General features: G+C 62.3%; 96 protein-coding genes, 2 tRNA genes and 1 pseudogene (2 of these 99 running past the window's edge). 73 read left to right on the forward strand and 26 right to left on the reverse strand.

The window, feature by feature from the left end; translation table 11 throughout:
• The 9 genes and pseudogenes from ACWGXF_RS13100 to ACWGXF_RS13140 form a co-directional block, all read left to right on the forward strand.
• A protein-coding gene (locus tag ACWGXF_RS13100; protein WP_256630220.1) for an acyl-CoA carboxylase subunit beta crosses the window boundary here: on the forward strand, window positions 1-1,607 show its 3' portion. It extends 37 nt beyond the left edge of the window; 1,607 of the gene's 1,644 nt are visible here — the last part of the coding sequence; its start codon lies beyond the left edge, outside the window; the stop codon is at window positions 1,605-1,607.
• Window positions 1,608-1,657: 50 nt separating this feature from the next.
• The gene (locus ACWGXF_RS13105; RefSeq protein ID WP_039048447.1) at window positions 1,658-2,836 is read left to right on the forward strand and encodes an acyl-CoA dehydrogenase family protein; all 1,179 of its coding nucleotides are present in this window, start codon (window positions 1,658-1,660) and stop codon (window positions 2,834-2,836) included.
• A gap of 10 nt (window positions 2,837-2,846) precedes the next feature.
• Window positions 2,847-3,680 carry an enoyl-CoA hydratase/isomerase family protein gene (locus tag ACWGXF_RS13110; RefSeq protein WP_256630221.1) on the forward strand — a complete coding sequence of 278 codons (834 nt, stop codon included), beginning with the start codon at window positions 2,847-2,849 and terminating at the stop codon, window positions 3,678-3,680.
• The gene (locus tag ACWGXF_RS13115) at window positions 3,677-5,650 is read left to right on the forward strand and encodes an acetyl/propionyl/methylcrotonyl-CoA carboxylase subunit alpha (RefSeq protein WP_054073965.1); all 1,974 of its coding nucleotides are present in this window, start codon (window positions 3,677-3,679) and stop codon (window positions 5,648-5,650) included. The genes ACWGXF_RS13110 and ACWGXF_RS13115 overlap by 4 nt, the downstream gene beginning before the upstream one ends.
• Window positions 5,647-6,790 (forward strand): annotated as a pseudogene (locus tag ACWGXF_RS13120) (acyl-CoA dehydrogenase family protein). Before ACWGXF_RS13115 ends, ACWGXF_RS13120 begins: the two are co-directional and overlap by 4 nt.
• Window positions 6,791-6,892: 102 nt before the next feature.
• Window positions 6,893-7,759 (forward strand): BKACE family enzyme, encoded by an 867-nt coding sequence (locus ACWGXF_RS13125; RefSeq protein ID WP_012837857.1) that lies wholly within the window; start codon window positions 6,893-6,895, stop codon window positions 7,757-7,759.
• Between the two features lie 18 nt (window positions 7,760-7,777).
• Entirely contained in the window at window positions 7,778-9,319 is a 1,542-nt protein-coding gene (locus ACWGXF_RS13130; protein ID WP_256630222.1) for a class I adenylate-forming enzyme family protein, read from the forward strand.
• Window positions 9,316-10,119, forward strand: coding sequence for an SDR family oxidoreductase (locus ACWGXF_RS13135; RefSeq protein ID WP_039048497.1), 804 nt, complete (start codon window positions 9,316-9,318; stop codon window positions 10,117-10,119). Before ACWGXF_RS13130 ends, ACWGXF_RS13135 begins: the two co-directional genes overlap by 4 nt.
• A 63-nt stretch (window positions 10,120-10,182) precedes the next feature.
• Window positions 10,183-11,772 carry a class I adenylate-forming enzyme family protein gene (locus tag ACWGXF_RS13140; protein ID WP_012837860.1) on the forward strand — a complete coding sequence of 530 codons (1,590 nt, stop codon included), beginning with the start codon at window positions 10,183-10,185 and terminating at the stop codon, window positions 11,770-11,772.
• A gap of 54 nt (window positions 11,773-11,826) precedes the next feature.
• On the opposite strand, the gene ACWGXF_RS13145 is transcribed toward ACWGXF_RS13140, so the two are convergent.
• Window positions 11,827-12,627, reverse strand: a complete 801-nt coding sequence (locus tag ACWGXF_RS13145; protein ID WP_256630223.1) for an SDR family oxidoreductase — start codon at window positions 12,625-12,627, stop codon at window positions 11,827-11,829.
• A gap of 310 nt (window positions 12,628-12,937) precedes the next feature.
• Between ACWGXF_RS13145 and ACWGXF_RS13150 the strand changes: the two genes are divergently transcribed.
• The 3 genes from ACWGXF_RS13150 to ACWGXF_RS13160 all read left to right on the forward strand — a co-directional run bounded on the left by ACWGXF_RS13150 (window position 12,938) and on the right by ACWGXF_RS13160 (window position 16,168).
• Window positions 12,938-13,687 (forward strand): SDR family NAD(P)-dependent oxidoreductase, encoded by a 750-nt coding sequence (locus ACWGXF_RS13150; RefSeq protein WP_452102011.1) that lies wholly within the window; start codon window positions 12,938-12,940, stop codon window positions 13,685-13,687.
• A gap of 9 nt (window positions 13,688-13,696) precedes the next feature.
• Complete coding sequence (locus ACWGXF_RS13155) at window positions 13,697-15,160, forward strand: flavin-containing monooxygenase (RefSeq protein ID WP_370466560.1); 1,464 nt, start codon at window positions 13,697-13,699, stop codon at window positions 15,158-15,160.
• A gap of 66 nt (window positions 15,161-15,226) precedes the next feature.
• Window positions 15,227-16,168, forward strand: a complete 942-nt coding sequence (locus ACWGXF_RS13160) for an alpha/beta hydrolase (RefSeq protein WP_452102012.1) — start codon at window positions 15,227-15,229, stop codon at window positions 16,166-16,168.
• 257 nt (window positions 16,169-16,425) lie between these two features.
• Here the strand turns inward: ACWGXF_RS13160 and ACWGXF_RS13165 are convergent, their stop codons facing one another.
• A complete protein-coding gene (locus ACWGXF_RS13165) occupies window positions 16,426-18,432 on the reverse strand; it encodes a peptidase U32 family protein (protein WP_003063288.1) in 2,007 nt (668 codons plus the stop codon).
• A 59-nt stretch (window positions 18,433-18,491) separates the two neighbouring features.
• The gene (locus ACWGXF_RS13170; protein ID WP_452102013.1) at window positions 18,492-19,226 is read right to left on the reverse strand and encodes an NUDIX hydrolase; all 735 of its coding nucleotides are present in this window, start codon (window positions 19,224-19,226) and stop codon (window positions 18,492-18,494) included.
• A 214-nt stretch (window positions 19,227-19,440) separates the two neighbouring features.
• On the opposite strand from ACWGXF_RS13170, the gene ACWGXF_RS13175 reads away from it, so the two are divergent.
• From ACWGXF_RS13175 to ACWGXF_RS13220, 10 genes are all read left to right on the forward strand, one after another.
• Window positions 19,441-19,992: an RNA 2'-phosphotransferase gene (locus ACWGXF_RS13175; protein WP_452102014.1), complete on the forward strand. Its 552-nt coding sequence runs from the start codon at window positions 19,441-19,443 to the stop codon at window positions 19,990-19,992.
• The gene (locus ACWGXF_RS13180; RefSeq protein ID WP_452102015.1) at window positions 19,989-20,612 is read left to right on the forward strand and encodes a 5' nucleotidase, NT5C type; all 624 of its coding nucleotides are present in this window, start codon (window positions 19,989-19,991) and stop codon (window positions 20,610-20,612) included. Before ACWGXF_RS13175 ends, ACWGXF_RS13180 begins: the two co-directional genes overlap by 4 nt.
• A complete protein-coding gene (locus ACWGXF_RS13185; RefSeq protein WP_452102016.1) occupies window positions 20,609-21,178 on the forward strand; it encodes an NADAR family protein in 570 nt (189 codons plus the stop codon). Before ACWGXF_RS13180 ends, ACWGXF_RS13185 begins: the two co-directional genes overlap by 4 nt.
• Complete coding sequence (locus tag ACWGXF_RS13190) at window positions 21,175-22,086, forward strand: ADP-ribosylglycohydrolase family protein (protein ID WP_256630230.1); 912 nt, start codon at window positions 21,175-21,177, stop codon at window positions 22,084-22,086. Before ACWGXF_RS13185 ends, ACWGXF_RS13190 begins: the two co-directional genes overlap by 4 nt.
• A 497-nt stretch (window positions 22,087-22,583) precedes the next feature.
• Entirely contained in the window at window positions 22,584-23,771 is a 1,188-nt protein-coding gene (locus ACWGXF_RS13195; RefSeq protein WP_452102017.1) for a branched-chain amino acid ABC transporter substrate-binding protein, read from the forward strand.
• Between the two features lie 62 nt (window positions 23,772-23,833).
• Window positions 23,834-25,207 (forward strand): tRNA adenosine(34) deaminase TadA, encoded by a 1,374-nt coding sequence (gene tadA / locus ACWGXF_RS13200; RefSeq protein WP_452102018.1) that lies wholly within the window; start codon window positions 23,834-23,836, stop codon window positions 25,205-25,207.
• A gap of 290 nt (window positions 25,208-25,497) precedes the next feature.
• Window positions 25,498-26,547 (forward strand): LD-carboxypeptidase, encoded by a 1,050-nt coding sequence (locus ACWGXF_RS13205; RefSeq protein ID WP_003063276.1) that lies wholly within the window; start codon window positions 25,498-25,500, stop codon window positions 26,545-26,547.
• Window positions 26,548-26,698: 151 nt separating this feature from the next.
• Window positions 26,699-27,157 (forward strand): hypothetical protein, encoded by a 459-nt coding sequence (locus ACWGXF_RS13210; protein WP_452102019.1) that lies wholly within the window; start codon window positions 26,699-26,701, stop codon window positions 27,155-27,157.
• Window positions 27,154-28,983, forward strand: a complete 1,830-nt coding sequence (locus tag ACWGXF_RS13215; protein ID WP_452102020.1) for a hypothetical protein — start codon at window positions 27,154-27,156, stop codon at window positions 28,981-28,983. The genes ACWGXF_RS13210 and ACWGXF_RS13215 overlap by 4 nt, the downstream gene beginning before the upstream one ends.
• 135 nt (window positions 28,984-29,118) lie before the next feature.
• The gene (locus ACWGXF_RS13220) at window positions 29,119-29,484 is read left to right on the forward strand and encodes an STAS/SEC14 domain-containing protein (protein WP_452102021.1); all 366 of its coding nucleotides are present in this window, start codon (window positions 29,119-29,121) and stop codon (window positions 29,482-29,484) included.
• 64 nt (window positions 29,485-29,548) lie between these two features.
• Here ACWGXF_RS13220 and fusA read toward each other — a convergent pair whose 3' ends face one another.
• The gene (gene fusA / locus ACWGXF_RS13225) at window positions 29,549-31,672 is read right to left on the reverse strand and encodes an elongation factor G (RefSeq protein WP_202787236.1); all 2,124 of its coding nucleotides are present in this window, start codon (window positions 31,670-31,672) and stop codon (window positions 29,549-29,551) included.
• Between the two features lie 225 nt (window positions 31,673-31,897).
• Between fusA and ACWGXF_RS13230 the strand changes: the two genes are divergently transcribed.
• Window positions 31,898-32,143 carry a hypothetical protein gene (locus tag ACWGXF_RS13230; protein ID WP_003063265.1) on the forward strand — a complete coding sequence of 82 codons (246 nt, stop codon included), beginning with the start codon at window positions 31,898-31,900 and terminating at the stop codon, window positions 32,141-32,143.
• A 29-nt stretch (window positions 32,144-32,172) separates the two neighbouring features.
• Here the strand turns inward: ACWGXF_RS13230 and ACWGXF_RS13235 are convergent, their stop codons facing one another.
• Window positions 32,173-32,565 carry a hypothetical protein gene (locus ACWGXF_RS13235; protein WP_012837878.1) on the reverse strand — a complete coding sequence of 131 codons (393 nt, stop codon included), beginning with the start codon at window positions 32,563-32,565 and terminating at the stop codon, window positions 32,173-32,175.
• Window positions 32,566-33,029: 464 nt separating this feature from the next.
• Between ACWGXF_RS13235 and ACWGXF_RS13240 the strand changes: the two genes are divergently transcribed.
• Complete coding sequence (locus ACWGXF_RS13240; RefSeq protein ID WP_452102022.1) at window positions 33,030-35,603, forward strand: penicillin acylase family protein; 2,574 nt, start codon at window positions 33,030-33,032, stop codon at window positions 35,601-35,603.
• A gap of 127 nt (window positions 35,604-35,730) precedes the next feature.
• On the opposite strand, the gene ACWGXF_RS13245 is transcribed toward ACWGXF_RS13240, so the two are convergent.
• A complete protein-coding gene (locus ACWGXF_RS13245; protein WP_452102023.1) occupies window positions 35,731-36,711 on the reverse strand; it encodes an alpha/beta fold hydrolase in 981 nt (326 codons plus the stop codon).
• Window positions 36,712-36,868: 157 nt separating this feature from the next.
• Here ACWGXF_RS13245 and ACWGXF_RS13250 point away from each other — a divergent pair, with 157 nt between their 5' ends.
• The 7 genes from ACWGXF_RS13250 (at window position 36,869) to ACWGXF_RS13280 (ending at window position 44,745) form a co-directional block, all read left to right on the forward strand.
• A complete protein-coding gene (locus ACWGXF_RS13250) occupies window positions 36,869-37,930 on the forward strand; it encodes an aldo/keto reductase (RefSeq protein WP_452102039.1) in 1,062 nt (353 codons plus the stop codon).
• A 69-nt stretch (window positions 37,931-37,999) separates the two neighbouring features.
• The gene (ybaK, locus tag ACWGXF_RS13255) at window positions 38,000-38,500 is read left to right on the forward strand and encodes a Cys-tRNA(Pro) deacylase (RefSeq protein ID WP_003063251.1); all 501 of its coding nucleotides are present in this window, start codon (window positions 38,000-38,002) and stop codon (window positions 38,498-38,500) included.
• Between the two features lie 194 nt (window positions 38,501-38,694).
• Window positions 38,695-39,381, forward strand: coding sequence for a glycerol-3-phosphate 1-O-acyltransferase PlsY (gene plsY, locus ACWGXF_RS13260; protein ID WP_003063247.1), 687 nt, complete (start codon window positions 38,695-38,697; stop codon window positions 39,379-39,381).
• A gap of 84 nt (window positions 39,382-39,465) precedes the next feature.
• Window positions 39,466-40,992, forward strand: a complete 1,527-nt coding sequence (locus ACWGXF_RS13265) for a DUF4178 domain-containing protein (protein ID WP_054073984.1) — start codon at window positions 39,466-39,468, stop codon at window positions 40,990-40,992.
• A gap of 51 nt (window positions 40,993-41,043) precedes the next feature.
• Window positions 41,044-41,262, forward strand: a complete 219-nt coding sequence (locus tag ACWGXF_RS13270; protein ID WP_003063240.1) for a DUF350 domain-containing protein — start codon at window positions 41,044-41,046, stop codon at window positions 41,260-41,262.
• Between the two features lie 196 nt (window positions 41,263-41,458).
• Window positions 41,459-43,009 (forward strand): polyamine aminopropyltransferase, encoded by a 1,551-nt coding sequence (locus tag ACWGXF_RS13275; protein ID WP_039048475.1) that lies wholly within the window; start codon window positions 41,459-41,461, stop codon window positions 43,007-43,009.
• Window positions 43,009-44,745, forward strand: coding sequence for an FAD-dependent oxidoreductase (locus tag ACWGXF_RS13280; protein WP_452102024.1), 1,737 nt, complete (start codon window positions 43,009-43,011; stop codon window positions 44,743-44,745). Before ACWGXF_RS13275 ends, ACWGXF_RS13280 begins: the two co-directional genes overlap by 1 nt.
• A gap of 6 nt (window positions 44,746-44,751) precedes the next feature.
• Here the strand turns inward: ACWGXF_RS13280 and ACWGXF_RS13285 are convergent, their stop codons facing one another.
• The 3 genes from ACWGXF_RS13285 to ACWGXF_RS13295 form a co-directional block, all read right to left on the reverse strand.
• Complete coding sequence (locus ACWGXF_RS13285; RefSeq protein ID WP_452102025.1) at window positions 44,752-45,744, reverse strand: HD-GYP domain-containing protein; 993 nt, start codon at window positions 45,742-45,744, stop codon at window positions 44,752-44,754.
• 15 nt (window positions 45,745-45,759) lie between these two features.
• On the reverse strand, window positions 45,760-46,389 hold the full coding sequence (locus tag ACWGXF_RS13290; RefSeq protein WP_172415240.1) for a retropepsin-like aspartic protease family protein: 630 nt from the start codon (window positions 46,387-46,389) through the stop codon (window positions 45,760-45,762).
• Between the two features lie 135 nt (window positions 46,390-46,524).
• Window positions 46,525-47,010, reverse strand: coding sequence for a YajQ family cyclic di-GMP-binding protein (locus ACWGXF_RS13295; protein WP_003063225.1), 486 nt, complete (start codon window positions 47,008-47,010; stop codon window positions 46,525-46,527).
• A 103-nt stretch (window positions 47,011-47,113) separates the two neighbouring features.
• On the opposite strand from ACWGXF_RS13295, the gene murB reads away from it, so the two are divergent.
• Window positions 47,114-48,211: a UDP-N-acetylmuramate dehydrogenase gene (gene murB, locus ACWGXF_RS13300; protein ID WP_039048477.1), complete on the forward strand. Its 1,098-nt coding sequence runs from the start codon at window positions 47,114-47,116 to the stop codon at window positions 48,209-48,211.
• A 61-nt stretch (window positions 48,212-48,272) separates the two neighbouring features.
• On the opposite strand, the gene ACWGXF_RS13305 is transcribed toward murB, so the two are convergent.
• Complete coding sequence (locus tag ACWGXF_RS13305) at window positions 48,273-48,764, reverse strand: hypothetical protein (RefSeq protein ID WP_003063220.1); 492 nt, start codon at window positions 48,762-48,764, stop codon at window positions 48,273-48,275.
• 262 nt (window positions 48,765-49,026) lie between these two features.
• On the opposite strand from ACWGXF_RS13305, the gene phaR reads away from it, so the two are divergent.
• The 5 genes from phaR (at window position 49,027) to ACWGXF_RS13330 (ending at window position 54,297) form a co-directional block, all read left to right on the forward strand.
• Window positions 49,027-49,572 carry a polyhydroxyalkanoate synthesis repressor PhaR gene (phaR, locus tag ACWGXF_RS13310; protein WP_012837888.1) on the forward strand — a complete coding sequence of 182 codons (546 nt, stop codon included), beginning with the start codon at window positions 49,027-49,029 and terminating at the stop codon, window positions 49,570-49,572.
• 215 nt (window positions 49,573-49,787) lie between these two features.
• Complete coding sequence (locus ACWGXF_RS13315; protein ID WP_452102026.1) at window positions 49,788-51,170, forward strand: DUF1329 domain-containing protein; 1,383 nt, start codon at window positions 49,788-49,790, stop codon at window positions 51,168-51,170.
• 144 nt (window positions 51,171-51,314) lie between these two features.
• The gene (locus ACWGXF_RS13320) at window positions 51,315-52,079 is read left to right on the forward strand and encodes an SDR family oxidoreductase (RefSeq protein ID WP_054073989.1); all 765 of its coding nucleotides are present in this window, start codon (window positions 51,315-51,317) and stop codon (window positions 52,077-52,079) included.
• A gap of 149 nt (window positions 52,080-52,228) precedes the next feature.
• On the forward strand, window positions 52,229-52,621 hold the full coding sequence (locus tag ACWGXF_RS13325; RefSeq protein WP_452102027.1) for a VOC family protein: 393 nt from the start codon (window positions 52,229-52,231) through the stop codon (window positions 52,619-52,621).
• A 419-nt stretch (window positions 52,622-53,040) separates the two neighbouring features.
• On the forward strand, window positions 53,041-54,297 hold the full coding sequence (locus ACWGXF_RS13330; protein ID WP_452102028.1) for a tetratricopeptide repeat protein: 1,257 nt from the start codon (window positions 53,041-53,043) through the stop codon (window positions 54,295-54,297).
• A gap of 53 nt (window positions 54,298-54,350) precedes the next feature.
• Here the strand turns inward: ACWGXF_RS13330 and ACWGXF_RS13335 are convergent, their stop codons facing one another.
• Both ACWGXF_RS13335 and ACWGXF_RS13340 read right to left on the reverse strand, forming a co-directional pair.
• Window positions 54,351-54,743, reverse strand: a complete 393-nt coding sequence (locus ACWGXF_RS13335) for a VOC family protein (protein ID WP_012837892.1) — start codon at window positions 54,741-54,743, stop codon at window positions 54,351-54,353.
• A gap of 129 nt (window positions 54,744-54,872) precedes the next feature.
• Window positions 54,873-55,436 carry a TetR/AcrR family transcriptional regulator gene (locus ACWGXF_RS13340; RefSeq protein WP_256630244.1) on the reverse strand — a complete coding sequence of 188 codons (564 nt, stop codon included), beginning with the start codon at window positions 55,434-55,436 and terminating at the stop codon, window positions 54,873-54,875.
• Between the two features lie 193 nt (window positions 55,437-55,629).
• Here ACWGXF_RS13340 and ACWGXF_RS13345 point away from each other — a divergent pair, with 193 nt between their 5' ends.
• The 6 genes from ACWGXF_RS13345 to ACWGXF_RS13370 all read left to right on the forward strand — a co-directional run bounded on the left by ACWGXF_RS13345 (window position 55,630) and on the right by ACWGXF_RS13370 (window position 65,870).
• Window positions 55,630-56,808: an efflux RND transporter periplasmic adaptor subunit gene (locus tag ACWGXF_RS13345; protein WP_452102029.1), complete on the forward strand. Its 1,179-nt coding sequence runs from the start codon at window positions 55,630-55,632 to the stop codon at window positions 56,806-56,808.
• Window positions 56,809-56,872: 64 nt separating this feature from the next.
• Window positions 56,873-60,019 (forward strand): multidrug efflux RND transporter permease subunit, encoded by a 3,147-nt coding sequence (locus ACWGXF_RS13350; protein ID WP_452102030.1) that lies wholly within the window; start codon window positions 56,873-56,875, stop codon window positions 60,017-60,019.
• Entirely contained in the window at window positions 60,016-61,431 is a 1,416-nt protein-coding gene (locus tag ACWGXF_RS13355; protein WP_256630245.1) for an efflux transporter outer membrane subunit, read from the forward strand. The genes ACWGXF_RS13350 and ACWGXF_RS13355 overlap by 4 nt, the downstream gene beginning before the upstream one ends.
• 328 nt (window positions 61,432-61,759) lie before the next feature.
• On the forward strand, window positions 61,760-62,251 hold the full coding sequence (locus ACWGXF_RS13360; RefSeq protein WP_012837896.1) for a sigma-70 family RNA polymerase sigma factor: 492 nt from the start codon (window positions 61,760-61,762) through the stop codon (window positions 62,249-62,251).
• A gap of 3 nt (window positions 62,252-62,254) precedes the next feature.
• Entirely contained in the window at window positions 62,255-63,271 is a 1,017-nt protein-coding gene (locus ACWGXF_RS13365) for a FecR domain-containing protein (RefSeq protein ID WP_452102031.1), read from the forward strand.
• A gap of 349 nt (window positions 63,272-63,620) precedes the next feature.
• Window positions 63,621-65,870: a TonB-dependent siderophore receptor gene (locus tag ACWGXF_RS13370; protein ID WP_256630247.1), complete on the forward strand. Its 2,250-nt coding sequence runs from the start codon at window positions 63,621-63,623 to the stop codon at window positions 65,868-65,870.
• Between the two features lie 315 nt (window positions 65,871-66,185).
• On the opposite strand, the gene ACWGXF_RS13375 is transcribed toward ACWGXF_RS13370, so the two are convergent.
• From ACWGXF_RS13375 to ACWGXF_RS13390, 4 genes are all read right to left on the reverse strand, one after another.
• A tRNA-Ser gene (locus ACWGXF_RS13375) sits at window positions 66,186-66,276 on the reverse strand.
• A gap of 68 nt (window positions 66,277-66,344) precedes the next feature.
• A tRNA-Ser gene (locus tag ACWGXF_RS13380) sits at window positions 66,345-66,435 on the reverse strand.
• 92 nt (window positions 66,436-66,527) lie between these two features.
• Window positions 66,528-67,448 carry an SPFH domain-containing protein gene (locus tag ACWGXF_RS13385; RefSeq protein ID WP_003063190.1) on the reverse strand — a complete coding sequence of 307 codons (921 nt, stop codon included), beginning with the start codon at window positions 67,446-67,448 and terminating at the stop codon, window positions 66,528-66,530.
• 90 nt (window positions 67,449-67,538) lie between these two features.
• A complete protein-coding gene (locus tag ACWGXF_RS13390) occupies window positions 67,539-67,964 on the reverse strand; it encodes an NfeD family protein (RefSeq protein WP_003063189.1) in 426 nt (141 codons plus the stop codon).
• Window positions 67,965-68,103: 139 nt separating this feature from the next.
• Here ACWGXF_RS13390 and ACWGXF_RS13395 point away from each other — a divergent pair, with 139 nt between their 5' ends.
• Both ACWGXF_RS13395 and ACWGXF_RS13400 read left to right on the forward strand, forming a co-directional pair.
• The gene (locus ACWGXF_RS13395; protein WP_452102032.1) at window positions 68,104-70,614 is read left to right on the forward strand and encodes an Orn/Lys/Arg family decarboxylase; all 2,511 of its coding nucleotides are present in this window, start codon (window positions 68,104-68,106) and stop codon (window positions 70,612-70,614) included.
• Window positions 70,615-70,703: 89 nt separating this feature from the next.
• On the forward strand, window positions 70,704-71,147 hold the full coding sequence (locus tag ACWGXF_RS13400; protein ID WP_256630249.1) for a VanZ family protein: 444 nt from the start codon (window positions 70,704-70,706) through the stop codon (window positions 71,145-71,147).
• 91 nt (window positions 71,148-71,238) lie between these two features.
• Here the strand turns inward: ACWGXF_RS13400 and ACWGXF_RS13405 are convergent, their stop codons facing one another.
• The 3 genes from ACWGXF_RS13405 to ACWGXF_RS13415 all read right to left on the reverse strand — a co-directional run bounded on the left by ACWGXF_RS13405 (window position 71,239) and on the right by ACWGXF_RS13415 (window position 74,555).
• Complete coding sequence (locus ACWGXF_RS13405; RefSeq protein WP_452102040.1) at window positions 71,239-72,201, reverse strand: Bug family tripartite tricarboxylate transporter substrate binding protein; 963 nt, start codon at window positions 72,199-72,201, stop codon at window positions 71,239-71,241.
• A gap of 158 nt (window positions 72,202-72,359) precedes the next feature.
• A complete protein-coding gene (locus ACWGXF_RS13410) occupies window positions 72,360-73,574 on the reverse strand; it encodes a CaiB/BaiF CoA transferase family protein (RefSeq protein ID WP_256630250.1) in 1,215 nt (404 codons plus the stop codon).
• Between the two features lie 45 nt (window positions 73,575-73,619).
• Window positions 73,620-74,555: a hydroxymethylglutaryl-CoA lyase gene (locus ACWGXF_RS13415; RefSeq protein WP_452102033.1), complete on the reverse strand. Its 936-nt coding sequence runs from the start codon at window positions 74,553-74,555 to the stop codon at window positions 73,620-73,622.
• Between the two features lie 141 nt (window positions 74,556-74,696).
• On the opposite strand from ACWGXF_RS13415, the gene ACWGXF_RS13420 reads away from it, so the two are divergent.
• Window positions 74,697-75,425: an IclR family transcriptional regulator gene (locus ACWGXF_RS13420; protein ID WP_256630251.1), complete on the forward strand. Its 729-nt coding sequence runs from the start codon at window positions 74,697-74,699 to the stop codon at window positions 75,423-75,425.
• A 61-nt stretch (window positions 75,426-75,486) separates the two neighbouring features.
• Here ACWGXF_RS13420 and ACWGXF_RS13425 read toward each other — a convergent pair whose 3' ends face one another.
• From ACWGXF_RS13425 to fabI, 3 genes are all read right to left on the reverse strand, one after another.
• Window positions 75,487-76,392 (reverse strand): DNA ligase, encoded by a 906-nt coding sequence (locus ACWGXF_RS13425; protein ID WP_370466562.1) that lies wholly within the window; start codon window positions 76,390-76,392, stop codon window positions 75,487-75,489.
• A gap of 178 nt (window positions 76,393-76,570) precedes the next feature.
• Window positions 76,571-77,092: a superoxide dismutase family protein gene (locus ACWGXF_RS13430; protein WP_003063174.1), complete on the reverse strand. Its 522-nt coding sequence runs from the start codon at window positions 77,090-77,092 to the stop codon at window positions 76,571-76,573.
• A gap of 172 nt (window positions 77,093-77,264) precedes the next feature.
• Window positions 77,265-78,065, reverse strand: a complete 801-nt coding sequence (fabI, locus tag ACWGXF_RS13435) for an enoyl-ACP reductase FabI (RefSeq protein ID WP_003063172.1) — start codon at window positions 78,063-78,065, stop codon at window positions 77,265-77,267.
• Between the two features lie 120 nt (window positions 78,066-78,185).
• Between fabI and ACWGXF_RS13440 the strand changes: the two genes are divergently transcribed.
• The 5 genes from ACWGXF_RS13440 (at window position 78,186) to ACWGXF_RS13460 (ending at window position 84,398) form a co-directional block, all read left to right on the forward strand.
• The gene (locus ACWGXF_RS13440) at window positions 78,186-80,000 is read left to right on the forward strand and encodes an extracellular solute-binding protein (RefSeq protein WP_080771257.1); all 1,815 of its coding nucleotides are present in this window, start codon (window positions 78,186-78,188) and stop codon (window positions 79,998-80,000) included.
• 209 nt (window positions 80,001-80,209) lie between these two features.
• The gene (locus tag ACWGXF_RS13445) at window positions 80,210-81,238 is read left to right on the forward strand and encodes a microcin C ABC transporter permease YejB (protein ID WP_012837909.1); all 1,029 of its coding nucleotides are present in this window, start codon (window positions 80,210-80,212) and stop codon (window positions 81,236-81,238) included.
• A gap of 48 nt (window positions 81,239-81,286) precedes the next feature.
• The gene (locus tag ACWGXF_RS13450; protein ID WP_452102034.1) at window positions 81,287-82,387 is read left to right on the forward strand and encodes an ABC transporter permease; all 1,101 of its coding nucleotides are present in this window, start codon (window positions 81,287-81,289) and stop codon (window positions 82,385-82,387) included.
• A complete protein-coding gene (locus tag ACWGXF_RS13455; RefSeq protein WP_256630252.1) occupies window positions 82,384-84,039 on the forward strand; it encodes an ABC transporter ATP-binding protein in 1,656 nt (551 codons plus the stop codon). Before ACWGXF_RS13450 ends, ACWGXF_RS13455 begins: the two co-directional genes overlap by 4 nt.
• A 197-nt stretch (window positions 84,040-84,236) precedes the next feature.
• The gene (locus ACWGXF_RS13460) at window positions 84,237-84,398 is read left to right on the forward strand and encodes a hypothetical protein (protein WP_003056362.1); all 162 of its coding nucleotides are present in this window, start codon (window positions 84,237-84,239) and stop codon (window positions 84,396-84,398) included.
• Window positions 84,399-84,500: 102 nt separating this feature from the next.
• On the opposite strand, the gene ACWGXF_RS13465 is transcribed toward ACWGXF_RS13460, so the two are convergent.
• Window positions 84,501-84,833 carry a chaperone modulator CbpM gene (locus ACWGXF_RS13465; protein ID WP_003063164.1) on the reverse strand — a complete coding sequence of 111 codons (333 nt, stop codon included), beginning with the start codon at window positions 84,831-84,833 and terminating at the stop codon, window positions 84,501-84,503.
• A gap of 11 nt (window positions 84,834-84,844) precedes the next feature.
• Window positions 84,845-85,825 (reverse strand): DnaJ C-terminal domain-containing protein, encoded by a 981-nt coding sequence (locus ACWGXF_RS13470; protein WP_087864393.1) that lies wholly within the window; start codon window positions 85,823-85,825, stop codon window positions 84,845-84,847.
• A 230-nt stretch (window positions 85,826-86,055) separates the two neighbouring features.
• Between ACWGXF_RS13470 and ACWGXF_RS13475 the strand changes: the two genes are divergently transcribed.
• From ACWGXF_RS13475 to typA, 7 genes are all read left to right on the forward strand, one after another.
• Window positions 86,056-86,436 carry a thioredoxin family protein gene (locus ACWGXF_RS13475; RefSeq protein ID WP_034349992.1) on the forward strand — a complete coding sequence of 127 codons (381 nt, stop codon included), beginning with the start codon at window positions 86,056-86,058 and terminating at the stop codon, window positions 86,434-86,436.
• A 180-nt stretch (window positions 86,437-86,616) separates the two neighbouring features.
• A complete protein-coding gene (rimP, locus tag ACWGXF_RS13480; RefSeq protein ID WP_003080490.1) occupies window positions 86,617-87,195 on the forward strand; it encodes a ribosome maturation factor RimP in 579 nt (192 codons plus the stop codon).
• An 83-nt stretch (window positions 87,196-87,278) separates the two neighbouring features.
• Window positions 87,279-88,766, forward strand: coding sequence for a transcription termination factor NusA (gene nusA / locus ACWGXF_RS13485; protein ID WP_003063156.1), 1,488 nt, complete (start codon window positions 87,279-87,281; stop codon window positions 88,764-88,766).
• 23 nt (window positions 88,767-88,789) lie between these two features.
• Entirely contained in the window at window positions 88,790-91,624 is a 2,835-nt protein-coding gene (gene infB, locus ACWGXF_RS13490; protein WP_012837914.1) for a translation initiation factor IF-2, read from the forward strand.
• Between the two features lie 95 nt (window positions 91,625-91,719).
• Entirely contained in the window at window positions 91,720-92,097 is a 378-nt protein-coding gene (gene rbfA / locus ACWGXF_RS13495; protein ID WP_003056352.1) for a 30S ribosome-binding factor RbfA, read from the forward strand.
• A gap of 4 nt (window positions 92,098-92,101) precedes the next feature.
• Window positions 92,102-93,094: a tRNA pseudouridine(55) synthase TruB gene (gene truB / locus ACWGXF_RS13500; protein ID WP_003063153.1), complete on the forward strand. Its 993-nt coding sequence runs from the start codon at window positions 92,102-92,104 to the stop codon at window positions 93,092-93,094.
• Entirely contained in the window at window positions 93,091-94,917 is a 1,827-nt protein-coding gene (gene typA / locus ACWGXF_RS13505) for a translational GTPase TypA (protein WP_452102035.1), read from the forward strand. Before truB ends, typA begins: the two co-directional genes overlap by 4 nt.
• A gap of 316 nt (window positions 94,918-95,233) precedes the next feature.
• On the opposite strand, the gene ACWGXF_RS13510 is transcribed toward typA, so the two are convergent.
• The gene (locus ACWGXF_RS13510) at window positions 95,234-95,539 is read right to left on the reverse strand and encodes a c-type cytochrome (protein ID WP_003063149.1); all 306 of its coding nucleotides are present in this window, start codon (window positions 95,537-95,539) and stop codon (window positions 95,234-95,236) included.
• Between the two features lie 113 nt (window positions 95,540-95,652).
• Here ACWGXF_RS13510 and ACWGXF_RS13515 point away from each other — a divergent pair, with 113 nt between their 5' ends.
• From ACWGXF_RS13515 to ACWGXF_RS13545, 7 genes are all read left to right on the forward strand, one after another.
• Complete coding sequence (locus ACWGXF_RS13515) at window positions 95,653-95,892, forward strand: TIGR04438 family Trp-rich protein (RefSeq protein WP_452102036.1); 240 nt, start codon at window positions 95,653-95,655, stop codon at window positions 95,890-95,892.
• Window positions 95,893-96,032: 140 nt separating this feature from the next.
• Window positions 96,033-97,892: a dihydroxy-acid dehydratase gene (ilvD, locus tag ACWGXF_RS13520; protein WP_003063146.1), complete on the forward strand. Its 1,860-nt coding sequence runs from the start codon at window positions 96,033-96,035 to the stop codon at window positions 97,890-97,892.
• 116 nt (window positions 97,893-98,008) lie between these two features.
• Complete coding sequence (locus ACWGXF_RS13525; RefSeq protein WP_229228546.1) at window positions 98,009-99,016, forward strand: Bug family tripartite tricarboxylate transporter substrate binding protein; 1,008 nt, start codon at window positions 98,009-98,011, stop codon at window positions 99,014-99,016.
• A 145-nt stretch (window positions 99,017-99,161) separates the two neighbouring features.
• Window positions 99,162-100,004, forward strand: a complete 843-nt coding sequence (lgt, locus tag ACWGXF_RS13530) for a prolipoprotein diacylglyceryl transferase (RefSeq protein ID WP_370466563.1) — start codon at window positions 99,162-99,164, stop codon at window positions 100,002-100,004.
• 155 nt (window positions 100,005-100,159) lie between these two features.
• Complete coding sequence (locus ACWGXF_RS13535; protein WP_012837922.1) at window positions 100,160-101,575, forward strand: malonyl-CoA decarboxylase; 1,416 nt, start codon at window positions 100,160-100,162, stop codon at window positions 101,573-101,575.
• 112 nt (window positions 101,576-101,687) lie between these two features.
• The gene (locus tag ACWGXF_RS13540) at window positions 101,688-102,704 is read left to right on the forward strand and encodes a Bug family tripartite tricarboxylate transporter substrate binding protein (RefSeq protein ID WP_046461908.1); all 1,017 of its coding nucleotides are present in this window, start codon (window positions 101,688-101,690) and stop codon (window positions 102,702-102,704) included.
• Window positions 102,705-102,866: 162 nt separating this feature from the next.
• Window positions 102,867-104,420, forward strand: coding sequence for a malonate--CoA ligase (locus tag ACWGXF_RS13545; protein WP_256630253.1), 1,554 nt, complete (start codon window positions 102,867-102,869; stop codon window positions 104,418-104,420).
• Between the two features lie 329 nt (window positions 104,421-104,749).
• Here ACWGXF_RS13545 and ACWGXF_RS13550 read toward each other — a convergent pair whose 3' ends face one another.
• Window positions 104,750-105,193 carry a universal stress protein gene (locus ACWGXF_RS13550; RefSeq protein WP_003063135.1) on the reverse strand — a complete coding sequence of 148 codons (444 nt, stop codon included), beginning with the start codon at window positions 105,191-105,193 and terminating at the stop codon, window positions 104,750-104,752.
• A gap of 188 nt (window positions 105,194-105,381) precedes the next feature.
• Between ACWGXF_RS13550 and ACWGXF_RS13555 the strand changes: the two genes are divergently transcribed.
• From ACWGXF_RS13555 to ACWGXF_RS13590, 8 genes are all read left to right on the forward strand, one after another.
• Window positions 105,382-107,763, forward strand: coding sequence for a heavy metal translocating P-type ATPase (locus ACWGXF_RS13555; protein ID WP_256631223.1), 2,382 nt, complete (start codon window positions 105,382-105,384; stop codon window positions 107,761-107,763).
• Window positions 107,763-107,900, forward strand: coding sequence for a cbb3-type cytochrome oxidase assembly protein CcoS (ccoS, locus tag ACWGXF_RS13560; RefSeq protein ID WP_003056328.1), 138 nt, complete (start codon window positions 107,763-107,765; stop codon window positions 107,898-107,900). Before ACWGXF_RS13555 ends, ccoS begins: the two co-directional genes overlap by 1 nt.
• 63 nt (window positions 107,901-107,963) lie before the next feature.
• Entirely contained in the window at window positions 107,964-109,400 is a 1,437-nt protein-coding gene (gene ccoN / locus ACWGXF_RS13565) for a cytochrome-c oxidase, cbb3-type subunit I (protein ID WP_034351806.1), read from the forward strand.
• Window positions 109,401-109,419: 19 nt separating this feature from the next.
• The gene (gene ccoO / locus ACWGXF_RS13570; RefSeq protein ID WP_003063130.1) at window positions 109,420-110,052 is read left to right on the forward strand and encodes a cytochrome-c oxidase, cbb3-type subunit II; all 633 of its coding nucleotides are present in this window, start codon (window positions 109,420-109,422) and stop codon (window positions 110,050-110,052) included.
• 17 nt (window positions 110,053-110,069) lie between these two features.
• Window positions 110,070-110,207, forward strand: coding sequence for a cbb3-type cytochrome oxidase subunit 3 (locus ACWGXF_RS13575; RefSeq protein WP_003063128.1), 138 nt, complete (start codon window positions 110,070-110,072; stop codon window positions 110,205-110,207).
• A gap of 27 nt (window positions 110,208-110,234) precedes the next feature.
• Complete coding sequence (gene ccoP, locus ACWGXF_RS13580) at window positions 110,235-111,146, forward strand: cytochrome-c oxidase, cbb3-type subunit III (RefSeq protein ID WP_003063126.1); 912 nt, start codon at window positions 110,235-110,237, stop codon at window positions 111,144-111,146.
• 82 nt (window positions 111,147-111,228) lie between these two features.
• Window positions 111,229-112,671, forward strand: a complete 1,443-nt coding sequence (gene ccoG / locus ACWGXF_RS13585; protein ID WP_045839056.1) for a cytochrome c oxidase accessory protein CcoG — start codon at window positions 111,229-111,231, stop codon at window positions 112,669-112,671.
• Between the two features lie 126 nt (window positions 112,672-112,797).
• On the forward strand, window position 112,798 holds a 1-nt sliver of the coding sequence (locus tag ACWGXF_RS13590) for a FixH family protein (RefSeq protein WP_003063123.1). It continues 305 nt past the right edge of the window; just 1 of its 306 coding nucleotides falls inside the window; only part of the start codon is in view: it crosses the right edge, with 1 base visible at window position 112,798; its stop codon lies beyond the right edge, outside the window.

Raw genomic sequence — 112,798 nt, forward strand, 5'->3', positions numbered from 1 at the left:
AGCAGGCGCAGCAGCGCCGGGCCGCCACGCTGGCGCGCATCGCCGCGCTGCGTGAGCTGGAGCAGCGGGCGGCCCAGGCATCGCAGCGGGCCAAGTCGCAGTTTGAAAAGCGCGGCCAGTTGCTGCCGCGCGAAAGAGTGGCCTTGCTGCTGGACCCGGGTACCCCCTGGTTGCCGCTGTGCTCACTGGCAGGCTATCTGCAGGACAGGGCAGACCCTGAAAAATCCGTGCCAGGAGGCGGCATGTTGGCGGGCATCGGCTTTGTCAGCGGCGTGCGCTGCATGGTCGTGGCCAGCGACTCGGGCATCGAGGCGGGAGCCATCCAGGAAAAAGGCCTGGACAAGATGCTGCGCGTGCAGGAGATCGCGCTGCAGAACAAGCTGCCCTTTATTCATTTGGTGGAGAGTGCAGGCGCCAATCTCATGCGCTACCGCGTCGAGGGCTTTGTGATGGGCGGTGCCTTGTTTCGCAACCTGGCGCGGTTGTCGGCCGCAGGTTTGCCTGTCATCACCGTGCAGCATGGCTCGGGCACGGCTGGCGGTGCCTATATGCCGGGGTTGTCGGATGTGGTCATCATGGTGCGCGGTCGCTCGCGTGCCTTTCTGGCTGGACCGCCCTTGCTCAGGGCGGCGACCGGTGAAATTGCGACCGAGGAAGAGCTGGGTGGTGCCGAGATGCACACCAGTGTCTCGGGGCTGGGCGAGTATCTCGCGGAGGACGACCGCCAAGCCCTGGGCATGGCACGCGCCGTGGTGTCTCAGCTGTCCCAGTGGAAAAGGTCTGAAGCGCTTGATATATCCAAACGGGAGGCTATTGGTTCAGGAATCGTCGAGCCGCTTTACCAGGCCGATGAGCTCTTGGGGCTGATGCCGGCACACCATCGCGAGCCAGTGGATATGCATGAAGTCATGGCGCGGCTGGTCGATGGTTCCGAGCTGCTGCTGTTCAAGTCCGGCTACGGTGCGGCCACGCTGTGTGCGCAGGCGCATATCGGGGGCCATGCCGTGGGCCTGATCTCCAACAACGGTCCCATCGATGTGGCTGGTGCCAACAAGGCTGCGCATTTCATCCAATGGATGTGCCAGCTCGGTCATCCCATCATCTATCTGCAGAACACCACGGGCTATATGGTGGGCAAGGACAGCGAGCAGGCCGGCATGATCAAGCACGGCAGCAAGATGATCCAGGCCGTGACCAATGCCACCGTGCCGCAGATCACCATCCAGTGCGGGGCCAGCTTCGGTGCGGGCAACTACGGAATGTGCGGCCGCGGCTATGCGCCGCGCTTTCTTTTCAGCTGGCCCGGCGCCAAGACGGCGGTGATGGGCGGCGAGCAGGCCGCCAGCACCATGCGTCAGGTCACCGAGGCCGCCATGGCACGCAAGGGCTTGCCCGTCGATGCCGAGCTGATGCAAAAGCAGTACGACCAGATCGTGGCCATGTTCGAGGCCCAGGCCGATGCGCTGGTGACCAGCGGGCTGTTGCTGGATGACGGCGTGATCGACCCGCGCGACACCCGCGAAGTGCTCTCGTTCTGCCTGCAGACCTTGCACGAAGCGCAGCAGCGCACGGTGCGCCCCGTGCAGTTCGGGGTCGCGCGCATGTAGTGCCGCACCTTTTCCCTTTTCTTCCAAACAGGACTCGACGGAGACAAGCCATGCAATGGACCCATGAACATCTGGAAGTGCGCAAGACCCTCAAGCGCTATATCGACGAGAAGATCAATCCTCATGTCGATGAATGGGAGCAGGAGGAGATCTTCCCGGCGCACCAGGTGTTCAAGGGGCTGGGCGATCTGGGCCTGCTGGGCCTGACCAAGCCAGAAGCCTATGGCGGCTCGGGGCTGGATTACTCTTACAGCCTGATGATGGCCGAGACTCTGGGCCATATCCGCTGCGGCGGCGTGCCCATGGCCATTGGCGTGCAGACCGATATGTGCACGCCCGCACTGGCACGCTTTGGCAGCGATGCCTTGCGCGATCAGTTTCTGGCGCCCGCCATCGCGGGCGATATGGTGGGCTGCATAGGCGTGAGCGAGCCCGGTGCGGGCAGCGATGTGTCGGGTATCAAAAGCCATGCCCGCAAGGATGGCGATGACTACATCATCAGCGGCCAGAAGATGTGGATCACCAACAGCATTCAGGCGGACTGGATGTGCATGCTGGTCAACACCGGCGATGGACCGGTGCACAAGAACAAAAGTCTCATCATGGTGCCGCTGCGGGAGGGCCCGCGCGGCAAGCTGACCAGAGGCGTGGAAGTGGCGCAGAAGCTGCGCAAGATCGGCATGAACTCCTCGGACACGGGCCTGCTGTTCTTTGACGAGGTGCGCGTGCCGCAGCGCTATCTGGTTGGGCAGGAGGGGCAGGGCTTCATCTATCAGATGCAGCAGTTTCAGGAGGAGCGACTCTGGGCCTCGGCCAGCGGCCTGCTCGCCATGGAGGACTGCATTCAGCAGACCATCGAGTGGGCACAGCAGCGGCAGATGTTCGGCAGCACCCTGATCGATCAGCAATGGGTGCAGTTCAAGCTGGCCGAGCTGCAGACCGAAGTCGAGGCGCTGCGAGCACTGACCTATCGTGCCGCTCAGATATATATGGCGGGCCAGGATGCGCTGCAACTGGCCAGCATGGCCAAGCTCAAGTCGGGGCGGCTGACGCGTGAAGTGGCCGATACCTGTCTGCAGTTCTGGGGTGGCATGGGCTTTACCTGGGACAACCGCGTCTCGCGCCTGTACCGCGACGGGCGTCTGGGCTCGATAGGCGGCGGTGCCGACGAGGTCATGCTGGGCATCATCGGCAAGACCATGGGGCTGATCAAGCGCCAGGCGCACTGAGGAGCGGCGCATGACCCAGGTGCTTGAAATCGAACGCCTTCCCTTGGGCAGCGGCTTTGTGGAATGGTGGCGACTGAACTCGCCGCAAACCCGCAATGCGCTAACCGATGAGGTGGTGCAAGCCTTGCGCGATCACGCCGCCAGAGCGCAGAAGGATTCACTGCTGCGCGTGGTAGTGCTGTTCGGCAACGGCGGGCATTTCTGTGCGGGTGGGAGCCTGGGAGGCTTTGCCAGCAGCATAGGCTCGCCGCTGCCTGCGGGCGCGCAGGACCCGCTGGTTCAGGTCAACCGCGAGTTTGGTCATCTGCTGCAGCAGCTGGCAGAGCTGCCCCAGTTGCTGATCGCTGCCGTGCAGGGCGCAGCCATGGGCGGCGGTGTGGGGCTGGTCTGCGTGGCCGACTGGGTGGTGGCGGATCAGCAGGCCGTCTTTGCCACACCCGAGGTGACGCTGGGCATCGTGCCCGCGCAGATTGCGCCGTTTGTGCTGCGCAGGCTGGGCGACGGTTCTGGGCGCCAATGGCTGCTGGGCGGTCAGCGCTGGACCGCAAGTCAGGCGCAGGAGGTCGGCCTGGTGCAGACCGTGATCCAGGCCACAGACGCTGTCCACTGGCAGAGCCAGCTGCAGCAGCAGCTCGAGATCTGCGCCCAGGCCGCACCGCAGGCGGTGGCCGCCACCAAGAGGCTGCTGGCAGCCATTGGGGGGCAAAGTCTGGATGCATCGCTGAACCAGGGCGCGCAGGCCTTTGCCAGTGCACTGCGCAGCGCTGAGGCAGGGGCGGGGCTCAAGGCCTTTTCCAGCAAGCAGCCCGCTCCCTGGACCTGCATTGCAGGAGGCACATCATGAAGCGCATTCTGATTGCCAATCGTGGCGAGATTGCGCTGCGCATCATGGCTACGGCCAGGCGCATGGGCATAGATACCGTGGCGGTGTACTCGGATGCGGATGCGGGAAGCCTCCATGTGCAACAGTCCACACAGGCCTATGCACTGGGCGGGCTGACATCGGCACAGAGCTATCTGGACATGCACAAGCTGCTGGCGGCCGCCAAGGCAACAGGGGCCGATGCCGTGCACCCCGGCTACGGCTTTCTCAGCGAGGATGCAGGCTTTGCCCAGGCCGTCCAGGAAGCGGGCCTGATATGGATTGGCCCGCCGCCGGCGGCGATTCGCCAGCTCGGCAGCAAGGCCGCCGCCAAGCAACTGGCCAAGGCCCATGGCGTGCCCTGTCTGCCGGGCTACGAAGGCGACGACCAGTGTGACGCGCGCTTTGCCGACGAAGCCGCCATGATTGGCTACCCCGTCATGGTCAAGGCCGTGGCTGGCGGGGGTGGGCGCGGCATGCGGCTGGTGGAGAGTGCCAAGCAGCTGCATGCCGCTCTGAACAGCGCACGTTCGGAGGCTCTGGCTGGCTTCGGCAACGGTGACTTGCTGGTGGAGCGTGCCGTCATGCATCCGCGCCATGTGGAGGTGCAGGTGTTTGCGGACGGGCATGGCCATGTGATTCACCTGGGGGAGCGCGATTGCTCGGTTCAGCGTCGCCACCAGAAGATCATTGAGGAAGCCCCCAGTCCGGCCGTCAACGCCGAGCTGCGTGAGCAGATGGGCAGCTGTGCCGTGGCCCTGGCCAAGGCCGCAGGCTACGTGGGTGCTGGGACGGTGGAATTTCTGGTCGAAGGCCGGCAGTTCTATCTGATGGAGATGAACACCCGACTGCAGGTCGAGCATCCTGTGACCGAGGCCTTGACGGGCCTGGATCTGGTCGAGTGGCAGATTCGCGTGGCGCGTGGCGAAGCCTTGCCGTTGACGCAGCAGCAGGTTCGGCTCGACGGCCACGCCATCGAGGTGCGGCTGTGCGCCGAAGACGAGAACTTTCAGCCACATGCCGGCGTGGTGCGGCATTTCTCGCCCCCCGAGGCTGCCATCTTCAGCCGCGCGCCGCTGCGCTTTGACCACGCATTGCACACCGGCAGCGAAGTCACGCCCTATTACGACGCCATGCTGGGCAAGCTGATCGTCCATGCGCCAACGCGGGAGCAAGCCATCGACCGGCTGATTCATGCGCTGGGCCGGCTCAGGGTGCTGGGCTTGCCTACCAACCGCGCCTTTCTGATTGAATGCTTGAACGACGAGGTGTTCAGGCGCGGCCAGGCTCTGATCTCCTATCTGGCGGGCGATGCGCCACGCTTGCAGCAGTTGCTGCGAGAAAAGGAAGCTCTGGCGCACCAGCACTGGGGAGCGCTGTGCGCCGTGGGCCAAAGGCCGGGGCCGCTGGCTTGCAGTTATGCCCAGTTGCGCAAGCTGCAGCACCGGGGCCGGACACAGGAGCTGACCCTGAGGCCCGAGACCGCACAAAGCTGGCTGCTGCAGCGGCATGGCGCCGAGCCTGCGCTGCTGCAGGTCGACGAGTTGCTGGGCGATGGCTGGCGAGCGAGATGTGAGGGCCTGACCCAAACCGTGCAGGCCGTGCAACTGCCCGCCGGGCAGGGCGGCTCGCGCTGGCATCTGCAGGCCGGCGGCGTGGACTGGTGGCTCGAAGATGTGAGCTATGCCCCGCCCGAGAATGCGGCAGCAGCGGGCCAGACTGCAGAACTGCGCGCGCCGTTCAACGGCCGTGTGGTGCAACTGGGGGCGGTGGCCGGGCAGGCGCTCAAGGCCGGCGATGTGGTCGTGGTCATCGAATCCATGAAGCTGGAGCACAGTCTGAGCGTGAAGGCCGACTGTCGGGTCGAGGCCGTGCTGGTCAATGCCGGCCAGCAGGTGGCGCCGGGTCAGGTGCTGCTGAAACTGGCGCCCATGTCTGGAGGTCCTGCATGACGGATGCTGCTGAACGCGAAATGCTCTATGACCTGGTGCGTCGCTTTGCGCGCGAGCAAATCGCCCCCCCATGTCACGGCCTGGGACGAGGCGGGCGAGTTCCCGCGCCAGCTCTATCGCCAGGCCGCCGAGCTGGGGCTGCTCGGCATTGGCTACCCCGAGGAGCTCGGTGGTACTGCGGCTACACACAGCCTGCGCGCAGCTCTGTGGCTGGCGCTGTGCCGCTACGGCGGCAGTGGCGGCGTGCTGGCCAGTCTGCTGTCGCACAACATCGGCCTGCCGCCCGTGGTGGCTCTGGGAAGTGATGCGCTCAAGCAGCAGGTGGTGCCCGATGTGCTCTTGGGCCGCAAGATCGCGGCGCTGGCGATTACCGAGCCAGGCGGCGGATCGGACGTAGCGGCGCTGCGTACCAGGGCCAGGCGCGATGGCCACGAGTATGTGATCGAGGGCGAGAAGACCTTCATCACTTCGGGCATGCGTGCGGACTGGATCACGGTGGCGGTGCGTACGGGCGAGGAAAGAGGTGCATCCGGCATCTCCCTGATCCTGGTGCCTGGCGGCAGCGAGGGTTTGAGACGCAGCCCGTTGCACAAGATGGGCTGGCAATGCTCGGACACGGCCCACCTGTTGTTTGATGGCGTGCGCGTGCCGGCCAGCCATTTGCTCGGCGCCGAGGGCGAGGGTTTTCGCGCCATCATGCAGAACTTCAACGGCGAGCGCCTGGGCATTGCCTGTGGTGCACTGGGCTTTGCTCAGGCCTGCTATGACGAGGCGCTGGCCTGGGCCCAGCAGCGCCAGACCTTTGGCGTGACGCTCAATCAGCATCAGGTCATACGCCACAAGCTGGTGGATATGCAGCAGCGCCTGCGCAGCACCGAAGCCTGGCTCAACGCCGTCTGCGCACGTGCCGATGGCGGCGATAGCGGTGCGGATTGGGTGGGCGAGGTCTGCGTGCTCAAGAACCACGCCACCCAGACCATGCAGTTCTGCGCCGATACGGCGGTGCAGATTCTGGGTGGCATGGGCTTTATGCGCGGCACGCTGAGCGAGCGCATCTACCGCGAAGTCAAGGTGCTGACGATTGGCGGCGGCACCGAGGAAATCATGAAAGAGCTGGCCGCGCGCCAGTGGCGTATCTAGCGCGGCTGTTGCAGCGGCCTCAGCCGTTGCCGGGAAATTTGAGCGAAATCAGCCTGAAACGCTTGTGAATGAAGCGTTATCAGCTTCTATCCAAGGAGCGATATGTCCGACAAAGCCATTATTACCTGTTCCATTACCGGGGTACTGACCGATCCGAATCAGCATCATGTGCCCGTGACGCCAGAGCAACTGGCGCAGGAGGCGCGCCGAGCCTACGACGCAGGCGCATCGGTGGTTCATGTCCACTTCAGGCGCCAGGAGGAGGGCAAGGGTCATCTGCCCAGCTGGGATCCGGCAGTGGCCAGGGCCTGCGTGGATGCCATGCGTGCAGCCTGCCCTGAGCTGATCATCAATCAGACCACCGGCGTGGTCGGCCCCGATTACCAGGGGCCGCTGGACTGTCTGCGTGCCACGCGTCCCGAGATGGCGGCCTGCAATGCGGGCTCGCTCAACTATCTCAAAACCCGCAGCAACGGAAGCTGGGCCTGGCCGCCCATGCTGTTCGACAATCAGCCCGCCAAGGTGCAGGACTTTCTCGATGTGATGGCCGAGACCGGCACGCTGCCCGAGTTCGAGTGCTTTGACGTGGGCATCGTGCGCTGCGTGGGCATGTATGTGGAAACCGGCATGTACCGAGGTCTGCCCGAATACAACTTCGTGATGGGTGTGGAGTCGGGCATGCCGGCCGATCCCGATCTGCTGCCCATACTGCTCAGGCTCAAGATCAAAGATGCGCCCTGGCAGACCACGCTGATCGGGCGCAGCGAGATCTGGCCCACCCATCTGCGCACGGCCGAGCTCGGCGGACATCTGCGCAGCGGTCTGGAAGACACCTTCTATCTGCCGGACGGCAGCAAGGTTGCATCCAACGCTCCGTTGATCGAGCAGCTGGCGCGCTATGCGCGCGATGTGGGGCGTGAAGTCGCCACTCCCAGGGAAGCCAGGCAGATGCTGCACCTGGCAGCCTGAATCGGGGAGAGCTTGCAGATGAACGCTTGTACTACTCCCCAGACCGTGGCCCAGGCATTGGCGCAGACCGTGGCCGACCATCCCCACAGGAATGCCTATATCGACCAGGGGCGCAGCTACAGCTGGCAGCAGGTGGATGTGATGGCCGGCGCCTGGGCCGCCCATTTGTCCTCGCTGGGTCTGCGGCCCGGTGATCGCATCGGCATCATCCTGCCCAACGGTCTGCCCTGGGTGCTGAGCTATCTGGCTGCGGCGAAGACGGGGCTGGTCGTGGTGGGCCTCAGCGTCCGATACCGCGATGCCGAGCTGGACTTCATGCTGCAGGACAGCCAGGTCAAGGCCGTGCTTGCGCCGCGCGAGTTTGCCGGCTTCGACTACCAGAACTATCTGGCGCAGGCCCGTCGGCGTTTTGCGGCGCTGGAGCATCTGCTGTGGGTGGATGAAGGATTCGAGCAAGCGCTGCGGTCCGGGGCGAAAGCCTTGCATGAAGGCGACGGTCCTGCACCGGATGACCTGCTGATGATCATCTACACATCCGGCACCACGGGCAGGCCCAAGGCAGCGGGGCTGACGCATCGCTCTCAATTGGGCTCAGCGCTGGCGCAGCATGCGCATGTGAAGGCTGCGGCGGAGGATATGGTGCAACTGGCCATGCCGCTCAACCATGTGGGCGGCATTACCTGCGGCGTGCTGACCATGTTGCTGGCGGGCGGTTGCTGCGAGCTGGTGCCCATGTTCAGCCCCGAATCCGTGTTGAGGATGGCGCAAAAGCATCCGCCGACCTGGCTGGTGGGCGTGCCCACCATGCTGACGCTGCTGCTCATGCATCCGCTTCTGGCCGAGGTGGATATGAGCCGGCTGCGCCTGATTGTGGTGGGCGGATCGAATGTGGAGCCGGTGTTGCTGCAGCGGCTGCAGCAGCAGTTTCCGGGCGTGAACATCATGAATCTCTACGGTCTGTCCGAGACTTCCGGGGCCATCGCGATGACACCTTGGCAGGCGGATCAGCAAGCCCTGCTGCACAGCATAGGCAAGCCGCTGCAAGGGGCGCAGCTGCGCGTGGCCGGGGCCGATGGCGAAGAGCTGCGCAGCGGCGAGGTGGGGGAGCTGTGGTTTCGTGGTGCTGGGGTGATTCCGGCCTATGTTGGGCAGCAGCAGGACGAAGAGGTGTTTGCCGGCGGCTGGCTTCATTCGGGTGATCTGGGGTTTGTGGATGAGCAGGGCCTGATCCACCTCAAGGGGCGGCAAAAAGACATGTTCATACAGGGCGGCTTCAACGTCTATCCCAGCGAGGTGGAGGGCGTGATTGCCAGTCATGCAGGCGTGCTGATGGTCGCCGGCATAGGCGTGCCGGACCCCGTGCTGGGCGAGGTGGGGCGCTACTACATCGTGATCAAACCCGGTGCCAGCGTGAGCGAGGAGGAACTGCTCACGCATTGCCGCCAGCAGCTCGCTGACTACAAGCTGCCGCGCCAGCTGGTGTTTCGCACCGAGTTGCCGTTGACCCCGGCAGGAAAGATCCAGAAAGCCTTGTTGCGAGCAGAGGAGTGCTGTTCATGAATGTGCAATTCGATTTTTCGGGCCGCCATGTGATGGTGTTTGGCGGCACCACAGGCATCAACCTGGGCATTGCCCAGCACTACGCGATGGCAGGAGCCCGGGTCTCGGTCGTCAGCCGCAAGCAGGCCAATGTGGACGCGGCCCTGGCGACGCTGGGGGCGCAGGCCTTTGGCGTGGTAGCCGATGTGCGCGATGAACAGGCGGTGGCAGCGGCGCTGGCGCAGGCCGTGGCTTGCCACGGGCCGCTCGACGTGCTGGTGTCTGGTGCGGCAGGCAACTTCCTCGCACCTGCGGAGCAGATGTCGTCCAACGCTTTCAGGGTGGTGGTGGACATCGATCTGCTGGGCAGCTTTCATGTCGCGCGTCAGGCTCTGGTGCATCTGCGCCAGCCCGGGGCGAGCCTGATCTTCATCACCGCGCCGCAGTCCACCGTGCCCATGATGTACCAGGCCCATGTCTGCGCCGCCAAGGCGGGAGTGGACCATCTGGCGCGGGTACTGGCGCTGGAGTGGGGCGCCAAGGGCATTCGTGTGAACGCCATTTCCCCCGGCCCCATCGAGGGCACGGAAGGCATGCGCCGGCTGGCCCCGCAGGGGGCTGAAGGAGACGCTCTGGTACGCAGCATGGTGCCGCTGGGGCGCATGGGAACGACCGCGGACATTGCCCAGCTGGCCCTGTTTCTGGGCAGTGATGCGGCCAGCTATATCTCCGGCACGGTCATTGCCTGTGACGGCGGGGCGCAGGGCCAGCTTTCGCCCATGGTTGCTGCCGCCGCGATGGCCATGCCGCAGCAGGATTAGAGACACAACAAGAAAAAGCGTGGGTTATGGGTTCCGGGTTGCACACTATCAAGGAGACAAACCATGATCGAGATGAGTCTGACGAAGGAGGCACGGCGCATCCGGCGCATTGCGCTGGGTGATCTGCTCTACCGCAGTGCGCGCAAGTCTGGCAGCCGCACGGCGCTGGTCGATGGTGCTGAGCGCATCAGCTATGCCGAGCTGGATGCGCGAAGTTCGCGCTTCGCGCATTATTTGCTCTCGACGCTGGGGACGGGCAAGCAGATCGGCATGCTGTGCGCCAATTCCATAGACATGGTGGTGGCCTGCAATGCCATTCACAAGGCGGGGCAGGTGTGGGTGCCCGTCAATATCAAGCTGGAGGTATCGAGCATCGACTACATCCTGCGGCATGCAGAGGTGTCGGCAGTGGTGGTCGATCAGGAGTTGCTGGCCCTGCCCGGGCTGGCCGAAATTCTGCAGCAATTGCAGGTGCCGCTCATCATCACGCGCCTGCAAACGCAGCAAATACAGCCAGGACTGCCGGGCATGTCGTTGGCACAGTCCGAGGCAGGCCAGTCCGATGCTTTGCCCGAGGTTGATATTGACGACAACCAGGCGGCCTTGCTCATGTACACCAGCGGCACCACCGGCAATCCCAAGGGCGTGGTGCATTCTCATCTGTCGGTATATGCGGCGGTCAAGGGCAATATCGAGGAGATGAAATATGGCGAGGCCGATGTGCTCAGCGGCTGGTTGCCTCTGTTTCATTGCGCCCAGCATGCGCTGGTGCAGACTGCGCTGGCGGCAGGCGCTTGCACCGTGCTCACGCGGCAGTTTGTGCCGGCGGAGGTAGGGCAACTGGTGATGAAGGAAGGTGTGACGATCTTTGTCGGACTGCCCCTGATGTATGCCGCAGTGCTGGCCGATCCGGGTTTCGCGCCCAGCACCATCCGGCAGTGCATCTATGCCATGGCGCCCATTCCCAAACCCTTGATCGCCCAGATTGCGCAGCGCATGTGCCGCAATATCTCTCTAGCCACGGGGCAGACCGAGATATATCCGGCCACCATGACTTTCCACCCCTTGCTCAACGCCGAATGCGATGCCAATTTCTGGGGGCGCTCTCTGAGCACTTGCGAGACCGCCGTTATGGATGACGATGGCAATCTGCTGGGAGCGGGTCAGGTCGGCGAGATCGTGCATCGCGGCCCCAATGTGATGCTGGGTTATTTCAAGGACCCCAAGGCGACGGCAGAGGCACAGAAGTTCGGCTGGCACCATACCGGCGACCTGGGCATGTGGGACGCACAGGGACGGATGGAGTTCATAGATCGCAAGAAGGACATGATCAAGACCGGCGGCGAGAACGTGGCCAGCGTGAAGGTTGAAGCCGTGGTGCTGGCGCATCCGGAGGTGGCGGCCGCCGCCGTGTTCGGTCTGCCGCACCCCCACTGGAGCGAGGCGGTCTGTGCCTTTGTCATGCGCAAGCCGGGGGCTCAGGTGGATTCGGAGTCGATACTGGCCCATTGCCGCAATCATCTCAGCGGCTTTGAAGTGCCAAAACTGGTCCATTTTGTGGAGGCCTTCCCGTCCACGGCGACGGGCAAGGTGCAGAAAAACGTGATGCGACGCCAGTTCGAGCAGGTGGCCAGAGAGCTTTGGGGCACCTGATATCCGGGTGTGCCCCGCAAATGCTGCCAGGGCCTGCAAAAGCAGGCTCTGGTTTCACTCTGCGGTCTCCTGCGTCCAGGACAGTACTGGGTCGGCTCGGGTCTCGATGAGCTTGTTGCGGGCCTTGAGCAGCGGGTCCAACATTTCCGGCTGAGGCACGATCCAGTATTCACCACGGTCAATGGCAGAAAAGACGCGGTTGGCGAACTCCTCGGTGTCCATGCCGTTTTCGTCGAGCAAATGGGTCATCATGCCGTGAAATTTTGCCGACGCCGCGTCAGGTGCTTCTCGGAAGATGGCTGTCCTGACGGGGCCTGGTGCCAGCAGCGAGACCTTGATTTGCGGATCAATGGCCGCGAGTTCGCCAGCCAGACCTTCGGTCAGCGCGACCACTGCGAACTTGGTGGCGGAGTAGGGGGCCATCATGGCGCTGGGCAGAAAACCGCCTACCGATGCTGTGTTGATGATGCGGGCAGGCCGGTTGGCCTTGAGCAGACGCGGCACAAAAGCGCGCAGGCCATTGACAATGCCGTTGACGTTGACTTGCCAGGCCTGCTGCCACTTGGCATCGCTGATCTCCCAGCTATTGCCGGTGCTGAGAACGCCTGCGTTGTTGAACAGCAGATCGACCTGACCAAAAGCTGCATAGGCCTTGTCGGCCAGTGTATCCAGCGACGCCTGGCTGGTGACATCGGTGGCCACGGCCAATGCCTGATCTCCCAGTTCCAGCGCGACTTTCTCAAGACCCGCCTGGTCGCGGTCTGCAACCACGACCTTCATTCCAAGAGTGACTGCCTTTTTGGCAAGGCCTGCACCAATTCCACTGGCTGCACCGGTGATGACTGCAACTTTCATGATTTCCTCATTGGCTAAATACGAATGGATTAAAGCATTTTCGGCTTATCTATATTTCTCACGAATTCCCGCTTGACAGTTATTGAAGGTGTTTACAGTCTTTATTGATTGATTAAATGGGAAGACCTGCTTGACATATAAAAAATCCGGGCACAGTACGTCCGAATGAATTAATGGTTTCCACTAGGGGCTGTAAACACAAACTTATTTTGTAAAGAGGAAAAATCAGAGTGATTTGAATTTGAAAAGAACAAAGAATCTCAATCCTCATCGCCAATTGGTGGCGGTCAGCCAGTATTGAGGTTTGAAAATGAATCCATTCATCAGTGGTTTGGAAGGAAAAGTGGTTCTGGTTACAGGTGGTGCCTCGGGCATAGGCCTGGCCAGCGCCCAGGCCCTGGCAGCCAGCGGCGCCAAGGTGGTGTGTGCCGATCTTCAGCAAAGCCAGGATTTGCCGCAGGGCTGCGAATTTCGCAAGCTTGACGTGAGCAGCGAGAAGCTGACCAATGAGTTGGTTGCTTACATGCTGGACCGCTATGGGCAGATTGATGGGCTGGTGACTTCTGCTGGCATTTCCCGCGTGGGTGATCTGCAGAGCATGCCCTTGCAGGAGTGGGAGCAGGTACTCCAGGTCAATTTGACGGGGACCATGCTCAGTGCTCGTGCTGTGGCCAGCCACATGAAACAGCGTGGTCAGGGCTCCATCGTCACCATCGCCAGCATCAACGGAATGCTGGGCAACCCGACCAATCTGGCCTATTGCACCTCCAAGGGGGCTGTGATCCAGATGGTGCGCAGTCTGGCATCGGATCTCGGTCCTTACGGCGTGCGGGTCAACAGCATCAGCCCCGGCTATATCCATACACCCATGACCACCATGCTTGATGAACTGCCTGTAGGCCGGGCTTTCGAGGCCATGCATTTGCTCAAGCGTGCGGGCAGGCCGCAAGAGGTGGGTAATGCCGTGGCATTTTTGCTTTCCGATATTTCTTCATTTATTACCGGGGTCAATCTTCCGGTAGATGGTGGATTCTCTGCAGCAAAAGTAATTAATATTTAAGGAATTCCAATGAAATATGACGTCATAGTGATTGGTTGCGGAATGTCCGGAATTCTGGCTGGTATTCATCTGAAGAATAGCGGGAAGAAATTCATTATTCTGGAAAAGGCCGGGACATTGGGGGGGACCTGGCGGGATAATACTTATCCAGGCCTGACTTGCGATGTGCCATCGCACGCCTATACCTATTCTTTCGAGCCCAACCCCGAATGGTCTCGGGTACTTCCGCCCGGAGCCGAGATTCAGCAGTATTTCGAAGGCGTGTTCAAAAAATACGGTATTGCCGATTTTTCGCAGTTCGGTACCGAAATCACGCGTGCCGAATGGGCGTGCGATGCATGGACGCTGCAGGATCAGCATGGCAAGCAATATCAGGGCAAGGTGGTGGTTGCCGCCACAGGTGTGCTGCACCACCCCAACTATCCGCAGATCAAGGGCCTGGAGGAGTTCGAGGGGGACACGATTCACAGTGCACGCTGGGATCATTCTGTACCGCTGGACGGCAAGAGGATCGCCGTCATCGGCACGGGATCAACGGGCGTGCAAATTGTCTCCGCACTGGCGTCGCGTGCCAGGGTGCGGCATTTTCAGCGCACGGCCCAATGGATTTTCCCGGTCGAGAATCCGGCTTTCAGCGAAGAGCAGCGTGCCGAATTCCGCAGCAACCGCGATCTGCTGGTTTATCTGCAGCGCGAACCCACTTATGTAGCCAATGTGGAGCGCTTTACCGAGGGTGTGCTGGACCCGAATTCGGAGCAGATTCAGGAAATTCAGAAAATCTGCCAGGACAACCTGGATGGCTCTGTTGCAGACGCAGCCTTGCGTGAAAAACTGCAGCCTCATTACCGGGCTGGTTGCAAGCGCCTGATTTATTCACCCGACTATTACAAGGCGATCCAGCACCCCGATTCCGAGTTGATCACCGACGCTATTGCCAAGGTCGAGAAAAAGGGAGTGCGTACCAGCGACGGTGTGCTGCATGAGGTGGACATCATCGTCCTGGCCACGGGATTCAAGACCGACCGCTATGTGCGCCCCATGAATGTGACGGGCCTGAACGGAGCCACGCTGGAGCAGGCCTGGAGCGATGTGCCCACGGCATACAAGTCCATCTCGGTGCCGGGCTTTCCCAACTTCTACTTCATGAACGGGCCGACTTCTCCCGTGGGCAACTTCTCGCTGATCGATACCTCGGAAATGCAGTGGGGCTACATCTCGCAACTGATAGAGCGTGGTCAACAAGCCGGTGTAGCAGGGCTTTCGGCCAGGCCCGAAGCCCTGGCTCAGTACGACCAGGAGCGCTTGCAGGCCGCCAAAGGCTCGGTCTTCGGCTCGGGCTGCAACAGCTGGTACCTGGATAGAAACGGTGTGCCCAACACCTGGCCGTGGTCGCAGTCGCGCTTCAGGCAGGAGATGAGTGCGCCGGTATGGCAGGACTATATCCACCACCAGACCGAAGAGCTTGTGGCCTGAGTGCCGTCTTGCGCCCGTCCTGGCCTGTCCTGGTCGGGCGCGCTCCATCAATTTCAAGGAGTCCCAATGCAGATACACCCAGAAATGGCTGCCGTGCTGGAGCAGTTCAAGGACTCACCCGCCATGGACTTCAACACCATGCCGGTGCCCGAAATCCGCAAGCTCATGGACCACATGGCCTTCCCGCCTGCCGACCTGCCCATGCATGAGGTGCGCGAAATCGACATTTCCGGTGGCGATGGCCAGCCGCTCAAGCTGCGCCTGTACCGTCCCGGCACCGCGCAGGCAGCGCCGGTCATGGTCTATTTTCACGGCGGCGGCTGGTGCATAGGCACGCTGGAAACGCATGACAATCTGTGCCGCCACCTGGCGCGCCTGACCGGCATGAATATTGTGTCGGTCGATTACCGGCTGGCTCCCGAGCATGTCTTTCCTGCCGCGCTGGACGACGCCTATGCTGCCACGCGCTGGGTGGCACTGCATGCGGCAGAGCTGCATTGCGATGCGCGGCAGCTGATGGTGGCGGGCGACAGCGCGGGGGGCAATCTGGCCGTCGCCACCTGCCTGCGTGCAAAAGAAGACGGCTGGAGAGGCATATCCCGGCAACTGCTGTTCTATCCGGTCTGCGATGCGCATATGGATGCGCCATCGCATGCGCTTTATGGGCAGATGCCGTTTCTCACCACCGAAGCCATGGCCGCGATGTGGCGTCACTATCATCCTGCCATGCCTGCACATCCACTGGCCTCCATCATGCAGTACCCCGATCTCGCTGGTTTGCCGGCAGCAGTGCTGGTGACGGCGGAGCTGGACATATTGCGCGATGAAGGAGAGGCCTTTGGCCTGCGCCTGCAGCAGGCCGGCGTACCCGTTTCCAGCCTTCGTGCGCAAGGCATGCTGCATGGGTTTGCCAACTTCAGCACCCTGGTGCCGGCAGTGGCAAAGTTGCTGCAAGAGGCTTGTGCAAAGCTGTCTTTCGGCAAGATATCGGCTGTTCGACAAGCCTGATACATGCAACTGTTCATGTATACAGTTGTGTGTGATGGATGCCTCAGTTTTATCCCCGCATCATGTGGACGCTCTTGTGGAAAACTATGCTTTCAATTCTTGAAACCCGCGCCAGATGGTGATTTGCACGGATTGCCTAAAAAATAGACGATTTGAGTAAAGGGACTGAATCGAGGGTTTTTACCAGTGGTTCTGAGGTTGTAAAAAAGCCCGCCAACCGTTGCCGGTAGCGGGCTTTTTTGTGGGCTCAAACGTGCTCAGGAAAGTTGCTGAGGCGTGGGGCGTGTGCGGTAGAACTGCATGGGAGACTCTTTCATTTCCTTGGCATGCTGGTTGAGCACCGACTTCTTCATCTTGCCCACCACATGCATCTCGCAGGGCTTGCAGTCAAAGCGCAGCGTGAGCTTTTCCTTGCCGTTGATCAGCTGCAGCGGCTCTGCCTTGATGGTGCCCTTGACGCCGATCACGCCCTTGGCCTGCTTGGGACACAGGCTCATCGAGAAGCGCACGCAGTGCTTGGTGATCATCAGCGAGACTTCGCCTTCTTCTTCCTTGCTCTCGTAGGCGGCGTCGATTATCTTCACGCCATGCTTCACATAGAAGTCATGGGCCTTCTGGTTGTAGACATTGGCCAGATAGGTCAGCGTGTCCTCAGGAAAAGGCACGGGCGGCTCCACGGGCTTGGCACGGGGCAGGCGCACAAAGCCGTCGGCGCGGGCCTGCTCCAATGCGGCAACGGCATCGCGACGCAGCTGGTTGAGCACCGAGGCGGGTACAAACCAGGGCTGGCTCAGGCTCAGTGAAATATCGTTCACCTCGAAAACCGTCGCACCAAAGCGTCCCAGTTGCTCGCGCAGCGTGGCTTCTGCCTTGGCTGGGTCGGTGGCGCTCTGGTGCTCATGCGCGATGGCGGCAGCCCCGACAAATCCGTCCTCGTCGGTCAGCGTCAGCGCAAAGCCGGCAGCCGCTTCCTTGAACTCGGCCCATAGACCGATGCGGCGCTCGCTGGACTTTTTCTCCAGCGTGCGCACCCAGTCCATATCGCGGTTGCGGTTGATTTCCAGGCCCTTGCGCAGATCCTTGAATTCGGCAATCTCGTTTTTGGGGAAGACGCGCCAGATGCCTTTTTTGGCGCTCACGCATTCGGCACGGTTGATGTGCACGCCCACCAGTTCCTTTTGCAGATCGTAGTAGCACAGACCGTCGCCGTTGTGCAGCTCGGCGGTCTTGTCGCTGGTTTCGATCTCGAACCATTTGTCGCCGACCTGTGTCACCCAGCCTATGGCACGACCCGGTGTCTTGGGCGTGTCGAAGGCTCCGATGTCATCCTTGCGGCCGTTGACGAAGTAGTCTGTGAACTCGCGGTTGAAATTCTGATCCGGATCGGGTTCGAACGAGAAAGTGGTGCGGCCTGACGACGAGCGCGCCAGCGGCTGATCGGAGAACTCGCGCTCCTCGATGATTTCGTCGAGCAGCTTGCGGTAATGGGCCGTGATGTTCTTCACATAGCCCATGTCCTTGTAGCGGCCCTCGATCTTGAAGCTGCGCACGCCGGCGTCGATCAGCGCGCGCAGGTTATCGCTCTGGTTGTTGTCCTTCATGGACAGCACGTGCTTTTCGTGCGCGATGATGCGGCCGCTGGCGTCTGTCACCTCATAAGGCAGGCGGCAGGCCTGGTTGCAGTCGCCACGGTTGGCGCTGCGTCCGGTATGGGCATGGCTGATGAAGCACTGGCCCGAGTAGGCCACGCACAGTGCGCCATGCACAAAGTATTCGATGGTGGTGCGGCTCGGGTCTGTCGCGGCGCGCACGGCGGCAATCTGTTTCAGATCCAGCTCGCGCGCCAGCACGATCTGCGACAGGCCGGCGTCCTGCAGAAAGCGGGCCTTCTCGGGCGTGCGGATATCGGTCTGGGTGGACGCGTGCAGCTGGATGGGGGGCAGATCGAGCTCCAGCAGGCCCATGTCCTGAATGATCAGCGCATCGGCGCCGGCGTTGTAGATCTGCCAGGCCATATCGCGTGCGCCTTGCAGCTCATCGTCGCGCAAGATGGTGTTGAGCGTGATGAAGATGCGGCTGCCAAAGCGGTGGGCATGCTTGATGAGCCGCTCCAGATCGCGGATGTCGTTGCCTGCAGTCGCTCGCGCGCCAAAGGCCGGTCCGCCGATATAGACGGCGTCCGCGCCGTGATTGACGGCTTCGATGCCGATATCGGCGTCGCGCGCCGGGGACAGGAGTTCGAGCTGGTGGGGCAGGAGAGACATAGGGGCAGGATTATCTCAGCAAGCCCCGGTTTCGGCACAGCGGCGGGTAATCGCCTGTATCAATGGCCGCGTGGGCTGAATGTGCGCGGAAATACCACGGGCCCGCTGCGGTCCGCCAGCCGGTAGCCCATGGCGGGGCGGTTCGACACGCCTTCCACATGGCCGGCTTCGACCAGAAAGTTCGCTGCCAGCATGCGGGTGCGAAAGCCGCTTTTGTCCACGCTGCGACCCAGCACGGTTTCATAGACTTGCTGCAACTGGGGCAGGGTGAAGGGCTCGTTCAGCAAAAAAGCGGGCAGCGAGGTGTATTCGACCTTGCTGCGCAGTCTCTCCACCGCAGCCTGCAAGATGCTGCCATGGTCAAACGCCAGTGCGGGCCGGCGCAGCAATTCATCCACTTCGAACCAGGCCACATCGGCCGCATTGGCGCCTTTGGTCAGTTGCAGTTCATGGGCGGGAATCAGCGCAAAGTACACATGGGTGGCCGACCAGCCACGCGGATCACGTGCCGCGCCCCCCCAGCTGCCAAGCTGTTCCAGATAAGGGCTGTCCACACCCGTCTTCTCCTTGAGCTTGCGCGCGGCGCAGGCCTGCAGATCGGCATCGAGATCCACATTCACAAACCCTCCGGGCAGGGCCCAGAGGCCGGGAAATGGATCGTCTTCATGGCCTGGGCGCTGCACCAGCAATACATTCAAGCGGGCTTGCGCAATCGTGAAGATCACCACATCCACCGTGGTGTAGGGACGGGGAAAGTCCGGCGCTGGCTTGGTGTGACGCTGTGTAACGGTCATGAATCAGGTTTGACTGGATGAATGTTGGGTTGTATTGTACAACTTATATCTGTAGCTGGAGCACAGTCCAAGCATGCAGACGAATGCCGACAAAGCCGGGCCTGGGTTTGCGACCAGGCTGTGGCACCGCGGAAAGTACGCCCAGGCCGGGCCTCGGCAGCGCTAGAACCTGTCATGAGCCAGGTCGACAGCTTCAAACATAGAGAACAAGAAAATGAAAAATCAAAACACCACCGCACGCAGCAAATTCCTCAGTCTGGTGCTGAGACACAGTCCCGAGACCATAGGCCTCAAGCTCGACGATGCGGGTTGGGCCCACACCTATGAACTGCTGGCCTGTCTGGCGCGCTCCGGCCGACCCACCAGTCTGGAGGATTTGCAGACTATGGTGGCTGACAACAACAAGCAGCGCTATTCCTTCAGCGCAGATGGCAAGCGCATACGCGCCAATCAGGGCCATTCCATCAAGGTCGAACTGGGTCTTGAGGCAAGGCGCCCTCCGGCAGTGCTCTACCACGGCACGGCCACGCGTTTTCTGGATGCGATCTTTCATGAGGGCCTGAACCGGCAGTCACGCCATCATGTCCACTTGTCCGAAAGCCAGGCAGTGGCTGCTCAGGTCGGCAGTCGTCACGGCAAGCTGGCCTTGCTGCAGGTGGACGCCGCGCGTATGCAGGGCGAGGGCCATGTGTTCTACCGCTCCGACAACGGCGTGTGGCTGACCGATGTCGTCCCGGCCCGGTATCTGCTGAAGCTACCGTCATGAAAGTTTCAAAAATCATAGCTATCGACGCAGATGGCGTGCTGCTGGACTACAACCTCGCCTATGCCTCAGCCTGGGAGCGGGTATTTGGCGAGCGTCCGGTGTTGAAGCAACCTGACGCCTACTGGGCCATGGAGCGATGGGGTGTCGCCAACTTGCAGGGCGAGGCTCTGAACTGTTTTCGCGCCAGTTTTGATGCGCAGTTCTGGTCCGGTATTCCCGCGATTGCAGGAGCGCTACAGGCTTGCGAGCAGCTGTGCGCCGCCGGTTACGAGCTGGTCTGTGTGTCGGCGATCAAGCCGCAGTTCGCCGAGGCTCGGCAGACCAATCTGCGCAAGCTGGGCTTTCCCATATCGCGTGTGATCGCCACCAGCAGCCGTACTGATCCGGGCCTCAGCCCCAAGGCTCAAGCCCTGACCCAGTTGCAGCCCTTGGCATTTGTCGATGACTTTCTGCCGTATTTCGAAGGCGTGGGCGAGCGGATTCACAAGGCACTGGTGCTGCGCGAGCAAGGCGGGTCGCCCAATGCCGGGCCGGGTCTGCAGGCCATTGACTCCACTCACGCCACGCTGGCGGGCTTTTCCCGTTGGTGGCTGAACCATTATCAAGAAGAACAGACATGAACCGAGATTACGAAATTCGATCCGTACCCGATCTGGTGGCCCAGCTCGACCAAGGCTACCGCCCCAAATACCTTTGCTTCTGGGGCCATCAACCCGAAAAGAATGGCTCAGCGGGAAAAGGCTGCCTGAGCCAGTGGTTTCCTGCTCCATTCACCGTCGAAGGAGACCGCTTTGCCACGGCAGAGCATTTCATGATGGCCGCCAAGGCGCGGCTGTTCGGGGATGAAGAGGCGCGCGCTCAGGTGCTGACTGCGCCGTCTCCGGCCAGTGCCAAGCAGATAGGGCGCAGCGTGCGCAATTTTGACGAGGCACGCTGGAAGGCGGAGTGCTTCGGCATCGTGGTGCGCGCCAGTGTGGCCAAGCTCTCGCAGAACCCGGCCATGGGGGAGTTTCTGCTGAGAACTGGTGAGCGTGTACTGGTCGAGGCCAGTCCGCGCGACCGCATCTGGGGCATCGGCATGGGCGCGGCCAATCCCGACGCCGAGCAGCCGCGCAAATGGCGCGGACAGAACCTGCTGGGTTTCGCGCTGATGGCCGCGCGTGCGCAGCTGAGGGCCGGACAATGAGCACGCTGGACCGTTTTGAAGGCGCTCTGCTGGGCCTGGCCTGCGGCGATGCCGTGGGCACGACGCTGGAGTTTCGGACGCGCGGCAGCTATGCGCCGCTGACCGATATGGTGGGGGGCGGGCCGTTTTCACTGAGGGCCGGACAATGGACGGATGACACGTCCATGGCTTTGTGCCTGGCCGAGAGCCTGGTCGTCAAGGGAGGTTGCGACCCCGGGGACCAGATGACGCGCTACGCCAACTGGTATCAGTGGGGTTACTGGAGCTCCACCGGTCACTGCTTTGATATCGGCATGGCAACACGCGAGGCGATACAGCAATACCTACGCACCGGCAATGCGCTGGCGGGAAGTGAAGATGCGCGCAGCGCCGGCAATGGCTCGCTGATGCGGCTGGCCCCGGTGGCCATGGCGTATGCCCATGACGAGCAAGAGGTGCAGGAGCGGGCGGCGCAGAGCTCTCGCACCACGCACGCGGCTGCGGAGTGCCTGGATGCCTGCCGTCTGTTTGCCGTGGCATTGAGCCGTGCCCTGCTGGGCGCCAACAAGGCGCAGGTGCTGGATCTGGCCGCGCTGCCGTTTGGCAGCCCACGCATTGCCGAGATTGCACAAGGCAGCTGGCGCGGCAAAAGCCGCGAGCAGATCCAGAGTTCGGGCTATGTGGTGCACAGTCTGGAAGCAGCTTTGTGGTGTTTTGACAGGCTTGAGAGCTTTGAAGCCGTCGTTCTGGAGGCAGCCAATCTGGGTGACGATGCCGACACCACAGCGGCCATTGCCGGCCAGATCGCGGGGGCGTTCTGGGGGCGCAGAGGCATTCCTGCGCACTGGCTGGAAAGACTGCATCAGCAGGCTGATATTCGCGCGCTGGCGCAATCGATTTATGCGCTGAATCAGGTGCTGGCCCGATAGATTGCGCGTGGCCATGCTCCCACCACGGGACCTGCTCACACCGTGCAGGTAGGTCACAGATCCTTGGTTGTTACCGCAGAGGTCGCGAAAGCCGTACCGGGCCTGCACGGTCTGCGGGTGCCTGTGGCCGTGGTGAACTTGCCGGCCTCCAAAAAAAAGCTTTCCCTGCGGCCAGGAAAGTCCGGCGCAGCGTGCACCATCCCTGTCAACGCGGCACAATCAAGGCGCTGAGTCGGCGATGGTGCAAGAGCATGGTCGGCAGCTTCAGCCGAAATCCGAAATATCCCCAGCAGCCGGAGTCTGTGCTCAACGCAGGAAGAGTCGGGCCTGCTCGGGCTTGCTAGCAATTGCTCCAATGGAGTTCTGGTCCTTAGACTCCAGGGTTTGCCCCTTCGCTTGCACATCGAGCTGGTATCGCAGGCTTTGCCGCTACGCTTGAGGCTTTGGCCTGGCGTAGGCTTGCGTGCCACAGCCTTCCGCTTCATCAAGGAGAAAGCATGTCCATGACTGATCGCTCGGCCCAGCGCCGCTGTGTTCGCACCTCGTCTGCCCTGAGCCTGGCCCTGGTCGCCGCATCCCTGTCGTCCGCTTACGCTGCGGATGCGGAAAAGCCTCTGGTGGTGCGCATTGCCCATGGCGGCCCGGTCTCCGGTCCCATCGCTGCCCTGGGCAAGGATGAGGAGAACGGCGTGCGCATGGCGATTGACGAGCTCAACGCCCGCAAGCTGCAACTGGGCGGCCGTCCCGTGCACTGGAAGCTGGAGGCCGGCGACGATGTGGGCGACCCCGGTCAGGCCACGGCGCTGGCACGCCGCTTCTGCGACAAGAAGGTGGCGGCCGTGGTGGGGCATCTTCAGTCGGGCACGACCTTGCCGGCTGCCAAGATCTACAACGACTGCGGCATTCCCAATATCACCCCCGCAGCCACCAACCCCGCGATTACCGAGGCAGGCTATGACGACACCTTCCGCGTCATCGCCAATGACCGGGCCATGGTCAATGCCCTGCTGGACTATGCCGTCAAGCACCAGGGCGTCAAACGCATCGCGATCGTGGACGATCGCACGGCCTATGGACAGGGCATCGTCAAGCTGTTTGAAGCCGCTGCGGCCGAGCGCGATGTGCAGATCGTCGACAAGCAGTACACCAGCGACAAGGCCACGCAGTTTTCGTCCATTCTCACGGCCATCAAAGGCCGCAAGCCCGATGCGATCTTCTTCGGCGGGCTCGATGCGCAGGCCGGTCTCATGCTGCGTCAGATGTCGCAGCTGGCCATGAATCAGGTGAAGTTCCTGGGCGGTGATGCGCAATGTTCGGAGCGCCTGCCTGCCATGGCCGACAAGGTGCCGGCGCTCAAGAACGTGGTTTGCGTGATGAGCGGCAGCTCCCTGGGCAATATGCCCGGCGGTCTGCTCTGGAAGCAGAAGTACGACCAGCATTTTCCTGGCCAGTATCAGGTTTACAGCCCTTACGCTTATGACGCGACCATGGTGCTGGCCAAGGCCATGCTGAGTGCCGATTCGGCCCAGGCCGAGGCTTATCTGCCCCGCTTGCGCCAGACGCGCTACGAGGGGGTGACGGGCACGATTGCCTTTGATTCGCAGGGCGAGTTGCAAAGCCCGCGGGTCACGCTCTACGGCTATGACTCCGGCGATCGCAAGGAACTGGTGATCAGCGGTCATTGAGCGGTATCGGTGTTTCTGGAAGGGATATCCGTCAAGCCTTTGTCTGCCAGGCACATATAGATATGGATTTTGATGCTTCCGTGCACGAGCACTTCATGCGCCAGGCGCTGGAGCAGGCGCGCTGCGCCGCCGCCTGTGGCGAGGTACCGGTGGGGGCCGTGGTCGTCAAGGACGGGCAGGTCATAGGCCGCGGTCATAACAGCCCGCTCTCTGCCCAGGACCCCACGGCCCATGCCGAGGTGCTGGCCCTGCGCGAAGCGGCTCGGACTCTGGGCAATTACCGGCTTGAGGGCTGCACGCTGTATGTGACGCTGGAGCCCTGCACCATGTGCAGCGGTGCCATGCTGCATGCGCGTGTGGATGCCGTGGTCTATGGTGCGGCCGAACCCAGGACCGGTGCGGCAGGTTCGGTGCTCGATGTCTTCGGCTACCCCGCCATCAACCACCAGACGCGGGTGCTGCGCGGCGTGCTGGCCGCGCAATGCTCGGCGCTGATGGCCGAGTTCTTCCAGCAGCGACGCCAGGAAAAAAAGGCGCAGCAGCCGCATCCGCTCAGGGACTGGGCGCTGCGCAATGCCGATGAGGCGTTTGCCGACCTGTCTGCCTGGCCCTGGCGGCCGCAGTGGCGTAGCGACCTGCCGGCGCTGCAGGGCCTGCGTCTGGCGGTGGTCGACGAAGGGCCTGAGGATGCAGCACTGACCTGGCTGTGCCTGCATGGCAGCCCGGGCTGGGGCTATGGCTTTCGGCATCTGCTGCCCGATTTGCTGGCCGCCGGTCATCGTGTGGTGGTGCCCGATCTGCCAGGGTTCGGGCGCAGCGACCAGCCCAAGAAAGACAAACGGCACAGCGCGCAGTGGCATTTGCAGGTCATCGCCGAGCTGATCGAAGCGCTCAACCTGCGGCGGCTGGTCCTGGTCGGGCAGGGCGATGGCGGCCGCCTGGGTCTGGCTGCAGCGCAAGCCCTGCCAGAGCGCTTTGCCGGCGCGTGGCTGATCGATACCTGGCCGCTGAATGCGCAGCCAGAGCCGCGTCGGCAATGGTTTGAGCAGGCAGCGCGCAAGCCCGGCTGGGATGTGGCCAGGGCCATGGCCGAATTGGAAGGGTGCAGCAATGCCGAAGAGGACCGCGCCTGGAATGCACCGTTTGCGCAGCCCGGCCATCGGGCCGCGCTCAAGGCCTGGCCGCGTCTGCAGACCGAGCTGGCAGCGCCGCCCGCCGATCTGCTGCAGCAATGGGCGCAGGCCGGCAGGCTGTGGCTGCAGCCCGCAGCCACGCAGCAGCCCGTGTCTGCTGCGCAATGGCAGGCAGCCTGGCTGCAGGCCGTACCGCAACTGGCGGTGCAGGCCGGGGTCTGGCGGCAAACCCGGCCTGGCGCTCCGGTTCCTGCAGCACAGCAGGGCGGTGGTGCAGCGGCTGTGGAATACTTTGCGCCGTAGCCCGATCGGTCAGACCGGCGGAGCAAGAATCTGAACTAGGACTTACGCAAACAAGAATGCAACAAGGGCTCGCCTTCTGAGGCAGTCGCCCGGCCTGAACCTGTTTTGCGGAAGTCGTATGAACTTCTGAATCTGCGGATTCACCCACTTTTCACGGAGCATGCGGCCGATGGCCGCATGAAAAGGCTTTGGCAACCTCGCGCAAATCCCCTGGATCCACTACAGCACCCCAGCAGCAAGATCCCCACCACGCCCACTCGCACGGGCAGGAGCCGGACCACCAGGCTCATGTGCATGACGAGCACTGCAGCCATGAGCACGGTCACCACGATCATCACGACCATGTGCACAGCGCCGATGGCAGCTGCTGCGGCCATGATCACAGCCATGGCGGCAAGCATGTCTATATCTATTCGCCCTCGGGGGCGGTGCGCGACAAGGCAGCCTTCAAACGCGGCATCAAGCAGCTGGAGGCCCTGGGCCACGAGGTGGAGGTCGATGCCGATGCGCTGGCCAGCAGCCAGCGCTTTGCGGGTGACGACGCCACCCGTCTGGCTGCTATCCACCGTGCAGCGGCCAGCGGAGCCGATGTGGCGCTGATTTCGCGCGGCGGCTACGGTCTCACGCGCATCCTGCCGGGCATCAAGTACAAGACCGTGGCGAAGGCGATTGCGGGCGGCACCAAGTTTGTCGGCCTCAGCGACTTCACGGCTTTTCAGCTGGCCATGCTGGCACAGACCGGTTCGGTCACTTGGGCGGGTCCCGCGCTCAACGCCGACTTCGGTGTGGACAGCAAAAAGACCGGCGAGCCCGTGGACGACATCATGCTGGACTGCTTCGAGGACCTGCTCAGCGGTCAGGGCGAGGGCGCGGGCTGGCAGATGCCCAGGATTGGCGAGCTGCCCAATGGCAAGCCGCAACTCAAGGACTTCTATGTTCCTGGCGGGGCCACCTTGTGGGGCGGCAACCTGGCGGTGCTGGTGTCCTTGCTGGGCACGCCTTACTTCCCGCAGGTCGACGGCGGCATTCTGTTCATCGAAGACGTGGGAGAGCACCCCTACAAGATCGAGCGCATGCTGACCCAGCTGCTGCTGGCGGGCGTGCTGCAAAAGCAAAAAGCCATCATCTTTGGCCAGTTCACCGATTTCAAGCTCACCACCCACGACAAGGGCTTCAAGCTGCAGACCGTTGTCGACTGGCTGCGCATGCAGCTCAAGCGTCCCGTGCTGCAAGGCCTGCCCTTCGGCCATGTGCCCACCAAGGTGCTGCTGCCCGTGGGCGCGCAGGTATCGCTGTCTGTGGAAGGCCGGGATGCGCTGATCTACTGGGGACATGTCTGACGACAGACTGCCGCTGAGGTTGAGCCGCCAGCATGGCCTGCGCCTCGTGTCTGTGCCTAAGGAGATTCAGTTTTAATAGCTGTTAACGTAGACTACATATGGGCTGAATGCCAATCTGGCTTGTATTTTTGAGATCTGGAAGGACGCACGCATGGGCAAGGCTGCACTGCCGTGGACCGAGGAAATGCTGGCCCTGCTGGGTCAGGAAAAAGACGCCGTGCTGGCCCAGCGCTGGGGCACATCGGCCAAGACGGTCAACCTCAAGCGCAATGCGCTGGGCATTCCCGCCTTCGGGCATTTCCAGTGGACACAGCCAGCGCTGGCTCTGCTGGGCCGGGAAGCGGACGCCGAGGTGGCGAAGCAGCTGGGCATCAGCAAGGCCAGCGTGGTGGCCAAGCGCACCGAGCTCGGTATTGACTCGGTGACAGGAGCTGCTGCCAGCAGCGCTTTCGACTGGAGCGACGAGGCCGTGGCTTTGCTCGGCACCGCATCCGACGCCAAGATTGCCGGGCAACTGGGCCTGAGCCGCCTCACGGTCTACAACGCGCGCATCGCCAGGGGGATTGCTGCTGCAGGCCGGGGGGCAGCGGGCAAGAGCCGCGAACCATGAACCGTGCTGGCGCGCCAGCGACCGAGCTTGGGCCGACCCGGCCGCGGACTCTGCTGCGCGCGGTACTGCTGGGCTGGCTGTGGCTGGCGGCCCTGGCCGGCTTTTCCCATCTGCTGACGCGCTTGCCGCCCTGGGGCTGGCTGTTCGCAGTCCTGTTGCTGGTGCTGTTGCCAGCCTGGGGGCATTGGCTGCTCCTGATGCTGCTCAAAAAGCTGCTGCGCTTGCAGTTCGCGCCGCAGGGGCATATCGGTCGCTGGCTTGGCGGCGGTTGGTGGCCGGCCTGCAAGGCATTGGCACTGGCCTTGCTGCTGTGCACCAGCTCACTCTGGCAGGCCTGGTTTCTGGCGCCCTGGGAATGGGCGCTGCTGGCGCTGGCACCCTTGCTTTATGTCTTGCTGGCCTGTGGCATGCAGGCGGGCCTGAAGCGAGAGTTTTCATCGCCGGCCTTTGCCTGGGCCTGGGCCCAGCGCGCTGCCACCTGGCTGCTGCTGGTGCTTTGGGGCGGCAGCTGGCTCTGTGCCATGGCCAGTCAGCAGGATCTGGGGCGGGGGCTGGCCCCAGGCATGGAGCCAGAGGCATTGAATCATGCGCTGGCCCAGATTCACGCAGCGCCCTCTGGGCTGGATGCCCTGCTGGCCGTGCAGCTGGCGAGTGGCGCCATGGCCGACCTGCCCCAGTTGCCCGTGCTGCGCCTGTTGCTGCTGGCGCTGTTCGGCCCGGTAGGCGTGTTGCTGTGTCTGGGGCGCGCCATGCAGGGGGCATCGGCTTCCTCGGCGCTGCTGCTGCAGGCCAGGCCTTCGGGGGCAGTGCGCAATGCCGCGCCTTCGCCGGCCGCGCCTTTGCCGGCCGCGCCTTCGCCGGCCGCGCCTTCGCCGGCCGCGCCTTTGCTGGCCCTGGTTGCCGTGCTGGTGCTGGGCATTCTGGTGCAGACCACGGCCGCCCTTGACGGTCTGGCGCGTGCGCAGGAGAGCCCGCTGGCGCTCAAGCGCCTGCCCGAGTGCGAGCGCATCGGGCAGCAACTCTATCGCCTCGGCACGCTGGACGCCACACGTCAGCAGGTTCTGCAACTGCTGGGGCGGGCCCAGGCCGGGCAGGCCCTGTGCCAGAGCATCCCGGAGATGAGCCGGGAGCTGGATGCCGCCGTCGAGCGCTATCTGGACTGGTATTTCAGTCTGGGGGCGGAGTGGGGTCGCATCCTCAGTCTGCTCACGGGCGATGTGAGTCAGTTTCTGCAGAACAAGCTGAGCGATACCCTGGGAGCCACGCCAGGGCTGGAGGGCTGGGTGCAGACTCTGCAGAAGCAGGCACTGACCAGCGGCGCTGCTCTGGCCGAGGGCCAGCAGCGCATCGAGGAAACCCTGGCACGCCATCATCTGGCCCTGAGTCCCGAGCAATGTCTGGTGCGTGCCGAGGTTGCCAGCCTGCCTGCGCTGGAGCTGCTGGGCGATGCACGCCAGCGGTTGACGGCCAGTGCCCTGGTGGGCACGGGGGGCGGTGCTTTTGCCGCAGCCGTCGCGGGCAAAGCCATGGCCAAGACCTCGATGAAGGCCGCCAGCAAGGTGCTGGCCAAGGCCGCTGCCAAGCAGGGTCTGGGCAAGGCCGGGGCAGCGGTAGCCGGTGCGGCCGTGGGCTCTGTCGTTCCCGGTGTCGGCACGGCCGTGGGGGCGGTGGCGGGAGCGGTCGCTGGTGTGGTGCTGGGCGTGGGGATTGACTGGGCGGCACTTTATGCCGAAGAACTGTTGACACGCGATGCCATGCGCGCCGATCTGCGTACCGCGCTGGGCGAGCAGATGCAGAGCCTGAGCCGGGCCATGGGCTGCCGGTAGGCGAATCAGTCGCGTTTCAGCAAGTCCGTACAGAGCGGCGGCAAGAGCCGAGGAAAACCTGTGCTGCGGGTGCTGTCTAGGGCTGCATTCCCGCGAGCGCAGGCGTACAGTGAGGTTTCGCTGCAGGAGTTGCATATGCTCAATTACTCCCTCATGAAACCCGAAGGCATCTTGCTGCTGGAGCCCCATGGGCCCCTGACCGAGCAGGATTTCGACGGCGTCAGCCAGGATGTGGACGAATTCCTGGCCGAGCATCCCAAACTGCATGGGGTGATGATTCAGTCCAAGGACTTTCCCGGCTGGGAAAACTGGGCCGGCTTCAGCGCCCATATGGGCTTTGTCAGAGACCATCGCCATCAGGTGGAGCAGATCGCTCTGGTGACCGACAGTCATCTGGCGGGCATGGCCGAGTTCGTCGGCAGGCATTTCACGCATGCCGAGGTCAGGCATTTCCCGTTTACCGAAGATGCCATGGCCATGCAGTGGCTGCATGCGTCCTGAGTCGCCTGTCTGAAGCAGTCCGGCAACTCCGCCGCCTAGCCGCGGCAGAGTTGCCTGGATCCGCCTAGCCCTGTTTCCGGTGGCCGGTCGTCGCGGTCGCTGCGGCTGCTGCCTGCTGCGGGGCCTGTGCGTAGCGCTTGAACTCCATGGTGTAGGTGGCGCGACCCTGAGTCATGGAGCGCAGATGCGTGGCATAGCCGAACATTTCCGATAGCGGCACCTCGGCCCTGATGGTCTTGCCGTCGCCTGCGATATCGTCCATGCCCTGCACGGCGCCGCGGCGCGAGGACAGATTGCCCATCACGGCGCCTGCGTATTCCTCGGGCGTCTCCACCTCGACGGCCATGATGGGCTCCAGAATCACCGGGTCGGCTTTCTTGCAGGCTTCCTTGAAGCCCAGGATGGCGGCCATGCGGAAGGCCTGCTCCGAGGAGTCCACATCGTGGTAGGAGCCGAAGGTCAGCCGCACCCGCACATCGACCACGGGGTAGCCGGCCAGAACGCCCGAGTTCATGGCTTCACGCAGGCCTTTTTCCACGGCAGGGATGAATTCGCGCGGAATCACGCCGCCCTTGATTTCATCGACAAATTCAAAGCCCTTGCCCGATTCCAGCGGCTCCACGCTCAGCACCACATGGCCGTACTGGCCCTTGCCACCGGACTGGCGCACGAACTTGCCGTCCACATCGTTGACTGTTTTGCGAATGGTTTCGCGGTAGGCCACCTGGGGCTTGCCCACATTGGCGGCCACATTGAATTCCCGTTTCATGCGGTCGACGATGATTTCCAGGTGCAACTCGCCCATGCCGGCAATGATGGTCTGGCCCGATTCCTCGTCGGTGCTGACTCTGAAGGACGGGTCTTCGGCCGCGAGGCGCGCCAGTGCCAGGCCCATTTTTTCCTGGTCGGCCTTGCTCCTGGGCTCCACCGCCTGGGCGATCACGGGTTCGGGAAAGGAGATTTTTTCGAGCACGATGGGCGCTTGCGGATCGCACAGCGTCTCGCCCGTGCTCACGTCCTTGAGGCCCACGCAGGCCGCAATGTCGCCGGCGCGGATTTCGTCGATCTCCTGGCGTGCATTGGCATGCATCTGCACGATACGGCCTATGCGCTCCTTTTTACCGCGGGTCGGGTTGTAGACCAGATCGCCCTTGGTCAATACGCCCGAGTAAACGCGTACAAAGGTCAATTGGCCCACGAAGGGGTCGGTCATGAGCTTGAAGGCCAGGGCGGCGAATCTTTCGTCATCGCTGGCATGGCGTATCAGCGTGGTGCTGGCGCTGTCGTCCTCGCTATGCCCTTCGATGGCAGGAACATCGAGCGGTGAGGGCATGAGCTCGACAATCGCATCGAGCAGGCGCTGCACGCCCCGGTTCTTGAAGGCCGAGCCGCAGAGCATGGGCTGAATTTCGGTGGCGATGGTGCGCAGGCGCAGGCCGGTGATGATGTCCTCGGCATCGAGGTCGCCGCTGTCCAGGTACTTCTCGGTCAGGGCTTCATTGGCCTCGGCAGCGGCCTCCACCATTTTCTGGCGCCATTCCTGTGCGCTGGCCAGAAGCGCAGCGGGGATCTCCTGGTACTCGAACTTCACCCCCTGCGACTCGTCGTCCCAGAAGATGGCTTTCATCTTGATGAGGTCGACCAGACCATGAAAATCGGCTTCGGCTCCGATGGGGATGACGATGGGAACCGGGTGGGCCTTGAGGCGGTCCACCATCATCTGGCGCACACGAAAGAAATCGGCGCCCACGCGGTCCATCTTGTTGACGAAGGCCAGGCGCGGCACCTTGTACTTGTTGGCCTGGCGCCAGACGGTCTCCGACTGTGGTTGCACGCCGCCCACGGAGTCGTAGACCATGACTGCGCCGTCGAGAACGCGCATGGAACGCTCGACCTCGATGGTGAAGTCCACGTGGCCGGGGGTGTCGATGATGTTGATGCGATGGGCCGGGAAATTGTGTTCCATGCCCGACCAGAAGGCCGTGGTGGCTGCCGAGGTGATGGTGATGCCGCGTTCCTGCTCCTGCTCCATCCAGTCCATGGTGGCAGCGCCGTCATGGACTTCGCCCAGCTTGTGGTTGACCCCGGTATAGAACAGTATGCGCTCGGTGGTGGTGGTCTTGCCGGCATCGATATGCGCGGAGATGCCGATATTGCGATAGCGTTCTATGGGCGTGTGGCGAGCCATGATGACCTCCCTGAAACACAGTTCTGAAACTGAAGTGCCGGCGCCATGGTTGCGGAGCCGGCAAGCAGAGGAAACGCATCGGAAATACTAGAGAGATGGCTACAAACTCACTGCCAGAGTGGGTATGGCCCGCGGCATAAAACACAAGCCGCAGGCCAGGGCGCAAGGCCTGGAGCCTGGCGGGCATCCGGCTTTCCCTTCATTCAAGAACAAGGACTTGTGAACATGACAGAGCAGAGCATTCAGATCGCAGCCCACAAGATGGTCTACATCCTGGTGGTGGAGCAAAGCTTGCGTGCCGGTGAAGGAATGAGCGAGAAAGCGCTTGCTGCCGACCTGCAAAAGCATGGCATCTTCGACGGCGAGCGTCAGTCTGCGCTGGACTGGGCCGTCGCCAGGGGCTGGCTGCAAAAAGCAGGCGGCGAGGTGCGCTTGACCGAAGCCGGCTTCGATATGAACTTCACACAGTAGCGGCAGGGCTGCGGCAACCGCCCGCGCGCCTATTCCAGATAAACGCCTTTTTCCTTTTTGCGTGCCCGCATGCCGGTGCGCAGGAACAGCTCGCTGCCGCCCTGCACGGCCAGGGGCTGGCCGGGCTTGCCGCCGTCCTGGGCCAGGTGGGCATCGGCGCGCGTATTCCAGTGCTCCAGCAGGTCCTGCAGGGCAAGGCGCTCCGCTTCGTTCAGCTGCGGATGCTGCTCCAGGAACTCCTGCAGATACTGGCGCGCATCCAGCTCCAGCTGCTCGCGCGTGGTGGCCAGCGAGATATAGCTGATGTCATCGTCGCGCCCGCTGGTATGCGTGCCCAGCAGATAGCAGCCGATATAGTCGCCCCGGGTCTGACCCACGGCGGGGTCCTGGCTGAGTTTCTTGAGTAGACTGAAGGGCCACATGCGTTGAATTCCTTGGGACTGACGCAAACAGGGAAGCACGACAGGCATGGAGCGCCATGCCTGATCCGAATCTGCGTAAGTCGTTTTACTAAGAACGTGTTTACGATCTCTACGCAGCCGCGTTGGAGCGCAATCGGGATGAGTTCGAAGCGATGGCTCGCCGCTTGCACCGGGGTGCAAGCAAGAGACAGCGCGCAGTAAATCGCCCGATTTCGCTCCAACCCTTCGGGACAGTGTCTTTGCGGACGCCCGGTCAGGGGCGGTCTGCGTTGTTGCGAATCCTCGCAATAGCAGAGCTATTGCTGCGGTATCGCGCCTAGCATTCCATCCCGCAAAGCCACTGTCGCGGCGCGAGGAGATCGTAAACACGTTCTACGGGCCGTGGCCCAAACAGGTATTGTCGCCCATGGCTGGACGCGATCAGCATGTGGATGTTGCGCACCGGACGCATGACAAGAGGCGATATGGGAGACATCACTTTGGCGGCAGAACCTTCCGCCCACCCTTGGCTCAGGCGCACATGGCATCTGGCGGCTGCGGCCTGCGGGCTGGTTTTGCTGGCCGGGGCCGCGTTGGCGGTCTATGGCGTGCGGGCCCAGCCGCGCATGGACGGCAAGCTGGTCCTCGCCGGGCTTGAGCGCAGCGTGTGGGTCAGGCGCGACGAGTCCGATGTCACGCATATCAGCGCCCAGTCGCCGCAGGATGTTTGGCGGGCTCTGGGCTTTGTCCATGCGCAGGAGCGCGGCTGGCAGCTGGAGTTCAACCGCCGCCTTATGCAGGGGCGGCTGTCGGAGATTCTGGGCCCGGCCACGCTGGAGCTGGACAAGCTGATGCGTGCTCTCGATATCCATGGTGCGGCGCGTCGCCAGTACGCGGCGCTGCCGCCCTCGGTGCAGGAGGCCTTGCAGGCCTATAGCCAGGGTATAGCCGCCTTTTACGCCAGGCCTTCGCAGGCTGCAGCGCCGGAGTTCCTGCTGCTGGGCACCAGGGCCGGAGCAGGAGGGCCATCGACCTGGGAGCCTGAAGACTCTGTGGGCTGGGCGCTGATGATGGCGCTGGATCTGGGCGGCAACTGGGGCAACGAGTTCGCGCGGCTGAATCTGCTGCAGGTCCTGAGCACCGAGCAACTGTGGCAGCTGATGCCGGCCTATCCGGGCGAGCAGCCCGCGACGGCGGTTGATCTAGCCCAGCTTTACCGCCAGTTGGGCGTGTACCGCGAGGCCGATGCGTCGCAGAAGCTCTCTGTCCCGGTGCAGCAGATTGAATCTGCCCTACAGCAATGGGCGGCCTCCATGGCGAGGGATATGGGCACGAATGACGGACTGGGCAGCAATAACTGGGTGGTGGCCGGCAGCAAGACCCGAAGCGGCAAGCCCTTGCTGGCCAACGATCCGCATCTGGGGCTGAGCGCTCCGGCCATCTGGTACTTCGCGCGTCTTCAGTCGCCAGAGGGCCGGGCCGGTGATGGCAGCGCCCTGAGCGCGCTGGATGTGACAGGGGCCACCTTGCCCGGTATGCCCTTCGTGGTGCTGGGCCGCACGGCGCAGGTGGCCTGGGGCTTTACCAACACCAACCCCGATGTGCAGGATCTGTATCTGGAACAGATCAACCCGGCCGATGCCAGCCAGTACCGCACGCCCACGGGCTGGGAAAAGTTTGTCGTGCGCGAGGAAGTCTTCAAGGTCAAGGGCCAGAGCGATGTCAGGGTGACGCTGCGCAGCACGCGCCACGGCCCGGTGATCAGCGACGCGCAGCAGCAATACGGCAAGGTCATCAATACCGATCGCTATGCGCTGGCCCTGCGCTGGGCGGCGCTGGACACGGACAACCGCACGGTGGAGGCCGGTATCAGGGCCAACGGGGCGCAGACCGTGTCCGAATTGTTCGAGGCATTCTCCATCTACCACTCGCCCATGCAAAGCATTGTGGCGGCCGATGTGCAGGGACATATCGGCTTCAAGGCCGCAGGCAGGGTGCCGGTGCGTGCGCCCGGCAATGACTTGCGCGGCGTGGCGCCGGCGCCCGGCTGGGATGCGCGCTATGACTGGCAGGGCTGGCTGAGCTACGAGCAGACGCCGCAGGACGATGGCGGAACGCGTGGCTTTGTGGCCACGGCCAACCAGCGCGTGACGGAAGCCGGCTATGCGCATTTTCTGACCCAGGACTGGAGCCTGCCCTACCGCCACCAGCGCATAGAGCAGTTGCTGGCGGCAGGCAGCGAGCATGACGTGGCCAGCATGGCGGCGATTCAGAACGATGTGCAGTCCCTGGCCACCCGGGCCTTGCTGCCCGTGCTGCGCAAGGCTCAATCGAGCCACGCCCTGGCAGCGCAGGCACAGCAACTGCTGGCGGGCTTTGAGGGGCTGATGGAGCGGGACAGGCCCGAGCCGCTGATCTTCTCGGTCTGGGTCGACGAGCTGACGCGCGGCCTGGTGATTCAGCGTATTGGCGAGCAGCGCTTTGTCATGAGCTACGGCAAGCGTGACTTCCGTGCCGGTCTGGAAGGAATCCTCGCGCGCAATGACGCCTGGTGGTGCGCGCCGCTGAGCTGCGAGCAACAGGCCGGACAGGCGCTGACCCGCACGCTGGACAAGCTGCAGTCGGCCTACGGCAATGATCCGCGCCAATGGCGCTGGGGCGCTGCGCACCCGGCGCTCAGCGCGCACAAGCCTCTGGGCTCGGTGGCGGCACTGGCGGGGGTCTTCAATGTGAGCGTGGCCTCGGGCGGTGACACCTATAGCGTCAACGTCGGGCAGTACAACGCCAACCCGCCGCCCTCCGATGCCAAAGGACCGCTGGCCGGACGTTTTGTCAGCCGCCACGCGCCCTCGTTGCGTGCCATCTACGACCTGGGCGATCCGGAGTCCTCGCAGTTCATCTACCAGACCGGGCAGAGCGGGCTGGCGCTGTCGGCCCGCTATGCGGACATGAGTGCGGAGTGGGCCGACGGCCGCTACCGAAAGCTGCAGATGCAGCCGAGGCGCTGGCGCCATGTGCTGGAGCTGCAGACCGGACAGGGCGTGAATAGCTATAAATAAGTGAGCTTGTAGCGCATGTGTAACATTGATTTCAGATTTAAATAATGTTAAAAATCAATGAATGTATGCGCTACAAGCTCCTGTATAGATAGCAAACGGTAGTCGCAGTCTCAGCAGTAGCAGTCTTTCAGCGCAGAAAGTCCTCGATCAGCCTGGCCACGGCCTCGGGCTGGTCGTGGTGCAGCATATGGCCGGCGTCCTGCACGCGGGCGATCTCGCATTGCGGGATGTGGCGAATGCGTTCGTGGTATTGCTCCAGCGTGTAACGGCCCTGGTGCCAATGGCCCAGGCTGTCGTCCGAGGCTTCGACCGACAAGGTAGGTGCGCTGATGGCGGCCAGGCAGGCAAGTGCTTCATCCACGCGATACAGATAGGGGTTGGAGAGCTTGTGTGCGGCGTCGCCCAGAATATGCCAGCGACCCTGGGCATCGGGGGCCGACCAGTGATGAGCCAGCCATAGGGCCTTGTCGCGGGGCAGGCGGCGATTGGTTTTCTGCAGGCGATTGGCCACGGCCTCCACGCTGTCGTAGGGGGCGAGACCCATGGCGCCCGCCCGCTGCTCGCGCAGCTGATCCATCCATTGGGCCAGACGTCCGGGGGCCTGGTCGGGCCTTGTGGGCGCCATGCCGAAGCCCTCGAGATTGACAAAGCGGCGTATGCGCTCGGGCCGCGCGCCCGCATACATGCAGGAGATATTGCCGCCCATGCTGTGGCCGACCAGGTCGATGGGCCGATCGGGCGAAATCTGCTCCAGCAGCATATCCAGGTCGGCCAGGTAGTCGGTGAAGTAGTAGCTGTCGCAGGGCTCGGCGCTGCGGCTCAGGCCGAAGCCGCGCCAGTCGTGGGCCACGATGCGGCGACCCTGGACAAAGGCGTCGCTGAAGGCGTCGACCACAAACTGGTAGGAGGCGGCCACATCCATCCAGCCATGGGCCAGCACCAGCACGGGCAACTCGGGATCGATTCCCGAAACTGGCTCGGGCTCCCAGCTGCGCTGGTGGTAGTGCATATTGCGCACGGGCAGCATCTGTGAGCGCCACTGGCGGCGCGGCTGATAGGGCGGGATATCGGTGAGCTGGCCGGTCAGCGTGGGGTTGTGCGTTGTCATATTGTCTCCGTTGTTTTGATTATTGCTGCGCTTGCAGCATGGCCCGTCGTGCACGGGACAGCTGTGTCAGCAAAAACAAGGAGTCTGCCCTGATCTTGTACTGTCAGGCTCTAAACTTGGAAGCATGACTTCTGCTGCATCCACTTTCCGTCTTTCCATGAATCCCGTCGCTCTGGGGCAGAGCGATCTGCGTGTCAGCCCCATCTGTCTGGGCACCATGACATTCGGCGAGCAGGTCGATGAGGCTCAAGCCTGGCGCATCATGGATCGAGCCGTCGAGCGCGGCGTGGATTTCTTCGACACGGCCGAGATGTATGCCGTGCCCGCCCGTGAGGCCACCTTTGGCGCGACGGAATCCATCATCGGCCGCTGGCTCAAGGCCCGCCCCGGCATGCGCGAGCAGATCACGCTGGCCAGCAAGGTGGCCGGCCCCTCGCGCGGCATGCCCTGGATCCGCGAAGGCTCGGGCATGTCGGCGCAGGACATCGTGCGTTCCTGCGACGCCAGTCTCGAGCGCCTGCAGACCGAGGTGATCGACCTCTACCAGATTCACTGGCCCGAGCGTCATGTACCGGCCTTCGGCACCATGTATTACGACCCGCAGAAGGAAAGCTCGCTCACGCCCATCCACGAGCAGCTGCAGGCGCTGGCCGGTCTGGTCAGGCAGGGCAAGATCCGCCACATCGGCCTGTCCAACGAGACGCCTTATGGCGTGCACGAGTTCGTGCGCCTGGCAGAGCAGCATGGACTGCCGCGTGTGGCTGCGATCCAGAACCCTTACTGCCTGATCAACCGCAGCTATGAGAACGGGCTGGACGAAAGCTGTCACCGCCTCGAGGTGTCGCTGCTGGCCTATTCGCCGCTGGCTTTCGGTCTGCTGACGGGCAAGTTCGATCAGTTTGCACCGACCGAGGCGGGTGCGCCCAAGGAGGCACGCATTGCCAGGTATGAATCCGTGCAGAAACAGCGCTGGGGTCGCCCCGATGCGCTGGCCGCAGCGCGCCGCTACAACGCGCTGGCGCGCGAGCACGGCCTCACTCCCACGCAGCTGGCATTGGCCTTTTGCTACACCAAGTGGCAGGTGGCCAGCACCATCATCGGTGTGACTTCGGTAGCCCAGCTCGACGAGGATCTCGATGCCTGGGGAACCAAGCTGTCTGCCGAGCTGCTGGCCGAGATCGACCGCATCCGCTGGGAGATGCGCGATCCCGCTGTCTGATCGCTTTATTGAGGGAAAATGGCGGATGGCCCATATCGGGCATGCGCCACTAGCTATCAAAATTGAATCATGGCAAAAAAAGACAAAAACGCCCATGTGAGCGAGACTCCAGCCACGCAGATGCTCAGGGCCCACAAGGTGGAGTTCACCGAGCACCCCTATGACTATGTGGAGCATGGCGGCACTGAAGAGTCAGCGCGCCAGCTGGGGCTGGACGAGCACGCAGTGGTCAAGACCCTGGTGATGCAGGATCAGGATGCCAAGCCGCTCATCGTGCTCATGCATGGCGATTGCAAGGTATCGACCAAGAACCTGGCGCGCCAGATCGGGGCCAAGAGCGTGGAGCCTTGCAAACCCGACGTGGCCAACCGCCACAGCGGCTATCTGGTGGGCGGCACCTCACCCTTCGGCACCAGGCGCGAGATGCCGGTCTATATCGAGGAAACCATACTCGCGCTGCCACGCATTGCCATCAACGGCGGGCGGCGCGGCTATCTGGTGCAGCTGGCGCCTGAGGTTTGTACCCGTCTGCTCGATGCCCGGCCGGTGCACTGCGCGCTGGCAGAATAGGGGCTGGTCAGCCGGGGCAGACGCCGGCTGGCAAAAAAGCAAACAACAAGGACTTACGCCAACCAGGATGTACAACGGGCATGACGGTCTACAAACCGCCGTGCCTGATCCGGGTTGCGCAAGTCGTGACAACAATCGGTGCCGTCGACCTTGGTTGGCGAGCCTTAGGGCCAGTCTCTGGCCGAGGAATTCCTTTGAACGCCCTCTATCCCGTTATCGCCGTCATCGCGGCCTATCTGATTGGTTCGCTGTCCTTTGCCGTCATCGTCAGCCGCGTCATGGGCCTGAACGACCCGCGCACCTATGGCAGCGGCAACCCCGGGGCCACCAATGTGCTGCGCTCGGGCAGCAAGGCGGCAGCGGCTGTCACGCTGCTGCTGGATGCGCTCAAGGGCCTGGTGCCCGTGGTGCTGGTCAAAGCCTTCGGCGCGCAGTTCGGGCTGGGCGACAGCACGGTCGCGCTGGTCGGCCTGGCGGCTTTCCTGGGCCATCTGTACCCGGTGTTCTTTGGCTTCAAGGGGGGCAAGGGCGTGGCCACGGCGCTGGGCGTGCTGCTGGGCATCAGCGGCTGGCTGGGTCTGGCGACGGCGCTGACCTGGGTCATAGTGGCCGTGTTCTTCCGCTACTCCTCCCTGGCCGCGCTGGTGGCATCGGTGTTCGCGCCCGTGTATTACGTGCTGTGCAGTGGCATTGTCTGGGATGCGGAAACGCCCATCACTGCCGCGATTGTCGTGATGGCGATCCTGCTGGTCTGGCGTCATCGCGAAAACATTCAGCGCCTGATCGCCGGCAAGGAATCCAGGCTGGGACAGAAAAAGACCGATGGCTCCAAGCCTGCAGAGGGCGCTGCCCGCAAGAGCGGCAAGAGCAAGCATCGCTAGGGCGCGGCTGCTGCATTTCTCCGAGGCCGCCTTCAGGCCTTTTCCATTCAAGCGCAAGAAGCTCTTAATTCAATAGCAAAAAATATGGCTTCCAGCCCATCGCAGCGCGACTACAGCGCTCCCTGTCCTGGTTGTGGCGCGCCGGTCCACTTCGCCAGTGCGCAATCGAGTTTTGCCGTCTGCGAGTTTTGCCGCAGCACCGTGTTGCGCGATGGCGAGACGCTCAAGCGCATTGGCTCCATGGCCGAGGTGTTCGAGGACTACAGCCCGCTGCAGCTGGGCGCCTCGGGCATGGTCAAGCGCAACGGCAAGCCCGAGCCCTTCACCATCGTGGGCCGCGCCCAGTACAAAAGCGCGGCCGGCAACTGGTCGGAGTGGGTGGCTGCGCTCAGCAACGGCGAGCTGGCCTGGCTGAGCGAGGACAACGGCAGCTTTGTCTTTGCCGTGAACTGGCAGCCGCCGGGCTGGAACGTGAAAGAGTTCCAGCAGCGCGAATGGCGCATGGGCCGCGAGCTCAAGGCAGGCACGGAATCCTTTACCGTCACCAGCATTCAGGATGCGCAACTGATGGCGGCTCAGGGCGAGCTGCCCCAGCTGCCCCAGCTCGGCAAGAGCTTCAAGCTGGTGGAGCTGCGCAGCGACAAGAACCAGATTCTCTCCATAGACTTCAGCGACAAGACACCGGCCTTCAGCCTGGGGGCAGCCGTGGCGCTGGAGGCTTTGCAGATGCAGGGCCTGCGCAGCAGCGCCCAGCAGAAAGCCCAGGGGCGCCACTTCAACTGTCCCAAGTGCGGTGCCGTAGTGCCCGTGCGCTTCGACACCACCAAGGCCCTGAGCTGCCCCAGCTGTGGCAGCCTGATCGACATGTCCAAGGGCATGGGGGCGGAGCTGAGCTATGCCGAGCAGCGCAGAAAGGTCAAGCCTCTGATCCCGCTGGGCAGCGAAGGCACGCTCGACGGCCTGAAATGGCAGGTCGTGGGTTTTCAGAGGCGCAGCGGGCGTGGTCTGGGCGAAGATGAGGACGACAGCTTCACCTGGGACGAGTACCTGCTCTACAACAAGAAGGCGGGCTTTTCGTTCATTGTCGATTCGGAAGACGGCTGGAGCACGGCCCGCGTCATCACGGGTGCTCCCAAGCTCAGCAAGAACGGCGCCACTGCGACCTATCTGCAGCGCAAATACCAGCGCGACTACGCCTACCTGGCGGAGACGGAATATGCAGAGGGCGAGTTCTACTGGCCCGTCTTCAAGGGCGCCAAGTCCAGCAATGTGGACTTTGCCAATGGCGGCAAGCAGTCCACGCTGGCGCTGGAGACCGCCAATCAGGAAACGACCTGGACCCATGGCCAGCGCGTTTCGGCTGAGACGGTGGCCAAGGCGTTCGGCACGGCCAAGCTCAAGGATCGCTCCCAGGTCAGTCCTCTGTCGGGCAGCGGCTTCAGCTGGGGCACGATTCTGTTCTGGTTGTTCCTGCTGCTGTTCATCCTGCCGTTCCTGCGTGCCTGCATGTCCAGTCCCAACTGCGACCCGCGCACAGATCCCAACTGCACGTACAGCCGCTCCAGCAGCGGCTCCTACGGTGGTTACACCTCCGGTGGCAGCCATAAATAAGCGTCGCTGCTCTCACAGGCAGGCCCCCCATCTCATTACAGGAGAGACATCATGAATTTCGACTGGTTCAGCGCCCAGAACTTCTTCGGCTCCATCATCTACGCCCTGGTGGGCGTGGTGGTGTTCTGGCTGTGCTTCATCATCATCGACAAGATCACGCCCGTGGACATGTGGGCCGAGATCGTGGAGAAGCACAACAAGGCACTGGCCATGGTGGTGGCGGCCATGTGCCTGGGGATCAGCATCATCGTCGCTGCGGCGATTCACTAAACACCCCCTGAGGCGCCCGCGCCTTCCCCCTCTCTCGCTACGCGGGAGGGGGACGACTGCATCGCTGCGCGGCGGCGCTTGCTGGCAGTCCCTCGTTTGCAGCGCGCCGGGTCTGAGCTTCAGAGTCCAATGGGAAGTGCTGATTCCTGAGGAGTGCAGGCCGATGGTGTGCTGAACTAGATAGAAAGTACCTTTGATGACTTCGATGGTGGCCGAGCAGGACAGCGCTGGCCTGGGGCCTAGGCCCATTGATGTGGCGCTGCTGGCCAGCGTCTTCGTGATTGCGGCCTGCGGCCTGCTCTACGAGTTGGCGGCAGGTGCGCTGGCATCCTATCTGCTCGGTGATTCGGTGCTGCAGTTCTCCACCATCATCGGCACCTATCTGTTTGCCATGGGCATAGGCTCGTGGCTGTCGCGCTATTTCGAAGACCAACTGCCCGCGCATTTTCTGCGTGTGGAGCTGATGGTGGCACTGGTCGGCGGTGCCTTGCCGGCCGTGCTGTTTCTCGCCAATGCCTATGCGCCGGGCGCGTTCCGCTTTCTGCTCTACGGCATGGTGATGGTGGTGGGCACGCTGGTGGGGCTGGAGATTCCGCTTGTCATGCGCATTCTCAAGCGCAATGCATCGCTCAAGGATCTGGTCTCCAAGGTGCTGACCTTCGACTATCTGGGGGCCCTGGCCGTGTCGCTGGCGTTTCCCATCGTGCTGGTGCCCAAGCTGGGCCTGGTGCGCACAGGTCTGCTGTTCGGCTTCATGAATGCGGCCATTGCCGTGTGGGCCCTGGTGCTGTTCAAGCATGAGCTGCGCAATCTGCGTGCCCATGCCTGGGCCTGCGCGCTGGTGCTGCTGGCCCTGGGCGGCGGCATCGCGGGCGCGGATCAGCTGACCCGGCTGGCCGACGACCATTTCTACCAGGACCGCATCGTGCTCTCCAGCAGCTCGCCCTACCAGCGCATCGTGGTGACCCAGGGACGCCAGGGCGCGCGGCTGTACCTGAACGGCAATCTGCAGTTTGCCCAGAGCGACGAGTACCGCTATCACGAAGCGCTGGTCCACCCCGCCATGGCTGCGCATGGCGCACCGAAGAAGGTGGCGGTGCTGGGCGGTGGCGACGGCATGGCCGTGCGCGAGGTGCTCAAGTACCCGGGCGTGGAGTCCGTGGTGCTGGTGGAGCTGGATCCGGCCATGACCGATCTGTTCAAGAGCAACGCCATGATGACGGCGCTTAATGGCAATGCACTCAACGATGCCCGCGTGAGCATCGTCAACACCGACGCCTTTCACTGGTTGCAGGAGACTGCAGACACCTTCGATGTGATCGTGGTGGACTTTCCCGATCCCACGAATTTCGCCATAGGCAAGCTGTTCACCAATAGTTTTTATTCGCTGCTGGACAAGCGTCTGGCGGCCAGCGGCTATGCCGTGATTCAGACCACCTCGCCGCTGATTGCGCGCCAGAGCTTTTGGACCGTGGTGCAGACCGTGGAGTCCGTGGGTCTGAGGGCACGGCCCTATCACGTGCATGTGCCCAGTTTTGGCGAATGGGGTTTTGTGCTGGCCAGCCACCGTCCCTGGCGCGAGCCCGAGGCTTTGCCCGCCGGCATGCGTTTTCTGACCCTGCCCACGCTGCGCCTGATGTTTGACTTCCCTCTCGATATGGCGCGCCTGCCGACCGAGGTGAATCGCCTCTCGAATCAGGTGCTGGTCAACACCTATGAGCGCGAGTGGGGCAAGGTGGAGCATTGATGCGGGCCGATCTGAAGCGGCGCGACTGGCTCGGGCTGGCGGCCGCCAGCGCTTTGGGCGCAGCGGGCCTGGCCGGCTGCAAGCAGCCAGCGCCCAGACTGGAGGACTTGCCTGGCGGCTTCAGCGGCGTGGCGCTGGAGCGCGGTCATGGCCTGCGCCCTTTCTGGCAGCGCCTGGCACAGGGGCTGGAGCTGCCTGCACCTGCGGTGGTACACCAGGCGCCGGTAGTGATTGCGGGCGGGGGCATGGCCGGGCTGGCGGCGGCACGCGCGCTTGAACTGGCTGGCGTGCAGGGCGCAGCCTTGCTCGATACCCAGGCCGCCATGGGAGGCAACAGCCAGGGCGGGCAAGTCAAGGGCATTGCCTGCCCCTTGGGCGCGCACTATCTGCCCGTTCCCGGCGACGATGCCCATGAGGTGCAGGACTGGCTGGAGGAGCTGGGCGTGCGCCAGCGCTTCGCTGGCCGCTGGCGCTATGACGAGCGCTATCTCTGCCATAGCCCTCAGGAGCGCCTGTACTGGCAGGGTGGCTGGCATGAGGGACTGCTGCCCGTGCAGGGCGTGAGCCAGCGCACGCTGGAGCAATATGCGCTGTTTGAAAAGCAGGTCGAGGCAGCGGCTCAGGCGGCGGCCTTTGCCATGCCTTCCATCCGTGTCTGGCAGCGCGAAGCGGGTCTGCCTGCCTCTCATGCGGTGCTCGATGCACAGCGTTTCGACCAATGGCTGGCGGTGCAGGGCCTCGATGACGAGCGTCTGCTCTGGTATCTGGACTACAGCTGCCGCGATGATTTCGGTGCCGGTCTGAGCTGCGTCTCGGCCTGGGCGGGGATTCATTATTTCGCCAGCCGCCATGGTTTCCACGCGCCGCGCCTGCAGTCCGGGCATGAGAGCGAAGCGGATGGCGAGCAGGTGCTGACCTGGCCCCAGGGCAATGGCTGGCTGGCGCAGCAACTGGCGGCGGGACTGAAAGCCACGCAGCTGCAGACCGATTGCAGCGTGCTTGCCGTCACCGAGGACGCGGGCGGTGTGCAGATCGAGGTTTATCACCATGGCCGCCAGCAGCATGAACGCTGGCTGGCGCGCCATTGCGTGGTGGCGCTGCCCAGCTTTGTTGCTGCAAGAGTGCTGCGCAATGCGCCCGATTTTCTGCGTGCCGTGGCGGCTCGCCTGGACTGGGCTCCCTGGCTGGTGGCGAACATCCATATCGACCGACCGCTGGCCGACTACCCCGGCGCCGAGCCCGCCTGGGACAATGTGCTGTACCGCGATGGCAATGCGGGCGGGCTGGGCTATGTGGATGCGGGCAATCAGCGACTGGACCGCATCCGCAGCCAGCCTACGGTGCTGAGCTACTACCAGGCGCTGGGCGACTGGGCCGATGGGCGCAGGCAATTGATGCAGCAGCCGTTTGCCTTCTGGCGCGAGCGCATCGTGAACACGCTGAGCGAGCCGCACCCAGACCTGCTGCAGCAGGCCACACGCATGGAAATCACCCGCTATGGCCATGCCATGGCGATTCCGCGTCCTGGCGATCAGCAGATATTGAGCGAAATAGCCGTCAAGTTCAGTGCCAGCAAGCGCAATCTGCTATTGAATGGGGAGCGAGTGCAGGGCCTGCCCACGCCTGCGACGGCGCGACTGAGCTTTGCGCATTCGGACTGGGCCGGCTATTCGGTGCTGGAAGAGGCGTTCACGCGTGGCCACCATGCCGGCCTGATCGCTGCACAAGGCGTTTAGAAAGGGTCAGCGTCTGCTGCCCGGCAGCTTGACCATGCGGTACAGCTCGGCGTTGCCGCGTGCACTGTGAATGCCCAGCTGTGCCATGGAGCGCAGGTCCAGATCCAGCGTCAGCGAGGAACGCGCCAGCGCGGAGGTGATGGCCGGCCTGCGCCCCTCCAGATGCCAGATGGGCGGGTACATGCTGTGGCCGTCACGGTCGATCACGCTGGCAATCTCGGGTTCTTCCAGACTTTTTCCGCGGCGCAGCACCACGGCCACTTCGCCATTGTCCAGCTGCACATAGGTGCCGGGCGGGTACAGGCCCACGACATCGATCAAGGCCTGCTTGACCTCATCGGCGTATTGGCCGCCCTGCTGCAGCACTTGCAGAGACTCGGTGGCCGAGCGGCCGCTACGGGTCTTGCGCGGGCTGATCAGGGCAGCATAACGGTCTACCGTGCCCAGAATGCGTACCAGACGCTCCAGCGGCTGCAACTGTGCCAGCGGCGCGGGCTGCAGCACCACATGGTGGTATTGCACGCTGTCCAGCCAGAGTCGGTCACGCACCATGAGCCGCTCCAGCATCAGCCGGCCCTCTGTGGGGTGCTGCTTGACGGCTTCGGCCTGCTGGCTGCTCAGCGGTGTACGCTGCTCGGCCAGCTGGTTCTGCAGCACGGTCATGCCGATGTTCATGGTCAGAGCGGCCTGGATCAGCGTGTCGCGCTCGAATTGAGGCAGGTCAAGCTCCTTGGCAAGGATATGGCACAGGCCCGCGCAGACCACGGCGTGAGACGGGCTATAGCCCTCGGTTGTCGAGCTGGCACGCTGAAACATCAGATACAGCGCGGCATCGCTGTCCTGCGTGATGAGGTCTTGCAGCCACAGGTCAAGCTGGTGCAGCTTGATGGCAAAGCCGGGGATGCGCAGCGGCTCGGTCAGCAAAACCGCGAGTGCGGCCTCCAGATCCGACCACAGGCCCAGCAGGTCTTCATAGGGGTCGTCGTAGCGTGCGTGCATGGGCGAGAGGCGGGTTCAGTTCTTTTCCAGAACCATCTCATTGCCCTTGCGGGTCATCTGAAACCGGGTCAGCAGACTGTTGCCCAGCAGCACATAGGGCATGGACTGGGGGGCAACGACGGCCTCTATGCCGTAGACCTCCATCTCGCCCAATTTGACGCTGTCGAGCTTGATGCGCCAGCCCTGGGCAGTGCCGTTGGCCGTGCGCATCAGGACGGGGGCACCCTGCTCGTAGGGCAGGCCCATGCGATCGGCATCGGCGCGGCCTATGGCAATGGTGCTGGCACCGGTGTCCACCATGTACTGCATGGTTTTTCCATTGATATAGCCGCGATCCACAAAATGGCCGCGCGAGTCGGCGATCAGGACCAGCCGGCCCGAGCGCGCAGCGCCGCCAATGCCGCCCCGGCTGCCCACGCTGACCGGAGCTGCTCCCAGGTGCACGGTCTGGCGCTGGCCCTTGATATCCACCACGGCGGAGTCGCCGCTGATCTGCAGCAGGCGCACCTCCTTGTGGCTTTCGTTGACGGCCAGCGCCTTGGGGGCACTGCCATCAATGACCAGCAAGGCCTTGCTGCCCAGCACGCCGGTCAGGGCTACGGACTGTCCCAAGGCACTGCTGGAGGCCACAGCGACTGAAAGCATGAGCCCCATGCGACGCAGGCGAGAGGCGCGGGGCAAGGAGCTGGGCTGGCCGCGTCGCCCTGTGGCAACGGCCTCACTCCCCTCCCGCAAGGCGAGGGAAGGGAAAGCAGCGGAGCTGCGCAGGGGGGGCTTCATTCAATCGCGGAAATTGTTGAACGACAGAGGGTGGTCGGCCAGATCCTTGCGGATCAATGCCATGGCCGCCTGCAGATCGTCACGCTTGGCTCCGGTGATGCGGACCTTCTCTTCCTGAATGGCCGCCTGCACCTTGAGCTTGCTTTCCTTCATCAGCTTCTGGATCTTCTTGGCCAGCTCGGACTCGATGCCGTTCTTGACCTTGATGAGCTGCTTGACCTTGTCGCCGCCAATCTTCTGTGCCTTCTGGATGTCCAGGAAGCGCACATCGACATTGCGCTTGGTCAGCTTGTTGCGCAGCAGGTCTTCGACTTGCTGCAGCTGGAACTCGGCATCGCCGTAAATGGTGATTTCCTTGTCCTTGAGTTCGACGGCGGCCGATGTGCCCTTGAAGTCGAAACGGGTGCCAATTTCCTTGGTGGCGTTGTCAACGGCGTTCTTCACTTCGACGAAATCGGCTTCGCAAACAGTGTCAAAAGAAGGCATGTGTAATTCCTATCAGTATCAGAGCGGTAAACAGCCACAGTGCGCCGGGCCGTGATGTGCGGCTTGCCAGCAGCAGAGCAGGCGCAGTGCGACAATTGGATGGATGTTAGTCGAGAAAAATGTTCCCCTGCAGCATTGCAACACCTTTGGCATTGCCGCGCGCGCCGAAACGCTGGTGCGCATTCGTAGCCAGGACGATATCCGTCAGTTTCTCGCCGACCCGCTATGGGGGCGGCAGCCTGTGTTCGTCCTTGGCGGTGGCAGCAATGTGGTGCTGACGGGCGACGTGGCCCCCGTGGTGCTCAAGATGGAAATCATGGGCATGCGGCTGCTGCGCGAAACCGACAAGCACTGGATTGTCGAGATCGGGGCGGGCGAGCGCTGGCATGACATGGTGGCATGGACGCTGGCCCAGGGCTATACAGGCCTTGAAAACATGGCCCTGATTCCAGGCACGGTAGGCGCGGCCCCGGTGCAGAACATCGGCGCTTACGGGATGGAGCTGCAGGATCGCTTCGACTCCCTGGACGCGATCGATCTGGTCACCGGCGAGCAGTTCAGCCTCAATGCCGCGCAATGTGCCTTCGGCTACCGTGACTCGGTGTTCAAACATGCTCCGGCTCAGCCCAAGTACTGGCCAGTGACGGGCTCGACGGCTGTCCCGCGCGGCCTGGGTCTCAAAGGGCGGGCGGTGATCACCCGGGTGCGTCTGGCGCTGCCCAAGAGCTGGCAACCGGATCTGGGCTATCTGGATCTGCAGCGCAAGCAGGCGGAAAAAGGCATAGAGCAGCCGACTGCACAGCAGATCTTTGAATGGGTCTGCGAGATTCGTCGTGCCAAGCTGCCGGACCCCGACGTCATCGGCAATGCGGGTAGCTTCTTCAAGAATCCCACGGTGACGACCGAGCAATGCGCGGACATCATCGCGCGCGAGCCCAAGATTGTTCACTATCCCATGGATGACGGCTCCATCAAGTTGGCGGCCGGCTGGCTGATCGATGCCTGCGGTTGGAAAGGCAAGACCATGGGCCGCGCGGGCGTCTACGACAAGCAGGCGCTGGTGCTGGTCAATCGCGGAGATCGCCACAGCCTCGATGCCAGCGTGACCGGCGGCGAGGTGATGACGCTTGCAGGGGCAATTCAGACCAGTGTCTACGAGCGCTTTGGCATTCGCCTGGAGCCCGAGCCGGTGGTGATCTGACTTTGTCGGTACCAACAAAAAAATGGAGCCAGGAGGCTCCATTTTTGATGGTGAAAAGCGCTTATTTCCAGAAGGCCGGGCGCAGCAAAATGCCCGAAATACGGTAAGGAGCCTTGGGCTCGACCGCCAGTTCCATGGGCACAAAGCCCTTGGTGCAGCTCAGCAGCACGCTGGTGGCCAGAGGTGTGGAGCTTTCCATGCGGCCAACCGTCTGGCAGCTGCCGACGCCGGTGCGCACGGAGTCCAGAGCTTTCTGCACGGTGTCGATGGGGGAGTTCTTGAGGAACTCCTCGTTGAAGTTGTTGGCAGCCAGCTTGGACTTGCCGTCCATGGCTGCGACAACTGCCTGCAGGCGCTTGCGCAATGCGGCGTCTGCAGCAGCGGCATCCACATTGGCAGGGACTGCCTGAGCTGCGGGTGCTGCCTGTGGCGCAGCAGCCTTGGCGGCATCGGTCGCAGCAGCATCGGGCTGGGCCTGTGCTGCAGTCATGAAGCCGGCGGCAGCCAGCAGGGCGGTCAGACAAACAGCATTGCGTGTTTTGGTGGTAATCATCCGTTGAGCCTTTCGTCAAACAACGAGAGGCACTGTAAACCTTCTGCAAGCTTGATTTCGATAGACGGCAAATTGTTTTTTGTGAATAAATGGCAAAGACCTGATGCTGGCTGTGACGGTGGTGCGACTTTGTTGCAACACGGACAAGCTGGGTTGTCAGGGTTACTGCTTGCCGGTGAGGCTTGTGCACTGCCTAAAATCTGTTGCACTGCAATAGCTCAATTGACGACGGGGCCGACCCCCAGAACATAAAGGACTTGCGATGCAAGAAAGCAAAGAGGGCAAAGAGGGTGATGTCCAGGTGGGGAGCCAGCGAATCATCAAGAAGTATCCCAATCGCCGCCTCTACGACACCAATACCTCTTCATACATCACTCTGGCCGAGGTCAAGCAACTGGTCATGGATAGCGAGCCGGTGGTCATCAGGGATGCCAAGACCAATGAAGACCTGACGCGTTCCATCCTGCTGCAGATCATTCTGGAAGAAGAAGCGGGCGGGGCTCCCATGTTCTCCGAGGCAATGCTGGCCAACATCATTCGCTTCTATGGTCATGCCATGCAGGGCTTCATGGGGAGTTACATCGAAAAGAACGTGCAGATGTTCACGGACTTCCAAAGCAAGCTTGCGGGCCAGTCCCAGGGCATGAACCCCGAGGCCTGGAAGCAGTTCATGAGCATGCAGCCTCAAGCCATGCAGGGTTTGATGGGCAGCTATATGGAGCAGTCCCAGAACATGTTCACGCAGATGCAGGAGCAGATGCAAAAGCAGACGGAGCAGATGCTGGGCGTGTTCGGCATCAAGCGCTGAACGAAAACTGCTTTTCCCGAGCGGGCCAATGGCCCGCTTTTTTGTGTCTGTTGCTGGCTTCTGCCTGCGCTAGTCCTAATTGACGATGTTTGCGATTGTCGCCGGTCGAACAATGATTCCGTTGCTTCGGAATCGCGAGTGGGCAAGGAAGAAGAACGATAAAAGAAGTTCAATGACAGGTAGATGCATGGCGGATGCATCCAAGGAGACTAGGCATGAAGTTAGGAGAGGGCCCTCGTTTGCTGGCGGTCTTGGCTGCAGGTGTATTGTTTGTGGGGGGGGCTTGGGCCAAGGCGACGCCCGATGAGCTGGCCAGGCTGGGCAAGTCCCTGACCTGCACGGGAGGAGAGAAAGCGGGTACAGCCAGTGGTGTGCCCGAGTTCACGGGCAAATGGCTGGGTACGCCGCCCGGCATTCAATACAACCCGCATGCTGGCCAGCACCCGGTGGACCCCTATGCCGGTGAAAAGCCGTTGCTCACCATCACGGCTGAGAACCTGGCGCAGTATGGCGAGCGTCTGAGCGAGGGGCAGAAGGCCATGTTTGCCAAATACCCCAAGACCTATCGTATTCCGGTCTATCAGGGCCACCGTGACTTTCGCTTCTCGGATGCCGTCTGCGCGGCGGCCAGAAAGAATGCCCAGGATGCGGTGATGAACGCAGACGGTCAGGGCACAACGGGTGCGGTCAAGGGGGCGCTGCCCTTCCCGTTCCCCAGAAATGGACTTGAGCTGGCCTTCAACAATCTGCTGCCTTCGCGGGCTTTCACCGAACACACGCTGCGTGACAACGCCAATGTGTTGGCCGATGGCAGCATCGTCTGGGGTCGTGCCGACAATCGCGCTTTCAGTCAGATCAACGACCCGGCCAACGCAGGGCAGCCACTGGGCAGTCCCATGTCCCAGGGCATGAATGCGGTCAAGTTGCCCGAACGCGAGAAAGGCGGCGTCAGCGTGGTGTCCGAGCCGGTTGAATTTGGCAAGGAAAAGCGCCTGGGCTGGAGCTATGACCCCGGCACACGTCGTGTGCGCCAGATTCCAGAGTACGGTTTTGACCAGCCATTGTCGGGCACCGGTGGCAAGCTGACGATTGACTCCGATCGCCTGTTCAACGGCTCGCCCGAGCGCTACAACTGGAAGTCGCTGGGCAAGAAGGAAGTCTATGTGCCGGCCAATGCCTACAAGATTCACGGCAGCAACGTGAAGTATGCCGATCTGCTCAAACCCGGTCATGAAAACCCCGACTACATGCGCTACGAGCTGCGCCGGGTCTGGGTGCTGGAGGCTTCGCTCAAGGATGGCTACCGCCACATGTTCGGCAAGCGCGTGCTGTTCCTCGACGAAGATACCGGTCAGGCACTGATGAGCGATTACTACGATGCACGCGGCCAGCTGTGGCTGCAGGCGGTGGTCAATCATTACTACGCCTTCGACGCAAGGATCTGGCATGCGGGCACCAGCTTCTATCACGACCTGAACTCTGGCGGCTATGTGGCCTACAACCTGTTCCAGGAGCGCACCCAGGGTCCCGTCTTGAACAAGGGCAATATGACTGCAGCCATGTTTACGCCCGAAGCAGCACGTAACGCAGGCAACTAAAAAATGAATCCGGCAAACAGCTTGTGGCGTAGTTTCTGTGGCTGCGGGCTTTTGCCATTCAAGTCAGGAGGCGCTTGCGCCTCCTTTTTTATGTGGCAGTAGCAATGCCCTGCTCAGGGCTTGGAAAAACAAGAGGAGACGTAGATGACGAATCGTTTGCAGGGCAAGGTGGCGCTGGTCACTGGTGGTGCCAGTGGTGTGGGTCTGGAGGTGGTCAAGTTGCTTCTTGGTGAAGGCGCCAAGGTCGCATTCAGCGATATCAATGAAACGGCGGGGCAGCAACTGGCGGCTGAATTGGGCGACGGCTCCATGTTCGTCCGCCATGACGTGAGCAGCGAGACGGACTGGACGCTTGTGATGGCGGCGGTGCAGCAACGTCTTGGCCGGCTCGATGTGCTGGTCAACAATGCCGGCATCCTGCTGCCTGGTGATATGGAAACAGGGCGTCTGGAGGATTTCAGCCGCCTGCTCAAGATCAACACCGAGTCGGTCTTCATCGGTTGCCAGCAGGGCATTGCGGCGATGAAGCAGGCCGGTGGCTCCATCATCAATATGGCTTCGGTATCCAGCTGGCTGCCCGTGGAGCAATATGCCGGCTACAGCGCCAGCAAGGCTGCAGTGTCCGCGCTGACGCGCGCCGCTGCGCTGAACTGTCGCAAGCAAGGCTATGCGATTCGCGTCAACTCCATTCATCCCGATGGCATTTATACGCCCATGATGCAGGCTTCGCTGCCAAAGGGCGTGAGCAAGGAAATGATCTTGCATGACCCCAAACTCAACCGCGCCGGCCGCGCCTATATGCCCGAGCGCATCGCGCAACTGGTGCTGTTCCTGGCCAGCGACGAGTCCAGCGTCATGAGCGGTAGCGAGCTGCATGCCGATAACTCGATTCTGGGCATGGGGCTATAGATGAAAGTTTGAATCTGACCGCTCCCCGGAAGGCCTTGAAGCGTTTCAAGGCCTTTGCCGTTTTTGCTGAGTAGGATGATGCAGTCAATGGTCTTGAGCGGTAAAGATGCGACCGTTCAAATTCGGTTGGGTTTTGAGAGGATGCCTTCATGAAATTGGGTTACACAATCATCTACGTCCCGGATGTCTCGGCATCGCTGGAATTCTTTAACCGGGCATTCGGCATAGAACAGCGTTTTCTGCATGAATCCGGAACCTATGGCGAGCTCGAGACAGGGCAGACCACGCTGGCATTTGCCGCCCATGAACTGGGCGCGTTGAATTTTCCTGGCGGCCATGTCGAAGCGCACAGCTCTGCCAAGCCGTTGGGATTTGAAATCGCGCTGGTCACGGAGGATGTCGAGCAGGCTCATCGGAGCGCGCTGAGCGCCGGCGCCATCGAGATGGCCGCTCCGACGGCCAAGCCCTGGGGTCAGATGGTGTCTTATCTGCGTTGCCCCGACGGCTGCGTGGTGGAGCTTTGTACGCCCATGGCTGGCTGATCCGCAGAGATGCCTGCCCGCAAAGGCGCAAGGTCCGGGCCTGGCTTTTCGCACTGTTTGCAATATCGCGAACATGCGACGCAAATTGCACCCTGGCGGAGTTTGACCGGGCAGATCTCTGTGTTGCCTGGCCTGGGAGAGCCTCGAGCAGCAATGCTGTCCCGAGACAAGAGAGACTTCGCGGGCGTATAGCGGCTCTGTGACTACAGTCTAGGGAGAGCACCGTCGGCAGTCATTTCCGTGCTGAGGCGGTCAGTATGGTTTTGATAGCTGCCAACGCTTTATGGACAAAGTATTGCTTCTATATACTCCCATTTTTTCTGTGAACAGGGGAAGCAATGCTTGCGCGATGGTCTGGTGCTTTGGTTCTGTCGGCTTGGCTGTCAGTTTGGGGTTGTGCGCAGGCTCAGCCCAGCGAAATGGTCAATGCCGCGAAGACAGGAGATGTCGCGGCACAGTACGAGTTGGGAAAAGCCTATCTTTACGGCAAGGGCGTGGAAAAGAATGCCGACGATGCCTTGCGCTGGCTGCGTCTGGCCGCAGAGCACAATCATGCGCCGTCCCAGTATCTGCTGGGTCTGGTCTATGTGCTGGGTGCCGAGGGTGTGAAAAAAGATCCTGAGGCAGGGCTGACACACATTCATCAGGCTGCAAACGCCGGAAATCTCGATGCGCAGAACCTGCTGGGAACTATTTATCTAAAAGGCGAAGCGGTTGAGAAGGATGCCGCAACAGGTGTCGCATGGCTGGAGCGCGCCGCGCAACAAGGCTCTGCAACGGCACAAAATAGCCTGGGCTTTGTCTACCGCAAAGGCGAGTTGCTTGCCCAGGACTTGCAGGCCTCGTTTCGCTGGTATCTGATGGCGGCGCAGCAAGCCGATGTGCTTGCACAGTTCACCGTGGCCGAGATGTACTACCTTGGCGAAGGCGTGGAGAAGAATCGTGCCGAAGCTGCGAAATGGCTGACCCCGCTGGCAGACAAAGGCGTGCAGAGAGCCCAATTGCTGCTGGGAAAGATTTGCTTCGAAGGCCAGGGTGTGGCCCCCGACTACAAGCTGGCCGTGCTGCTGCTGCACGCTGTCGCCATCCGCGGCTCGGGCGAGGCTTACTATGAGCTGGGCCGTCTGTTCGAGCAGGGAGAGGGCGAGTATCGCAACGAAAAAGAAGCGATTGCCTATTACACCCAGGCGCTGAAGTACCAGCATGCAGCGGCGGCGCAGCGGCTGGAGCAGCTCTCCGCTTCGTCGCCAAAGTCCGCAGAGTTTGCGCAGTCCATGGAATACATGGAGAACCTGAACTCGGCTCTCAAGGGCAATGTTCTGGCCCAGTACAACGTCGGTGTCTTTCAATATCTGGGCAAGGGCTTTGCGCAACCCAACTACACGGAGGCCGCCAAGTGGTTCACCATGGCAGCCAATCAAGGCTATGCCAAGGCCCAGTACAACCTGGGCACCTTGTACGAAAACGGCGAGGGTGTGGGCAAGAGCCTGGCTCAGGCGCTCAAGTGGTATCGGCTTGCCGCCGAGCAGCAGGATGCCCCGGCCCAGTACGCGCTGGGAACTTTGTACCGGGACGGTCTGGGTGTGAAGAAGAATGCCAAGCAGGCTCGTGAGTGGTTGCAGCGCGCCGCAGAGCAAGGCCATGCACCGGCAAAAAAGGCTTTGGCACAGCTCTGAGCTGACAAGCGGGGGCCGTTTTCGGAGGCCCCGGCTTGCCAGCGCGAGCACGACTAGGCCGGCTCCGAGATCTCGATCAGGTTCAGGTCGGGGTCACGCACATAGATGGAGCGGATTTTCGATGTGGCACCGGTGCGCATCACAGGGCCTTCGGCGATGGGAACCGACAACTGCTGCAGACGCGCGATAACCTCGTCCAGCGGCACCGAGGCCAGAAAGCACAGATCAAGGGCACCGGGTACAGGCGTGTGGGCCTTGGGCTCGAACTCGCGCCCTTTCACATGCAGATTGATCTTCTGCCGGCCGAACACAAAGGCCTTGCGCTCCACGGGCGGGGTGCCGCCGATGAAGGATTCCAGCCGCATGCCCAGGACTTCGGTGTAAAAGCGTATGCATTGGGCTTCGTTGGCCGTGGTGAGAACCAGGTGGTCGAGGTGACTGATCATGACAAGGCTACTCTCTGGTTGTGAAAACGAGTGTGAAGGTACGCGAACTCGCGTTGCAGGGGAACGGCATGACCATGGTGCAGCTGGAGGCCGGCATGGCCGGTAAGGCTGCAGTCGGGGTCGATTCTGTCAGGCTGTCGCCGTCCCATCCTGGCGCATGACTCCATGCAAAAACGCCTGCTCGGCAAGCTGTGCCAGCGGGGCGCGCGGGATGCGACCGCGGCGCTCTCCATCGATGAGCGCGATCACGGTTCCCAGCCACAGCTCGGTCAGCGTTGCGGCGCTGAAATCGATGCGGAACACGCCTTCCTGTTGGCCGCGCAGGAAAAAAGCGTCGACCTTGGGTTCCCAGATCGCATTTTCCTCCATGGGTTTTTCGACTTCATTCCAGTAATAGGTCAGGAACAGCGTGAATTCACGGTGTTCAAGATGCTTGGCATTGAGGCGCTTGAGGGCCTCGAGTACCGGGCCTTCCTCGATGCGGGCTTCGTCCAGCGCATCGTCCAGCGTGCGCAGGCTTTGTTCCAGCAGTCGCTTGATCAGCAGATCGCGCGTGGGGCAGAAGCGATAGAGCGTGGCCTTGCTGATGCCTATGGCCTTGGCCAGCTCCTGCAAGGTGGCGCGTGGGTGGTTGACCAGGGCCAGGGCCAGTGGGGGGAGGATTGCTGTGTTGTCGTGGGGGGCGGTCGTCATTCGTGGCTCCGGTTGGGGCGGATACGGATGAACCTATTTTGATTCAAGCGGCGGGCCTAAAAGCTTGGGATAGCAACTTTACTTGGTATCAAAATGCCATGAATCAATATAGGTCCTAATGAATCAAATTTGATTCAAAAAATATTTTCATGCATCATGCGCTTCTTTCAAGATTTGACAAGACTCAAAAGCCATGAAGAAGAAAAGCCAGAATGTGCGTGCCTGGTCGGCCCTGGCCGCATTGGCAGCCGCAATGATGTTGGCCGGCTGCATCAAGTCGGAAGCGGGCGGACCGCCTCAGGAATTGCCGCTGGTGGATGTGGTGACCGTCAAGCCCAGGGCGCTGAGCCTCAGCGCTGAGCTGCCCGGGCGCATCGAGCCCGTACGTGTGGCGGAGGTGCGTGCGCGGGTGCCGGGTATCGTGCTGAGCCGCAACTTCAAAGAGGGTGCCGATGTGAAGGCTGGAGAGGTGCTGTTCAACATCGACCCGGCACCGCTGCGCGCGGCGCTGTCGCGGGCCCGGGGCGAATTGGCGCGAGCCGAGGCCGCGCTCTCCGATGCTCAGTCCGTGGTGCGTCGTTACGAGCCGCTGGTGGAACAGGAAGCCGTGAGTCGCCAGGATTTCGACAGCGCCAAGGCCGCGCTGCACAGCGCCTTGGCCACGCGTCAATCGGCCCAGGCCGAAGTCGAGGCGGCACGCCTGAACCTGGACTATGCGACGGTGAGGGCCCCGATTTCGGGCCGCATCGGCCGTGCCTTGGTGACGGAAGGTGCCCTGGTCGGCCAGGGGGAGGCCACACCGATGGCAGTGATACAGCAGCTTGACCCCATTTATGCCGATTTCCGCCAGACCGCAGCGCTGGCCACGCGCTTGCGTTCACAGCAACAGGGAGAGCAGTCGCAGAAGAGTGCTCCAGTGACGCTGGTGGCGGACGGTCTGGACGAAAAGCGCCAGGGACGCATGCTGTTTTCGGATGTGACGGTGGATCGCGGCACCGGCCAGCTTGCACTGCGCGGTGAATTCCCCAACAAGGATGGCTTGCTGCTGCCCGTCATGTATGTGCGCGTGACCATGGGCCTGGGCGAGGATCCCGCGGCCATTCTCGTGCCTCAGCGCGCGGTGCAGCGCGGCGCCGACGGACTGGCCCATGTGCTGGTGCTCGACGAGAACGACATTGTGCAATCCCAGAAGGTGAGCACCGGTGCCATGTACGGCTCCGACTGGCATATCACCGAGGGTCTCAAGGAAAACGCCCGAGTGCTGGTCGGAGGCCTTGCGGCAGCCGTGCCCGGCACCAAGGTGCAGATCAGAGCTGCCGCTGCAAATCTCGCTGACGCTGTCAAAGATGCGGAAGTCACTGAAAAGAAATGAGCACTATGCGCTGGTCCTGCAAGCGCTGAATGCCAAGAAGACAAGCCTTATTCAAGGATAGACAATGTCCCGGTTTTTTATTGATCGCCCCAAGCTGGCCTGGGTGGTTGCGATCTTCATCCTGCTGGCCGGCCTGCTGGCGATCCCGGCCTTGCCCGTGGCGCAGTTTCCCAACGTGGCTCCGCCGCAGATCTCCATCTCTGCAACCTATCCGGGGGCGTCAGCCACCACGGTGATGGAGTCGGTGACCAGCGTCATCGAGGAGGAGCTCAACGGCACCAAGGGGCTGTTGTACTTCGACTCGTCCAGCGGTGCCACGGGCCTGGCCGAGATCACGGCCACCTTCGCGCCGGGCACCGATCCCGCACTGGCCCAGGTCGAGGTGCAGAACCGCATCAAGAAGGCCGAGGCCAGACTGCCCGCATCGGTGATGCAGATGGGTCTGCAGGTAGAGCAGGCCAGCGCCAACTTCCTGCTGATCTATTCGCTGACCTACAAGGGTGACGACAGCGGCAAGAACGAGGTCCGCCTCTCCGACTATGCGGTGCGCAACATCAACAACGAGATCCGGCGCGTACCCGGTGTGGGCAAGGTGCAGTACTTCGGCGCCGATGTCGCCATGCGGGTCTGGGTCGATCCGCAGAAGCTGCTGGGCTACGGCCTGTCGGTGGCCGACGTGAATGCGGCCATTGCCGCGCAGAATGCCCAGGTGCCGGCTGGCAGCTTCGGCAGCCAGCCCGGATCGTCAGAGCAGGAACTCAGCGCCACGATTGCCGTCAAGGGAGCGCTGAGTTCGCCCGAGGAGTTCGGTCAGATCGTGTTGCAGGCCAGGGCCGATGGCTCGGCCGTGCACCTGGCCGATGTGGCGCGTCTCGAAGTCGGCCAGCTCGACTACAGCTTTGCCTCGCGCGAGGACGGCCACAAAGGAGTGGCGGCCGCCGTGCAACTGGCACCTGGTGCCAATGCTATGCAGACCGCCAAGGCGGTCAAGGCGAGGCTAGCCGAGCTGTCGCAGAACTTCCCCGATGATATTCAGTACGCAGTGCCCTACGACACCTCGCGCTTTGTTGAAGTCGCCATCGGCAAGGTGATCCAGACCCTGGTCGAGGCCGTGGTGCTGGTGTTCCTGGTGATGTGGCTGTTTCTGCAGAACCTGCGCTATACGCTGATTCCCACCATCGTGGTTCCGGTGTGTCTGGCCGGTACCCTGGCGGTGATGTATGCGCTGGGCTTCTCGGTCAATATGATGACCATGTTCGGCATGGTGCTGGCCATCGGCATTCTGGTCGACGATGCCATCGTGGTGGTGGAGAACGTGGAGCGTCTCATGGCCGAGGAGGGGCTCTCGCCGCTGGCCGCCACCGTGCGCGCCATGCAACAGGTCTCGGGGGCCATCGTCGGCATCACGCTGGTGCTGGTGGCCGTGTTCCTGCCTCTGGCCTTCATGAGCGGCTCGGTGGGCGTGATCTATCGCCAGTTCTCGCTGTCGCTGGCGGTCTCCATCCTGTTTTCGGGCCTGCTGGCGCTGACTTTCACGCCGGCGCTGTGCGCCACGCTGCTCAAGCCTGTTGCCGAGGATCACCACAAGGAGAAAAAAGGCCTCTTCGGCTGGTTCAACCGCCACTTTGCCAAGCTGACCGAGCGCTTTTCGCTGCTCAACCAGCGTCTGGTCAGGCGCACAGGCCGCTATATGCTGATCTATGCGGCCATCGTGGGCGGGCTGGGCTTTGCCTATACGCGCATGCCCGAGTCCTTTGTGCCTTATGAAGACATGGGCTACTACATCGTCAGCGTGCAACTGCCTCCTGGTGCGACCGAAGCGCGTACCGAGGCCGTGGTGCGAGACATGGAAGCCTATGTGCAAAGCCGCCCCGCGACGGCCCAGGCCGAGTTCCTGATGGGCTACAGCTTCTCGGGCATGGGGCAGAACGCGGCCATGGCCTTCGTCACGCTCAAGGACTGGTCCTTGCGCGGCAAGGGTCAGGCGTCGTGGGACGAGGTCCAGGCCTTCAACCAGCGCTTCGGCAGTCTGTCCGACGGTGCGGCCATGGCGGTGGACCCGCCACCCATCGACGGCCTGGGCAACTCCGGCGGCTTTGCGCTGCGTCTGCAGGATCGCGCCAGTCTGGGCCGTGAGGCCTTGGTTGCCGCGCGCGACGAACTGCTGAAGAAGGCCAATGCCTCGCCGGTGATCGCCTACGCGATGATGGAAAACCTCGAAGACGCGCCGCAGCTGCGCCTGGACATAGACCGGCGCAAGGCCCAGGCCCAGGGCGTGAGCTTCGCGAGCATCAGTGCCGTGCTGTCCACGGCCTATGGCTCGGCCGTGATCAACGAGTTTCCGAATGCGGGGCGCCTGCAGCGCGTGGTGGTGCAGGCCGACATGGCAGCGCGCATGACGCCCGAGGCCCTGCTGCGGCTGTATGTGCCCAATGCCCAGGGCGAGCAGGTGCCGCTGGCCTCGTTTGCCAGCGTGGAGTGGGAGCAGGGGCCGGTGCAGATCTCGCGCTACAACGGCTATCCGGCCTTCCGTATCGCGGGCGATGCCAAGCCCGGCCACACCACGGGTGAGGCCATGGCCGAGCTCGAACGCATCCTGGGTGAGATGCCGCGCGGCATAGGTTACGAGTGGACGGCGCTGTCCTATCAGGAAAAGGCTGCTGGCGCACAGGCTCCCAAGCTGTTCGCACTGGCCATCGTGGTGGTGTTCCTGCTGCTCGTGGCCCTGTACGAAAGCTGGAGCATTCCCGCAGCCGTGATGCTGATCGTGCCCATAGGGGCGCTGGGCTCGGTGCTGGCCACCTCGGCGCTGGGTCTCTCGAACGACGTGTACTTCAAGGTCGGCCTGATCACCATCATCGGCCTGGCGGCCAAGAACGCCATCCTGATCGTGGAGTTCGCCAAGGACCTGCACGAGCGCGGCCATTCGCTGGCGGAAGCGGCATTGCAGGCAGCCCGTTTGCGCTTCCGCCCCATCGTGATGACTTCGCTGGCCTTCATCCTCGGGGTGGTGCCGCTGGCGCTGGCCACCGGGGCGGGGGCCTCCAGCCAGGCCGCCATCGGTGTTGGCGTGATCGGCGGCATGCTCAGCGCCACCTTGCTGGGCGTGCTGTTCGTGCCCATCTTCTTTGTCTTCGTGCTCTCGCTGCGGCGCAAGCGCCCCGCAGTGCCGGAGGAAAAAAACACAGACTCCGAAGGAGAACCCGTATGAACGGGCGAAACACCATGCGTACCGCGACGCTGACGCTGATTGCCGCGATGCTTGCCGGCTGCTCTTTTGCACCGACCTATGAAAGACCTGCTGCGCCCATTCCCGGCAACTGGAGCGCGGCATCATCGGCCTCGGCTGCATCGATGCAGAGCTTGCACTGGAAGGATTTCGTGATCGATGAGCGCCTGCGCTCGCGTATCGAAACGGCGCTGGCCAACAACCGCGATCTGCGCCAGACGCTGCTCAATGTGCAGACCGCACGAGCGGCCTATCGCGTGCAGCGTGCGGACCAACTGCCCGGTCTGGAAGCGCAAGCCAGTGGCAACCGCCAGCGCCTGCCTGCCGACCTGAGCGGCACAGGAGCGGCCAGGGTGCAGAGCAACTATCAGGCAGGCGCCGGGCTGATGGCTTTCGAGCTCGATCTCTTCGGCCGCGTGAGCTCGCTGTCCGAGGCTGCGCTGATGGAATACCTGGCCACCGAGGAGGCCGCGCGCAGCGTGCAGATCAGTCTGGTTGCCGAAGTGATCCAGGCCTCGCTGGCGCAGGACAGCGCGCGGCAGCGCCAGGCCCTGGCGCTACGCACCTTGCAGGCGCGCGAGAAGGAATGGCAGCTGATGGGCGAGCGTCGCAAGACCGGCACGGCAAGCCGTCTGGACGAGCAGGAGGCTCAAGGCCAGCTCGAGCAGGCGCGCGCCGAAGTCGAGCGCTTCGAGCGCGAGCTGCGCCAGGCGGGCAATGCTCTGGACTGGCTGGTGGGTGATGGCAGGGTCCAGCCGGCAGCAGATCTGAGCGCCACGCCCCTGGTGCAGGAGATAGGCCCGGGTCTGCCCTCAGATCTGCTGGTGCTGCGCCCCGATATCCGCGCCGCCGAATATCAGCTGCGCGCGCGCAATGCAAGCATAGGCGCGGCGCGGGCCGCGTTTTTCCCGCGCATCTCGCTCACGGGCTCCTATGGCTCGGCCAGTGCCGAGCTTGGCGATCTGTTTGCCGGCGGCCAGCGCTCCTGGTCCTTCATGCCGCAGCTCGGCTTGCCGATTTTTGATGGCGGGCGCAACCGCGCCAATCTGGAGATCGCGCAGTTGCGCAAGGACATGGCGGTTGCCAGCTACGAGCGCAGCATTCAGACGGCGTTTCGTGAAGTCAGCGATGCACTGGCCTCCGTGGAGACGCTGAGGCGCGAGGAGCTTGCGCGCCAGCGCCTGGTGCAGACCAGCGCGAATACGCTCAAGCTTGCCGAGCTGCGCTATCGCGCGGGGGTGGACAGTCATCTGCGCTATCTGGATGCGCAGCGCACGGACTATGCGCAGCAGATGGCACTGATCGAGGTCAGCGCGCAGCGGCAGATGGCCCTGGCCACGCTGTTCAAGGCCTTGGGTGGTGGCTGGCAGGCCAGTCCTGGAGCCCAAGGTTGAGTGCGCCTAACCCGTTCGCTGCATGAGAGGAGCGTTGGTGTGGCCTATGAAGCCGCTCCAACGCTCATGAGACTCAGCCAGATTGGACGGATGGGCCGAGTCTTGCTTGGCCTCTGAAATCAAGGAACCGAGCCAGTCGTCGAAAGCCGTGCGGTTTGCAGGATGCCGGTGAATTTGTTGGCGATGAGGGGATGGCCGGCAGGCGAAGCAAAGGCCGAGCCGAAATTCCCCAAAAACCACATCTATTTCATTTTTGACTCTGATCGATAATAATTCTCATTATCAAAAATGAGTAACGCATCGTATCTTGTCATACCCATTCCGCTCCTTGACCGACGTGGCCAAGATTTATGGAGAGCATCACCCCTGGCTTTTGGGCTGGCTGAGGCGCAAGCTCGGCGGAGCTGATCATGCAGCGGATCTTGCGCAAGATACCTTTGTGAGAGTGCTGGCTGCCCAGGCGGAGCAGCGCGCGCTGGTGTTGCGCGAACCGCGTGCCTATCTGACCACGGTGGCGCGCAATCTGCTCATCAATCATGTGCAGCGGCTGTCGCTGGAGAAGGCATGGCTGGACGCGATGGCCCAGTTGCCGGAGCCTCTGGCGCCTTCGCCCGAGCAGCAGTTGCTGGTGCTGGAGTCATTGCATCAGGTCGATGCCATGCTCAACGGCTTGCCACCCAAGGTGCGCGAGGCGTTTCTACTATCCCAACTCGATGGTCTGAGCTATGCACAGGTGGCAGAGCGCTTGGGAGTCACGTCTCGCACCGTCAAGCGCTATATGGCCCAGGCATTCGAGCAGTGCATTTTGCTGGTGATTTGAGTCATGGTCGTTGTACCTCCTTCGGCTCTGGATATCGATCCGAGCGCAGCACGGCAGGCTGCACAGTGGCTTGTGCGGCTGCATGCCGGCGATGTCGACATGACTGTGCATGCAGAACTCATGCGCTGGCGCAACTCGGATCCGAGTCATGAAATGGCCTGGCAACGCGCCGAACTGGTTCTTGGCAAACTGAATGCAACCCGGGCCGGCAACAGTGCCGAAGCAGGCAATACGCTGGGCGGCCTGAGCGCTGCGGCGCTGCGCGAGGCGAATCGCTCGCGGCGGCGTGCCGTCGCGCGGCTGCTGGCGACAGCGATTGTGGCGGGGCCGCTCGGCTATGGGGTCTGGCGTCTTGCGCCCTGGCATGAATGGTCGGCGGACATGCGTACCGACACGGGCGAGAGCCGTGAATCGACGCTGGCCGACGGCAGCAGAATCCAGCTGGATACCGGCAGCGCCGTCGACATGGCGTTCACATCATCGGAGCGTCGCCTGATCCTGCGCGCGGGCGCCATCTGGGTGCAGACCGCTGCCGATGCCGCGCTGCGGCCTTTTCTGGTTCAGACAGCGCAAGGAACGGTCCGGGCATTGGGGACGCGTTTTACCGTGCGCATCGCTCCGCCCTTTGCGCGAACGGAACACAGCTGTCTCATTGCGGTTCAACAAGGAGCGGTGGAGTTGAGTCCCGTCAACGACGACACAAGCGTGCGCATCGATGCGGGAAAGCAGGCACAGATGAGCGCGGGGAATGTCGGCGTACCCGAAGCAGCCGGCCTGGCCTCCGATGGCTGGACTCACGGGGTGCTCTATGCGGAAAAGACACCGCTGGGGATTTTTGCTGCCGAGCTTTCGCGCTATCGCCCGGGCATCGTGCGATGCGATCCGGCTGTTGCTGCGCTGCCTGTGAGCGGAGCCTTTCAACTGCGCGATACGGATCAGGCCCTGGCGGCGCTGGCTGCCTCCCTGCCCATCAGAATCTTGCAGCGCTCGCGTTACTGGGTGACTATCGTGTCGCGCTGAAACGCTCGATTTCTTCACCTTCCATGTCCCCTTTTTGCCAGGACGCCGGTCATACAAGAAAGGCAACACATTTATCGGCTTTTTCAAAAAGGGTTACTCCATGGTCTTGGCGCAGCATATTTCCGGGCAAATTTCAGTGCCCCCATCCTCCTTTGTGTCCGTCGGGAGCCTGGGCCTCAAACAGAACGCAGTTCAAGCTGCGCTGATCCTGCTGCTCGGGATGGCAGGTGCCGGCAGCGTCCAAGCCCAGTCGAGTCAGGGCTCCGCCAGCAGCCCGCAAGCGAGAGAGTACAGCCTCCCCAGGGGACTATTGAGCCAGGCGCTGGCGCGCTTTGCAGGGGAGTCGGGAGTGACGCTATCCGCGGACTCTGCGCTGACCGGGGAGCTCCAGACGGCTGGTTTGAATGGCAGATTTGCAGTCGCTGAGGGCTTTGCGCAGCTGCTGCGTGGTACCGGGCTTGAGGTCGCGCAAACCCAGCCCGGTATTTTCATTCTGCGCAAAAGCACTCAGGCCCCTGTGGCGGCGGGTGCAGCCCCCAGTCTGGCGGAAGTGCTGGTGACTGCAGCGGCCGAAGCATCGACCTTCTCGGAAGGCACGGGTTCCTATGCTGCACAGCTGGTCACCATCGGCAAGAGTGCACAGAGTCTGCGAGAAATTCCGCAGTCGGTGTCGGTGGTGACGCGCCAGATGCTGGAGGACCAGAATATCCAGAGTCTCGATGACGCCATGCGCACAGTGCCTGGCGTCACTGTGGAGCCAGGCAGCACAGGGGGCAATCATGGCAATTTCTACCTGCGCGGCTACGCGGTAGATACCGTGCAGATCGACGGCGTCAACACTCCTGCGAGCACCGGCAATGATCTTTCCAGCGGATTCGGCATGGCCATGTATGACCGCATTGAGGTTCTGCGCGGCCCTGCAGGACTGTTCCAGGGGGCAGGCGACCCTGGCGGCTCCATCAATCTTGTACGCAAGCGCCCCAAGGCGCAGCGGGAGTTCAGCACGCAACTATCGGCCGGCTCCTGGAATCGCTACTACGCCGAGGCGGACATGAGCGGGCCTCTGAGCAGTGATGGACGCATACGCGGGCGTCTTGTCACCGCCTATCAGGATCACGGCTCTTTTGTGGATCATGTGTACTCCAGGAAGCCGTTGATCTATGGCGTGCTGGACGCCGACCTCACTCCCTCGAGCACGCTTACCGCCGGAGCCAGCCATCAGCAATACAAGGGGCGTCCCGCCTTCGGCCTGCCTGCCTATCCGGATGGCCGCCTGCTGGATATTCCGCGCTCCAGCTATCTGGATCCCATCTGGAACCACATCACCGAACGCAACACCGAGTACTTCGCAGAATTTCAGCATCGCCTGGACAATGGCGGGCAGATCAAGCTCAATGCGACCTACCGGGAGCAGGATGAACCCTCTCGCCTGTTCGGCTGGTCGGACTGCGCGGCCGACCCTGCTACCGGCGACAGCTGCCTCATCAGCTGGGCTTACCGCAGTCACTGGAAGACGCATGGCCTGGACGGCTTCATCACCACGCCGTTTGCCGCGCTGGGCTCATCCAATAATGAGCTGACGCTGGGAGCGGACTATCGCAAGGTGCACAAGAGCTTCAAATACGGCGGCGGAGACGATGCTCCCATCAATATCTTCGATCCCGACAACAACGTTCCCAAACCTGCGAATTACAGCTTCTCCAACGGCAACGACAACCGAACCGAGCAGTACGGGCTCTATGGACGGATCAATCTGCGCCCGGCCAGCGGCGTGTTGCTCAGCATGGGAGGGCGCATGACCTGGTGGGACAACCATGCCGTCAATCGCAACGCCTATTTCAACCAGTTCTCCGAAACCGATACGCGCATCAGCGGCAAGTTCACTCCCTATGCGGGAGTCGTGTTCGACCTGAGCGAGCAGTTGTCTGCCTATGCCAGCTACACCCGTATTTTCGCGCCGCAGACCGCCAGCGACGCTGAGGGCATGACATTGCGCCCACGCGTGGGCCAGCAGTACGAGGCAGGCCTGAAGGGCGAATGGCTGAACAAACAGCTCAATGCCCGTGCGGCTGTTTTCCGCATGGAGGACAGCAATCGTGCAATGACCGATCCGGCCAATCCGCTGTTCTCCCTTGCCGCTGGCAAGATGCGCAGTCAGGGTGTGGAGGCGGAAATCAACGGTCGCATAGCTCCGGGCTGGAATCTCGCTGTCGGATACGCGTACACACAGACCAAAACGCTGGAAGGAACACCGGACGAGAAGGCTCAGCTCTATACCTTCATCGCTCCGCGCCACAGCTTCAACCTGTGGACACGCTACCAGTTCGGTTCGGGGCCTCTGGAGGGCTTCAGTGTGGGTGGCGGTCTGCGCAGTGTCAGCCGGATGTACCGCCTCAATGGTGACGTGAAGTTCTCTCAGGGTCCGGTGACTACGGCAGCACTGCAGATCGGCTATCGCTTCAACAAAAATCTGGATGCAACGCTGACCGTCAACAATGTCTTTGACAAGGTGTATTACCAGCGTGTCTGGGCGGCTTATGGCTCCAACTACTATGGCGAGCCGCGCAATGTGATGCTGACGCTGCGCGGCAGGTTCTGAGCGCCTGGTTCAAGGCGAACCCAGGATCCGGCCTGCAGATGCCCTGGCCCGTGAAAGCCCGTCAATGCGGGCGCGAGAGCCCGGGACGCAGTCCGGTGCTCGGGGCATTGCTGGCAGGCAGATCGTGCGCTGCGTTTTTTCAGGCCGGCCCGAAAATGGCCGGGCTCGACTTTTACGATTCGGGCCCCTGGCATCGGCCGGTGCCGGGCAGGATATGCAAGAGGCTATTGCCGTACAGTGAATTCAAATCGCATTCACGGTCGAATACGCCAAAAAGAAAAAAGGCCTTGAATTTCTTCAAGGCCTTTTGTCATTTGGCGGAGCAGGCGGGATTCGAACCCGCGGTGGGCTATTAACCCACACACGCTTTCCAGGCGTGCGACTTAAACCACTCATCCACCGCTCCACAGCGATCCCAAAAATACCTCATTGCTGAAGTAAAAAACCAAGTGTGGTCGACTTGATTTTAAAATCTGGCGGAGCAGGCGGGATTCGAACCCGCGGTGGGCTATTAACCCACACACGCTTTCCAGGCGTGCGACTTAAACCACTCATCCACCGCTCCGTGTGATGAAGCCGCTATTCTAACCAGAAATTTCGACCTCAAAATGAAAGTGCAGAAAGTTCTTTTCTGCACGCAGCCTGAAGCGAGCAGGCTCAGGCGCTCTTGCCCACCTGAACCATTTTCATGGCAGAGGCAATCAGGCCGGAGACCTCGGTCATGTTCGCAGGAATGACCAGAGTGGTGTTGGAGTCCGCTGCCACCTTGCTGTAGGCCTCCACGGCGCTCTCAGCCACCTTGAGCTGAACGGCCTGCTCGCCACCGGGCTGGCGAATGGCCGTGGCCACGCGCTCCAGCGCCTGTCCGGTGGCTTCGGCCACGGTGGTGATGGCGGCAGCTTCACCTTGCGCCTTGTTGATGGCGGCTTGCTTCTCGCCTTCGGAGCGGGCGATGAAAGCTTCGCGCTCGCCGGTGGCAATGTTGATCTGTTCCTGGCGTCGACCTTCGGAAGCTGCGATCAGGGCACGCTTTTCGCGTTCTGCCGTGATCTGGGCCTGCATGGCGCGCAGGATTTCAGCGGGTGGCGTCAGATCCTTGATTTCGTAGCGCAGCACCTTCACGCCCCAGTTCAGCGCGGCCTCGTCGATGGCATTGACGACCTGGGCGTTGATCATGTCGCGCTCTTCAAAGGTCTTGTCCAGCTCCAGCTTGCCGATCACGCTGCGCAGCGAGGTCTGGGCGAGCTGGGTCACGGCCATGATGTAGTTGGACGAACCATAGCTGGCGCGCATGGGGTCGGTGACCTGGAAGTAGAGAATGCCGTCCACGGTCAGCTGCGTGTTGTCGCGCGTAATGCAGACCTGGCTGGGCACGTCCAGGGGAATTTCCTTGAGGCTGTGCTTGTAGGCGATGCGATCCACGAACGGGATCAGAAAGTTCAGGCCAGGTGTGAGCGTGCCTGCGTATTTGCCCAGACGCTCCTTGACCCATGCATGCTGCTGGGGAACCACCTTGATCGAGCGGACGATGAAGATGACGGCAATGATGGCGATGGCGAGAGGGACTGCGTAATCCATATTGTCTCCAGCCCTTGTGGGGCGTTGGTGTGAAGAAAGAGAGCGAAGCGTTCCGGCGTCCAGCATAACCATGCCGGGGCCGGTCGATGATCAGATCTTGTCAACCAGCAGGCGGTTGCCAATGACTTCGGCCACGCGATGCGGGCCCGGGATGGGCAGCGCGCCCTGGCGTCCCATGACAGTCCAGGTGGCGCCGCGATAGCGGACCTGGGCCGTGCCGTCGGTGTTCCACTGTTCGATGACCACGGTTTCGCCCACATCCAGGTTGACATCGCGATTGCTGGAAGCGGGCTGTCTGCGCGGGCTGCGCTTGCGCAGCAGATAGCAGACGAGGACGGCACCGGAGCCCAGCAGGGCCGCAGCGACGATCTGGCTGCTGGTGCCCAGGCCGAAATGAGCGCAAAGCGCTCCGGCAATGGCACCCAGAGCCAGCATGAGGAGATAGAAAGTGCCGGTCAACAGCTCCGCAATGACCAGCAAACCGACAAGCAACCACCACGCGGTGGAGTGATCCATACCTGAGCTCCTGTTAAGGCCTGTATTTAGTGCACCACATTCTGGGTTAAAAACAGCCTGTTTCAAAGCCGCAATAAGGATATTCCTTACACTTCGCGGCTGTTTCGTTTTTTAGGCCTGATTGGTACGGAGGCTGTTCATGAAGTTTCGCTTTCCCATCGTCATCATCGACGAGGACTATCGTTCCGAGAACACCTCGGGACTGGGCATTCGCGCCCTGGCTCAAGCCATTGAAGAAGAGGGCTTTGAAGTCCTGGGCGTGACCAGCTATGGCGATCTGTCGCAGTTCGCCCAGCAGCAAAGCCGGGCCAGTGCCTTTATTTTGTCGATCGACGACGAGGAATTCCAGCTCGGCGGCGACAAGGACCCCATCATTCACAGCCTGCGCGACTTCATCGGTGAAGTGCGCCGCAAGAATGAGGAAGTGCCCATCTATATCTACGGCGAGACCAAGACCAGCCGTCACCTGCCCAACGACATTCTGCGTGAGCTGCATGGCTTCATTCACATGTTCGAGGACACGCCCGAGTTCGTGGCCAAGCACATCATCCGCGAAGCCAAGAGCTATCTGGAGAGCGTGCAGCCTCCGTTCTTCAAGGCACTGCTGGACTACGCCGAAGACGGCTCCTACAGCTGGCACTGCCCCGGTCACTCGGGTGGCGTGGCCTTTCTCAAGAGCCCCGTGGGCCAGATGTATCACCAGTTCTACGGTGAGAACATGCTGCGCGCCGACGTCTGCAATGCCGTGGAAGAGCTGGGCCAGCTGCTGGACCACAACGGCGCCATCGGCGAGTCCGAGCGCAATGCGGCACGCATCTTCAATGCCGATCACTGCTACTTTGTGACCAATGGCACATCGACCTCCAACAAGATCGTCTGGCACCACACCGTGGCACCCGGCGATGTGGTGGTGGTGGATCGCAACTGCCACAAGTCCATCCTGCACTCCATCATCATGACGGGTGCGATTCCGGTGTTCCTCAAGCCCACGCGCAACCACTTCGGCATCATCGGCCCGATTCCGCAAAGCGAATTCAGCGTGGAGTCGATTCAGGCCAAGATTGCCGCCAACCCGCTGCTCAAGGGCGTGGATGCCAAGGCCGTCAAGCCCCGCGTGCTGACGCTGACGCAGTCCACCTACGACGGCGTGCTCTACAACACCGAGACCATCAAGGGCATGCTGGACGGCTATGTGGCCAATCTGCACTTCGATGAAGCCTGGCTGCCCCACGCTGCCTTCCATCCCTTCTATGGCAGCTATCACGCCATGGGCAAGAAGCGCAAGCGCCCGATGCACTCGGTGGTCTATGCCACCCAGTCCATCCACAAGCTGCTCGCCGGCATCAGCCAGGCCTCGCATGTGCTGGTGCAGGACAGCCAGACCGAGAAGCTGGATCACCCGCTGTTCAACGAGGCGTATCTGATGCACACCTCGACCAGCCCCCAGTACAGCATCATCGCCAGCTGCGACGTGGCTGCCGCCATGATGGAGCCGCCCGGCGGCACGGCGCTGGTGGAAGAGTCGATTGTCGAGGCGCTGGACTTCCGCCGTGCCATGCGCAAGGTGGAAGACGAGTTCGGCGACGACGACTGGTGGTTCGAGGTCTGGGGTCCTGAAGCCCTGGCCGAGGAAGGCGTGGGCACGGCCCAGGACTGGATCATCCGCGGCACGGACGCATCGACCAAGACCCGCTCCAAGAAGAACGGCAAGGAGTTCGACAACTGGCACGGCTTTGGCGATCTGGCCGACGGCTTCAACATGCTGGACCCGATCAAGTCCACGATCGTCACACCCGGCCTGGACCTGGACGGCGACTTTGCCGACACCGGCATTCCCGCGTCCATCGTCACCAAATACCTGGCCGAGCATGGCGTGGTGGTCGAGAAGACCGGCCTGTATTCCTTCTTCATCATGTTCACCATCGGCATTACCAAGGGCCGCTGGAACACCATGCTGACTGCGCTGCAGCAGTTCAAGGACGACTACGACCGCAATCAGCCGCTGGCGCGCATCCTGCCCGAGTTCTGCCAGCAGCACCGCCGCTACGAGCGCATGGGCCTGCGTGATCTGTGCCAGCATGTGCACGAGCTGTATGCCAAGTACGACATCGCACGCCTGACGACCGAGATGTATCTGTCGGATCTCAAGCCCACGATGAAGCCCTCGGATGCCTACGCGCATATCGCGCAGCGCAAGACCGAGCGCGTGGAAATCGACCATCTGGTCGGCCGCACCACCGTGGGTCTGGTCACGCCTTACCCACCCGGAATTCCGTTGCTGATCCCCGGTGAAGTCTTCAACAAGAAGATCGTGGACTACCTGGTGTTCGCGCGCGAATTCGCCAAGGAGTGCCCGGGCTTCGAGACCGATATCCATGGTCTGGTCGAGCTGGAAGACGAAAACGGCGAAATCCGCTACTACGCGGACTGCGTGGCCGAGGAAAGCGCCAAGCCTGTGGCAGCGAAGAAGACTGCTGCGGTGAAGAAGCCCGCTGCCAAGAAGACGGCTGCCAAGAAGACGGCTGCGGCGCCCGGAGCCACGACAGTTGCCAAGACACCCGCCAAAAAGCCGGTAACAAAGGCGGCAGCCAAGTCCGTCGCAAAGCCTGCGGTGAAGGCTGCGGCCAAAACGGCAAGGAAGGCTGCATAAGCCTTGGCTTTTGCAAGGTCGGGGCGATCCCGGCCTTTTTGCACATCAGCCCGGAGTGCCTGCACTTCGGGCTTTTTCATATCCCTGCCATGCATTCATTCCTGCAACCGGCTGGCGCCGTGCCTCTGTGGAAGCTGTTGGCGGCAGCCAGCCTGGGCTGGGCCTTGTTCATGCTCTGGGGCTGCCTCAATGAGACAGGCAGCAGCGGTGGGCTGATTCTCAGGCTGTTCCCGTTTCTGCGTGGCTTCGCGAACACGGACAAGCTGGTGCATGCCGGCCTGCATACGGTGCTGGCGGGTTTGCTCTGCTGCGCGGGGCTGGCGCGTGCGCATGCTACGGGCTTGCGCTGGACCGCCGGGCAAGCACTGGCCGTGGCGCTGGTCTGTGTCGGCTATGGCGGCGTGATCGAGTTGCTGCAGGCCGGCTTCTCCACCACGCGGTCAGCCGAGTGGCTGGATGCGCTGGCCAATGCCGCGGGCGCGAGCCTGGCCGTGCTGTTCATTCAGGGGCTGCGCTGCATGAAGCAAAAATAGTAGCTGCTTGCGCTTGACCTGAGTTGTGTATAGGCATGAACCTATTTGAGACATAGGTGGTTATTGCGCAAGCCGCTCCTGTTTTTGATGACTATTCCAGCGTGATCTTAGCGTCGCGGATCAGCGCGGCCCAGCTGGCCTGCTCCTTTTGCAGATAGGCCTGGGCATCCTGAAGGCTGCCGCCCATGGGTGTGCTGCCTTCGGATTGCAGCTGCTTGAGCACGGCAGGGTCCTGCAAGCTGGTGTTCACTGCGGCGTTGATCTTCTGCGCCAGCGCGGCGGGCGTGCTTCTGGGGGCCACGATCAGCTTCCAGTCCACGGCTTCAAAGCCCGGAAAGCCGGACTCGGCCATGGTGGGGACCTGGGGCAGGATGGCAAGACGCTTGGCCGAGGTCACGGCCAGTGCGCGCAGGCGCTGGCCCTTGATCATGGGGTAGACCGCCTGAGGCGTGCCGAACATATAGTGGGTCTGCTTGCCCAGCAGGTCGGTCACGGCCGGCGCGGCGCCTTTGTAGGGCACGTTGAGCACATCGATCTTGGCCTTGTAGGAAAGCATTTCCCCCGCCAGATGGCCCACGGTGCCTGTGGAAGCCAGACCTTGCTTGATGGCTCCAGGCTGGGCCTTGGCCGCGGCGATCAGATCCTGCAGTGATTTCCAGGGCGAATCGGTGGGCACGACCAGCACCACGGGCTGCGAGGCCACCAGCGCCACGGGAAGCAGATCGGTCCTGGCGTTGAACGGCATGCTGGGCAGCAGCGAGGGATTGATGGCCAGATTGGCGGTCTGCCCCATGCCGAAGGTATAGCCGTCGGCCGGCGCCTTGGCGACGGCATCGAGGCCGATATTGCCCCCCGCGCCGGGCTTGTTGTCCACTACGATGACCCAGCGATTCGCGGTCGCCATGCGTTCGCTGATCTGGCGCGTCACCGTGTCGGTGCCGCCGCCAGGCGTGAAGGGCACGACCATGCGGATCGACTTGGCAGGCCATTCGCCGGGCTGGGCCGCAGCACTGCCGGCGGCCAGCGTCATGGCCGTCAGCGCGCATGCTGCCATCGCCAGGCGGCGGTTCGGGTGTCGGGAAGAGGGGCTGTACGGCATGGTTTTGTCTCCTGAATGATGGAAATGGGGCGAAAGAATCCCCGCAGGGCGCGCGTGGGCGCCCTGTTCTGGGGGGGGATGAGTCGTGCGGGGCGATGGCCCCGCAGGGCCGCTTAGTCGGGCTGGCCCTGTGCCAGTGCCCGGGCCTGATCCTGGCTATAGCCCAGTGCTGTCAGAATCTCCAGGCTGTGCTCGCCGAGCTTGGGCGGCGAGAGGCGCACCTGCAGATGCTTGCCGTCCAGGGTCAGCGGCAGCAGCACGGTCTTGCTGTCGCGGCCGTCGGGCAAGGTGATGGGGGCCAGTGCGCCCGTGGCGTTCAGGTGCGGGTCCTCGAGCAGATCGTGCGGGCGGGCGATGGGCGCGAACGGCAGGCCCTTGTCCTCGAAGACGCTGGCAATATGTGCGGCGCTGTAGCCGGCCATGGTTTCGCGCAGCAGCGGCATCAGCCAGCTGCGGGCCTGCACGCGGTCGTTGTTGCTGCCAAGGCGCGGATCGTCACGCAGCTGCTCCAGGCCAAAGGCGTTGCAGAACTCGCGCCATGCTCCGTCGCTGACCACGGCCAGAAAGATCTGCTCGCCGCTCTGGACCTCGAACACGTCGTAGATCGCCCAGGCCGAAATGCGTGCGGGCATGGGTGCTGCAGGCTTGCCGGTCACCGCGTACTGCATCATGTGCTGGGCGATCAGAAACACATTGTTCTCGAACAGTGCGCTCTGCACTTCCTGGCCCTTGCCGGTCTTCTCGCGCTGGGCCAGGGCTGCCATGGCTCCCATGGCACCGAACATGCCGCCCATGATGTCGTTGACACTGGTGCCCGCGCGCAGCGGGTCGCCGGGCCGGCCCGTCATATAGGCCAGGCCGCCCATCATCTGCACCACCTCGTCGAGGGCCGTGCGGTGTTCGTAGGGGCCGGGCAGAAAGCCCTTGTGACTCACATAGATGAGGCGTGGGAATTGTTGCTTGAGACTTTCATAGTCCAGGCCCAGCTTCTTCATGGTGCCGGGCTTGAAGTTCTCGGTCACCACATCGGCCGTGGCGATCAGCTTGAGCGCGGCCTCCTTGCCTTCGGGGGTCTGCAGATCCAGCGTCAGGCTTTTCTTGTTGCGGTTGAACAGCGGGAAAAAGCCCGAGCCCGAGCCCAGCAGCTTGCGCGTGGCATCGCCGTTGCGGCCGTGGCCCACGGGCTCGACCTTGATGACTTCGGCGCCCAGGTCGGCCAGCATCAGGCCGCAGCTGGGGCCCATGACCATATGGGTGAACTCCACCACGCGGATGCCGCTATAGGGCAGGGGGGAGGAAGTCTCGGCGGTTTCGGTTGAGGCGTGCATATTCATCTCTTCTTGTCTTCGGCTCATGGGCGAGCCGCTGTGTGATCAGTAGCGCTGAGGCACAAAGCCCTTGGGCAGGCCTGCGGGTGGCAGCATGCCGTAGAGTGTCTCGCCCGGCAGGCCGGCGGCCAGCGTTTCTCGCGCTGCAAGCAATCGTTCAATGTCAATGCCGGTGCGCAGCCCCATGGCTTCGAACATGAAGACCAGATCTTCGGTCACCACATTGCCCGAGGCGCCGGGGGCATAGGGGCAGCCGCCCAGTCCGGCCTGGGAGGCGTCGAAAGTGCGTACGCCGGCTTCATAGGCGGCCAGGCAGTTGGCCAGGCCCAGGCCTCGGGTGTTGTGCATATGTGCGGCGCCAGCCTTGTCGCCGAGTTCGCTGCGCAGGCGCGTGAACAGGCGCTTGACCTGGGCCGGGTTGGCCATGCCCGTGGTGTCGGACAGCCCCGATTCATCGGCTCCGGCGGCCACGCAGGCGGCAGCCAGCGCAATGACCTCGTCCTCGGGCACCAGGCCCTGCAAGGTACAGCCGAAGGCGGTGGAGATGCCGGCTTCTATATGTACGGCTGGGGCCATTTCGTCGCGCAGCCTGGCGATGGCGCGCACCTCTTCCACCATCTGCGCCGGGGTCTTGCGCACATTGGCCATGGAGTGCGCGGGGCTGGCCGATACGGGCAGCGTGATCTTGTGCGCGCCGGCGCGCATGGCGGCTTCGGCGCCCTTGAGATTGGGCACCAGGGCCATGATGGTGACGCCGGGATGGGCGATGGCGTGGCGCACGACCTCGGCGGCATCGGCCATCTGCGGCAGCAGTTTGGGCGAGACAAAGGAGCCGACCTCGATCTCCTGCACGCCCGCTGCCACCAGGGCATCGATCCATGCATGTTTGTGGGCCGTGCTCATGGTGGCCGAGATCGACTGCAGGCCGTCGCGGGGGCCGACTTCGCTGATCAGGAGATCGAAACGCTGGGGGAATGACATGGTTGCCTCACTTGGATTTCATGCTTGCATTGCGGCTGGCACAATGTTTTAATGATGTTCTGTCTGATAGAACTTAATTCTTTCTATTGAAATATTGCCTTGCGTACTGATGCCCTGTCAAGATGCGGGGCAGGAGTTTCCATGCCGCGTAAATCCCTGAATGAATCCGTAGCCGACGAAAATGCCGCACCTGGCGGTGTGGCTGCAGTGGACCGCGCTCTCAGCGTGCTGGGTGCATTCCAGGATGGCGATGCCGCGCTGAGCCTGGCCGAGCTGGCCGAGCGCACCCGGCTCTACAAGAGCACGGTGCTGAGGCTGCTGGCATCTCTGGAGCATGGGGGCTGGGTTCAGCGCCAGGATGACGGGCGCTATGCGGTGGGCCCGGCCGTGGCCAGGCTGCACGCGGTCTACGAGCAGGGCTTCTCGCTGGACAAGCTGGTCATGCCGGTGCTGCGCGCACTGGTTCAGGCCACGGGCGAGAGCGCTGCCTACCATGTGCGTCAGGGGCGCGAACGCCTGTGTCTGTACCGCGTGGATTCGCCGCACCCGGTACGCGATCATGCGCGTGCCGGCGATCTGCTCCCTCTGGATAAGGGAGCTGGCGGGCGTGTGCTGGTCGCTTTCGATCCGGAGCTGGGCGACTGGGTGAAGAGGAATCGCAACCACTATGCGCGTGTGCGGGCCGATGGCTACGAAGCCCTGGTGGGCGACAGGCATAGCGAGATCGCCGGCATCTCGGCCCCTGTCTTTCGCCGCAGCGGGGAGCTGGCGGCCGCCCTGACGCTGACCATGCCCGCGCATCGCTATGACGAACGCTATGTCAAAAACGTGTTGCAGGCTGCACGCGACCTGGGGGCGCAACTGCCGTAGGTTTGGGCGCCCTGGGCTTGAGACGCAGGACCGGCAGTCGCAGGCAGCGATGAAGCCCGAGTCACGGGCCTGTCGGCTCGGGCTGAAAGCCCGGCTCGCTGCGCACGCGCAAAAAGCGGGCAAAGCGCGGCAGCCCGCTTTTTTCGTGCAGGCCCTGGTAGCGGTAGGTGACCCAGCTGCCGAGCGCGGGCGGGCTTTTGCGCATCTGCGCCGTCAGTCCGGAGCCCAGTGAAAACTGCTTGCCGTCCGGGGTCTGCACCAGCAGCGCACCCGTCATGCCCTGCCATTGTCCGCGTCCGCTTTTGTAGCCTATGACCCGGGCTTCGGCATCATCGAAAGGCTTGAACTTGAGCAGATCGTCGCTGCGGCCCGGGCGATAGGGGGCGCTGCCTTTGTGCAGCATCAAGCCCTCGCCGCCGCCCTTGACGACTGTGTGCAGCCATTGCCGCAACTCGGCTTCCGAGCCCAGCTTGCGCTGCTCCACCATCTGCACCCAGTCCTGGGCAATGGCCCCGACGGTGCGCTGCAGCAGCGGCAGGCGCTGGTCAAAGCTGCCCGGAGCCGCGGGCAGATCAAACACCATGAATCTCATCTGGCGCCAGGCCCTGTCGTCCGGGATGGCCTGTGCCGTGGTGGACTGGGCATGGGCAAACCGGCCGCGTCCGGCCCAGAGCTCGCCATCCATGGGGGTGGCCGGCCAGTCCCGGACAAACCACTCTGGCGTCGCGATCCGCTGCCCGCCACGGCTGACGAGCTGGTGGCCGTTCCAGTAGCCGCGTACGCCATCCAGTTTCTCGCTGACCCAATAGTCCTGCAGCGGCAGGCCGCTGCGCCAGACCTGGGCCAGCATCAGCGAAGGCGGCTGTGTCGTGGTCTGGGCCCGCACGGCAACAAAGCCCATGCAGAGACAGGCACAGACCAGCCAGAGAATGCATTCCCGCAGGGGGCGATGCCGTGGCTTAGGCATGGCTATCTCCCGGTAAAGAGGCAGCTCATGCTAGAGCGTGGAGCCTATGCTGTCGATGCGGGTACGAACCCATATCAAAAAACATGGCTATCAGCGGCTTATCCATCAGTAATTACGGTGATTTCAATGAAAAAGCCGCTGCAGCCAGGCAGCGGCTTTTGTCAAAGGGGCAAGACCGTTAGTCGCGGCTGATAACGGCGCAGGCGATGCGCGCGCCGGCATTGCCCGTGGGCTGGGTGGTGTAGTCGTCGGGCTGTGCATGGACGATGACCGCCCGGCCTATGACATTGCCAGGGCCGGCCAGCAAGGTGATGTCCGCCGACTGTACGTTGACGGTGGCCACGCCGTTGGAGTCGGCCTTCAGGCTGGGCAGGTCGCCCATATGGTGCTGGGTCGAGTCATATTTGCCATGCGGATTGCCCAGCGGGTTGAAGTGGCCGGCAGCGGCATTGCCGTTGTCGCCGCAGTCGCCCTTGTCGTGGATGTGAAAGCCATGCTCGGAATTGGGCTTGAGGCCGTGAATCACGGCATTGACCACCACCTGCTGGCCGGTCTTCTGGGTGAATTTCACATCGCCGCCGACCTTGCTGCCCGAAGTGGCCTGCAGCCTGGCGATGGCCTGGGCAGGCTGGGGCTCGGGGGTGCTGCAGGCCGTCAGGGCAGCAGCGGATGCGGCCAGGACGAGAAAACGATATGGCATGTAAGCTCCTCTTGAATATTCGTCAGAACCATAGAGAAAACACTGTGAACCATAGCGTCAGTGCTTTGCCGCGCTTGTAGGGCAAGGGCCAAGATGTCGGGCACGGCCCCAAAAAACAAAGCCCCGCAGGCTGCTGAGGCCTGCGGGGCTGGTGTCGTCAAAAGCCTGGGGCTCAGACCTGATCGGCAGACAGGCCTGCAGTCTGGCTGAAGCCGCCGTCCACATAGGTGATCTCGGCGGTCACGCCGGAGGCCAGGTCGGACAGCAGGAAGGCCGCGACATTGCCCACGTCTTCAATGGTCACGTTGCGGCGCAGAGGAGCGGCGTCGGCCACGCGGCCCAGCAGCTTGCCGAAGTCCTTGATGCCGGAGGCAGCCAGGGTCTTGATGGGGCCGGCGGAGATGCCGTTGGCACGGATGGCGCGGCCGTCGGCAGTGCGGCCCACGGCTTCTGCCAGGTAACGCACGGATGCTTCCAGCGATGCCTTGGCCAGGCCCATGGTGTTGTAGTTGGGGATGGAGCGCAGAGCACCCAGGTAGGACAGGGTCAGCAGCGAGGACTTGTCGTTCAGGTAAGGCAGGGCTGCCTTGGCCATGGCAGGGAAGCTGTAGGCGCTGATATCGTGGGCGATCTTGAAGTTCTCGCGGCTCAGGCCGTCGAGGAAGTTGCCAGCGATGGCTTCACGGGGGGCAAAACCGATGGAGTGCACAAAGCCGTCGAACTTGCCCCAGGTGGCACCCAGGTCGGCGAACAGCTTTTCGATCTGGGCGTCGTCGCCCACGTCGCAGTCGAACACCAGCTTGGAGTCGAAGTCGGCAGCAAATTCGGTGATGCGGTCCTTGAAGCGTTCGCCCACATAGCTGAAAGCCAGTTCTGCGCCTTGCTCGTGGCAGGCCTTGGCAATGCCGTAGGCAATGGAACGGTTGGACAGAACGCCCGTGATCAGCAGCTTTTTACCGGCGAGAAAACCCATTGTTGTTCTCCAAAGAAAATTGAAAGAGACGATGGCTGCATCTGTGGCAGACGCGCCATCTTTGAAAACGTATCTGTTCGAACTGGGTGCGAATCAGTCGGGGTAGGGCAGAATTGTCGCATGCGCCATTGGATGATTTGCTCAGCCCTGATTGTCAGCAGCCAAGTTGCCACACCTGCCCTGGCAGCACATGGCTATGCGCTCTGGGGTCAGCCCAGGTACGCGGCCGACTTCAGGCACTTTGACTATGTGAACCCTCAAGCGCCCAAGGGCGGCGAGTTGCGTATGGTCAGCAATCTGCGCTATTCGACCTTCGACAAGTACAACCCCTTCACCATCAAGGGCTCGCCGCCTGCCTATCTGGCGGACATGCTGTTCGAGACCCTGTTGACCCCCAGTCTCGACGAGACGGCCACGGGCTACGGCCTGCTGGCCGAGGATGTGGAGGTGGCGGCCGACGGCCTGTCCGCGACCTTCAAACTGCGCAAGCAGGCGCGCTTTCACAACGGAAAGCCCGTGCTGGCCCAGGATGTGAAGCACAGCTACGAGACGCTGCTGAGCAAATATGTCTCGCCCGGCTACAAGACGCTGTTTGCCGAGGTGGCTGCCTGTGATGTGCTCGACGAGCGCACGGTGCGCTTTCGCTTCAAAAAGCCCAACCGAGACCTGCCGCTGACCGTGGGCGCCCTGTTGCCGGTGTTCAGCCGTGACTGGGGGCTGGGCGCGGATGGCAAGCCCAAGGCCTTCGATCAGGTGGTGATGGACACGCCTATCGGCAGCGGGCCCTACAAGATAGGGCCGGTCAAGTTTGGCAAGGACATCAGCTATGTTCGCGACCCTAAGTATTGGGGGGCAGCCTTGCCGGTGCGTGTCGGTTTGGCCAATTTTGACCGAATCACCATCAAGATCTACAAGGACAACACGGCGCGGCTGGAGGCACTCAAGGCCGGTGAGTTCGATCTCATGCGCATCAACAGCGCGGGCGACTGGGCCAGGCGTCTGACGGGGCGGCGCTTCGCCTCGGGCGAACTGGTCAAGGGCGCGTTCGAGAACAAGCTGCCCTCGGGCTTTCAGAGTTTTTTCCTGAATACGCGGCGTGAGCTGCTCAAGGATGTGCGTGTGCGCGAGGCCTTGGGCCTGGCTTATGACTTTGAGTGGATGAGCCGTCAGATGTTCTATGGCGCATATCAGCGCGTGCATGGATTGTTTGGCAACACCGCTTGCGAAACCACGGGCGATCCCAGCGATGCCGAGTTGGCCCTGCTCAAGCCCTATGAGAGCAGTCTGCCGCCAGGCACGCTGGGGCAGATGGCCCAGCCGCCACGCACCGATGGGCCTGATGGCCTGCGCGGCAATCTGCGGCGTGCGCAGAAGCTGCTGGCCGATGCCGGCTGGACGGTCAGGGATGGAGCCTTGCGCAATGCCGGGGGCGAGCCCATGGTGCTGGAATATCTGGACAGCAGCGAGAGCGGTGTCAAGATCGTCAGCAGCTGGATGCGCAATCTGGAAAAGCTGGGCATCACGCTCAAGGTGCGCAATGTGGACTACGCGCTCTATCAGCAGCGCATGGACAAATACGATTTCGACATCGTGACGCTCAACGTGCCCGGCACGCACAATCCGGGCCAGGAATATGCCGAGCTGTTCGGCAGCGCTGCCGCCGATGTGGAGGGGGCCTCGAACTATGTCGGTCTCAAGAGCAAGGCCGTGGATGCCATCATCGCCCAGATGGCTGCGGCCAAGTCCGAGCAGCAGATGCTGCCCGCCTGCCATGCGCTGGAGCGCATCATCGTCCACGGCCATTACCTGATCCCCCAGTATTACTCGGGCACGCATCGCATGGTCTATGACGCCTGGAAGTTGGCGCTGCCGGGGCAGATTCCAGCCTATTCTCCGGGCGAGCTATGGGCCGTCTATGCCTGGTGGGCCAAGTAAGGTGACCCCCACGCTCCACCGTTGCACGGGTCGCTGCCCCCCGAGGGGGCTGGCCTTGCTTGGGGCGGCCCGGCGCGGCGGCCCAGGTAAAGTGGCCCCCACGCTCCGCCGTTGCACGGGTCGCTGCCTCCCGAGGGGGCTGGCCTTGCTTGGGGCGGCCCTGCGCTGTGGCCATCGCCGCCGCGGCTGAAAACAAGGGTTGATCGAAGATGTTTGCCTATATTCTCAAACGTATTTTGCTGATGATTCCCACGCTGCTGGGCGTGCTGCTGCTGACCTTTGTGGTCATCCAGTTCGTGCCCGGTGGCCCGGTGGAGCAGTATCTGGCCGAGGCCAAGGCCGGTGCCGGACACGGCGCCGAAGGTGCTGCCATGAGCTACCGGGGCGGCCAGGGCGTGGACCCCAAGCGGCTTGAAGAGATCAAGGCGCTGTACGGCTTTGACAAGCCGCCGGTAGAACGCTTTGTGCAGATGCTGGGTCAGTTCGCGCGCTTCGATCTGGGCACCAGCTTTTTTCAGAACAAAAGCGTCTGGGCGCTGGTCAAGGAAAAACTGCCGGTCTCCATCAGCCTGGGGCTGTGGACGTTTTTCATCAGCTATCTGGTGGCTGTGCCCCTTGGCGTGGCCAAGGCTGTGCGGGCCGGCTCGCGCTTCGATCTGGCGACCACAATCGTGATTCTCATCGGCTATGCCATCCCGGGCTTTGTACTGGGCGTGGCGCTGTTGGTCGTCTTTGGCGGGCAGCTGCAGTGGTTTCCGCTGCGCGGGCTGACATCGGCCAATTTCGACGAACTCAGCACCATGGGCAAGGTGGCGGACTATCTCTGGCATATCGCGCTGCCTGTGACCGCCATGGTGGCTGGCAGCTTTGCCGTGACGGCCATGCTGACCAAGAACTCGTTTCTCGAAGAGATCCGCAAGCAGTATGTGCTGACGGCCCGCGCCAAGGGCCTGTCCGAGCGCCAGGTACTCTACAAGCATGTGTTTCGCAATGCGCTGATTCCCATCGTCACGGGCTTTCCCTCGGCTTTCATCGGCGCCTTCTTTGCCGGCGCGCTGCTGATCGAGACCCTGTTCTCGCTCGACGGCCTGGGTCTGCTCAGCTATGAAAGCGTGATCCGGCGCGACTTTCCCGTGGTGCTGGGCACGCTGTATCTGTTCACGCTGATCGGCCTGGTGACCAAGCTCATCAGCGATCTTTGCTATGTCTGGGTGGACCCCCGGGTCAAGTTTGACTGATTTATGCAAAATAAGCCTCAAACCAATGCCCTGCAAGCGCAAGAAGCTATGAATACAGGAGTGGAGCGTGTGCCGGCGGCGCCTGCTGCCAAATCCGAGTCCCCGGGGCGCCGGGCCTGGCGGCGTTTCAAATCCAACCGGCTGGGCTTTGTCAGCCTGCTGATCTTCTCGGTGCTGGTGCTGCTCAGCCTGTTTGCCGAACTGCTGTCCAACGACAAGCCGCTCATCGTGCGCTACGAGGGGCAGACCTATCTGCCGCTGCTGCACGATTACCCGGAAACCACGTTTGGCGGCGATTTCCATACGCCGACCGATTACCTCGATCCCTTCATCCAGCAAAGGCTCGGCGAGGGCGACAACTGGGCGATCTTCCCCATCAACCGCTATGGCAAGTCCACCATCAACTACTTTGCCAAGTCGCCCAATCCTTCTGCGTCGTCGGCCGACAACTGGCTGGGCACCGACGACCGGGGGCGCGATCTGCTGGCGCAGCTCATCTACGGTTTTCGCGTCAGCGTGCTGTTCGGCCTGGCGCTGACGGCCGTGGGCGTGCTGCTGGGCGTGCTGGCGGGAGCGGTGCAGGGCTTCTTTGGCGGCAAGACGGATCTGGCCTTCCAGCGCCTGACGGAAATCTGGGGCTCCATGCCCGAGCTCTACCTGCTCATCATCTTCAGCGCGCTGTTTGCGCCCAGTGTCTCGCTGCTGCTGATCCTGCTGAGCCTGTTCGGCTGGATGGGGCTGGCCGACTATGTGAGAGCCGAGTTTCTGCGCAATCGCCAGCTCGACTATGTGAAATCCGCCCAGGCCCTGGGTGCCAGCAATCGCTCCATCATCTTTCGCCACATTCTGCCCAACAGCATGACGCCGGTGATCACCTTTTTGCCGTTTCGCATGAGCGGGGCCATCCTGGCGCTGACCTCGCTCGATTTTCTGGGTCTGGGCGTTCCGCCAGGCACGCCAAGCCTGGGTGAGCTGCTGAGCCAGGGCAAGAACAATATCGATGCCTGGTGGATTTCCCTGTCCACCTTTGGCGTGCTGGTCATCACGCTGCTGTTGCTGACCTTTATGGGCGACGCCCTGCGCGATGCGCTGGACCCGCGCAAGCAGGCGCACACCGGGGCTGCAAAGCGCGCAGGAGGCAAGCCATGAGCCAGGAAAAGTATGGGATTGAGAGCCGCAGCCAGTTGCTGAGCGTGCACGATCTGAGCGTGTCTTTTGCGGGCAAGCCCGTGGTGCAGGGCGTGAGCTTCGAGATGGCTGCCGGTGAAAAGCTGGCGCTGGTGGGGGAGTCCGGCTCGGGCAAGTCGGTCACGGCGCTGTCGCTGCTGCGCCTGGTGGGCGATGCGCAACTGGGTGGCCGGGCCCTGCTGGACGGGCGCGATCTGCTGGGGCTTTCGGAGCGCGAGATGCAGGGCATACGCGGCGGCGATATCGCCATGATCTTTCAGGAGCCGATGACGGCGCTGAACCCGCTGATGACCGTCGGCGCGCAGGTGGCGGAGGTGCTGCAGCTCAAGCAGGCCTTGAGCCGGGCGCAGGCCTTGAAGCAGGCCGTCGAGCTGCTGGCCACTACTGGCATCCCTGAGCCAGAGCGTCGCGCGCAGAGCTTTCCGCACCAGCTCAGCGGCGGCCAGCGGCAGCGCGCCATGATCGCCATGGCCCTGGCCAGCCGTCCCCGGCTGCTGCTGGCCGACGAGCCGACAACGGCGCTGGATGTGACGCTGCGTGGCCAGATCCTGGATTTGCTGGCCGATCTGCAGCGGCAGACCGGCATGGCCGTGCTGATGATCACGCATGACCTGAACCTGGTGCGCCGCTTTGCCGACCGCGTGGCCGTCATGGAAAAAGGCCGTCTCGTGGAGCAGGGCGCGGTGGCCGAGCTGATGCGGAACCCGCAGCATGCCTATACCCGCAAGCTGCTGGCCAGCCGGCCGGTGCGCAATGTGGCGGATGAGACCGTGCCGGCCGGTGAGGCTGCCGTGGTGCAGACCCGGGCCTTGCAGGTGAGCTATGCCACGCCCTTGCCCGGCATTCGCGGCTGGTTCAAAAAGGGCGCGTTCGTCGCGGTCAAGGGCGCGGATATGCTGCTGCGGCCCGGCCGTACCCTGGGCGTGATCGGTGAATCGGGCTCCGGTAAATCCACGCTGGCCCAGGCCGTGCTGGGGCTGTTGCCTGCGGCCGGGGAGCTGCAGGTGGCCGGCAGGCAATGGCAGCAGCCGGCAATCCGCAACAGCGCCGCCAATCTGGCGCTGCGGCGCAAGATCCAGGTGGTGTTCCAGGATCCGTTCTCCTCGCTGTCGCCGCGCATGACGGTGGAGGAGATCGTCGGCGAAGGCCTGCAGATCCATGCCCCTGAGCTCGCTGCCGGGCCGCGGCGCGAGCGCGTGCTCAAGATGCTCGAAGAGGTGGGCTTGATCGAAGCCCAGTTTCCCGGCCTGCTGCAGCGCTATCCGCATGAATTCTCGGGCGGGCAGCGGCAGCGCCTGGCGATTTCACGCGCGCTCATCATGGAGCCCGAGGTCCTGGTGCTGGACGAGCCCACGAGTGCACTCGACGTCACCATTCAGCAGCAGGTGCTGGCCCTGTTGCAGCGGCTGCAGAAGGAGCGTGGTCTGGCCTATCTGCTCATCACCCACGATGTGGATGTGATTCGCGCCATGGCCCATGAGGTGCTGGTCATGAAGGACGGGCAGATCGTGGAGCAGGGCGATGTGCAGGCGGTGCTGACTGCGCCGAGGCAGGCATACACGCGCCAGTTGGTCGAGGCTGCCGGGGTCGTTGCCGAGTCTCCGGCGGTCTGAATGTGATGGCGAGCAGCGCCTTCCCTTCAAAGGTTTGAGGCTTTGAATGCCTGCAATTGCTGTCGGTTCACTGATTCGCGAGACAGGCATTCGCTGAAAAACACTGAATCCGCACTCGAAAGTTTGTATTTATTTGGCGCGAATTCTCTGGCTGTGGCCTAATTGATCCTTTTCAACCTCCCAATTGAGAATTCGACATGGGCAATAAGATCGTTACCGAAGCAGACCGCAAGGCCACTCCCCGTCCCCAGGCACCCAATGGCGTGACCCTGCCCACTCCCGGCCGTGGCCAGCGCGTGAGCCTGGAGCGTGGTTCGCACACTCGCAGCAAGAAGCAGCCCGGCAAGCGCCACGGCTAATTCCTGCGGCAGGCTGCGCCCTGGTGTGCGGCCCGCAAAAAAGCCCTCGTCACTTCGGTGCGAGGGCTTTTTGCTTTTCACGGCTTCAGAGCATTGGTTTGCTCATCCCTGAAGATTTTTCAGCTTGCGGCGCAGCTGCTGCACTTCCTCGATGAGATCGGTGGTCAGGGCAGCGAGCTGAGGGTCGGCGTCGAAGCTGTGTTCCAGCTGGGCAATGCGGCGTGCACGCACCAGCGTCTGGCTGCTGAAGCGCCATTGCTCGTGGCTGATCTCGCGCAGCTGACCTTCGTTGTCGTAGCTGATGACGCCTGTCTGCACATGCTCGATCACCCATTGCGGGCTGGTGCAGCAATGGCGCGCCAGCTCGTGCAGATCGAGCACGGCCTGTTCCAGCAGCTCGGCAGGCTCGTAGAAAGGGTAGTGGGAGGGGCTCATGGGAAAACCTTTCAACTCAGGCTGCGGGCATCGAACTGCGGGAAGGCCCTGGCAAAGTCGGCATAAGCCTGCTTTTGCGCGGGTGTCGCCGCGGGTGGGAAGACCACATCCAGCACCAGGTACAGATCACCCGGCGTGGCGGCGGGCAGGCCCTTGCCCTTGAGGCGCAGCTTGCGACCCGAGCGATAGCCGGCGGGCACGGTGACTTCCAGTTCCCCGGCCAGCGTCTTGAAGGGGACGGGGCCACCGAGCTCGGCTTCCCAGGGCGCGAGCGGCACTCGCTGGTAGACATCCTTGCCTTCGGACCACCAGCGCGGATCGCTACGGAAGTGCACCTCCAGCAGCAGATCGCCTGGAGCACCCTTGCCCAGACCCGGGTTGCCCTGACCGGCAAGGCGAATCATCTGGCCCTCGCGCACGCCCTTGGGAATGGTGACCTGCAGCTCCTTGTCCTTGTGGGTGGGGATGCCCTGGTCGTCGAGCACGGTGCTGCGCAGATGCAGCGAGCGCACGGCGCCGCTATAGCTGTCCTGCAGATCCAGCTCTATGCTGGCATGCTGGTCCTGGCCGCGCATGTCTGGGGTGCTGCGCGCGCCTTGCTGGCCCTGATGGCGCCGTGCACGAGCGGCCTGGCCGAACATCTGCGAGAAAAAGTCGCTGAAATCGGCGTCGCTGCCGGCATCGCCCTGGCTGCTGAAGTGAAAGTCCTGCTGATCCCAGTCGGGCGGCGGGCGAAAGCCTCCCTTGCCCTGAGTTCTGGCATTTTGAGCAAACTGCATCTCGTCGCCCATGGCGTCGTAGGCGGCGCGCTTTTCGGGGTCGGAGAGCACGGTGTTGGCTTCGTTGACCTCGGCCATGCGAGCAGCCGCGTCTTTTTCCTTGCTGATGTCGGGGTGGTATTTGCGGGCGAGTTTGCGATAGGCCTTTTTGATGTCCTCGGTGGAGGCCTTTTTGTCCACGCCAAGTATCTTGTAATAGTCCTTGTAATCCATGGAGTCACCAATCTTCTTGTCAAAAGATGGGCGCAAGACTGTTGCCTTGGCTGCTGCCATTGCTGCGCCCGCATTCAGGAAAATAATAGGGATAGAGTGCGGCAGCTTCAAGGGTCTCAATGCGCGCTGGTGGGGTGATGACCGGGGTTTGAGTCCTTGGGTGCATCTGGCGCTACCATTGCCGGGATCAATGCAGGGGCGTGTGCGAAGGCCTGCCCAGAGTTCGTGAAATGAAACAAGAAATTACAAAAGCAGACGCATGGCTGGTTGTCTGCCTCTGTGCTGACTGGTGCGGTACCTGTAAACAGTACCGGCAGCCCTTCGAGGCTCTGGCTGCCCAGTTTCCACAGATGCGTTTTGTCTGGCTCGATGTGGAAGACCGTGAGGATGTCGCTGGCGATCTGGACATAGAAACCTTTCCGTCCATTTTGGTGGCGCAGGGCGAGCAGGCCAGATTTCTGGGGCCTGTGCTTCCGCAGACGGGGGTGCTGGCGCGGATGCTGCAATCCCTGCCCGCAGATGCGGCGGCGAGGCCCGCAGATGTGCAGGAGGCCCAGGATTTGCTGCAGCGATTGTTGCGCGCTGATGACCTGCAGGAAGTCTTGCGTTGATCGCTGTTTTATGCGAGACACTTTTTGCGAAAACAGTGGTTTGCGGCTACAATCACGGCTTCACGACCAAACGGGCGGGTACATACCGCCCGTTTTTTTTGGGCAATTCATGGCGAAACCTGTTTTTGGTAGAGCTAAGTCCATGATTTGACAGATTTTTCGGGATTGAACTGAATACACGTGGCACTACAGCAAATCGTTGAACAAACCGTGACAGGTCTGGGCTATGACCTGGTTGAAATCGAGCGCTCGGCCGGCGGCCTGCTGCGCATCACGATTGATTTGCCTTGGCAGGCGCCGGAGGAAGGTGCGCCTGAGCTGCCCGAGCAGTTCGTGACAGTGGAAGACTGCGAAAAGGTCACGCGCCAGCTTCAGTTTGCGCTGGAAGTCGATGGTGCGGACTACGCCCGCCTGGAGGTCTCTTCTCCAGGCATTGATCGTTTGCTGCGCCATGAGCAGGACTTCATCCGCTTTGAAGGCTCGGAGGTGGATCTGACGCTCAAGGCTCCCATCGGGGCTGCGGGTGGCGACAAGATCAATGCAAACCGCAAAAAATTTCGTGGCACGCTGGAGCGGACTGAAGAAGGTGGCTGGCAGATCGTCTGGAGCGATGAGCCGCCTCCCAAGCCGGGCGTGCGCGTCAGCAAGAAGCGTGAGCCTGCGCCGTTGAACGCGATGGGCTTTACGCTTGACGAGTTGCGCGAAGCTCGTCTGGCACCGATTGTGAATTTCAAAGGACGCGCAGCCAAGCCCGAATGAGGCAGCTGAAGCGTTTGAATCTTTTGGGGCAAAGAGGTCGCATGCAAATCCTCTTTGTGTGATTGAAATAGGAGAGTCGTCGCATGAATCGCGAACTGTTGATGTTGGTTGAAGCCATTTCGCGTGAAAAGAACGTGGAACGCGATGTGGTTTTTGGTGCCGTGGAATCCGCACTGGCACAGGCCACCAAGAAGCTGTACCAAGGTGAAGTAGACATCCGCGTGTCCATCGATCGCGAAAGCGGCGACTACGACACCTTCCGCCGCTGGGTGGTGGTGTCTGACGATGCCGGTCTGCAGAACCCCGACGCCGAAGAAATGCTGATGGATGCGGAAGACCGCGTGCCCGGCATTCAAATTGGTGAGTTCATTGAAGAGCAGATCGAGTCGCTGCCCATCGGCCGTATCGGTGCCATGGCTGCCAAGCAGGTCATCCTGCAGAAGATTCGCGACGCCGAGCGCGAAATGCTGCTCAACGAATTCCTGGCCCGTGGCGAGAAGATTTTCACCGGTACCGTCAAGCGCATGGACAAGGGCGACATCATTGTCGAATCCGGCCGTGTGGAAGGCCGACTCAAGCGCGGCGAGATGATCCCCAAGGAAAATCTGCGCAATGGCGACCGTGTGCGCGCCATGATCATGGAAGTCGATGCCACCTTGCGCGGCGCTCCCATCCTGCTGTCGCGCTCGGCTCCCGAATTCATGGTGGAATTGTTCCGCAATGAAGTGCCCGAGATCGAGCAAGGCCTGCTGGAGATCAAGAGCTGCGCCCGTGACGCCGGCTCTCGTGCCAAGATCGCCGTGCTCAGCCACGACAAGCGCGTGGACCCCATCGGCACCTGCGTCGGCGTGCGCGGCACCCGCGTGAATGCCGTGACCAACGAACTGGCCGGCGAGCGTGTGGATATCGTGCTGTGGTCCGAAGACCCCGCCCAGTTCGTGATCGGTGCCCTGGCTCCTGCCAATGTCTCTTCCATCGTTGTGGATGAGGAAAAGCACGCCATGGACGTGGTGGTGGACGAGGAAAATCTGGCCATCGCCATCGGTCGCGGCGGTCAGAACGTGCGTCTGGCCTCCGAGCTGACAGGCTGGAAGATCAACATCATGGACGCTGCAGAGTCTGCCCAGAAGCAGGCCGACGAGTCGGCTGTCTCGCGCAAGCTGTTCATGGAAAAGCTGGATGTGGACGAGGAAATCGCCAACATCCTGATCGAAGAAGGTTTCGAGACCCTGGAAGAAGTGGCCTATGTGCCGCTGCAGGAAATGCTCGAAATCGAATCCTTCGACGAAGAGACGGTGAACGAGCTGCGTAGCCGCGCCAAGGATGCACTGCTGAGTCAGGAAATTGCTCGCGAAGAAAATGTGAGCAAGGCATCCGAGGATCTGGTGTCTCTGGACGGCATGACTGCCGAGCTGCTGGACAAGCTGGCGCAAGCTGATGTGCACACCCGTGACGATCTGGCCGACCTGGCGATCGACGAGCTGACCGAAATCACCGGTCAGACTGCCGAAGAAGCCAAGGCCTTGATCATGAAGGCGCGTGAGCACTGGTTTACCGATGGGCAAGAGTAAGGTCAGGGAGGTACAGAGCATTTATGTCGAGTAATACGGTTGCAGAATTTGCGAAAGAGCGCAACACGACCCCTGATACCTTGCTGCAGCAGCTCAAGGCCGCCGGGGTTGACAAGGCCAATGCGGCTGACGCGCTGACCGAAGGTGACAAGCAGCGCTTGCTGTCTCACCTGCAGGCAAGCCATGGCAGCGGTGCCAAGAAGATCACGCTGACCAAGAAGTCCACCAGCGAAATCAAGCAGGCGGATTCATCGGGCCGTGCCCGTACGATTCAGGTGGAAGTGCGCAAGAAGCGCACTTTCGTGAAGCGGGAAGACACTCCCGCCGAGGCTCAGGCCAATGCGGAAAGCATGGCTAAGGCTGTGCAGGAGCGTGCCGCTAGTCAAGAGCTGGTACGCCGTGAAGAAGATGCTCGCCGCGAGGCCGAGCTGTTGAGCCATCAGGAAGAACAATTGGCCAAGGAACGTCAAGAGCGCGAAGAGCGCGAGCGCCGCGAGCGCGAAGCCGAGGAACGTGCTGCAGCCTATGCAGCCGCGGAAGTCGCCAAGGTGGCTGAAGCCAAGGCGGCAAAGGAAGAAGAAAAGCGCGAGCACGCCGCAGGCGCTGCCGCACGTGCTGCGGCCCAGGCCGAGGCACGCGCCAAGGCGGAAGCCGAATCCCAGGCCAAGGCTGCTGAAGAAGCCAGCCGCGCCAAGGATCTGGATGAGCGCCGCCGCAAGGCCCTGGCCGAAGCGGAAGCCATCCGCGCCATGATGGCTGCACCCAAGAAGGTGCTGGTCGCCAAGAAGCCCGAGGAGCCCAAGAAGGCTGCTCCGGTTGCCGCCGATGCCAAGAAGCCTGTTGCCGCCAAGGATGGCAACAAGCCCGCAGGCAGCGCTGGCGCGGCCAATGCCGGCGGCGGCGCCCGTCCAGGCAAGGAAGTCAAGTCCGCCAAGCTGTCTTCGAGCTGGTCCAACGACGCCGGCAAGAAGAAGGAAATCAAGACCCGTGGCGACAGCTCCGGCGGCGTGGCTGGCCGTTCCAACTGGCGCGGTGGTCCCAAGGGCGGCCGTCGTGGCAATGATCGTCACGAGCAGCAACAGCAGCAGGCTCCCGAGTTCCGTCAGCTGGAGATTTCGGTGCCCGAGACCATCACCGTGGCCGAACTGGCTCACAAGATGGCCATCAAGGCATCCGAGGTCATCAAGGTTCTGATGAAGATGGGCCAGATGGTCACCATCAACCAGCCGCTGGACCAGGACACCGCCATGATCGTGGTGGAAGAAATGGGCCACACCGCCAAGGTGGCAGCGCTGGACGATCCCGAGGCCTTCACCGCCGAGGAAGTCTCCAACTCCGAAGCCGAGCAACTGCCGCGCGCTCCCGTGGTGACCGTCATGGGTCACGTGGACCACGGCAAGACCTCGCTGCTGGACTACATCCGTCGCACCAAGGTGGCGTCGGGCGAAGCCGGCGGCATCACTCAGCACATCGGTGCCTACCATGTGAAGACGCCTCGCGGCATCATCACCTTCCTGGACACTCCCGGTCACGAGGCCTTCACGGCCATGCGTGCTCGCGGTGCCAAGTCCACCGACATCGTGATTCTGGTGGCCGCTGCCGACGACGGCGTCATGCCCCAGACCAAGGAAGCCATCAAGCACGCCAAGGCGGCTGGTGTTCCCATCGTGGTGGCCATCACCAAGGCCGACAAGCCCGAAGCCAACCCCGATCGCGTCAAGCAGGAGCTGGTCGTGGAAGAGGTGCTGCCCGAAGAATACGGCGGCGACTCTCCCTTCGTGGCCGTGTCCTCCAAGACCGGCCAGGGCATCGACGAGCTGCTGGAGCAAGTGCTGCTGCAGGCCGAAGTGCTGGAACTCAAGGCGCCCGTGGACGCCGCTGCCAAGGGTATCGTGATCGAAGCCCAGCTGGACAAGGGTCGCGGTACCGTGGCTACGGTGCTGGTGCAGTCCGGTACGCTGAAGGTCGGCGATGTGGTGCTGGCGGGCCAGACCTATGGTCGCGTGCGAGCCATGCTCGACGAAGACGGCAAGCAGACCAAGGAAGCCGGTCCTTCCATCCCTGTAGAGATTCAGGGTCTGAACGAAGTGCCCCAGGCGGGTGACGACTTCATGGTGCTGAGCGACGAACGCCGTGCCCGTGAAATCGCGACCTACCGCGCCGGCAAGTTCCGCAACACCAAGCTGGCCAAGCAGCAGGCTGCGAAGCTGGAAAACATGTTCGCCGAAATGTCCGCTGGCGATGTGCAGACCCTGCCCATCATCATCAAGGCCGACATGCAAGGCTCGCAGGAAGCTCTGGCAGCCTCGCTGCTCAAGCTGTCTACCGACGAGATCAAGGTTCAGCTGGTGTACTCCGGCGTGGGCGGTATCTCCGAGTCCGACGTCAACCTGGCGCTGGCTTCCAAGGCCATCATCATCGGCTTCAACGTGCGTGCGGATGCTCAGGCCCGCAAGACCGCTGAAGGCAACGATGTCGACGTTCGCTACTACAACATCATCTACGACGCCGTGGATGAGGTGAAGGCTGCGATGTCGGGCATGCTGGCTCCCGAGAAGCGCGAAGAGATCATCGGTATGGCCGAGATCCGTACCGTGTTCGTGGCGACGAAGATCGGCACCATTGCCGGCTCGTACATCACGCAAGGTCACGTCACCCGCAATGCACACTTCCGTCTGCTGCGCGACAACGTGGTCATCTACACGGGCGAGATCGAGTCGCTGCGTCGCATGAAGGACGATGTCAAGGAAGTCAAGGAAGGCTTCGAGTGCGGTATCAAGCTGCGCAACTACAACGACATCAAGGAAGGCGACGTGCTGGAAGTCTTCGAGATCAAGGAAATCGCTCGTACGCTGTAAAAGCAATAGCTGCTAGTGCCTGTTACGCAAGGGTTTGAGGCTGAAAATGCCTTGAATTCCTTGTGCAGCAAGCGCAAATAGCTCCTTTTTTATTCATGGCAACCAAACGCAAATCTGCTGCTCCCAACCGCAGCTTCAAAGTTTCCGACCAGATCCAGCGTGATCTGTCGGAGCTGATCGCCCGCGAGTTGAAGGACCCGCGCGTCGGCATGGTCACGCTGCAAGGCGTGGAGGTGACTCCTGACTATGCCCACGCCAAGGTGTTCTTCAGCGTGCTCGTCGGCGATCCCGAAGTGACGCTGGCAGCACTCAATCAGGCCGCAGGCTTTCTGCGCAACGGCCTGTTCAAGCGTCTGCACATTCATACCGTGCCCACGCTGCATTTCGTCTACGACCGCACTACAGAGCGCGCTGCCGACATGAACGCCTTGATCGCCAAGGCTGTGGCGTCGCGCGGACCCGAACAGGAATAAGCACATGAACGCCCCTCGCACCCGGGTGCAGCGGCGCCCTGTGCATGGGGTGTTGCTGCTCGATAAACCGCTGGGCTGGTCCAGCAACGATATCTTGCAGAAGGTCAAGTGGCTGCTGCGCGCCGAAAAGGCCGGGCATACAGGCACGCTTGATCCGCTGGCCAGTGGCGTGCTGCCGCTGTGTTTCGGCGCTGCCACCAAATTCAGTCAGCTTCAGCTCGAAGCCGAGAAAACCTACGAAGCCATTGCCCGCCTGGGCCAGACCACGACCACGGCCGATGCCGAGGGCGATGTGGTGCTGGAGCGTGCCGTCGATCTGGCAGCCATCACGCCCGAGCGCCTGGCGCAGGTGCAGGCCCAGTTCACAGGCGACATCAAGCAGGTGCCACCCATGCACAGTGCGCTGAAGAAGGACGGCAAGGCACTCTATGAATATGCCCGTGCGGGCGTGGAAGTGGAGCGCCCCGCACGAGATGTCACCATTCATGCATTGGAGCTGACTCTGGTGCAGGACGATCAGGGGCATCCGGCCGTCAAGATGAGAGTGAGCTGCAGCAAGGGCACTTACATCCGCACATTGGGCGAAGACGTGGGCGAGGCCTTGGGCTGTGGCGCCCACTTGCGTTTTCTGCGCCGTGTGGAAACCGGCGGTCTTGAGGTGTCGCGCTGCGTGACGCTGGAGGCGCTGGAAGCCATGAACGATGAAGAGCGCATCGCGCAGGTCCAGCCTGTGGATACCCTGCTGCATCGTCATGCCGTCGTCACCTTGGGTGAACAGGATGCAGGTCGCTTTCTATCAGGCTTGCGCCGTCGAGGGTCTTGGGCGGATGCCCCGGCCGTGGCGGTGTATGGTGAGCGCCCGCATGCCCTTTTAGGGGTAGGCCGTGTGGCGAGCGGGGAATTGATTCCCGAGCGCCTGCTCAGTCCGCTAGAAATTCAACAAATTTTGGAAGGAACGCCGCGTCCACAAGCAAGCGGCATTTTGGAAACATTATGAGCAAACAAATCCGCAACATTGCGATCATCGCGCACGTTGACCACGGTAAGACCACCATGGTGGACCAGCTGCTGCGCCAGTCCGGCACTTTTGCCGAGCACGAAAAAGTCGTCGACACCGTGATGGACAACCATGCCATCGAACGTGAGCGCGGCATCACCATTCTGGCCAAGAACTGTGCCGTGTCCTGGAAGGACACCCACATCAACATTCTCGACACGCCCGGTCACGCGGACTTCGGCGGCGAAGTGGAACGTGCCCTGTCCATGGTCGACGGCGTGGTGCTGCTGATCGATGCGCAGGAAGGCCCCATGCCCCAGACGCGCTTCGTGACCAAGAAGGCTCTGGCCCTGGGTCTGCGCCCCATCGTGGTGGTGAACAAGGTGGACAAGCCCGGTGCCAACCCCGACAAGGTGATCAACGCCGCTTTCGACCTGTTCGACAAGCTGGGCGCCACCGACGAGCAGCTGGACTTCCCCGTGGTCTACGCCTCCGGCATCAACGGCTGGTCGTCCAAGGAAGAGGGCGAGCCCGGTGCCAAGTGGGGTGAGGACATGTCCGCCCTGTTCGACACCATCCTCGACCATGTGCCTTCCGTGCAGGGCGATGCCAGCGCTCCCCTGCAGCTGCAGGTCTCCGCTCTGGATTACTCCACCTTCGTGGGTCGTATCGGCGTGGGCCGCATCACCCAGGGCACGCTCAAGCCCGGTCAGCAAGTGGCTGTGATGGCCGGTCCTGACGGCAAGAGCTACAGCGGCAAGATCAACCAGGTGCATACCTTCCAGGGTATCGATCGCGTGCAGGCCACCGAAGCCGGTCCTTCCGAGATCGTGCTGATCAGCGGTATCGAAAACATCGGTATCGGCGAGACCGTCACCGATCCCGCCAATCCTCAGCCTCTGCCCATGCTGAAGATTGACGAGCCCACGCTGACCATGAACTTCTGCGTGAACACCTCGCCCCTGGCAGGTCGTGAAGGCAAGTTCGTGACCAGCCGCCAGATCTGGGACCGTCTGCAAAAGGAATTGCGCTCCAACGTGGCTCTGCGCGTCAAGGAAACCGACGAAGACGGTATCTTCGAAGTCTCCGGTCGTGGTGAACTGCACCTGACCATCTTGCTGGAAGAAATGCGCCGCGAAGGCTACGAGCTGGCAGTGTCCAAGCCCCGCGTCGTGATGCAGATGATCGACGGCGAAAAGCACGAGCCCATCGAGCTGGTGACTGCCGACATCGAAGAAGGCCACCAGGGCGGCGTGATGCAGGCACTGGGCGAGCGCAAGGGCGAGCTGGTGAACATGGAACCCGATGGCCGCGGTCGCGTCCGTCTGGAATACCGTATCCCTGCCCGCGGCCTGATCGGTTTCACCAACGAATTCCTGAACCTGACACGTGGTTCCGGCCTGATCGCCAACATCTTCGACAGCTACGAACCCCATAAGGGCGACATCGGCGGCCGCAAGAACGGCGTGCTGATCTCCATGGACGACGGTGAAATCTTCACTTACGCCCTGGGCAAGCTGGACGACCGTGGCCGCATGTTCGTGAAGGCCGGCGACCCCGTGTACGAAGGCATGATCATCGGCATCCACAGCCGCGACAACGACCTGGTGGTGAACGCCACACGTACCAAGCAGCTGACCAACTTCCGTGTTTCCGGCAAGGAAGACGCGATCAAGATCACGCCTCCCATCGAGCTGTCGCTGGAGTACGGCGTGGAATTCATCGAAGACGACGAGCTGCTGGAAATCACCCCCACCAGCCTGCGCGTGCGCAAGCGTCACTTGAAGGAAAACGACCGCAAGCGTGCTTCGCGTGATGCGTAATTCACAGGCCTAGGCTGTGAATCCAAAAAGGCCCTTCGGGGCCTTTTTTATTGCACGTTGCTGCCTGACAGTCTGCATTGCAACGGCTGCGGTATTGATTCGTCGCTGCGCGAGCCACGGGCCGAGTTGCTGCATTCAAGTGTTGCGGATGCTGACCTCAGGGGGGCGGAGCGAAGTCTGGAATCCTGGTGCCGTAGGGCTGATGGAAGAGCAGGGCGATCCGCTGAGTCGCGGTAGCTTCAGAAACAAAAAACCGCATGGGAGCCATGCGGTTTTTGATAACGGCCCTGTCTCGCGCCGTTGAGAAGCAGTCGATTTACTTCTGCGTCAGAATCCAGGCCACCAGCTTCTTGGCATCGGCGTCGTTCACCTGGGGATTGGCGGGCATGGGCACGGGGCCCCACACGCCGGAGCCGCCCTTGATGACCTTGGCAGCCAGCTTGTCGGCGGCGTCCTTCTGGCCTGCATACTTGGCGGCCACATCCTTGAATGCGGGACCAACCAGCTTCTTGTCAACAGCGTGGCAGGCCATGCAGTTCTTGGACTGCGCCAGGGCCTGATCGGCCATGGCAGGGGCCACGGCAGCGGCGGAAAGGGCGAAAGCGATCAGAAATTGCTTCATCATGAGTTCCCAGGGTGCGGGGTTAAAGTTGATCTTTTAGCGCATTGTAGTGCTTGGCTTGTGTACTCTCCAGTGCACTCTGTGTTCTGGAAAATCAACAAAAAAGGGGATGTATGTATCTGTTAGGTTTGGCGATCGTGTTGTCGCTGCTCAAGCTGGCTCAGATCGGGCCTGTCGCAGGCTGGAGCTGGTGGCCTATTCTGGGCATTTATGGCGCGGCTGTCGCCTGGTGGGCCTGGGCCGATGCTTCGGGCTATACCAAGCGCAAGGCCATGGAGAAGATGGACCAGCGCAAGAAAGAGCGTATCGAACGTCAGAAGCAGGCCATGGCACCGGGCCAGCGACGTCGTTGAGCAGTGAATCAGGCATCGTGATTGACGATGTCTTGTGATTGTTTTGCCTGACAGCCCGCCATGGGCTAGGCATCGCTGCCTTGCAGTGCTGGGCCATAATCCAAAGAATCATTTCCCGATAACGTCTTATAGCGAACCCCATGCCCGCATACCGTTCCAAAACCTCCACTGGCGGCCGCAACATGGCCGGTGCGCGCGCCCTGTGGCGTGCCACCGGCATGAAAGATGGCGATTTCGACAAGCCCATCATTGCGATTGCCAACTCCTTCACCCAGTTCGTGCCCGGCCATGTGCATCTGAAGGATCTGGGGCAACTGGTCGCGCGCGAGATCGAAAAGGCCGGCGGCGTGGCCAAGGAGTTCAACACCATCGCCGTGGACGATGGCATCGCCATGGGCCATGACGGCATGCTGTATTCGCTGCCCAGCCGTGACCTGATCGCGGACTCGGTCGAGTACATGGTCAATGCCCATTGCGCAGATGCGCTGGTGTGCATCTCCAACTGCGACAAGATCACCCCCGGCATGCTGATGGCCGCGATGCGCCTGAACATTCCGGTGATCTTTGTTTCCGGCGGCCCCATGGAAGCTGGCAAGACCAAGCTGGCCAACCCCGAAACCAAGACCATAGAGTTCAAGAAGCTGGACCTGGTGGACGCCATGGTGATCGCGGCCGATCAGCGCTATTCCGACGCCGAAGTGGCCGAGGTGGAGCGCTCCGCCTGCCCGACCTGCGGTTCCTGCTCGGGCATGTTCACCGCCAATTCGATGAACTGCCTGACCGAAGCGCTGGGCCTGTCCCTGCCCGGCAATGGCACCGTGGTGGCCACGCATGCCGACCGCGAAGAGCTGTTCCTGCGCGCCGGCCGCCGCATCGTCGAGCTGGCCCGCGACTACTACGAGAACGACAACGACAGCGTGCTGCCGCGCTCCGTGGGCTTCAAGGCCTTCGAGAACTGCATCACGCTGGACATCGCCATGGGCGGCTCCACCAATACCATCCTGCACCTGCTGGCCATCGCCCAGGAAGCGGGTATCGACTTCACCATGGCCGACATCGACCGCCTCTCGCGCGTCGTGCCCCAGCTGTGCAAGGTGGCACCCAATACGCCCAAGTACCACATCGAAGACGTGCACCGCGCTGGCGGCATCATGGCCATCCTGGGCGAGCTGGACCGCGCCGGCAAGCTGCACACCGATGTGCCCACGGTGCATGCCAAGACCATGAAGGATGCGCTGGAGCAGTGGGACATCATGCGCACGCAGGACGAGGCCGTTCGCCACTTCTACATGGCTGGCCCCGCCGGCATTCCCACGCAGGTGGCGTTCAGCCAGAACACCCGCTGGCCCAGCCTGGACCTGGACCGTGCCGAAGGCTGCATCCGCAGCTACGAGCACGCTTTCAGCAAGGAAGGCGGCCTGGCCGTGCTGCGCGGCAACATCGCGCTGGACGGCTGCGTGGTGAAGTCCGCAGGCGTGGACGAGTCGATCCTGGTCTTCGAAGGCCCGGCTCATGTGGTCGAGTCGCAGGACGAGGCCGTGGCCAACATCCTGGCCGACAAGGTCAAGGCAGGCGATGTGGTCATCGTGCGCTACGAAGGCCCCAAGGGCGGCCCCGGCATGCAGGAAATGCTCTACCCCACCAGCTACATCAAGTCCAAGGGCCTGGGCAAGGCCTGTGCGCTGCTGACGGACGGCCGCTTCTCGGGCGGTACCTCCGGCCTGTCCATCGGTCACTGCTCTCCCGAAGCGGCAGCCGGCGGCGCGATTGGCCTGGTGCAGAACGGCGACATCATCCGCATCGACATTCCCAACCGCAGCATCAACATGCTGGTCAGCGACGAAGAGCTGGCCCGCCGCCGTGAAGCGCAGAATGCCAAGGGCTGGAAGCCTGCCCAGGCCCGTCCCCGCAAGATCTCTGCGGCCCTCAAGGCCTATGCCAAGCTGGTGACCAGCGCCGATACCGGCGCCGTGCGCGATCTGTCGCTGCTCGACGATTAAGTTACGTTTGTTTCGTCATTTCGTCAGCGCGGACTTTGCCTGCTGACGGACAATCCCACAGCCGCTCGATGCAAGTCGCGCGGCTGTTTTTATTGTCTTGCCAGAAAGTGATCTCCATGTCTTTCGCTGTTCGCCCCTCCTTCTTGCTGAAGACAGCAGGGCTGCTGGCCTTGCTGGGGGCATTGACGGCGCAGGCTGCAGAAGGGCGTTACCCGCAGCGTCCCGTGCGTCTGGTGGTCCCTTTCACGCCCGGAGGCTCCACCGATATCGTGGCGCGCCTGGTTGCCGATGCCATGCACACGACGCTGGGTCAGCCCGTGGTGGTCGACAACCGGTCCGGTGCCAGCGGCTTCATCGGGGCCGAGGCCGTGGCCAATGCGGCGCCTGACGGCTACACCATAGGCCTGGGCACCATCAGCACGCTGGTGGTCAATCCCGTCATGCTGCCGCAGTCGGCACGCATAGATCCTGCCAAGGCCTTTGTACCGGTGGTTGCACTGGCGTCCATTCCGTCGGTGTTTTCCGTGCATCCCAATATGGGTGTGCAGAACTATGCCCAGTTCCTCACTCTTGCGCGCAGCAAGCCGGGTCAGTTCAATATCGGATCGGCCGGAATCGGCTCCATCGGGCATCTGATTGCCGAGCGCCTCAATGCCGATCTCAAGCTCAAGCTGCACCATATTCCCTACAAGGGGCAGGGGCCGGTGATCAGCGGCGCGCTGTCGGGCGAGACCCAGGTGCTCAGCGATCAATACCCTTCGTCGGCTCCGCATGTGGCTGCGGGCCGCCTGGTTCCGTTCGCCGTGGCCGCGCAGGAGCGCTTGCCGACCCTGCCGCAGGTGCCCACGTTCAGGGAGTTGGGCCACCCTGCGCTCAACAATCTGGCCATCACCTGGTTCGGCATCGTTGCTCCGGCAGGAACGCCGGAGGCCGTCGTGACCAGGCTCAACGGCGCTGCCAACGCGGCCTTGCAGGATCCTGCCGTGCAGGAGCGGTTGCAGACCATGGGCGTGCAGGTATTGGGCGGCACACCGCAGCGATTGAGCACCATGATGGATGAGACCGCCAAGGTCGTGCGTCAGACCGTGCGCGAGCAGGGCCTGGCGGTGGACAAGCCGCATTGACGCTTGAAAGAGCGCCGTTGACGCCGGATGCAGCAGGATGCCAGGTCGAGGTTTTTCGCATCAGGGGGCTTTGAGCCGGTGAATGAGGCTCTGCAGCGTTCTCGGAGCATGCAGTTTTGCAGAAACGTCATCGGCCTGCGGCACAATGCCTGACATGCTGATGTATCCGCACATTGATCCTGTAGCCGTGCAGATTGGCCCGCTGGCCGTGCACTGGTATGGCATTACCTATCTGGTGGCCTTTGGTCTGTTCCTGTTTCTGGGCACGCGCCGACTGCACCACCCTCCATTCAAATACATGACGGGCGAGCGTGCCTGGGCGCGCAAGGATGTGGAGGATATTCTCTTTCTCGGCGTGCTGGGCGTGGTCGTGGGCGGGCGCATCGGCTACTGTCTGTTCTACAAGCCCGGTTACTACCTCGCGCATCCGCTGGAAATTCTTGCCGTCTGGCAGGGTGGCATGAGCTTTCACGGCGGCCTGCTGGGCGTCATCGGCTCCATGATCTGGTTTGCGCGCTCGCGCAAGCGCAACTGGCTGGAAGTCGCAGATTTTGTGGCGCCCTGCGTGCCCACAGGGCTGGCTGCGGGCCGCATCGGCAACTTCATCAACGGCGAGCTCTGGGGGCGTTTTGCGAGTGCGGATCTGCCCTGGGCCATGGTGTTTCCGCAAAGCGGCTCCATGCTGCCGCGTCATCCCTCGCAGATCTATCAGTTCCTGATGGAAGGGCTGCTGCTGTTCATCATCCTGTGGCTTTACGCGCGCAAGGAGCGCAAGCCCGGCCAGGTCGCGGCGGTTTTTCTGATCGGCTATGGGGCCTTCCGCTTCATCGCAGAGTACTTCCGCGAGCCCGACGACTTTCTGGGCATTCTCTCGCTGGGCATGAGCATGGGGCAGTGGCTGTGCATTCCCATGATCGTGGCCGGTGTGCTCATGTGGGTGTGGTGCGGCAAGCGCCAGGCCTACGCAGTTCAGCGGACTACGGCCTGAAGTCCAAATCCTGAAAAACGCAGACTTCGGTCTGCGTTTTTCATGGTGTGGTGTACGAGGCTGAAAAACTGCACATAATGGCTGAAAGCGTTACTGCAATTGCGGTATCTGCTTCTTCAATGAGAGCATGATGGTGCTGGAACAAGGAGATGCATATGGGGTGGGCAGCCGAGTGGATTGAGCAAACCAAGCTGTGGGTGCGCGGTGCCGAGGGCGAGAAGGGCGACGCCCAGCATCGCCCGCTGGCGCAACGCCTGGAGGCCACCTTGCGTCGTGGGGAGGAGGCGCTGTCGCCGCGCGAGCTGCGCCGCTTGCTGCTGGACATGCAGCAGGTGGCGGATACCGCGCTCAGCGACGTGGAGGGCGGCCGTCACGCGCAGCTGCTGATGGATTGGTATGCCAAGGCCGATCTGGCTGCACGCAAGGACTTCTGGCTGCTGGCGATCGAAAAGTTCGGCCCCGATGCCAAGGCCCTGCAGGCGGCCCGCGAGCGCTACGACAAGGCGGGCAGCGATGTGGAACGCGGCGAGGCCGAGATGAGCCTGCGCCGCGCCCTGGTTTCATCGCGCACGCGGCTGCTGCAGCGTTTTGCCCAGCCCAAGGGCGGCATGGGCTTTCTGGTCGACATGCGCGCCGAGTTGCTGGCCTTGCCCAAGGCGGAGCAGCACTATGTGGCGCTGGACGCCGAGCTGGAGCATCTGTTTTCCAGCTGGTTCGATGTGGCCTTGCTGGAGCTCAGAAGCCTGAACTGGGATTCGCCCGCATCGCTGCTCGAAAAGCTGATCAAGTACGAGGCTGTGCACGATATCCGCAGCTGGGCCGATCTGAAGAATCGCCTCGACAGCGACCGCCGCTGCTATGGGTTCTTTCACCCGCGCATGCCCAATGTGCCGCTGATCTTTGTGGAGGTGGCACTGCTGGACAAGATGGCAGGCAGCATGGCTCCGTTGCTGGACGAGGCCGCAGCGGCTGCCGATCTGGCCAAGGCCAACACCGCCATCTTCTATTCCATCAGCAACACCCAGACCGGACTCAAGGGCGTGAGCTTCGGCGATTCGCTCATCAAGCATGTGGTGGAGACGCTCACCCAGGAGTTTCCCAAGCTCAAGCAGTTCGCCACGCTGTCGCCGATTCCGGGACTGCGCAGCTGGCTGAGCAAGAACGGCGATGCGGCGCTGGCGGAGCTCGACGACAAGCAAAAGGCAGCCCTGGAGAAGGTCGCCGGCGGAGTGAGTGCCGCGCAATTGCTGGCCGCGCTGGACGATCCGGGCTCGCTGCCGGAGAAATCGGTGGTGCGTCAGGCCGCCATGTTTTGCGCCGCGCGCTATCTGGGTCGGGAAACTGCCAAGGGGCGTCCGCTGGATGCCGTGGCACGCTTTCACCTTGGCAACGGTGCGCGCGTGGAGCGCCTGAACTGGGCGGCAGACCTGTCGTCCAAGGGGCTCAAGCAATCCATGGGGCTGATGGTCAACTATCTGTATGACCTCAAGCGCCTGGACAAGCACCGCAGCCTGTTGGCGCAGAGCAAGATTCCCGTTTCCTCGGAGATCGAATCGCTGTGCAAGGGTTGAGTGCATCGCGACTCGCGCTGCGCCCGGCCTGAGCCGGCTTTTGCTGCTGCGTCTTCCAACCACAAGCCTGGCTGCGGCGATGCTGCTGACCAGGCGCGCAGAGGAGACATAGATGCAGGATTCTTGGGAAAAGAGCGTGGGATTGCAGCGGCGCACGCTGCTGGGGTCGGCGGGGGCGCTGCTGGCGGCTGGAGCATCGGGCTGGACGGGCATGGCCCAGGCATCGGAGTGGCCGAGCAGGCCGGTCACCCTGATCGTGCCTTTTCCTGCCGGCGGCGGCACCGACACCTTTGCCAGGCCTTTTTCTGCCCAGTTCGCCAAGACCTCGGGCAAGACCCTGGTGATAGACAACCGAGGTGGCGCGGGCGGCACGCTGGGCGCCAGCATTGCGGCCAAGGCCGCACCCGACGGCTACAACTTCTTCATGGGCGGCACCCACCATGTGATTGCGCCATCGGTCTACCCCAAGCTCGAATACGATCTGGAGCGCGACTTCATCCCGCTGGCGCTGCTGGCCAGCGTGCCGCAAGTCGTGGTGGTCAATCCCAAGAAGGTGACGCATGCCAGCTTGCAGGCTCTTGTACAGGACCTGCGTGCCAACCCCGGCAAGTACAACTATGCATCGGCAGGGCCGGGTTCCTCGCACCATCTGGCGGGCGAGTTGTTCAAGCTGCAGACCAAGACCCAGATCACCCATATTCCCTACAAGGGTGCGGGCCCTGCGCTGCAGGACCTGATCGCTGGCAATGTGGACATGCTGTTCGATGGCCTGGGCTCATCGGCCCAGCATATCAAGGGCGGCCGCATCAAGGCCTTGATGGTGGCGGGCGCCAAGCGCAATCCCGCCTTCCCCGATGTGCCCAGCGCGGCCGAGTGCGGCCTGCCGGACTTCACCGTCACCACCTGGTATGGACTATGGGCCCCTAAGGGCACGCCTGCCGCCGTGCAGCAGCAGATGCTGGACGAGGTGCGCAAGATCGGAGCCGCCGAGGACATCAAGGCTGCCTGGGCCAAGAACGGCGCCGATTACGGCCAGCTGAGCCAGCCGCAGTTTGCCGCCATGGTGCAAAGCGAGATCCAGCGCTGGGCCCATGTGGTCAAGGCGGCGAATGTGAAGATTGACTCCTGAGCCCGCTGGCTGCCTTGCGGGGCGCCCTTTGCCGGCGCCCCATTTTGAAGAAGTGATTTTTTCAGTGCCTGGCGCCACCGGCCAGGCCAGGGCCGGGCCTATGATGGCCATGGACCTTTTGCTTTCACCGTTTCCGAGTTCGACAGCATCACGATGACCGACATGCCTCAAGCCAATCTTTTCAGCGCGCTGCGCGCTGCGTTTCCTGCGGATCTGACGAAAATCGCCGTGGAGGCCATCGAGCCCGATGGCTCCAGCCTCTACTACACCTGGGCCGATCTGGAGCAGGGCAGTGCACGCATGGCCAATCTGCTGGCCTCGCTGGATCTGCCCGAGGGCAGCCGCATTGCGGTGCAGGTGGAAAAGTCGGTCGAAGCCATGATGCTCTACCTGGCCACGCTGCGCAGCGGCCATGTGTTCCTGCCGCTGAACACCGCCTACCAGAGCGCCGAGATGGAGTACTTCATCACCAATGCCGAGCCGGCCGTGGTGGTGTGCGCCCCCGGCTGTTTTGGCTGGGTGTCCAAGATTGCCTTCAACCACGGCGTGGGCCATGTCTACACCCTGGGAACCGATCGCACGGGCAGCTTGCTGGAGCGCGCGGCCCACCACAGCGACGAGCATCAGGTCGTGCCACGTCGCGCCGACGATCTGGCGGCGATTCTCTACACCAGCGGCACCACGGGGCGCAGCAAGGGCGCCATGCTCAGCCACGGCAATCTGCTGAGCAATGCGGCCATGCTCAAGGTGTACTGGGGCTGGCAGGAAGGCGATGTGCTGATTCACGCGCTGCCCATCTTCCATGTGCATGGCCTGTTTGTCGCCATTCACGGGGCGCTGCTCAACGGCAGTCCCATGATCTGGTTTGCCCGCTTCGAGCCCGAGGCCGTCATGGCGCGCTTCAAGGATGCGACCGTCTTCATGGGGGTACCAACCCTTTATGTGCGCATGCTGGCCGATGCCAGGCTGGACCGCAACATGGCCGCGCACATGCGCCTCTTCATCTCGGGATCGGCTCCCATGCTGATCGAGACCTTCCGTGCCTGGAAGACGCGTACCGGTCACACCATTCTTGAGCGCTATGGCATGAGCGAGACCATCATGCTGACCTCCAACCCCTATCAGGCCGATGCGCGCTACGGCAACGAGGCCGAGCGCCGCGGCGCAACCGTGGGCTTTCCCCTGCCGGGCGTGGGCGTGCGCATTCATGGCGATGACGGCAAAGCCCTGCCCGCAGGCGAGATCGGCAATATCGAGGTGCAGGGTCCCAACGTCTTCAAGGGCTACTGGCGCATGCCCGAGAAGACGGCAGAGGAGTTCACGGCCGACGGCTGGTTCAAGACCGGCGATGTGGGCCTGCAGGACGAGCGCGGCTATTTCAGCATCGTGGGGCGCAGCAAGGACTTGATCATCTCGGGCGGCTACAACGTCTATCCGGCCGAGGTGGAGGGCTTCATCAACGATCTTCCCGGCGTGGACGAAAGTGCCCTGGTGGGAGTGCCGCACCCGGACTTTGGCGAGGTCGGCGTTGCCGTCATCGTGCCGCGCAAGGGCGCGCAGCTCGATGGGCTGAAGATTCTGGAGTCGCTCAAGGCCAGGTTGGCCAATTTCAAGGTGCCCAAGCGCTGCTATGTGGTGGACAGCCTGCCGCGCAACACCATGGGCAAGGTCCAGAAGAAGCTGCTGCGCGACCAGTATCAGCAGGAGTTCTCCTGAACCCGGTCGAGGCGGACGCCAGGCGTTGGTTTTTGGCTGCACTATTGGCTGCGTTTCAGGCGCTTGTCTTTTGACTTGACTCCTGAAAAGTGAGCTGATTGCGCAGCATGCAAGGAAGATTCAGCATTGAATCGACCCAAAAATAAAGCAGCTTGTACGCAAGCTGCTTTTAATTTGTGAGTGGCAAACGGCGGCCCCTGAGCGGCCTGTGTCACTGGATATCAGGGGCAAGTCCAGCAAGGGGCGCCCGGCCAGGGGTGCCCGGCGAGGGGTGCCCGGCGAGGGCCGTCCCCTCAAGGGAAGCCGCTAAGCGGCTCAGGGGGATCCGATCAGCGCAGCACCAGCACCGGCACCGGTGAGTGCGTCAGCACATGCTGGGTTTCGCTGCCCAGCAGCAGGCGCTGCAGACCCTTGCGACCGTGCGAAGCCATGACGATCAGGTCGCAATCATGCTTTTTGGCCATCTCCACAATCGACTCGGCCACCAGGTCTGAGTGGGCGATTTCGGTCGTGACATTGACCTTGCGCTCATGGCCAAAGGCTTTGACGCCGTTCAGCAGGGTCTGGGCCTGATTGGTCCATTGCTCCTCAATGCGCTTGGCTTCCTTGATGTCCAGCAAGTCGCTGCCTTCCAGATAGCTGCGCGGATAGTGCGAGACAACCTTGAGCGCAATCACGCTGGCGCCGCACAAAGCGGCCAGATCCAGGCCTGCATGCACAGCCTTGTCTGAGAGTTCGGTGCCGTCGGTAGCAATCAAAATGCGGTTGTACATAGCTTTCTCCTTAGGTTGCATGCGTTGTAAATACAAGCATATGTCGATTGGGCAGTTAACGGTTGATTAATGTCAAGGTGGGTATCATCTGGCGTCGTTACGCTTGAAACATGTCCCAACACACTACTGTCCAGCCTTCCGCGGCAGAGCATGCTGTTGCTGACACCGGTTTCCTGAACTTGTCCCAGATGCACAGTCATCTGCTGGACGATCCGCAAGAATGGAGCTCGTTTGGTCGCCCCGCCGGCCAGAGCTCCAAGGCCCCAATCTCCGAGAATGCAACCGATTCCCCGGTGTGGGATTCCTTTGTGGTTCTGGAGGGCATGCACTGTGCTGCATGTGCGCTGACCATCGAGGAGGCGCTTCGGGCTGTCCCCGGAGTGCAGGCAGCCGAAGTCAGTGCCGCAACGCGCCGAGCCCGTGTCGAGTGGCGTCCTGCCCAGGTGCTTCCATCGCAATGGATGGAGGCCGTGTCGCGTGCCGGCTATCGCGCCTTGCCCGCGCGCGACGCGTTTGCGCGCGAGCTGCGCCAGGCCGAGACGCGCCGTGCCCTGTGGCGCTGGCTGGTGGCCGGCCTGTGCATGATGCAGGTGATGATGTATGCATGGCCAGCCTACACGGCGCGGCCCGGCGACCTGTCGCTGGAGATGGAGACCTTGCTGCGCTGGGCATCCTGGGTGATTTCTCTGCCCGTGGTGCTGTTTTGTTGCGGCCCGTTCTTCAAGAGCGCGCTCAAGGACATCACCCAGCGCCGCGTGAGCATGGACCTGCCCGTGGCCCTGGGCATGTTGATCACCTTTGCCATCAGCACGCTGGGCACTTTTGATCCCTCCGGTCCTTTCGGTCAGGAAGTCTTCTTCGACTCGCTGACCATGTTTGTCTTCTTCCTGCTCACAGGGCGCTGGCTGGAGCTGCGCCTGCGTGACCGCACGGCCGGTGCATTGGAAGCCGTGATGAACCGGCTGCCGGATTCGGTGCTGCGTCAGCAGCCCGACTCGGGAGAGTTCGAGCGTGTGGCCACGCGCCGTCTGCGTGTGGGTGATGTGGTGCGGGTGCTCACGGGCGAGGCTTTCCCCGCAGACGGCCGGATTCTGCGCGGCACCACCCATGCCGATGAGGCGCTTCTGACTGGCGAGTCCACGCCTGTTTTGCGCGCACAAGGCGATGCAGTCACTGCCGGCAGCTACAACCTGGACAGTGTTGTCGAGGTGAGAGTGGACAGCGTGGGTGAGGGCACCCGCTTTGCGCAGATCGTGAATCTGATGGAAAGCGCTTCGCTGCAAAAGCCAACACTGGCCCAGTTGGCCGACAAGGTGGCCCGGCCTTTTCTCGTCGTGGTGCTGCTGGCGGCGCTGGCTGCCGCCATCTGGTGGTGGCCCACCGACCCGGGCAAGGCCATGATGGTGGCCGTGGCCGTGCTCATCGTCACCTGTCCCTGTGCGCTTTCGCTGGCCACGCCTGTGGCCATGCTGACGGCGGCCGGCACCCTGGCGCGCAGCGGCGTGCTGGTGCGCAATCTGCAGGGGCTGGAGGCGCTGGCCGCCGTGGATACGCTGGTGTTCGACAAGACCGGAACGCTGACGCGCGACGGCCTGGTGCTGCGCGCGCTGACACCTGCTGAAGGTCAGAACACTGATGAGCTGCTGGCGCTGGCCGCCTTGCTGGCGCGCCAGTCCATGCATCCTGCTTCCAAGGCACTGGCGCAGGCGGCCGAGGTGGCCGAATTGCCTGCCAGCGCATGGCTGCTGGATTCCGTCCAGGAAATCGCTGGCAGCGGCCTCGATGTCTGGGTGCAGGCGCGCAGCAATACCGCCTTGCGCCGCCATCTTCGTCTGGGCTCGGCCGCGCATTGCGGCGTACCCGAGTTGGCACCGCATGAGCCAGGGCAGAGCGTGGTGCTGGCCGAGGAATCGCAAGGTGGCTGGCTGCCCCTGGCGCAGTTCCATCTGAGCGAGGACGTGCGCCCCGAAGCGGCCCAGGTCATTGCCGACCTCAGGCAGCAAGGCGTGACGGTGCAACTGCTCTCGGGTGACCGCTCTGCAGCGGTGCAAACCGTGGCCGCCAAGCTGGGCATAGAGCAGGCGCAGGGCGACTGCAAACCGCAGGACAAGCTGGCCGCCATGCAGGCGGCACAGGCTGCAGGGCATAAGGTTGCCATGGTGGGCGACGGCCTGAATGACGGCCCAGTTTTAGCCGGAGCGCATGTCTCTTTTGCTTTTGGTAAAGCAGTGCCGCTGGCACAATCGCGAGCAGACTTCGTGGTACTGGGAGACAGCCTGGAGTTAGTGTTGCAAAGCCTGTTGCTGGCCCGACGGACCCTGTCCGTGGTGCGCCAGAACCTGGGTTGGGCAGCAGCCTATAACGCGATCTCTATTCCTCTGGCCCTCGTGGGCTGGATGCCTGCCTGGCTGGCAGGGCTCGGCATGGCGCTGAGCTCCTTGCTGGTCGTCGCCAACGCAGCCCGTCTTGCACGTGCGTTGCCGCTGCAGGCAGCTGATAGCAACGCGTCCGCCCCCGCGCACCTTGCGCCGCGGGGCACCGTCATGCCACTGACTCAAGGAGGCCATTGATGGACATTTTGTATGTATTGATTCCGCTGTCGGTTGTTCTGGTCATGGCCATTGTGGCTGCCCTGTGGTGGGCCGTGTACCGGGGCCAGTTCGAGAGCGTGGAACAAGAAGGCGAGCGCATTCTTCGCGACGATTGATGTGGCTCAACGAGTCCGACCAGAAACCAATGAACACTTTGCAAGATATCTAAGAGGTGCCCGATGGAAGCAACAAATAACAATGCTGTCTATTACGACGACACCGTCGTAAGACAGTTCTCTATCATGGCCGTGGTATGGGGGGTGGTAGGTATGGCGGTGGGCGTGTTTATCGCGTCCCAGCTGGCCTGGCCGGAACTCAACTTCGGCATTCCATGGCTGAGCTACGGACGTCTGCGTCCGCTGCATACCAATGCCGTGATCTTCGCTTTTGGTGGCTCGGCGCTGTTCGCGACCAGCTACTACGTGGTGCAACGCACCTGCCAGACCAAGCTGTTCATGCCCAAGCTGGCCAGCCTGACTTTCTGGGCCTGGCAACTGGTTATCGTCGGCGCTGCCATCAGCCTGCCTCTGGGTTACACCCAGGGCAAGGAATACGCCGAGCTGGAATGGCCTCTGGACTTGCTGATTGCCGTGACCTGGGTGTCCTATGCCATCGTGTTCTTCGGCACTATCGGTATCCGCAAGGTCAAGCACATCTATGTGGCCAACTGGTTCTTCGGTGCTTTCATTCTGGCCGTGGCCCTGCTGCACATCGTCAACAATATTTCCATCCCCGCCGGCTGGATGAAGAGCTACTCGGCTTACGCCGGCGTGCAGGACGCGATGGTTCAGTGGTGGTACGGGCACAACGCCGTGGGCTTCTTCCTGACCGCCGGCTTCCTGGGCATGATGTATTACTTCATCCCCAAGCAGGCGGGCCGTCCCGTGTATTCGTATCGCCTGTCGATCGTGCACTTCTGGGCGCTGATCTTCACGTACATGTGGGCGGGTCCTCACCACCTGCACTACACCGCTTTGCCTGACTGGACCCAGTCCGTGGGCATGGTGTTCTCGCTGATCCTGCTGGCTCCCAGCTGGGGCGGCATGATCAACGGCATCATGACGCTGTCGGGTGCCTGGCACAAGCTGCGCGACGATCCCATCCTGCGTTTCCTGATCGTGTCCCTGTCGTTCTACGGCATGTCCACCTTCGAAGGCCCGATGATGGCCATCAAGACCGTGAACGCGCTGAGCCACTACACCGATTGGACCGTGGGCCACGTGCACTCCGGCGCTCTGGGCTGGGTGGGTCTGATCACCATGGGCTCTCTGTACTACCTGATCCCCCGTCTGTTCGGCCGCGAGAAGATGCACTCCGTGCCCGCGATCGAGCTGCACTTCTGGATGGCGACCATCGGCATCGTGCTGTACATCGCCGCAATGTGGATTGCCGGTGTGATGCAGGGCCTGATGTGGCGCGCTGTCAACCCCGACGGCACGCTGACCTACACCTTCGTGGAAAGCGTGAAGGCGACCTATCCCTTCTATGTGATTCGCGTGACTGGCGGTCTGCTGTATCTGGGCGGCATGCTGGTGATGGCATGGAACACCTGGAAGACCGCAATGGCCGGCCGTTCCGTCAAGGTGGCAGTGCCTGCCGTGGTGGCTCACGCCTGAGCATTGAGGAGCAAAAGCAATGTCTGATCAAAATAACGCAGCTCCCAAGAGCTTTTCGCACGAGAAGATCGAGACCAGCAACTTTTTGCTGATCGCGCTGACGCTGTTCGTGCTGACCATTGGCGGCCTGGTGGAAATCGTGCCGCTGTTCTTCCAGAAGTCCACGACCGAAGCCGTGGCGGGTCTCAAGCCCTACACGCCGTTGCAGCTGATGGGGCGCGACGTCTATCTGCGCGAGGGTTGCTACAACTGCCACTCGCAGATGATCCGTCCCTTCCGCGCCGAGACCATGCGCTACGGCCACTACTCGGTGGCTGGCGAGTTCGTCTACGACCACCCCTTCCAGTGGGGCTCCAAGCGTACCGGCCCCGACCTGCATCGCGTGGGCGGCAAGTACAGCGACGAATGGCATCGCATCCACCTGAACAACCCGCGTGACGTGGTGCCCGAGTCCAACATGCCTGCTTACCCCTGGCTGGAAGCCAACAAGGTGGATGACACGGCCGTGGCAACGCGCATGAGCGCGCTGCGCAAGGTGGGCGTGCCGTACACCGATGCGGAAATCGCCGGTGCTCAGGCCGAGGTCAAGGACAAGACAGAGATGGAGGCAGTGATTGCCTATCTGCAGGTCCTTGGTCGCGCCGTCAAGTAAGAGAGAAAGGGCTGGAAATGGATATCACCACCATGCGTATCGTGGCCACGCTGGCATCGCTGGCGTGTTTCGTGGGCATCTGGTGGTGGGCGTATGCCCGCCGCAACCAGGCCCGTTTTGACGAGGCAGCTCAGGTTCCATTCCTGGAAGACTGAGTCTGATCACCACAACGAGAACATCCCATGAGCGATTTCATTAACAATTTCTGGTCGGTGTATGTCGCGGCGATTACGCTGATCGGCATCTTTGGCTGCTTGCTGCTGCTGATTCTGGTGGCCCGCAAGAAGGTCGTTCCCTCGGGCGACAACACCACAGGCCATGTCTGGGACGAAGACCTGCGTGAACTCAACAACCCCATGCCCAAGTGGTGGATGGGTCTGTTCGTGATCACCGTGGTTTTCAGCCTGGGCTATCTTGTGGTCTACCCAGGTCTTGGCGGCTTCGGCGGCAAGCTGGACTGGAGCCAGACCGGCGCCTACGACAAGGAAATGGCCAAGGCCAAGGCGGACCTGGAGCCTCTGTATGCCAAGTTCACCAGCATGCCCACCGAAGAAATGGCCAAGGACCCTCAGGCCATGGCCATTGGCGAGCGTCTGTTCATGAACAACTGTGCGCAATGCCACGGCTCTGACGCTCGCGGCAGCAAGTCCTTCCCGAATCTGGCGGACGGCGACTGGTTGCATGGCGGATCTCCCGAGAAGATCAGGGAGACCATCACCAACGGCCGTATCGGCATGATGCCGCCCATGGCGGCAGCCGTGGGCTCGGCGGAGGATGTGCGCAATGTGGCGCACTATGTGCTGAGCCTGTCGGGCAGCCCTCACGATGCCGTCAAGGCTTCGCAGGGCAAGTCCAAATTCGTGGCCTGTGCGGCTTGTCACGGCATGGACGGCAAGGGCAACCCCGCGCTGGGAGCTCCTAACCTGACCGATGACATCTGGCTGCATGGCTGGGGTGAGGCGGCAATCGTCAACATCGTCAACAACGGCAAGCACAATGAGATGCCTGCCCAGAAAGAGAAGTTGACGGAGGCGCAAATTGCCGTGCTGGCTTCCTATGTCTGGAGTCTTTCGAATACGCAAAACCAGAAGTAATGCGTTTTTAAAAGGCGGTGCCCTGGCACCGCCTTTTTCGCGTTTCAATTTTCAGTAATTACAAAAATATTAAGGAACTGCGATGCCGTGCGATCAGGGGAAGCCCCGAAAAGTCATACCGATCACGCCTGAGCCTCATGAGGGCGGGCCTGAGTTGGTGCCTATGTTCGCTTCCGAGCAAAAAGTGTACTCACGCTCTATTAGCGGCGTGTTCTCACGGTGGCGCTGGGCCATGGTGTTTCTGACCCAGATCGTCTTCTACGGCCTGCCCTGGCTGCAGTGGGGCGAGCGCCAGATGGTGCTGTTCGATTTGGGGGCCCGGCGCTTCTATCTGTTCGGACTGGTGCTGTACCCGCAGGACTTCATCTATCTGACGGGGCTGCTGATCATCAGCGCACTGGGGCTGTTCCTGTTTACCGCCGTAGCCGGGCGTCTGTGGTGTGGCTTCTCCTGTCCGCAGACGGTCTACACCGAGATCTTCATGTGGATCGAAAGCAAGGTCGAAGGCGATCGCAGTGCCCGCATGCGTATCGACAAGAGCGGCTGGACTTTGGAGAAGATCTGGAAAAAGTCGCTCAAGCAGTTTCTCTGGATCGCTCTGTCTCTTTGGACAGGTTTCACCTTTGTCGGCTACTTCGTGCCCATCCGTGAGTTGGGTGTGGAGTTGATGGCCTTCCAGGGCAACTGGCAGATTTTCTGGGTGGCGTTCTACGGCTTCGCCACCTACGGCAACGCCGGCTATATGCGCGAGCAGGTCTGCAAGTACATGTGTCCCTATGCACGCTTTCAGAGTGCCATGTTCGACAAGGACACCATGATCGTCAGCTACGACGCCGAACGTGGTGAAGCTCGCGGCCCGCGCAAGAAAGACGTCGACTACAAGGCACAGGGCCTGGGGGACTGCATAGATTGCAAGCTTTGCGTTCAGGTCTGCCCCGTGGGCATCGATATCCGCAAAGGGTTGCAGTACGAATGCATCGGCTGCGGTCTGTGCATCGATGCCTGCAACTCCGTGATGGACAAGATGGAGTATCCGCGTGGCCTGATCCGGTTGACCACTCAGAATGCCGTGGCCAAGGCCTGGAAGCAGGTGCAGGTTATTCGCCGTATTTTCCGCCCGCGTGTGCTGATCTACTCGGCCGTGCTGGTGGCCCTCAGCGCTGCCATGATCGCCAGTCTGGTGCTGCGCGAGCCGCTCAAGGTCGATGTGATTCGTGACCGTGCTGCGCTTTCGCGCATCGTGGCGGGCGGCAAGCTGGAGAACGTCTACCGTCTGCAGATCATGAACGCCACCGAGTCCGAGCAGCGCTACCGTATCAGCGCCGTGGGCCTGGAGAATCTGGAAGTCGCATCCGAGCAGGAAGTGAGCGTTGGCCCTGCAGAGACGCGCGGCATTGCGGTGCGGCTGCAGATTCCGTATGGCTCAGCAACTCCCGGCTCGCACCCCGTACACTTCAATGTGGATGCAGTGACTGCCGGAGCAGGGCGTATTTCCGAGAAGACGGTGTTCCTGGTGCCGCGTTAATGCCAGGTCTTGACGGTCTTCGTGAGCCATCACGGAGGCCGGACAAGGGCACCGCCAATCGGCAACAATTTATGCCACCCTGCCGTGTGTGCCTGGGTGGTCAGAATTTTGGAAAGAGGTTTCATCA

The sequence above is a fragment of the Comamonas sp. HJ-2 genome (genome assembly GCF_053615495.1).

Excerpts from the sequence above, each read along its gene's own strand:
- ACWGXF_RS13105 (WP_039048447.1), top strand. The coding sequence starts at position 1,658 with ATGCAATGGACCCATGAACATCTGGAAGTGCGCAAGACCCTCAAGCGC.
- ACWGXF_RS13110 (WP_256630221.1), top strand. The coding sequence starts at position 2,847 with ATGACCCAGGTGCTTGAAATCGAACGCCTTCCCTTGGGCAGCGGCTTT.
- ACWGXF_RS13115 (WP_054073965.1), top strand. The coding sequence starts at position 3,677 with ATGAAGCGCATTCTGATTGCCAATCGTGGCGAGATTGCGCTGCGCATC.
- ACWGXF_RS13125 (WP_012837857.1), top strand. The coding sequence starts at position 6,893 with ATGTCCGACAAAGCCATTATTACCTGTTCCATTACCGGGGTACTGACC.
- ACWGXF_RS13130 (WP_256630222.1), top strand. The coding sequence starts at position 7,778 with ATGAACGCTTGTACTACTCCCCAGACCGTGGCCCAGGCATTGGCGCAG.
- ACWGXF_RS13135 (WP_039048497.1), top strand. The coding sequence starts at position 9,316 with ATGAATGTGCAATTCGATTTTTCGGGCCGCCATGTGATGGTGTTTGGC.
- ACWGXF_RS13140 (WP_012837860.1), top strand. The coding sequence starts at position 10,183 with ATGATCGAGATGAGTCTGACGAAGGAGGCACGGCGCATCCGGCGCATT.
- ACWGXF_RS13145 (WP_256630223.1), bottom strand. The coding sequence starts at position 12,627 with ATGAAAGTTGCAGTCATCACCGGTGCAGCCAGTGGAATTGGTGCAGGC.
- ACWGXF_RS13150 (WP_452102011.1), top strand. The coding sequence starts at position 12,938 with ATGAATCCATTCATCAGTGGTTTGGAAGGAAAAGTGGTTCTGGTTACA.
- ACWGXF_RS13155 (WP_370466560.1), top strand. The coding sequence starts at position 13,697 with ATGAAATATGACGTCATAGTGATTGGTTGCGGAATGTCCGGAATTCTG.
- ACWGXF_RS13160 (WP_452102012.1), top strand. The coding sequence starts at position 15,227 with ATGCAGATACACCCAGAAATGGCTGCCGTGCTGGAGCAGTTCAAGGAC.
- ACWGXF_RS13165 (WP_003063288.1), bottom strand. The coding sequence starts at position 18,432 with ATGTCTCTCCTGCCCCACCAGCTCGAACTCCTGTCCCCGGCGCGCGAC.
- ACWGXF_RS13170 (WP_452102013.1), bottom strand. The coding sequence starts at position 19,226 with ATGACCGTTACACAGCGTCACACCAAGCCAGCGCCGGACTTTCCCCGT.
- ACWGXF_RS13175 (WP_452102014.1), top strand. The coding sequence starts at position 19,441 with ATGAAAAATCAAAACACCACCGCACGCAGCAAATTCCTCAGTCTGGTG.
- ACWGXF_RS13180 (WP_452102015.1), top strand. The coding sequence starts at position 19,989 with ATGAAAGTTTCAAAAATCATAGCTATCGACGCAGATGGCGTGCTGCTG.
- ACWGXF_RS13185 (WP_452102016.1), top strand. The coding sequence starts at position 20,609 with ATGAACCGAGATTACGAAATTCGATCCGTACCCGATCTGGTGGCCCAG.
- ACWGXF_RS13190 (WP_256630230.1), top strand. The coding sequence starts at position 21,175 with ATGAGCACGCTGGACCGTTTTGAAGGCGCTCTGCTGGGCCTGGCCTGC.
- ACWGXF_RS13195 (WP_452102017.1), top strand. The coding sequence starts at position 22,584 with ATGTCCATGACTGATCGCTCGGCCCAGCGCCGCTGTGTTCGCACCTCG.
- tadA (WP_452102018.1), top strand. The coding sequence starts at position 23,834 with ATGGATTTTGATGCTTCCGTGCACGAGCACTTCATGCGCCAGGCGCTG.
- ACWGXF_RS13210 (WP_452102019.1), top strand. The coding sequence starts at position 26,699 with ATGGGCAAGGCTGCACTGCCGTGGACCGAGGAAATGCTGGCCCTGCTG.
- ACWGXF_RS13215 (WP_452102020.1), top strand. The coding sequence starts at position 27,154 with ATGAACCGTGCTGGCGCGCCAGCGACCGAGCTTGGGCCGACCCGGCCG.
- ACWGXF_RS13220 (WP_452102021.1), top strand. The coding sequence starts at position 29,119 with ATGCTCAATTACTCCCTCATGAAACCCGAAGGCATCTTGCTGCTGGAG.
- fusA (WP_202787236.1), bottom strand. The coding sequence starts at position 31,672 with ATGGCTCGCCACACGCCCATAGAACGCTATCGCAATATCGGCATCTCC.
- ACWGXF_RS13230 (WP_003063265.1), top strand. The coding sequence starts at position 31,898 with ATGACAGAGCAGAGCATTCAGATCGCAGCCCACAAGATGGTCTACATC.
- ACWGXF_RS13235 (WP_012837878.1), bottom strand. The coding sequence starts at position 32,565 with ATGTGGCCCTTCAGTCTACTCAAGAAACTCAGCCAGGACCCCGCCGTG.
- ACWGXF_RS13240 (WP_452102022.1), top strand. The coding sequence starts at position 33,030 with ATGGGAGACATCACTTTGGCGGCAGAACCTTCCGCCCACCCTTGGCTC.
- ACWGXF_RS13245 (WP_452102023.1), bottom strand. The coding sequence starts at position 36,711 with ATGACAACGCACAACCCCACGCTGACCGGCCAGCTCACCGATATCCCG.
- ACWGXF_RS13250 (WP_452102039.1), top strand. The coding sequence starts at position 36,869 with ATGAATCCCGTCGCTCTGGGGCAGAGCGATCTGCGTGTCAGCCCCATC.
- ybaK (WP_003063251.1), top strand. The coding sequence starts at position 38,000 with ATGGCAAAAAAAGACAAAAACGCCCATGTGAGCGAGACTCCAGCCACG.
- ACWGXF_RS13265 (WP_054073984.1), top strand. The coding sequence starts at position 39,466 with ATGGCTTCCAGCCCATCGCAGCGCGACTACAGCGCTCCCTGTCCTGGT.
- ACWGXF_RS13270 (WP_003063240.1), top strand. The coding sequence starts at position 41,044 with ATGAATTTCGACTGGTTCAGCGCCCAGAACTTCTTCGGCTCCATCATC.
- ACWGXF_RS13275 (WP_039048475.1), top strand. The coding sequence starts at position 41,459 with ATGACTTCGATGGTGGCCGAGCAGGACAGCGCTGGCCTGGGGCCTAGG.
- ACWGXF_RS13280 (WP_452102024.1), top strand. The coding sequence starts at position 43,009 with ATGCGGGCCGATCTGAAGCGGCGCGACTGGCTCGGGCTGGCGGCCGCC.
- ACWGXF_RS13285 (WP_452102025.1), bottom strand. The coding sequence starts at position 45,744 with ATGCACGCACGCTACGACGACCCCTATGAAGACCTGCTGGGCCTGTGG.
- ACWGXF_RS13290 (WP_172415240.1), bottom strand. The coding sequence starts at position 46,389 with ATGCTTTCAGTCGCTGTGGCCTCCAGCAGTGCCTTGGGACAGTCCGTA.
- ACWGXF_RS13295 (WP_003063225.1), bottom strand. The coding sequence starts at position 47,010 with ATGCCTTCTTTTGACACTGTTTGCGAAGCCGATTTCGTCGAAGTGAAG.
- murB (WP_039048477.1), top strand. The coding sequence starts at position 47,114 with ATGTTAGTCGAGAAAAATGTTCCCCTGCAGCATTGCAACACCTTTGGC.
- ACWGXF_RS13305 (WP_003063220.1), bottom strand. The coding sequence starts at position 48,764 with ATGATTACCACCAAAACACGCAATGCTGTTTGTCTGACCGCCCTGCTG.
- phaR (WP_012837888.1), top strand. The coding sequence starts at position 49,027 with ATGCAAGAAAGCAAAGAGGGCAAAGAGGGTGATGTCCAGGTGGGGAGC.
- ACWGXF_RS13315 (WP_452102026.1), top strand. The coding sequence starts at position 49,788 with ATGAAGTTAGGAGAGGGCCCTCGTTTGCTGGCGGTCTTGGCTGCAGGT.
- ACWGXF_RS13320 (WP_054073989.1), top strand. The coding sequence starts at position 51,315 with ATGACGAATCGTTTGCAGGGCAAGGTGGCGCTGGTCACTGGTGGTGCC.
- ACWGXF_RS13325 (WP_452102027.1), top strand. The coding sequence starts at position 52,229 with ATGAAATTGGGTTACACAATCATCTACGTCCCGGATGTCTCGGCATCG.
- ACWGXF_RS13330 (WP_452102028.1), top strand. The coding sequence starts at position 53,041 with ATGGTCAATGCCGCGAAGACAGGAGATGTCGCGGCACAGTACGAGTTG.
- ACWGXF_RS13335 (WP_012837892.1), bottom strand. The coding sequence starts at position 54,743 with ATGATCAGTCACCTCGACCACCTGGTTCTCACCACGGCCAACGAAGCC.
- ACWGXF_RS13340 (WP_256630244.1), bottom strand. The coding sequence starts at position 55,436 with ATGACGACCGCCCCCCACGACAACACAGCAATCCTCCCCCCACTGGCC.
- ACWGXF_RS13345 (WP_452102029.1), top strand. The coding sequence starts at position 55,630 with ATGAAGAAGAAAAGCCAGAATGTGCGTGCCTGGTCGGCCCTGGCCGCA.
- ACWGXF_RS13350 (WP_452102030.1), top strand. The coding sequence starts at position 56,873 with ATGTCCCGGTTTTTTATTGATCGCCCCAAGCTGGCCTGGGTGGTTGCG.
- ACWGXF_RS13355 (WP_256630245.1), top strand. The coding sequence starts at position 60,016 with ATGAACGGGCGAAACACCATGCGTACCGCGACGCTGACGCTGATTGCC.
- ACWGXF_RS13365 (WP_452102031.1), top strand. The coding sequence starts at position 62,255 with ATGGTCGTTGTACCTCCTTCGGCTCTGGATATCGATCCGAGCGCAGCA.
- ACWGXF_RS13385 (WP_003063190.1), bottom strand. The coding sequence starts at position 67,448 with ATGGATTACGCAGTCCCTCTCGCCATCGCCATCATTGCCGTCATCTTC.
- ACWGXF_RS13390 (WP_003063189.1), bottom strand. The coding sequence starts at position 67,964 with ATGGATCACTCCACCGCGTGGTGGTTGCTTGTCGGTTTGCTGGTCATT.
- ACWGXF_RS13395 (WP_452102032.1), top strand. The coding sequence starts at position 68,104 with ATGAAGTTTCGCTTTCCCATCGTCATCATCGACGAGGACTATCGTTCC.
- ACWGXF_RS13400 (WP_256630249.1), top strand. The coding sequence starts at position 70,704 with ATGCATTCATTCCTGCAACCGGCTGGCGCCGTGCCTCTGTGGAAGCTG.
- ACWGXF_RS13405 (WP_452102040.1), bottom strand. The coding sequence starts at position 72,201 with ATGGCAGCATGCGCGCTGACGGCCATGACGCTGGCCGCCGGCAGTGCT.
- ACWGXF_RS13410 (WP_256630250.1), bottom strand. The coding sequence starts at position 73,574 with ATGCACGCCTCAACCGAAACCGCCGAGACTTCCTCCCCCCTGCCCTAT.
- ACWGXF_RS13415 (WP_452102033.1), bottom strand. The coding sequence starts at position 74,555 with ATGTCATTCCCCCAGCGTTTCGATCTCCTGATCAGCGAAGTCGGCCCC.
- ACWGXF_RS13420 (WP_256630251.1), top strand. The coding sequence starts at position 74,697 with ATGCCGCGTAAATCCCTGAATGAATCCGTAGCCGACGAAAATGCCGCA.
- ACWGXF_RS13425 (WP_370466562.1), bottom strand. The coding sequence starts at position 76,392 with ATGCCTAAGCCACGGCATCGCCCCCTGCGGGAATGCATTCTCTGGCTG.
- ACWGXF_RS13430 (WP_003063174.1), bottom strand. The coding sequence starts at position 77,092 with ATGCCATATCGTTTTCTCGTCCTGGCCGCATCCGCTGCTGCCCTGACG.
- fabI (WP_003063172.1), bottom strand. The coding sequence starts at position 78,065 with ATGGGTTTTCTCGCCGGTAAAAAGCTGCTGATCACGGGCGTTCTGTCC.
- ACWGXF_RS13440 (WP_080771257.1), top strand. The coding sequence starts at position 78,186 with ATGCGCCATTGGATGATTTGCTCAGCCCTGATTGTCAGCAGCCAAGTT.
- ACWGXF_RS13445 (WP_012837909.1), top strand. The coding sequence starts at position 80,210 with ATGTTTGCCTATATTCTCAAACGTATTTTGCTGATGATTCCCACGCTG.
- ACWGXF_RS13450 (WP_452102034.1), top strand. The coding sequence starts at position 81,287 with ATGAATACAGGAGTGGAGCGTGTGCCGGCGGCGCCTGCTGCCAAATCC.
- ACWGXF_RS13455 (WP_256630252.1), top strand. The coding sequence starts at position 82,384 with ATGAGCCAGGAAAAGTATGGGATTGAGAGCCGCAGCCAGTTGCTGAGC.
- ACWGXF_RS13460 (WP_003056362.1), top strand. The coding sequence starts at position 84,237 with ATGGGCAATAAGATCGTTACCGAAGCAGACCGCAAGGCCACTCCCCGT.
- ACWGXF_RS13465 (WP_003063164.1), bottom strand. The coding sequence starts at position 84,833 with ATGAGCCCCTCCCACTACCCTTTCTACGAGCCTGCCGAGCTGCTGGAA.
- ACWGXF_RS13470 (WP_087864393.1), bottom strand. The coding sequence starts at position 85,825 with ATGGATTACAAGGACTATTACAAGATACTTGGCGTGGACAAAAAGGCC.
- ACWGXF_RS13475 (WP_034349992.1), top strand. The coding sequence starts at position 86,056 with ATGAAACAAGAAATTACAAAAGCAGACGCATGGCTGGTTGTCTGCCTC.
- nusA (WP_003063156.1), top strand. The coding sequence starts at position 87,279 with ATGAATCGCGAACTGTTGATGTTGGTTGAAGCCATTTCGCGTGAAAAG.
- infB (WP_012837914.1), top strand. The coding sequence starts at position 88,790 with ATGTCGAGTAATACGGTTGCAGAATTTGCGAAAGAGCGCAACACGACC.
- rbfA (WP_003056352.1), top strand. The coding sequence starts at position 91,720 with ATGGCAACCAAACGCAAATCTGCTGCTCCCAACCGCAGCTTCAAAGTT.
- truB (WP_003063153.1), top strand. The coding sequence starts at position 92,102 with ATGAACGCCCCTCGCACCCGGGTGCAGCGGCGCCCTGTGCATGGGGTG.
- typA (WP_452102035.1), top strand. The coding sequence starts at position 93,091 with ATGAGCAAACAAATCCGCAACATTGCGATCATCGCGCACGTTGACCAC.
- ACWGXF_RS13510 (WP_003063149.1), bottom strand. The coding sequence starts at position 95,539 with ATGAAGCAATTTCTGATCGCTTTCGCCCTTTCCGCCGCTGCCGTGGCC.
- ACWGXF_RS13515 (WP_452102036.1), top strand. The coding sequence starts at position 95,653 with ATGTATCTGTTAGGTTTGGCGATCGTGTTGTCGCTGCTCAAGCTGGCT.
- ilvD (WP_003063146.1), top strand. The coding sequence starts at position 96,033 with ATGCCCGCATACCGTTCCAAAACCTCCACTGGCGGCCGCAACATGGCC.
- ACWGXF_RS13525 (WP_229228546.1), top strand. The coding sequence starts at position 98,009 with ATGTCTTTCGCTGTTCGCCCCTCCTTCTTGCTGAAGACAGCAGGGCTG.
- lgt (WP_370466563.1), top strand. The coding sequence starts at position 99,162 with ATGCCTGACATGCTGATGTATCCGCACATTGATCCTGTAGCCGTGCAG.
- ACWGXF_RS13535 (WP_012837922.1), top strand. The coding sequence starts at position 100,160 with ATGGGGTGGGCAGCCGAGTGGATTGAGCAAACCAAGCTGTGGGTGCGC.
- ACWGXF_RS13540 (WP_046461908.1), top strand. The coding sequence starts at position 101,688 with ATGCAGGATTCTTGGGAAAAGAGCGTGGGATTGCAGCGGCGCACGCTG.
- ACWGXF_RS13545 (WP_256630253.1), top strand. The coding sequence starts at position 102,867 with ATGCCTCAAGCCAATCTTTTCAGCGCGCTGCGCGCTGCGTTTCCTGCG.
- ACWGXF_RS13550 (WP_003063135.1), bottom strand. The coding sequence starts at position 105,193 with ATGTACAACCGCATTTTGATTGCTACCGACGGCACCGAACTCTCAGAC.
- ACWGXF_RS13555 (WP_256631223.1), top strand. The coding sequence starts at position 105,382 with ATGCACAGTCATCTGCTGGACGATCCGCAAGAATGGAGCTCGTTTGGT.
- ccoS (WP_003056328.1), top strand. The coding sequence starts at position 107,763 with ATGGACATTTTGTATGTATTGATTCCGCTGTCGGTTGTTCTGGTCATG.
- ccoN (WP_034351806.1), top strand. The coding sequence starts at position 107,964 with ATGGAAGCAACAAATAACAATGCTGTCTATTACGACGACACCGTCGTA.
- ccoO (WP_003063130.1), top strand. The coding sequence starts at position 109,420 with ATGTCTGATCAAAATAACGCAGCTCCCAAGAGCTTTTCGCACGAGAAG.
- ACWGXF_RS13575 (WP_003063128.1), top strand. The coding sequence starts at position 110,070 with ATGGATATCACCACCATGCGTATCGTGGCCACGCTGGCATCGCTGGCG.
- ccoP (WP_003063126.1), top strand. The coding sequence starts at position 110,235 with ATGAGCGATTTCATTAACAATTTCTGGTCGGTGTATGTCGCGGCGATT.
- ccoG (WP_045839056.1), top strand. The coding sequence starts at position 111,229 with ATGCCGTGCGATCAGGGGAAGCCCCGAAAAGTCATACCGATCACGCCT.